The sequence below is a fragment of the Streptomyces sp. NPDC043908 genome (assembly GCF_056435525.1).
In genome coordinates this window covers 1-108,296 of the sequence record NZ_JBWKEI010000009.1, presented here as the reverse complement: position 1 = coordinate 108,296, position 108,296 = coordinate 1, and the positions used below count along the sequence as shown (strand labels likewise).

Below are 108,296 nucleotides of genomic sequence, written 5' to 3'. Positions count from 1 at the left end.
CTTCGAGCTCGTCATATGGCGATACGCCGACCCCCCCCCCACCCCCCTCCCCCCCCCCCCCCTCCCCCCCCCCCCCCCCCCCCCCCCCCCCCCCCCCCCCGCTCCTGCTTTCCCCTAGCCCAGACGAGTGAGCTTCGCCCCGAAGCCGGGCTCCGCGAGATCCTTCTTCAGGGCCACCGGAGCCGAGACCTGACCGGTGCCGGAGCCCACGGTCAGCTTGCCGACCACCGTGCCCGCCTTCGCGGAGTGCGGCACCTTGCCGCCGTCCGGCGTGAGCGAGATCGCCACCTTCAGGCTGGGCCATCCGGCGACGGTCAGGTCCTTGGTCGCGACGACCGGGTCCTTGCCGCCGAGGCCGTCGTCCACGTACCCGACGACGTCGCCCTTCTTGATCACGGTCTGCGACGTCAGCGACTTGCGGGTGGCGAGCAGGACGTCCTTGCTCACCTTGTTGACCAGGTCGAGGATCGAGACGGCCTTGTGCTGCCCGAAGACCGCGCCGACGATCGTCTGCTTCGTACCGCCGACCTCCTTGACGGCCGCGAAGAGCAGATTGCCGCCCGCCTTGGAGGTGGAGCCGGTCTTGATGCCGATCGCGCCGTAGAACGGCACCAGCTTGTTGTAGTTGAGCCACTTGCGGCCGGTCGAGTCGTACCAGTACGGCTGCCGGGTGATGTCCACGAGCGCCGGGTCCTTCACCAGCTCGGTCGCGAGCTTCACCTGGTCGGCGGCGGTCGAGACGGTGGTGGCGGTCAGACCGGACGGGTCGGTGTACGTGGTGTTCGTCATCCCGAGCTGCTTGGCGGTGTCGTTCATCTTCTTGACGAACGCCGCCTCCGAGCCCGCGTCCCAGCGCGCGAGGAGGCGCGCCACGTTGTTCGCGGACGGGATCATGACCGCGCTGAGGGCGTCCTTCTGGCTGAGGTGCTGGCCCGCCTTGATGGTGTCGACGGTCGACTCGTCCTTGCCTGCCTTGTTGTAGCCGCCCTCCTTCTCCGCGAGGCCGTCGACGGGGATGGAGGCGCCCTTGGTGCCCAGCTTCATCGGGTGGTCGCGCATGATGATGTACGCGGTCATCGACTTGGTCACGCTGGCGATCGGGACCGGCTTCTCCTCGCCGAACCGCCCCACGGTGCCCAGGCCCGACACGGTGATCATGCCCTGGCCCTCGGACGGCCACGGCAGCTGCGGCGCGGCGCCGTCGAAGGTGAACTCCGGCGCCGACGTCATCGTCAGCTGGGCGTCCGGCAGCGGGCGTACGTACTGTACGACCGCAAAGACGATCAGCAGCAGGATGACCAGCGGGGTCCAGATCTTGAACCGCCGCACCGCGGTGCGGACCGGGGTCTGCGCCGGGGGCGGGGTGTTGGTGAGCTCCGCGAGCAGGTCGAGCGGCGGCTTCGGCGGCAGCGGCTGCTGCCGGGTCCGCTCGGCCGCGTCGGCGTCCGGCACGGAGATACGCGGCGAGACGGGCGGCTTCGCCGCGGCGGGCGCGGCGGCCTTCGCGGTCCCGGCCTCCGGCTCGGCGTCCGGGGCGGCCTTGGGGCCGGCCGGGCGTACGTCGTCGGAGCGCAGCGGCACGAAGGTGCTGGTCCGCTCGGCGGGGGCCTCGGCGGCGGGCCCGGCCGCGGCATCGGCCTTGCCGCCCGGCCGCCGGATGGCGGTGGTCGGCTGGTCCACCACGGGCGGCTTGACCGCCTTGAAGACGGCGGTGGGCTGGTCGACCCCGGTACCGGCGGCGGCGGCCGGGCCGGCAGCCGCGTCCGTGGCGCTGGGCTTGGCACCCCAGGAGGTGGCCCGGCCCCGGGGGGCGGGCTCGTCACCGTCGGGGGTGGGCTCGGTGGCGACGGGCTCGGCCTCGGGCTTGGCGCCGGCGGCCCCGGGCTTCGCACCGGACCGCGGTTCGGCGTCGGGCTTCGCGCTGGAGGCGTCGGACGTCGTACCGGAGGCGTCGGACTTCACGCCGGACCGCGGCTCGGCCTCGGGCTTCGCGCCCGCCTTGGGCTTGGGCTCCGCGGCCGGCTCGACCGCCGGCTTCGCCTCCGGCTCCGCCTCGGGCCCGTCGGCGGCCTCGGAGACCCCAGACGCCGCCGGAGCGGACGCGTCGGCACCCTCGCGGGTCCCCTTGTCGGCGGCCTTGCCGTCGCGGGACACCGGAGCGGCATCGGCCTCAGCCTTGGTGTCGGCTTCCCGGGTCTCCGGAGCGTCCTCGGCGGCGTCGGGGGCCGCGTCCGTCTCGGGGGCCGCGTCCGCCTTCGGCGCGGGCGCGCCCTCCCGTACGGGCGCGGTCTCCTCGGCGGGCTTCCCGGCCGGGGTCGCCTTCGCGGCACCGGCACCGGCACCCGTGCTCGTACCCGTACCCGTACCCGTACCGGAGCCGGACTCCGCCGACCCGTCCGCCTCCGGCGCCTCCGGGTCGTCGTCCGTGGCCACCCACGCCGCCACGGCCGCCCGCAGGCGGGTGTCGCGGGACTCGTGGTCCTCCTGGCGCGGGGCGCGGAAGACGGCGGTCGCCCGGTCCACGGGGGCGGGGTCGCCTTCCGCGGCCCGGTCGGCGCCGGCGTCCTCGTCCGAGCCGTTCACGGACGCGCTCGCGCCGGGGCTCGAAGACCCCTTCGCGGAGCCGTTCACCGGGCCGGCAGCGGAGCCGTTCGCGAGACCGCCGCGCTCCGGTGCGGAACCGGACGCGGCACCGGGGCCGTCATCCTTTCCGAACACCGCCACACGGGGATCGCGTTCGCTCGGAGTCGTCTCCCCCGACGACTGCTGCTGCTTCGACCTGTCGGGGGACTCGCCCGCCACCGATGCCTCCTCCCGGCGCCCCGGGGCGCCGTCCGAACCTGTCCGAACCATCTACCAGTGTCCTGTGTGCGGGGTTGACCCCCGTGCTAGACGAGAACGACATACCTGTCGGTTCCCGTACTTTCCACCCAGGCGCTCTCGACAGATGAATGTGAGAGGGGTCACCCTGTCATTCATCCACGCGGGGAGGCATGGATGGGCAGGAGCCGCAGAACAATTCCGGAGGAGCTTCTGCTGCTCGCTCTGGACCCGGCCACGGGTACCACAGCGCAGCCGCAGTCGCTCGACCTCGGCCTCGCCGGAGCCCAGCTAGTGGAGCTGGCTCTGGCAGGACGGATAGCCCCAGACGGGGATCGTATCGCCGTGGTGATGGCACGGCCGACAGGAGATCCGACACTGGACTCCGCACTGGAACTGCTGCGCAGGCGCGGCAGTCCGGTCCGGGCCGTCCACTGGATCGGCGGGCCCCGGCTGGGGCTGCGCCAGATTTACCTCGCGCACCTGGAGCGGTGCGGCATGGTCCATGCCGTGGCGGGCCAGATGTGCGGGGTGCTGCCGACGACTCGCTACCAGGCGACGGACACGGCGATCAGCCGGGACATCAGGGCCCGGCTGGACAGTGCGATCCGCACCGGCGTACCGCCGGACCCGCGGACCGCGGCGCTCGCCGCGCTGGCCCACGCGGTCGGACTCGGCAAGCATCTGTACCCCGGCAACGAGGGGCGTTCATCGCGCTCCCGGCTCCGGGATCTGATCAGGCACGACCCGATGGGCGGACTGGTGGCGCACGCCGTCATGGACGTCCAGAACGGAGTGGGCGCGCAACCGCGCCGCAGCGCCGGCGGTCCCGCCGCCGCGGCGGGCGTCCGCGCGACCGCGACCGCGCCCGGCGTCCCGATGCAGCCGCACCGCGGCAGCATGGCGCGCGCCGTGGCCCACTAGCGGCCGCTCCGGCACCACCTCAGGCACCACGGCACCTCACGCACCACAGCACGACCCGCACCACCGGCACGACCCGCACCACCCAGCACCAGGGCACCACCCCGCACCACCGCCGCACCGACGTCCCCCTCACGACCCGGTTCGGGAGACGCGTCACGGGCGCGCGGGGCCGGCCTCCGCCGGTCCCGCGCGCCACGCGTCCACCGAGGCCCGGCACCTCGTACCGCCGGTAGCCGGTGCCCCACCGTGTGTGGCCATTTCCCAGCGCGGCCGGGAACATTGGTGGCAGTCTGCTGAGCACAAGAGCAGAAGAGCAGCAGCAGTGCCGCAGCCGGAGGTGCAGTTCCCGTGGCGTCCAACGTCAATCCCACCGTCAGGCGACGCCGACTGGGCCAGGAGCTCCGTCGGCTCCGCGAGCTGAAGGGCATGACGGCCGAGGAGGTCGCCGAGCGCCTGCTGGTCTCCCAGTCGAAGATCAGCCGGCTGGAGAACGGCCGCCGCTCCATCAGCCAGCGCGACGTGCGCGACCTGTGCGGGGTGTACGAGGTCGAGGACCACCGCATCGTCGACTCCCTGATGCAGATGGCCAAGGACTCCCGGCAGCAGGGCTGGTGGCACGCCTTCGGCGACATCCCGTACAGCGTCTACATCGGCCTGGAGACGGACGCGGCGAGTCTGCGCGTCTACGAGTCGCTGATCGTGCCGGGACTGCTCCAGACCCGGGAGTACGCGCAGGCGGTCATCGAGGGCATGTGGCCCGAGGCCGCCTCCAGCGACATCGACAAACGGATCCAGATCCGGCTCAAACGCCAGGACCGGCTCACCGACCCGTCCAACCCGCTGCGCTTCTGGGCGGTCATCGACGAGGCGCTGCTGCGCCGGGTGGTCGGCAACGAGCAGATCATGCGCGACCAGCTGCTGCACCTGGCGCACCTGAGCGAGCAGCCGCACGTGACGCTCCAGGTCCTGCCGTACGACGCGGGCGCGCATCCGGGGATGTACGGCAAGTTCGCCATCCTGGAGTTCCACGACGCCATGGACGCGAGCGTGGTGTACCTGGAGGGCGTCACCAGCGACCTGTACCTGGAGAAGGCAGCCGACGTACAGAGCTACACCGTGATGTACGAGCACCTGCGGGCCAAGGCGCTCAGCGCCGAGCACTCGCGGGACTTCATCCACCGTGTGGTGGACTCGCTGTGAGCGAGTGACACGAGGGGCGGCCGGGCCCTCCGGGGCGGGCACCCTACACCTTGGCGTCCTCAACTGAGAAGAACCCAAGGGAATATGCCATCCGGACGGGTGAACGGCCCCTGCGGCCGGTGATGTTGCGGCGTAGCGTCACACGCAGACCCGCTGGCCCTCAGCGGCCGGGCACATCACCCGGACAACCGGATCAAGCATCGGAGTCATCATGCGTGTTCAGCAGCCTGCACTGACGGACTGGACCAAGTCCTCGTACTCCGCCGTGAACGGCGACTGCGTGGAGATCAAGGCGGCGGACCACTCCACCGTCTCCGTCCGCGACTCCAAGAACCCCCTCCACGGGAAGCTGGACTTCGCCCCCGAGACGTGGTCGGCCTTCCTCCAGGACGTCAACCGCACCTCCCCGCGTGGAGTCTGATCTTCACCGGCATCGCTCCACCGCGAAGTGAGCAAGGCCCTCTCGACTGGTCCGCCGTCCTGGCCGAGGGGGCTGGTTGCTGTCCGGGGCCGGCCGCTCAGCGGCGCAGCCGGTCGACATGGAGGTCCGTGCCCGGCACCGTGGGGATGAAGGGCGCGGCCAGCTCCACCCTCCCGAGCCCCGACCCGGCCACCGCCGCCTCCAGGTCCGCGAAGTGCTCCTGCCAGACCTCGCGTGGGTCCCGCTCCAGGAACCACAGCAGCGTGAGGCGGGTGTCGACCCCTTCGACCTGCTTGACGTAACTCATCCGGTCGCCGGGCAGCGGGGTCGGCCGGAAGACCGTCACCAGCGCGGCCGGGCCGCCCGCGAGCCGGCGCGGCAGATGCCGCGAGCGCAGCCACTCCACCAGCGCGGCACGCTGTTCGGCGTCCTCGGAGTCGATCACCTGGAGCACCAGGCCCGCGTACGGGTGGTCCAGCGCGTGGTAGTCGCGCGGACCGGCCGCCCCGTCCCGGTAGACGGTCGCCTCGTGGTCCTGGAAGGCCGTGAAGACGTGCGTACGGTCCTGGTAGACGCGGCCGTCCCGGTTGAGCCGCTTGTTGATGCCGACGGTCCACTTCATGTGGTCGTCGTAGCGGCCCTCGGTGATCCAGTACGTGGAGAGGTAGCACCCGGCGGTGACCGGCCGGGCGATCGCGGACTTCTCCGGGTAGCGCAGCTCCTGGAGTTCACGCGTGGCCACCCAGCGCCGTCCCGCGAACATCCAGGGCATCGCCATCGCCCCGGCGTAGTAGTGGTCGTCCTCGTACCAGCGGTTGTACGCGTACTCGTGGCCCGGATGCGGCTCCACCATGGTGATCAGGGCGTGGCCGGGGTGCACCCCGTACGGCCCCACCGCCGCCAGCTCCGCGTACGTCCCGCTCCTGGTCTCCTCGCCCACCGCGCTCCCCTTCCCTCCTGCCGCCGACCGCCCTACTCTGACGCCCCGTCAGAAGAACTGCCAGAGCCGGGAGGCGTCCAGATGTCGCTGAGCGGGAAGACGGTCGTCGTGTCCGGTGTCGGGGCGGGACTCGGGCACCAGGTGGCCGCGACCGTCGTACGGGACGGGGCGAACGCGGTGCTCGGCGCGCGCACCGAGGAGAACCTCGCCAGGACGGCCCACGAGATCGACCCCGGGGGCGGCCGCACCGCCTGGCGGGCGACCGACATCACCGTGGAGGCGCAGTGCGAGGCGCTGGCCGCGCTGGCGCTGGAGCGGTTCGGCCGGATCGACGCGGTGGTCCATGTAGCCGCCTGGGACAGCTACTTCGGCGGGGTGGAGGACGCGGACCTCACCACCTGGCAGGGCGTGCTCGACGTGAATCTGCTCGGCACCCTGCGGATGACCCGGGCCTGCCTGCCGGCGCTCAAGGAGCGCGGCGGCGCGGTGGTCGTCATCGGCACGCAGTCGGCGATCGCCGCGCCCTCCCAGGTGAGCCAGGCGGCGTACGCGGCGTCCAAGGGCGCGCTGACCTCCGTGATGTACTCCATGGCCCGGGAGTTCGGGCCGCACCGGATCCGGGTGAACACGGTCCTGCCGGGGTGGATGTGGGGGCCGCCGGTGCAGGCGTACGTCCGCTTCACCGCGCACACCGAGAAGGTGCCCGAGGCCGAGGTGCTGGGGCGGCTCACCGAGCGGATGGCGCTGCCGGAGCTGGCGACGGACGCGGACGTGGCGCACGCCGTGGCCTTCCTCGCCTCGGACCGGGCCAGGGCGATCACCGGACAGTCGCTGCTGGTGAACGCGGGGGAGATCATGCGCTAGCAGAACCAGCTGACCCGCTCTCTCGGCCGCACGGGACCCGCATCCCGTGCGGCCGTTCACGTAGGCACGCGTCTGACGAAGTGGCCCGTTCATGGTGGGGCGGGGCCGCTCGGGGCGACAACACCCGCCCAAGTAAAGGCAAAGCAAAATCGTTCTGCTTCCTGACCTGTGTTCATATCCGTGACCGCTGAACGTCTTGACCCGCCCTCCGAACAGGCGGTTCAATCCCCGGAAGTCCCCGCTCCCGCACGGGGCCCGCTGAACCGGACGTACTGACGAAGAGCACCGGCATACATCTCGACGTTCACAAGGCGGACCCCTCGGAGGGGACAATGAACAGTCTCGACTGGGCCGTACTCATCGGCTACTTCGGCGTCATGGTCGCGATCGGCGTCTGGTCCCACAAGCGGGTGGACGACGTCTCCGACTTCTTCACGGCCGGGGGCCGGATGCCGTGGTGGCTCTCGGGCATCTCGCACCACATGTCCGGGTACAGCGCGGTGATGTTCACGGGATACGCGGGGATCGCCTACCGCTACGGCGTGACGTCCTTCGTCACCTGGTCCTTCCCCATCGCGGTCGGCATCGGCATCGGCGCCAAGCTCTTCGCGCCCCGGCTCAACCGGCTGCGCTCCAAGCTGCACGTGGCCTCACCGCTCGAATACCTCAAGAACCGCTACAACATCTCCACCCAGCTCGCCCTCGCCCTGTCCGGGATGCTGCTCAAGATCGTGGACGTGGGCGCCAAGTGGGCCGCCATCGCCACCCTGCTCTCGGTCTTCACCGGGGTCACCCTCACCCAGGGCATCTTCATCACCGGCTGCATCACCGCCGTGTACTGCACGGTCGGCGGCCTGTGGGCGGACGCGCTCACCGAGCTCGGGCAGTTCGTCATCCAGCTGTGCGCGGGTGTCGCCATGCTGGTGGCGACGATGGGCAGGCTCGGCGGGTTCAGCGCGCTGTGGACGGTGTGGGACAAGCTCCCCAGCGGCCACGCCGAACCCACCGCCGGGCCCTACACGGTGACGTTCCTGCTCGCGTTCCTCTTCATCAAGACCTTCGAGTACAACGGCGGGATGTGGAACCAGGCCCAGCGGTACATGGCCACCGACTCGGCCCGCTCCGCGACCCGTTCGGCCCGGCTCTCCGCGATCCTGTGGCTGGTGTGGCCGGTGGTGCTCTTCTTCCCCATGTGGTGCGCGCCGCTCCTGGTGCACGCCAAGAAGCCGGACGCCTCCGACTCGTACGCCCTGATGACCGAGACCCTGCTGCCGCACGGACTGCTCGGCCTGGTCATCGTCGGCTTCTTCTCCCACACGATGGCCATGTGCTCCTCGGACGCCAACGCCATCTCCGCCGTCTTCACCCGGGACATCGCCCCGGCGCTCTCGCGGCGGGCGCGCGGCTGGGACTCGCGGGCGGGGCTGCTGGCGGCGCGCCTGTCGACGCTGGTGTTCCTGGGCCTGTCGATGGCGATCGCCACCCAGGTCAACTCGCCCGCCTTCAAGGACATCATCACCGTGGTGATCAAGTGGGTGGCGGGTCTGATGGGCCCGATCGCGATCCCGTTCATGCTGGGCATGCTGCGCGCCTTCCGCAAGTCCGGCCCGACGGCGGCACTGACCAGCTGGGCGGTGGGCCTGGTGGTGTTCTTCCTGGTCAACTACAACCTGGACGGCTCCGACCGTACGGGCGTGGCGCTCCAGTACCAGGTGTCGGTGCCGCTGGCGGTCTCGCTGGTGCTGTACGTGGTGATCGGCCTGATCAAGCCGGAGGACACCCCCGAGCGGGACGCGCTGCTGGCCCGGATCAACTCCGACGGCGACGGGCCGGGGGCCGGGACGGGTCCCGGTGCCGGATCCGCGTCGGCGGCGGTCCCCGCGCAGACCGGGGAGGCGAAGACGCTGGAACTCTGAGCGCGGGCTACCCCGGGGGGTAGCGGGCGAGCCACCCCGGGGTGCTGACACCCGGGCCGTGCAGGGCGGGCCCCTGCGTCATCTCCATCGCGAAGTCGTCGGCGAGTTCGAGGACGGTGGCGCGCCCTTCCAGCCCCGCGAGCCAGCCGGGCGGGAGGGCGGTCTCGCCGTGCAGGGCGCCCAGGAGCGTGCCGCACAGGGTGCCGGTGGCGCCGGAGGGGCCGTCGTGGTTGACGGCGAGCAGCAGGCCGTGGCGGACGTCCTCGCCGACGAGGGCGCAGTACACGGCTATGGCCAGCGCGTCCTGGGCGAGGTGCCCCTCGCCCAGCGAGGCCACCAGGCCCGGGCTGGGCATGCCCTGGCGTACGGCGCCGAGCGCGTGCTGGAGGGCGTCCGTGACGGGCTGGTGGCCGGGGCGCTGGGCGAGCAGACCGAGCGCCCGCTGGACGGCCGCGTCCAGGGACTCGCCCCGGGCGAGCCCGTGCACGACCACCGCGAAGGCGCCGGCCGAGAGGTACGCGGTGGGGTCGCCGTGGGTCTGGGCGGCGCACTCCAGGGCGAGCTGGAGCACGAGCTGCGGCTCCCAGCCGACGAGCAGGCCGAAGGGGCCGGAGCGGGTGACGGCGGCCGGGTCGCGGGCGTCGGGGTTCTTGGGCCGGTCGAGGGTGCCCATGATGTCGTCGGCGAGGCCGAGCAGGCACGGCCGGGCCGGGTCGCGTCTGCTGTACAGCCACTCCTCCCCGGCCAGCCAGCCGTTGTCGGCCCGCCGCTCGTCCGGCCCCCAGTCCCGCTGGGTGGCGCTCCAGCGCCGGTACGCCCGGTGCACGTCGGTCGGCGGGTGCCAGGCGCCGGTGTCGCGGCGGACCTGGGCGCGGATGAGGCCGTCGACGGTGAAGAGGGTGAGCTGGGTGGCGGCACTGATCCGGCCCGGGGCGGCGGCCGGGCCCGTGACGCCCCGCGGCCCGTACCGGGTGCGGATGGCGTCGAGGGCGAGGGGGGTGACCGGAGCGCCCAGGGCGTCGCCGATCGCCCCGCCGAGGAGGCTGCCGCGGACCCGGCTGCGGAAGTCCTGCTGCTCGGTGCGGCCCCATATGGAGGTGGGGGGTTTGGTGGGGCCGGTGGCTGCTGCTGTGGGGGCGGCGGTCATGGCGCAGCACTGTAATTGATTGGGTGCGGGTGAATAAGACCGCGGGGGATCGGTCTGTGGCGGGTTTTGATCCCCCCACCCCGCCCCTTCCCTGAACCCTCCGGGGGCCCTTCGGGGGGCCCTCCCGGGGGTGGGAGGTCGTGTGCGGGTTGTGGAGGGTTGCTCGCGCCGTTCCCCGCGCCCCTTCAGGGCCCGGTGGTCGTCTGCCGGTTGTAGAGGGTTGCCCGCGCAGTTCCCCGCGCCCCTTCAGGGCCCGGTGGTCGTCTACCGGTTGGGGAGGGTTGCTCGCGCCGTTCCCCGCGCCCCTTCAGGGGTCGGTCGTCGTCTGCCGGTTGCGGAGGGTTGCTCGCGCAGTTCCCCGCGCCCCTTCAGGGGGCGGGTGTCGTCTGCGGGTTGTGGGGGTGGGGGGTGTTCAGTTCTGTGCTTAGGCGGGTTCTCATCGTGAGTGCCCAGGTGTAGTCGGGGGCCAGCTCCAGCGCGTGGTCGTAGTCCGCCAGTGCCTCCTCGTGGCGGCCCAGCGCCTCCAGGGACAGGGCGCGGCTGCCCAGCGCCCACGCGTACGTCCCGTCCAGCGCGAAGGCGCGGCCGTACTCCGCCACCGCCTCCTCGTGGCGGCCCGCCGAGCGCAGCACGTCGCCGCGCTCGCCGACCACCCACGCCGGCTCCGCCGACAGCCGTTCGGCGCGCTCCAGGTCGGCGAGCGCGCCCTGCGGGTCCGCGAGGTCGCGCCGCACCTGGGCCCGGCGCACCAGCGCCCACACGTAGTCCCGGTTCAGCTCCAGGGCCCGGTCCAGGTCCGCCAGGGCCTCCTCCACCCGGCCCGTCTGGTGGCGGATCCGGCCGCGGCTGGCCGGGGCCCAGGGGTCGCCCGGGTCGAGCAGGATCGCGCGATCGAGATCGGCCAGCGCCTCCTCGAAGCGCCCCAGCCGCCGGTACATGTCGCCCCGGTAGCCGATGTAGTACGCGTCGTCCGGCGCCAGTTCGCACGCCCGGTCCAGGTCGGGCAGCGCCACCGCCGGGCCGTACAGGGCGCACCGCGCCACGGCCCGCCCGTAGTACGCCCGGGCCCGCCCCGGGTCGAGCGCGATCGCCCGGTCCAGTTCGGTCAGGGCCTGGGCGTGGGCGCCGGTGTGGCGCAGTTCCCTGGCCCGCACGACATGGGCGGCCGCGCGGCCCTGCGCGTCGAGGCCGCCCCGGGACAGCAGCAGCGCCAGCACCCCGGCCACGCCCGCCGGTTCGCCGCCGAGCGCCGCCAGGCAGTCCGTGCCCCACTGCCGCAGCGTCCCGTCGTCGGCGTCCTCGCCCGCCTCGGCGAGCGTGGTGGCCCAGCGGCGGGCGACGGCGGGCCCGGCGTCGCACGCGTCCACGCCGTCGCGCAGCATCCGGGCGAGCGCGGCCCCCGGCCGCGCGCACAGCAGGTGGTACGACTCCTCCAGGCGCAGCTCCCGCCACCGCTCCCCGCTCCAGGGACGCCGGGCGGGGACGGGTCCGGCGGTCTCGCGGCGCGCCCGGAGCGCCTCGGCGAGCCGCTGGTGGCCGGCGCTCCAGCGGCCCGGCGAGCCGGTGCGCTGGACGCCGAGCATGGCGGTGCGCACCACCCGGTGGTACTGGGCGCGGCCGCCGTGGTCGCTGACGAACGGCAAGGACCGCAGCCATCCGTACAGGCCCGCCGCGTCCTCCTCGACCGCCGCCCGGAACACGTCCTCGTCGATGTGCCGGGGCAGCGCGCAGGCGAGCGCGGCGGCCCGCCGCACCGGGTCGCCCTCCCACCGCAGGAAGCGGTCCACGGCGGTGGCGCCGGGGGCGCGCGCGTCGCCGGGGTTGCGGGCGAGCGTGGAGACCAGGACCGGCAGCCGGCCCGACAGCCGCAGCACGTCGCGGACGACGTCCTCGTCCACCACGCCCTTGGCGGCGAGCAGTTGGCGGGCCTCGGTCTCGGTGAACAGGTCCAGCGGCAGCTCGGCCACCAGGTCCGCGCTGTCGGCCCAGCAGCCGGGGTCGAGCCGGCGCTGGCCCGCGAGGACCACCACGACGCGGGCGGGCAGCGCCCCGTAGCGCTCGGTGGTGATCAGGTCGCGCAGCCAGGTGTCGAGGAAGGGCGAGGTGCGCTCGTAGGTGTCGAAGAAGAGCACCGTCCACGGCGCCTCGTCGGCGAGCCGCACCAGCTCCGCCACGAACACCGGGGTGAGGACCCGCACCGGGTCCAGGACCAGCTGGACGTCCTCCTGCCTGCCGAACCGGGCGCTCAGGGCCGCTCGCGCCCGGTCCGCGCCCTGGGCGAGCTGCTGGGCGTCCACCCCGCCGGCGAGCACGCCCACGCCCGGCACCAGACCGAGGCCCACCAGGGACGCCTGGGCGAGCACCGTGGAGCCGGGCGAGGGCGCGGCGGGCCCGGGGCCGGCGGGGGCGGCGGACTCCGCCTCGTACCGCATCCGGCGGTAGGTGGCGAGGAGCCGCTCCAGGGACTTGAACGGGTGCCCCTGGCGGGCGAAGTGGGCGCAGAGCGCGGTGAGCGTCTCGGGGACGCTGTTGGCGTCCTCGTCGGCGCAGGCCGTCACCGCGCCGCGTTCGCGCGCGGTGTGTTCCAGCTCGCGCACCAGGGAGGTCTTGCCGACCCCGGCGGCGCCGTGGACGTGGAAGACGAACCGGTGCCGCTCGTCGTCGACGGGGATGTCGAAGTTCTGCCGGAACAGCGCGAGTTCGCCGCGCCGCCCCACGAACCCCGCCCGTCTGCGCCGCCGGATGAGCTCCTGCATCGACGCGCCGCCCGCTGCCATGGGACCAGTATGCGACGCCCCTCCGACAACGGGCCCCCGGGCCGCCCCTCCGCTCCTCAGTCCCCCAGCACCGGCAGCAGCTCCGGCAGATGCCCGTCGGAGGCGAGCGCCGCCTCCCGACGCTCGGGGGGCACCTCGCCGTAGAGCGTGGTGCGGGGCCTCGCCGGGCGGCCCGCGGCCTCCGCGATGGCCTCCAGGTCCTTGATGGAGCGGTACGAGCCGTAACTCGATCCCGCCATCCGGGAGATGGTCTCCTCCATCAGCGTGCCGCCCAGGTCGTTGGCGCCCGAGCGCAGCATCTCGGCGGCGCCCTCGGTGCCCAGCTTCACCCAGCTGGTCTGGATGTTCGGGATGTGCGGGTGCAGCAGGAGGCGGGCCATCGCCACCACCGCGCGGTTGTCGCGGGTGGTCGGGCCGGGGCGGGCGATCCCGGCCAGGTAGACGGGCGCGTTGGTGTGGATGAAGGGCAGGGTCACGAACTCGGTGAAGCCGCCGGTCTCCTGCTGGACGCGGGAGAGCGTACGGAAGTGGCCGAGCCAGTGGCGGGGCTGGTCCACATGCCCGTACATCATCGTGGAGGAGGAGCGGATGCCCAGCTCGTGGGCGGTCTTCACGACCTCGATCCAGGTGGCGGTGGGCAGTTTGCCCTTGGTGAGGATCCAGCGGACCTCGTCGTCGAGGATCTCGGCGGCCGTGCCGGGGATCGAGTCGAGGCCCGCCTCCCGGGCGGCCGTCAGCCACTCCCGGATGGACAGGCCGGTGCGGGTGGCGCCGTTGACGACCTCCATCGGGGAGAAGGCGTGCACGTGCATGCCCGGCACGCGCTCCTTCACCGCGCGCGCGATGTCGAAGTACGCCGTGCCCGGCAGGTCCGGGTGGATGCCGCCCTGCATGCACACCTCCACCGCGCCCACCTCCCACGCCTGTTCGGCCCGGTCGGCCACCTGCGCAAGGGACAGGGTGTAGGCGTCGGCGTCGGTGCGGCGCTGGGCGAAGGCGCAGAAGCGGCAGCCGGTGTAGCAGACGTTGGTGAAGTTGATGTTCCGCGTGACGATGTACGTGACGTCGTCGCCCACCACGTCCCGGCGCAGCTCGTCCGCGATCCGGCAGAGCGCGTCCAGCGCGGGGCCGTCCGCGTGCAGCAGCGCCAGCGCCTCGTCGTCGGTCAGCTTCGTCGGGTCGTCGGCGGCGGTGGCGAGCGCGGCCCGTACGTCGGTGTCGATGCGGGAGGGCGCCATGCCGGGAACGGCCGCCTCACGCAGCGCCTCCCAGTCGCCGTACACCTCGTCGAAGTCGTCGCGCCGGTCGGCGGTGCGGCCCTCGGTGTCGATGGTGCGGTGCAGATCGGTGCGGCCGGTGGCGGCGAAGGCCTCCTCGGGCTCCTGCCACGGGTGGCCCTCGACCACCGCGTCCGGCCGGGCCAGGCCCGTCTGCGGATCCGCGAGCGCCCTTACGTGCGGCAGCAGCCGGGGGTCCAGCCAGGGCTCGCCGCGCGTGACGAACTCGGGGTACACGCACAGGCGTTCGCGCAGCTCGAAGCCGGCGGCGGCGGACTCCGCCGCGAGCAGCTCGATCTTCGGCCAGGGCCGCTCCGGGTTCACATGGTCGATGGTGAGCGGCGAGACCCCGCCCCAGTCGTCGATGCCCGCCCCGATGAGCCGTCCGTACTCGCTGTCCACCAGGTTCGGCGGCGCCTGGAGGCAGCCGGAGGGGCCCATGATGTGCCGGGCCACCGCGACCGTGGCGACCAGCTCGTCCAGCTCCGCGTCCGGCATGCCGCGCATCGCGGTGTCCGGCTTGGCGCGGAAGTTCTGGATGATCAGCTCCTGGACGCCGTGGTAGGCGCGGGCCACGCGGCGCAGCGCGAACAGCGAGTCGGCGCGCTCCTCGTACGTCTCGCCGATCCCGATGAGCAGCCCGCTGGTGAAGGGGACGGAGGAGCGGCCGGCGTCCTCCAGGACCCGCAGCCGTACGGCGGGCTCCTTGTCGGGCGAGCCGAAGTGCGGGCCGCCCGGCTCCGACCACAGCCGGGTCGCCGTCGTCTCCAGCATCATGCCCATGCTCGGGGCGACCGGCTTGAGGCGCTGGAAGTCGGTCCAGGACAGCACGCCCGGGTTGAGGTGCGGCAGCAGACCGGTCTCCTCCAGGATGCGGATGGAGATGGCCCGCACATAGGCGATGGTGTCGTCGTAGCCGTGCGCGTCCAGCCATTCGCGCGCCTCGGGCCAGCGGTCCTCCGGCTTGTCGCCGAGGGTGATCAGCGCTTCCTTGCAGCCGAGCGCGGCGCCCCGGCGGGCGATGTCGAGGACCTCGTCGGGGGACATGAACATCCCGTGCCCGGCCCGGCGCAGCTTGCCGGGGACGGTGACGAAGGTGCAGTAGTGGCACTTGTCCCGGCACAGCCGGGTGAGCGGCAGGAAGACGCTCTTGGAGTACGTGATGACGCCCGGGCGGCCCGCCGCCTCCAGGCCCGCGTCGCGTACCCGGGCGGCGGAGGCGGCGAGGTCCACCAGGTCCTCGCCGCGCGCCTGGAGCAGGACGGCCGCCTCGGCGGTGTCCAGCGCGACCCCGTCCCGGGCGCGTTTCAGGGCGCGCCGCATCGCGTTGGCGGTGGGTGCGGGGGCCTGCGGTTGCTGCGCGCTGGAGGTCATCCCCCGAGCATACGAGCGGGACCCTGCGGGGCAGGCCCGGTCCTCGCCCGGAGCGGGCGGCTCAGGCGGCCGCCGTCAGGAACGGCTCGAAGTCGTCCAGGGTCTTCAGGACCGTCGCCTCGTCCGCCGACGGGAGCTGGAGGACGACCTCCTCGACGCCGAGCCGCTGGTAGTGGGCGAGCTTGCCCGGGTCGGGCAGGACCGCGTACGGGACGACCTGGAGGTCGGCCGGGGCGCGGCCCGCCTCCTCCCAGACGCGCCGCAGCAGCGGCAGCGAGTCGGTGAGCCCGCCGCCCCCGATCGGCAGCCAGCCGTCCGCGTACTCGGCGATGTGCGCGAACAGCTTCGGCCCCGCGGCGCCTCCGACCAGGACGCGCGGCGCCCCGTTCCGTACCGGCTTGGGGTGGGCCTCGCTGGCGCGCAGCGAGCCGAAGCGGCCCTCGTACGCGGTGGGCTTCTCCGCCCACAGCGCCCGCATCAGCGCCATGCGGTCGCGCACCAGCTCGCGGCGCGTGGACCACTCCACGCCGTGGTCGGCGGCCTCCTCCCGGTTCCAGCCGTAGCCGACGCCCAGGGTGAAGCGCCCGCCGGAGAGGTGGTCCAGGGTCGCGGCCTGCTTGGCCAGGTCGATCGGGTCGTGCTGGGCGACCAGCGTGATGCCGGTGCCCAGGCCCAGCGCGGGGGCGACGGCGCTCATCTGCGCCAGGGCGATGAAGGGGTCCAGGGTGCGGCTGTACTGGCGGGGCAGCTCGCCGCCCGGCGGGTACGGCGAGAGGCGCTCGACGGGGATGTGCGTGTGCTCCGGCAGATACACCCCGGAGAACCCGCGCTCCGCCAGCTCGCGGGCGAGCCGGACGGGGGTGATCGTCTCGTCGGTGAGGAAGATCGTGGTGGCGATACGCATCCCCACTTCCTATCCCCGCGCCCCTCCGGGTGCAAGGGATACGGCCCGGCCACCACCGCCGCGGACCGGCCACGCGGGCGCCACGGACCGGCCACCGCCCAACCGCCGCCCCTTGCACCGGGGTTCACCCGCGCGTACGACTGTGGACAGCGACGGACACGTACCGACAGGCCCCCTTCCACCCCCGCTGGGAGTACACGCCATGACCGGATCCGAGGACAGAGCCCAGGACACCGCGCGCGACACGGCCCTGGGTCGGCGCGGACTGTTCGTGACGGGCGCGGCAGCCGCGCTGACGCTGGGAACCGTGAGCTTCGCGAACGCGGCGCCCGGCGGGGGTGGTGGCGGTGGCGGTACCGGTGACGGTGGCTCCCGGGAGACGACCCGGGTCGTCACCGGCACCCTGCCGCCCGGCTCGCCCGACTTCGTGTACCTGCCGGTGGAGATCCCTCGCGGGGTGCGCGAGCTGGCCGTGGCGTACACGTACGAGAAGGCGGCCGTCCCGGCGGGCACGCCCGACAACGCCCTGGACATCGGCGTCTTCGACGAGCGCGGCACCGCGCTGGGCGGCCGGGGCTTCCGGGGCTGGTCGGGCGGGGCCCGCACCGAGTTCTTCATCCGGGCGGACGCGGCGACCCCCGGTTACGTGCCGGGTCCGGTGCGCGCCGGGACCTGGCACATCGCGCTCGGCCCCTACACCGTCGCGCCGCAGGGGCTGCCGTACACGGTGACGATCACCCTGAAGTACGGCGAGCGGGGCCGCACGCCCCGGCCCGTGTACCCGCCGACCCGGGCCAAGGGGCGCGGCCGGGCCTGGTACCGGGGCGACTGCCATCTGCACTCCTGGTACTCCGACGGCAGGCGCACCCCCGCCGAGATCGCGGCGCTCGCACGGGCGGCGGGCCTGGACTTCATCAACACCTCCGACCACAACACGCACGCCTCGCACCCCGCGTGGGAGGGGCTGTGGGGCGACGACCTGCTGATCCTCACCGGCGAGGAGATCACCACCCGCAACGGCCACGTGCTGGCGCTGGGCGTCGACCCGGGCACCTTCGTCGACTGGCGCTACCGCGCCCGCGACAACCGCTTCGGCCACTTCGCCCGGGAGATCCGGCGGGCCGGGGGCCTGGTCGTCCCGGCGCATCCGCACGGCACGTGCGTCGGCTGCAACTGGAAGTTCGGGTTCGCCGAGGCGGACGCGGTGGAGGTGTGGAACGGGCCGTACACCCCCGACGACGAGGTCTCGCTCCAGGAGTGGGACGGCACGCTGGCGGTGGCGGCGCGCTCGGGCGGGCGCTGGACCCCGGCGATGGGCAACAGCGACGCCCACCGGGACCCCGACCGGATCGGCGGCCCCCAGACGGTGGTCCTCGCCGACGACCTGTCCCGGGAGGCCGTCCAGGCGGGTCTGAAGGCGGGCCGCTCGTACGTGGCGGAGTCCTCGGCGGTCTCGCTGGCCTTCGGGGTGACGGGCGGGCGGGGCGAGCACGCGGGGATCGGGGACCGCCTGCGGGTGCCGTCCGACGCTCCGGTCACGGTACGGCTGGACGTCACGGGCGCACCCGGCTGCACGGCGTCGTTCGTGACGGACCAGGGGACGGTGTTCAGTGCGGGGGTGGGGGGTTCCGGGGCGGGGGGTGTGGAGTGGGGGACGACGAGTTCGTACGCGAGTTACGTACGGGCGGAGGTCCGCCACCCACCGGTGGTGCCGGGCCTGCCCGGACCGTTGGCGGCGTTCACGAATCCGGTGTTCCTGGGGGACTGATTCCGGCCAGGGGTTCGCGCGCGGGCCGGTGGGGGCTGCTCGCGCAGTTCCCCGCGCCCCTCAAAGGCCCGTTTTCGCCTGCGGGCGGGTGGCCGGTTGCTCGCGCAGTTCCCCGCGCCCCTGGGTAGTCCTCCGCACCCGGAGAACCCAGCTCAGCCCCATGCCTTTAGGGGCGCGGGGAACTGCGCGAGCAACCCACCACAACCGTCAGACGAACGAGGGTTTCCCAGGGGCGCGGGGAACTGCGCGAACGGGCCCCGTCGGCCCGCAGGCGGACCCCCGGCCCAGTCAGCCCCGCCCCGCAGGGGCTCACCCCGGCCAGACGATCGCCTGGAGCTCGCTGTACGCCTGCAAGGCGTACGACCCCACATCCCTCCCCACCCCGCTCCTCTTGAACCCCCCGAACGGCGCCTCCATGTTCCGCCCCACCGTGTTCACCCCCACCCCTCCCGCCCGCAGCCGGCGCGCCACGCGGAAGGCGCGGGCCACGTCGCCCGACCAGACGTAGTCGATCAGGCCGTAGTCGCTGTCGTTGGCCAGCGCGACGGCCTCCTCCTCGTCGTCGAACGGCACCACCGCCACCACCGGCCCGAAGATCTCCTCGCGGACGACGCGCATGTCGTTGGTGCAGTCGGCGAGCAGGGTGGGCGCCACATAGAACCCGCGCCCCAGCGGCGGCCGTTCACCCCCGGCCACCACCCGCGCCCCCTCCTTCCGCCCCAGCTCCACATACGCCTCCACCCGGTCCCGGTGCGCCGCAGAGATCACCGGGCCCACCACCGTCCCGGGGGCGGAGGGGTCACCCACCGGCAAGTGGCCCGCGTACAGCGCGAGTCGCGCCACCAGCTCGTCCTGTACCGACCGGTGCACCAGCACCCGCGTCGGCGCCGTGCAGATCTGGCCGCTGTAGAACGAGAACGTCGTGCCGATCCCCCGCACCGCCGACCCCAAGTCCGCGTCCTCGAACACCAGCGCCGCCCCCTTGCCGCCGAGCTCCATCAGCTGGCGTTTCATCCCCCGGCCGCACACCTCCGCGATGCGCTGCCCGACCGCCGTGGAGCCGGTGAAGCTGACCATGTCGACGTCCGGGGAGTCCACGGCCGCCTCCCCCACGGCCGGGGCGGAACCGGTGACGACGTTCACCACGCCCGGCGGCACCCCCGCCTCCGCGAGCGCCTCGGCCATGCGGAAGACGGAGAGGGGGTCCTGGGGGGCGGGTTTCACCACCACCGTGTTGCCCAGGGCGAGCGCGGGCGCGATCTTGCCCGCCGGGTTGGCCCAGGGGTTGTTGTACGAGGTGACGCAGGTGACCACGCCCACCGGCTGCCGTACCGCGACCGCCCCGAAGACGCCCGCCCTCCCCATCGGCCCGGCCTCGTTGATCTGCGGCGGTACGGCGCTCTCGACCGGTTCCAGGGCGCCCCTGGCGTACCGCCGGAAGCGGGCCGCGCCCACCGCGACCTGCATCCCGCGCGCGGTGGCGGTGGTGGCGCCGCTCTCGGCGCGGGCGAGTTCGGCGTACGGGGTGAACTCGCGCTGGATGACGTCGGCCGCCCGGTCGAGGATCGCGGCACGCTGTTCGGGGGCGGTGCGGGACCAGCCGCCGAAGGCCTCGCGGGCCGCCGCGGCCGCCGCGTACACCTGGGCGCGGCTCGCCTCGGGGGCCAGACCCACCACCTCCTCGGTGGCGGGGTCGACGATCTCGTACCGCCCGCCGTCGGGCTCGACCCACTCGCCCCCGAGGAACAGTTTCGGCTCGTACACGCTCACTTGACCGACACCGTCCTCGTGTCGCGGCCGGAGCGCAGGACCGTCCCCGGCACGGCGCCGGTCACCACGTCGTCGCGGATCGTCTCGACGCCGTTGACGCGGACCGAGACGACGCCGATCGCCTTGGAGTCCAGGCGGGGGCTCCGGCCGGGCAGGTCGTGGACGAGGGTGGCGGGGCCGGCCGCGACGCGTTCGGGGTCGAAGAGGACGAGGTCGGCGTGGTAGCCCTCCTCGATCCGTCCGCGCTCGCGCAGCCCGAACAGCCGGGCCGGGTCGTCGCTGAGCATCTTCACCGCCTGCTCCAGCGGTACGAGGCCGCGTCCGCGCAGGCAGTCCCCGAGGAAGCGGGTGGTGTACGGGGCGCCGCACATCCGGTCGAGGTGGGCGCCCGCGTCGGAGCCCCCGAGCAGGACGTCCTCGTGCTGCCAGGTCTCCTGGCGCAGCGCCCAGCTGGCCGGGTCGTTGTCGGTGGGCATCGGCCACAGCACGGTCCGCAGCCGGTCGTGGGCGCAGATCTCGACCAGGCAGTGGAAGGGGTCCTGGCCGCGTTCGGCGGCGATGTCGCGCACCACGCGTCCGGTGAGCGAGGCGTTGGCCTCGGAGTAGGTGTCGCCGATGACGTACCGGCCGAAGTCGGCGAGGCGCCGGAAGACCCCGGCCTCCTTGCTCTGGGCGCGGCGCAGCATCTCGGCGCGTACGGCCGGGTCGCGCAGCTTCGCGATCCGCTCGGGGACGGGGAGGTTGAGGATCTCCCCCCAGCCCGGGATGAGGTTGAGGGCGCAGAAGGTGCCGAGCGACATGTTCATCGGGGTGAGGATCGGCATGGTCAGCGCGACGATCCGGCCGCCCGCACGGCGGGCGCGCTCGCTGGCGGCGAGCTGGCGCGGGACGCGTTCGGGGACAGCCGCGTCGATGGTGAGCACGTTCCAGTTGAGGGGACGCCCGGCGGCGGCCGACATCTCGACCAGAAGGTCGATCTCCTCGTCCGAGAACTGGTCGAGGCACCCCGCCACGATCGCCTCGATCTGGGTGCCCTCGTGCTGCCCGACCGCCCGTGACAGGGCGAGGAGTTCGGCGGGGCGGGCGTGCCGGGAGGCGACGGGGCGGCCGTCGCCGTCGGAGTGGGTGGACGACTGGGTGGTGGACAGGCCCCAGGCGCCGGCGTCCATGGCGTCGTGGAGCAGGCGCAGCATCGCGTCGAGCTGGGCGGGCGTGGGGTCGCCGCCCACGGCGTCGGGGCCCATGACGTAGCGGCGGAGCGCGCAGTGGCCGACCATGAACCCGGCGTTGACGGCGATCCGCCCTTCGAGGGCGTCCAGGTACTCCCCGAACGTCGACCAGCTCCAGTCGACCCCGTCCTCCAGGGCCTTGAGCGCCATGCCCTCCACCCGGGCCATCATCCGCCGGGTGTAGTCGGCGTCCTCGGGGCGGCCGGGGTGGAGGGGGGCCAGGGTGAAGCCGCAGTTGCCGCCGGCGACGGTGGTGACGCCGTGGTTCATGGACGGGGTGGCGTACGGGTCCCAGAAGAGCTGGGCGTCGTAGTGGGTGTGGGGGTCGACGAAGCCGGGGGCGAGGACGAGGCCGTCGGCGTCCTCGCTGGTGCGGGCGGTGTGGGGGGCGAGGGTGCCGGGTTCGGCTATCGCCTGGATGCGGCCTGCTCGGATGCCGATGTCTGCGGGGTAGGCCTGGGCGCCGGTGCCGTCGGCGACGGTGGCGCGGCGGATCAGGTGGTCGAGCATGTCCCTCTCCCTCACGTGGGTGTCCCCGGCCGGGGCCGTTCGGCGGGCCGCCGCCGTTCTGGCCTCCGGCCGGGGTACGGGGCGGCGTTCCGGGAGGGCGCCGTCCCGCGCTTGTCGGAGCCCCCACCCCGCCCCTTCCCTAAACCCTCCGGGGGCCGGGGCTTCCGTCTGCGGGTTGTGGTGGGTTGCTCGCGCAGTTCCCCGCGCCCCCAAAAGGCCTGACTTCGTCTGCGGATCGGTGGGGGCTTCTCGCGCAGTTCCCCGCGCCCCTAGGTAAGTCCCCCGCACCCGGAAAACCCAGCTCAGCCCCATGCCTTCAGGGGCGCGGGGAACTGCGCGACCAGCCCACCACAACCCGCAGACGAACGAGGGTTTCCAGGGGCGCGGGGAACTGCGCGAGCGGCCCCCACCGGCCCGCAGACGAACCCCCGGCCGAGAAGGGGCGCGGGGAACTGCGCGAGCAACCCACCACACACCCCCGCAGCCGCCCGCCGGGCCTGACCCGAGGGGGGGTTCGGGGCGGAGTCCCGAGTCAGACTCCCGCCGACCCGCGGAATCGGGTCGTCCTGTGCACCGGATCCGTATCGATCTTAGGAATCACATGCTCCCCGATCAGCCGGATCGTGTTCATCGTGTCCTCATAGGGCACCCCGATGGGCAGCCCGAACGACAACTGGTCCGCCCCCGCCTGCTCCCACCGCTTGCACTGCCGCGTCACCTCCTCCGGATCACCGCAGATCATCAGCTCCTCCGCGATGAGGAGTTCGATGATCTCGGTGGTGTACTCGGGCAGCAGCTCGGGCCACTCCGGCACGCCCTCCGGGCGCGGGAACGTGTCGTGGTAGCGGAAGACCAGGGACTGGAGGCGGTTCAGGCCGCCCGCCGCCGCGATGGCCACCGCCTTGTCGTGCGTCTCCGCGCAGATCGCCGTGGACGTGACCATCACGTTGTCGTTGACGAAGTCGGAGATCGGCTCGGCCTCCCGGATGGCCGTCTTGTACTGCTCCAGGACCCACTCCATGTCCGAGACCTTCTGGACGGAGAAGCCGAGGACGCCGAGGCCCTTCCTGGCGGCCATGGCGTACGACGACGGGGACCCGGCCGCGTACCACATCGCGGGGTGCGACTTCCCGTACGGCTTGGGGAAGATCTTGCGCGGCGGCAGCGACCAGTGCTTGCCCTGGAACCCCACGTACTCGTCCTGGAGCCACATCTTGGGGAACTCCGCGATGGTCTCCTCCCAGATCTCCTTGGTGTGGTTCATGTCGGTGACCCCCGGCATGAACCCCAGGATCTCGTGGGAGCCGGCGCCCCGCCCGGAGCCGAACTCGAAGCGGCCCTCGCTGAGGTGGTCCAGCATCGCGACCTTCTCCGCGACCTTGACCGGGTGGTTCACCGCCGCCAGCGGGTTGAAGATGCCCGAGCCGAGGTGGATGCGCTCGGTGGCGTGGGCGAGGTAGCCGAGGAAGACCTCGTTGGCGGACAGGTGCGAGTACTCCTCCAGGAAGTGGTGCTCGGAGGCCCAGGCGTACTTGAAGCCGGACTTGTCGGCCTGGATGACGTACTCGGTCTCCTCCATCAGCGCCTTGTGCTCGGCCTGGGGGTCGACCGACGAGCGTGCCACGGGCACGTAACCCTGTACGAACAGCCCGAATTCCAAGGCGGTTCACCGTCCCTGTCGTCGTCACCACGTCTGGTCAGTTTCTGACGTACCGTCAGATATCTGGTGCTGCGACTGTTCCACCGGGCCTCCCCGCCCGTCAATACCTGATGCGCGGTCAGAAGGCGGTCGGAAGGCCGGGAGGACACCGTCAGAACACGCTCACGCCCGCCAGCCAGCCCCCGTCGATCACGAACGGCTGGCCCGTGATGTACGCGGAGTCCTCGCTGGTCAGGAAGAGGGCGAGGGCCGCCACCTCCTCGGGCCGGCCGATCCTGCCCAGCGGCACCAGCCGCTTGTAGAGCCCGGCCACCGCCTCCCCGGCCGCCGCCGGATCGGCCGTCGGGTCCAGGGCCGCCGGGTTGGTCATGGGGGTGTCCACGGCGCCGGGGCACACCGCGTTCACCCGGATCCCCTTCGCCGCCAGCTCCACCGCCGCGACCCGGGTGAGGCCGAGGACGGCGTGCTTGGTGGCGGCGTAGGCGCCGACGTAGGCCATGCCCGTCAGCGCGGTGTACGAGGCGGTGTTGACGATGGTGCCGCCCCCGGCCGCCTCGATCTCGGGCGCCGCGTGCTTGATCCCCAGGAACGTCCCCACCTGGTTCACCTGGACGACCTGCTGGAACTCCTCCAGCGGCGTGGCCACGAGTTCGTTGAAGCGCAGGATGCCCGCGTTGTTCACCAGTCCGTCCAGGTGCCCGAAGGTCTCCGTGGCCGTGGCGATCGCGGCCCGCCACTCCTCCTCCCGGCCCACGTCCAGGTGCACGAACCGCGCCGCACCGGCGCCCAGCTCCTTGGCCACGGCCTCGCCCTGCTCGTCCAGGACGTCCGCGACCACCACCTTCGCCCCCTCGGCCGCGAAGAGCCGCGCCTCCTGCTCCCCCTGCCCGCGCGCCGCGCCCGTGACGAGGACGACCCGCCCGTCCAGCTTGCCCATGTCCGTACTCCCTAGCTCAGATGGGGGGCCACATCGGCGGCGAACGCCGCGATCTGGTCGGTGAGTTCGGCGCGGCCGCGCGAGCGGAAGCGCAGCTGGACCTGGTGGACGCCGAGCGCGGCGTACTCGCGCAGGGAGTCGGCGAGGGCGTCCGGTTTGCCGCTGAGGGTGCGGCGCCCGAGGTCCCACCGCGCCTCGCCCACGTACAGGGGCTCGGCGATGGCGCCGACGCAGAACGGGCCGTCGAGCCCGGCCCGCTCCCGCAGCTCGCGTATCCGCGCGATCTGGTGCGGCAGCTTCTCCCGCGGGTCGCCCTGCGGGAGCCAGCCGTCGCCGCGCAGGGCCGCCCGGCGCACGGCGGCGGGCGAGGAGCCGCCCACCCAGACGGGCACCCGCTCCTGCGCGGGGCGGGGCCGCTGGCCGAGGCCGGAGAAGGAGAACCGTTCGCCGTGGAACTCCGGGAACTCCTCCGGCCCCAGCGCCGCCCGCAGCGCGTCGATCGACTCGTCCAGCACGCCGCCCCGGCCGGTGAAGTCGGCGCCGAGGACGTCGAACTCCTCCTGGACGTGCCCGGCTCCCACCCCCAGGATCAGCCGGCCGCCGCTGAGGTGGTCGAGGGTGGCGTACTGCTTGGCGGTGAGGAGCGGGTGGCGCAGGCCCACCACGGCGACGTGGCTCAGGAGCCGGGTGCGGGTGGTGAGGGCCGCCAGGTAGCCCAGGGTGGCCACCGGGTCGTACCAGGTGGTGCCCATCGCGCTCGCCAGTCGGCGCGGGATGGCGACGTGGTCGCAGGTGGCGAGGTAGTGGAAGCCGGCGCGGTCGGCGGCCCGCGCGATCTCGGCGAGGTCGTGCGGGGTGGCTCCGGCTTCCCAGGGTTCGGCGTAGAGGGTGCTCTGGGACTGGATGGGAAGCTGCATCCCGTAACCGAGCCGCCCCCCGGTCGGTGTGTGCGCGTACGGGTCCACGGTGGCGCCTCCTCGGTCCGGACGGGCGCCGGGGGAACTGACGCCGCGTCACGTCGACTCGTCCGTGCCCATCGTGGTATCTGATGGACCGTCAGACAAGCCCTCGTGCGGACCCCTCGGGAGGCGTACGGTCAGGCGTACGGTCAGTCGAGGAGCGCGTAGACCGTGCTCGCCCGGGCGGCCGGCTCGTCCGCGCCCTCGGCGGTGAGGGTGATGTCGGCGAACGCCATGCGCCGCCCCAGTTTGGTGACCCGCGCCTCGACCAGCACGTCCGCGCCGACGACCGGGCGCTGGAAGCTGGTCGACTGCTGCACGGTGGTCATGGGGCCGTACGCGTCCCGGGCGGCCGAGACGGCGATGACGGTGGCGGTGTCGGCGGCGGCCATCAGCGCCTGCCCCGACATCCCCCCGCCCTCCCGGGCCAGCCGCGCGTCCCACGGCAGCCGCAGCACGGCGTGCCGCGCCCCGACCTCCTCGACGACCAGCCCGAGGTCGAGCACCCAGGGGGCGAAGTTCTCGACGAGGATCTTCTGTGCGGTGCGGGCGTCCATGAGGGGATGGTGACGGGGACGGCGGCCCGGGGGCAAGGCCACCCACGCCCCTTCGGCAGGCGAAGCCCCCGCGACCCGTCCATCGGGTGACCGGCCGCAGGCGGCGGGAGGCCAACCCGCGCGCGGCACGCACGCCGAGGCACGGCAGCGGGCCGCGCGCAGGACCGAAGCCCCGAGCCCCGGGCCCCGCACGCACGGCGAAGCGCCTGCGGCACGTCCGGCTCACCACCGGGCGCAGGCCGCGCGAGGCCCGGCCGCGCCAGGCACGTCCGGCCGATGATCGTGCGCAGGCGGTGGCAGGTCCGCCCATGCGCGGGCGCGCACGCCGAGGCGCGGGCCGCGCGCAGGACCGAAGCCCCCGAGCCCCGGGCCCCGCACGCACGGCGAAGCGCCCCGCGGCACGTCCGGCCGCGGGGCGCTTGGTTCCCCCGTGCTTCCCCCGTTCCCCCCGTTCCCCCGTTCTCCCCCCGTGTCCCCCGTACTTCCCCCGTGCTCCCCCCGCCGGGGACGCGCACCCCCAAGTACGCGTCCCCGACGATCCCCCGTGCCCCCCCCGTTCCCCCGTGGCCCGGTGGTTCCCCCGTGGTTCCCCCGTACGTCCCCCGTACGTCCCCCGTGTGTCGCCGGCCGCGGCGACCCCCCCTCCGCGTCGCCGCGGCCGGTCCCCGTCCAGCGGTGGTGCTCGGGGGTGCTCAGACCTCTTCGGAACCGGCGTGGTTCTCCTGGGGCTTGAGCACGTCCGTACCGATCAGGCCCGCGTGGTTCTCCATCGGCTTGACCGGACCGCCCACGCCCACCAGACCGGCGTGGTTCTCAAGGGGCTTGATGGTGGCGTCGCCACCGAGCAGGCCCGCGTGGTTCTCCATCGGGACGATGGTGCCCGTCCCCGTACCCGCGCCGGAGCCCGGGATCCCCGCGTGGTTCTCCTGCGTCGTGGTGTCGCCGGTCTCGGGCTTGTTACCGTCACTCATCGTGTTCAGCTCCCCTGAGTTGCTGCATGTCGTGCTGTGAACGGTGCCCGCCCGGCGGCTCCCCCGAGGGTCGCCGGACGGGCACTGCAAGGGCCGTCCACAGTAACGGGGAGGCCCACCGTCGACCCGCCTGCCCCCCGACGCGGCGGATCGTTGAGTAGAAGAGTGCCGAGGGGCGATAAACGAAGGCTAAACGGCGTCGGCAACCCCTTGGACGGCACCCGGACGGCCGCCCCCGCGCGGCGCGCGCGAAGCCGCCGCGCCGCGCGAAAGGCCAGGTGGCGGCGGGTGCGGCAGCCGCTACGCCGCCGCCGTCAGACTCAGCAGCTGCCGTACGTCCTTGGCCTCCGCCGCACCCGTCGACTCGTAGATGGCCAGCGCCTCGCGCCAGCAGGCGCGCGCCCGGTCGGCCTGGCCGAGCTGGTCCAGGGCCCGGCCCAGCGTCGTCAGGACGTTGCCGCGCATCCACTCGCCGCCGATGCAGCGCAGCGCCAGCGCCTGCTCCGCGTGCTGGGCCGCCCGCGCCGGGCGCCGCGCCGCGAAGTGGGCCTCGGCGATGCGGAAGTGGGTGGTGCCCTCCCACAGGCGGTGCCGGTTCTCCTGGAAGACCTCCAGGGCCTGGCCGAGCTGGGAGAGCGCCTCGTCGAGCCGGCCCGCCCGGGTGAGCGCGATCCCCAGCGCGAAGCGGCCGTTGGCGCACCGCAGCGCCAGGCCCATCTCGCTGAAGATGTCCAGCCCGCGCTGGGCGAGCTCGACCGCGCTCGCCGTGCGGCCCATGTTCACGTGGATACGGGAGAGGTTGCACAGCGCGCTGGCCTCGCCGGGCCGGTTGCCGTCGGCCCGGTAGTTCTCTATGGCCTCCTGGAGGAAGCGCTCGCCGTCCGCGTGCCGGTTCTGGTAGAACGCGATGATCCCGCGGTCGGTGGGCGCGGCCCCGGCCGGCATCGGATCGCCGGCCTCCCGGGCGAGCAGCGCGGAGACCCGGGCCTCCTCGTCGGCCTGCTCGAAGCGGCCGGAGACGAGCAGCACGGTGGAGAGCGCGAGCCGGGCCCGTCCCTCGGCGAGCGCGTCGCCCCGCCGGTGCCCGGCGTCCCGTACCGCCACCGCCGTCGTCTCGTACTGGCGCGAGTTGGCGCCCGACTCGGCGAGGTCCTTGGCCGCCCACAGCAGGTCCACCGCGCGCCGCAGCATCGCCGGGTCGGCCGCGCACTGGTGCAGGCACGCCAGCAGGCAGTTGGCCTCCGCGTACAGCCAGTCCACGGCGGCGTGCCCGTCGGCGAAGGCGAGGCCGGGGTACCGGGTGGGCGCCAGGTGCTCCACCAGCCGGTCGCCGGGCCGCTCGATCGCGTACACCCGGGCGGCCGTGGCCAGATAGAAGTCGAGCAGCCGCGACATGGCCTCGGCCCGCTCGGAGGGCGGGTCCTCGTCGCGCTCGGCGCAGGCACGCGCGTAGAGCCGTACGAGGTCGTGGTAGCGGTAGCGGCCGGGAGCCGCCGATTCCACCAGGCTGGTGTCGACGAGGGATTCGAGGAGGTCCTCGGTCTCCTGGAGCGGCAGGTCCAGGACGGCGGCGGCCGCGGCCAGCGAGATGTCCGAGCCGTCGGGCAGCCCGAGCAGCCGGAAGGCGCGGGCCTGGGCGGGCTCCAGCTGGCCGTAGCCGAGTTCGAAGGTGGCCTTGACGGCGAGGTCGCCCGCCTGGAGCTCGTCCAGGCGGCGCCGCTCGTCCGCGAGCTTGGCGGCGAGGACCGAGACGGTCCAGGTGCGCCGGGAGGCGAGCCGGGAGGCGGCGATACGGATGGCGAGCGGCAGGAAGCCGCAGGCGGCCACCACGTCGAGGGCCGACTGGCGTTCGGCGCTCACCCGCTCCTCGCCCACGATCCGGGTGAAGAGCTGGAGGGCCTCCTCCGGGGACATCACGTCCAGGTCGACCAGGTAGGCCCCGGCCAGGTCCAGCATCCGGATGCGGCTGGTGACCAGCGCGGCGCAGCCCGCCGTGCCGGGCAGCAGGGGGCGGATCTGGGCCGCGTCGCGGGCGTTGTCGAGCAGCACCAGGACCCGGCGGCCGTCGAGGGTGGAGCGGAACAGGGCCGCGCGCTCCTCCAGCGAGTCGGGGATGGACGCGTCGGGGGTGCCGAGCGCCCGCAGGAACGCGCCGAGCACCGCCTCGGGCTCGCAGGCGCGCGGCCCGGTGCCCTGGAGGTCGACGTAGAGCTGGCCGTCGGGGAAGTGAGGGCGGGCCGCGTGGGCGACGTGCACGGCGAGCGTCGTCTTGCCGACCCCGCCGATCCCGGCCAGCGCGGAGACCGCCATGACGGTGGACTCGGCGGCGGCGAGCCGTGCGGACAGCTCCTGGACGAAGGCGACCCGGCCGGTGAAATCGGGCACGGACGCGGGCAGTTGGGCCGCCCGGACGGGTGCCGGGGCGGCCGGGGCCTCGGCGGGCCGGGCCAGGTCCTCGTCGGCCTGGAGGATGCGCTGCTGGAGCCGGGCGAGCTCGGGGCGCGGGTCGACGCCGAGCTCGTCGGCGAGCAGGCGCCGGGTGTCGGCGTAGACCGCGAGGGCCTCGGCCTGGCGTCCGCTGCGGTAGAGCGCGAGCATCAAAAGCTCCCGCAGCCGCTCGCGCAGCGGGTACGCGGCGGTCAGCGCGGTCAGTTCCGAGACGGCCTCGGCGTGGCAGCCGGCGTCCAGCTCCATGTCGAGCCGGGCCTCGGTGAGCTGGAGGCGCCACTCGACGAGCCGGGTGCGCTCGGTGTCGGCGTGCGGGCCGGGGATGCCGGCCAGCGGCTCGCCGGTCCACAGCGCGAGGGCGGCCTTGAGCAGGTCGCGCGCCCGCGTCTGGTCGCCGCCGGCCCGCGCCTTCTCGGCCTCGGCGGCCAGCTCCTGGGCCTCGGCGAGGTCGAGGACGCCGGAGTCGAGCCGGATGGCGTATCCGCCGGACTCGCTGACCAGGACGCCGGGCCCGAGGGCCTTGCGCAGCCGCGAGGCGTACGTCCGTACCGCGGCCAGGGCCTGCGAGGGCGGCTCGTCGCCCCAGATGGCGTCGATGAGCTCGGCGGCGGTGGCCGTGCGGCCGTCGCGCAGCAGCAGGGCGGCGAGCAGGGCCCGCTGCTGCGGTGAGCCGGACGGCAGGGCCTCCGGGCCCCGCCAGGCGCGTACGGGTCCGAGCACGCCGAAGCGCAGGTCCGCGGTGTCCGCGGCCTGGCCGGCGTCCACCGCCGAAACCGGAGCCCGCTGCTCCGGAATGCGCGGCTCGCCGTTTCGGTCCATAGCGACCCCCTGTGCCCCCGTAGCGCTGGTAATGCCCGTGCCAGTCTGCCCTGTCCATGGCATGCGCGTCAGCTACGGGTGACGCTCCGCACAAGGCCTCCGCACACTTTCGTTACAGGTCACCGGCGCCTGTCCACGGCCGCGCCCGGGGACGGACGGATGTCGCGGGGCGGGGGCGGAGGGGCGAATGGCCGACGAGTGACGGGTGAGTGGCCGAGGTGCGACCGGTGCGCGGGTCCGGAGGAGCGACCGGCTCCGCCGCCCCGCGCCGCGAGCGCCCCGGACGGACTGGCTGACGGATCGTCAGATCAGGTCTACCGTGAGGAGCCATGGAGACCGTCGAGCACGTCGAGCACGTCGAGCACGTGGAGACCGTGGAGCACGTGGAGACCGTCGAGAGCTTCCCGAGGATCATCTCGGTGGACGACCACACGGTGGAGCCGCCGCACGTCTGGCAGGACCGGCTCCCGTCGAGGTACCGGGACGCGGGCCCGCGCATCGTCCGCGCGCCCCTCAAGGAGATGACCTTCCTCGGCGGCAGGTTCGCGCCGGTCATGGGCGCCCCGGGCGACGAGGGGCCGGTGGGCGACTGGTGGGTGTACGAGGACCTGCACCGCCCGCTGACCCGGCTGGACACGGCGGTCGGGTACGCGCGGGACGAGATCCGCCTCGAAGTGATCACCTACGAGCAGATGCGGCCGGGTTCGTACAGCGTCCCGGAGCGGCTCGCGGACATGGACATCAACCACGTCCAGTCGGCGCTGTGCTTCCCCACCTTCCCCCGCTTCTGCGGCCAGACGTTCACGGAGGCGTCCGACCGGGAGCTGGGGCTGCTGTCGGTGCGGGCGTACAACGACTGGATGGTGGAGGAGTGGTGCGGCCCCGAGGCGCACGGCCGGCTGATCCCCCTCACGCTGATCCCCCTGTGGGACGCGGAACTCGCCGCTGCGGAGGTACGGCGCAACGCGGCGCGGGGCGTGCGGGCGGTGGCCTTCTCCGAGATCCCGCCGCATCTGGGGCTGTCCTCCGTCCACACGGACTACTGGGACCCGTTCCTGGCGGCCTGCGACGAGACGGGCACGGTGATCGCGATGCACATCGGCTCGTCCTCCCGCATGCCGTCGACCTCAGCGGACGCGCCTCCGGCCGTCGGCTCCACGATCACCTTCGCCAACTGCTGCTTCTCGATGGTCGACTGGCTGATGAGCGGCAAGTTCGAGCGCTTCCCCCGGCTGCGGGTGATGTACGCGGAGGGCCAGATCGGCTGGATCCCGTACATCCTGGAGCGCGCGGACGTGGTCTGGGAGGAGAACCGCGCCTGGGGCGGAGTGGCGGACAAGGTCCACCGCCCCCCGTCCGAACTCTTCGCGGACCACGTCTACGGCTGCTTCTTCGACGACGCCTTCGGACTGCGGAACCTGGGGGCGATAGGGGTGGGCAACGTCCTGTACGAGACGGACTACCCGCACTCGGACTCCACCTGGCCGAAGTCCAAGGAGGTCGGGGCGGCCCAGATGGCGCACCTCCGGCAGGACGTGGTGGAGCGGATCGTGCGGGGGAACGCGATCGGCCTGCTGGGGCTGACGGAGACGGGGCTCTGGGCGGGGTAGCGGGACCCGCCCGCACATGAGGACCCGCCACTCCCCACGGAGACGGGAGTGGCGGGAGGATGCCGCCGGTACGCGCCCGGCCGGGCACTCAGGCGTGGTCGAACCAACCTGCCTTGACGCCTGAGACGAAGGAAGAGTAAGCCTCGGCACGGAGGTCGAGGACGGGACCGTCCGGGCGCTTGGAGTCACGGACGGGGACCACGCCGCGCGCGGCGGCGACGGTGTGGGCGACCTCGACACACTGGCCGCCGTTGTTGCTGTACGAGGACGTGAACCACTGCAGATGTTCGGTCGTCACGGGGTGCCCTTTCGTAACCTGCTGATCATGGCCACTGCCTCCGCCTGGGAGGGGGATTCGCCTTGCAGTTGATGGTAGGCCGTCAACAGCGGGAGTACGAAGGTGGATTCGCGCTCCAGATGCCCTCGATGGGCGGATTCCGCGTACGACACGAGTGACCGGTCCGGCAGCGTCAGGATCGTGACGGGCAGGTCGAACGGGCGACGGTCTCCCATGCTGAACGGGGCCACCTGGAAGAGCGTGGTCGGCAGGTCGGCGAACTCCAGCAGCCGCGCCAACTGCGCGTCCATGACGTCCGGCTCCCCGATGGGCCGACGGACACAGCTCTCGTCCAGCACCGCGTGCACCAGCGGCGGGGGCGTGCGGTCGAGGGCGGCCTGCCGTTCGGCGACGAGCGCGATCCGCTCTTCGGCCTGCTCGTGGGTGATCGCCCCGCGCTTGACCGCGCTCCGGGCGAGCACGGCGGCGTACTCCTGCGTCTGGAGCAGACCGGGAATGACCCCGACCTCGTAGAGCCGGACCTCCGCCGCCCGCGCCTCGTGCTCCACGAACTGCGGGAAGCCCTCCAGTAGTCCGGTGTTGCGGACCTTCCGGTACGCGCGCTCGAACGCGTCGCCGGTGCCGAAGGCCTTGTCCGCACTGCGCGCGAGGCGAAGAGTCGGCAGTTTGCGACCAGTTTCCACCGCCGAGATGTGCGTACTGGAATAGCCCATGCGCTCGGCGGCCTCCTCCTGCGTCCACCCCCGCTCCTCCCGCACGCTGCGCAGACGTGCGCCGAAGGCGGCTTGGGGCGAGCTGTCGGGATCCAACTCCTTGCGGTTCAAGGGGCGTTCACCGGCCTTCCGTGCCGTTCTGACAGGTTGAGGGGTTCCCGCTGCGCGGTCACGCTGAATCCACAGAGTAGTGCCATCACTACGGAGAGGAGTGGCCATGCCCGACGAGAACGGGCCCGCCCAGAGGCCCGCGACCTACATGGCGGACACCGCGAACGACGACCGGATCGGCGTGGTGCAGCACCGCTACGAGGGAAGCGTCTACCTGCGACCCCCCGGCGGCGGCACCGAATGGGCCACGTCCCCCACGGCCCTGAGACCCCTGACCCCCACAGAACTCCACCGGGCCCGCGTACTGGACACCCCGATCGGGGGCGGATCCTGATGTGGGCACTTCCGGTGGGGATTCCGAGAATCCCGCAGATTCCGGTTCCGGGGGGTGCGGGGGACGGCCCGGGTCCGGCGGACGCGGCGGAGGCGGGGGACGGCTCGGCGCCGGGGAGCGAGGGGGAAGCTGAACGGTCCGGCATCGGTCATCGGATGTCCTCTCCGTGGCAGGGGCCGCCCCGGAAGCTGTAGAAGTCGAGGGGTCCCCCGGCTACACCGCACCGGGAAGGCCCGGCCCCGGCGGAACCTCCCTCAGCGTCCCCTTCACCACCTTCCCCGACGCGTTCCGCGGCAGCTCCCCCACGAACACCACCTCCCGCGGCACCTTGAAGTTCGCCATCTCCCGCCGCGCCCAGGCGATCAGCCCGTCCGCCGTCAAAGAAGACCCCTCCCGGCGCACCACGAACGCCCGTCCCACCTCCCCCAGGCGTCCGTCCGGCACCCCCACCACCGCCACGTCCGCCACCTCCGGGTGGAGTCCGAGCACCTGCTCGATCTCGGCGGGGTAGGCGTTGAACCCCCCGACGATGAACATGTCCTTGATCCGGTCGGTGATCCGCAGGTTGCCCGCCGCGTCGAGGACTCCCACGTCCCCCGTCCGCAGCCACCCGTCGGGCGTGATCGCCCGGGCCGTCTCCTCCGGGTCCTCGAAGTACTCCCGCATGACGGTGAATCCCCGCACCTCCACCTCCCCGGGCTCTCCCGCGGGTGCCCGCACGCGTACCTCCGTCCCGGGTATCGCCCGCCCCGACGTGGCCGCGACCACCTCCGCCGGGTCCTCGCGCCGGCACATCGTGACGATGCCGCTCGCCTCGGACAGCCCGTACGCCGTCAGGACCGTCCCGATCCCCAGCTCGGTCCGCAGCCGCTCGACGAGCCGCAGGGGGACGACGGCCGCGCCGGTGACCACGAGCCGCAGCGCGGACAGGTCGTGGGCCGCGCGCGCCGGGTGGTCCAAAAGGGACTGGTGGAGGGTGGGCGGGCCGGGCAGGACGGAGATGCGCTCGGCCGCGATGTTCGCCAGGACCGCCTCGGCGTCGAACACCGGCTGCGGCACCATCACCGCCCCGCGCATCAGACAGGCGATGATCCCCGCCTTGTACCCGAAGGTGTGGAAGAAGGGGTTCACGATCAGATAGCGGTCGCCCTCCCGCAGCCCCGCCAGCTCGCTCCACAGGGCGTACCCCCGCAGCGTCTGCGCGTGCGTGATCACCGCCCCCTTGGGCCGGCCGGTCGTGCCGGACGTGAAGACGATGTCCGAGGGGTCCGAGGGCTCCACCGAGTCCGCCCGCTCCCGCACCTCCCGCGCCGGCACGCCCTCGCCGCCCGCCAGGAAGTCCTTCCACGTCCGGAAGGACTCCGGCGCGTCCTGCGCCAGCACCACCACCTGCTCCAGATGCGGCAGCCCCGGCAGCGGCCCGGTGCCCTCCCCCTCGGCGGCGGCGCTGCGCAGGGTCGCGACATAGGAGGTGCCCAGGAACGTCCCCGTCACGAACAGCAGCCTCGCCCGGCTGCGCTCCAGGACGTACGCGGCCTCCGACCCCTTGAACCGCGTGTTCAGCGGGACGAGCACCGCCCCGGCCGTGACCGCGCCGAGCGCGCTGACGATCCAGTCGAGGGTGTTGGGCGCCCACACCGCGACCCGGTCGCCGCGCTCGACCCCGGCCGCCATACAGGCCGCCGCCGACCGCTCCACCCGCTCGCCCAGTTCGGCGTACGAGACGCGGACGCGGCCCTCGACCACGGCCTCCCGCTCCCCGTACCGCGCCGCGGCGCTCCGTACGAGCCCGGGGACCGTGCCCCACTCCAGGTCACCCCGGATGTCCGCCCGTGTGTCCGCCCCCATGGCAAGCCCTCCCGCTGACGGTAGCCGTACACGATAGCTGACTACCCGTCAGATTAGCTGTAGCCTTCCTCGCTGTCAGCAGCAACAGCGGCAGGGACACACGGCTGTGCGGAGGTGGCGGGTGTCGATGCTCAAGGACGCGACGGCGATCGCGGGCATAGGCCGGACGGAGTTCGCGCGCCGGCTCGGCGACTCCGAGAAGAAGCTGGCCTGCCGGGCCATCCTCGCGGCGCTCGACGACGCCGGGATACCCCCCGGCGAGGTCGACGGCTTCGCCTCGTACACGATGGAGGAGACCGATGAGGTGGAGATCGCCAAGTCGATCGGCGCCGGCGACGTCACCTTCTTCGGCAAGGTCGGCTTCGGCGGCGGCGGTTCCTGCGCCACCGTCGCCCACCTCGCCGCCGCCGTCGCCACCGGCCAGGCGAGCGTCGGGGTCGCCTGGCGTTCGCGCAAACGCGGCAGCGGCCCGCGCCCCTGGACCAACACCGCGGTCCAGCTCCCCACCCCCGCGCAGTGGACGCGCCCGTTCGGGCTGCTGCGCCCCGCCGACGAGATCGGCATGCTGGCCCGGCGCTACATGCACGAGTACGGCGCCACCCGCGACCACCTCTTCAACGTCGCCCTCGCCTGCCGCAACCGCGCCAACCAGAACCCGGCCGCGATGATGTACGAGCGGCCCCTGACCCGCGACATGTATATGACCTCGCGCTGGATCAGCGAGCCGCTGTGCCTCTTCGACAACTGCCTGGAGACCGACGGCGCGCTGGCCTGCGTGATCGTCTCCGCCGAGCGCGCCCGCGACTGCCGGCAGAAGCCGGTGTACGTGCACGCCGCCGCCCAGGGCCTGCCCGCCCAGCACCACGGCATGGTCAACTACTGGAACGACGACCCGCTGACCGGTCCCGCCTGGACCGCCGCCCGGCACCTGTGGAAGCAGGCCGACTTCGGCCCCCAGGACGTCGACGTCGCCCAGATCTACGACGCGTTCACCCCGCTGGTGCCGCTCTCCCTGGAGGGGTACGGCTTCTGCGGCCGGGGCGAGGGCGGCGCCTTCACCGAGGGCGGCGCCCTGGAGATCGGCGGACGGCTGCCGCTCAACACCGGCGGCGGCGGCCTCAGCGAGGCGTACGTCCACGGCTTCAACCTCATCAACGAGGGCGTCAAGCAACTGCGCGGCACCTCCACGGCCCAGGTGCCGGGCGCCGCGACCTGTCTGGTGACGGCGGGCGAGGGCGTTCCCACCTCGGCCGTCCTGCTGAGGAGTTGAGGAGTCCGGATGCTGACCCCGGTGACCGACGACGACGGCGCCCCCTTCTGGGAGTACGCCGCGCGCGGCGAACTCCGCGTCCAGGCGTGCGCCGCCCCCGGCTGCGGACGGCTGCGCTTCCCGCCCCGGCCGTGCTGCCCGCACTGCCACTCCTTCGACAGTGAGTGGCGCGCGATGTCCGGACGCGGCCGGATCTGGTCGTACGTCCTCCCCCACCCCCCGCTCCTGCCGGAGTACGCGGCCCACGCCCCGTACAACGTGGTGGTGGTGGAGCTGGCCGAGGACCCGCTGATCCGCCTGGTCGGCAACGTGGTGGCCGAACCGGACGCGCCGCTGGACTCGGTGGCGCCGGAGCGGCTGCGGATCGGGGCGCGGGTGCAGGTCGCGTTCACCCGGGCGGACGGCAACGGCATGACCGTCCCGCGCTGGCTCCTGGAACGCCCATGACCCTGTCCGTCGTACGGGACGAGAAGACCGGCGTCGCGGTGGTGACGCTGAACCGCCCCGAGAAGCACAACGCGATCGACCTGGAGACGGCGGCGGAACTCGCCGCCGCCTGGCGCGGCTTCCGCTACGACGAGGCGATCCGGGCGGTCGTGCTGACCGGGGCGGGCGGGAAGGCGTTCTGCACGGGCATCGACCGCGCGGCCGAGGTCCCCCAGCCCACCTCCCCCTACGCGATCGACGACCCCCTGCTCACCATCGGCCCGAAGGCGAACGACCTGTGGAAGCCGGTGATCGCGGCGGTCCGCGGGATGGCGTGCGGCGGGGCGTTCTACCTGCTGGGCGAAGTGGAGTTCGTGATCGCGGCCGAGGACGCCACGTTCTTCGACCCGCACACGACGTACGGCATGGTCAGCGCGTACGAGTCCGCCCACCTGGCCACCCGTCTGCCCTTCGGCGAGGCGGCGCGCCTGGCCCTGATGGGCACGGCGGAGCGCGTCTCGGCCCGCAGGGCGTACGAGACGGGGCTGGTGAGCGAGGTGACGGCCCCGGGCGAGGAGGTGGGGGCGGCGCTGGCGTGCGCCGGGACCCTGGCGTCCTACCCCACCGGGGCGGTGCAGGGAACCGTGCGCGCCCTGTGGACCACCCGCGCCCCCGCCCTCGCGGACTCCTTCGCCCACGCGCCACACCTGATCGCCCTGGGCAACCTGCCGGCGGAGCGGCAGGGGGAGTTGTTCGGGCGGAGGGGGAAGGGAAAGGGGCTCAGGGTGAGGTGAGCGCCGGGGGCGCGGCACCTCTTCGCCCCCGGGTCACGCCTGCCCGCCTCTTCGCCCGCGGGCCGTGCGGCCCCGGCGCTCCGGGCGTCAGCTCCACTCCATGACCTGCGTCAGCCGGCACTCCTGGACCTCCGCCACCCGCGCCGGCTCCCTCATCGGCACCTCCACGTTCCGCGACTCGCCCGCGTCCAGGGTCACGAACGTGGATCCGGTGTCGATCCTCTTGTCGGCCGGCCCGAGGAAGTCGACCTCCAGGCGGTAGCGCCGGTTGTCGCTCGCCAGCGGATCGGCGGTGACCCGTACGGTCGCCGACGTGACCGCCCGGCGCTTGCCCTCGGCGGGGGCGACACAGGTGACGACGCTCCCGGCGGGCGAGGCCGAGGGGGACGGGGCCGGGGTCGGGGTCGGACTCGGGGTGTACCGCGACCCGGAGCCGGAGCCGGATCCGCCGGTGCTGTCGTAGTCGTCGTCGTCCGTGTGCCGGTACCCCGACCCCGAACTCGAACTGCCGTTGCTCTTGTGCGAGTTGGAGCAGCCGCCCCCGCCACCGCCGCTCTTGCCGTGCCCGTGCCCGGAGAACCCGGTGAGCGCGAGCACCACTCCTGCCAGTACGGCCGTGAACCTCATCCGTCGACGCAGCATCGCGCCCCCACCCCCCGTAAGAACCCTGCCGAAGCCGCGACCTGTCGAAGGCCGCGGAAACCGCCGACACCGTAACAGCGGGGGCCGGCGGGGCCGCGGGCCGCCCGGGGGCCGCCACACGATCTCCTCGGCGCCCCCGTCGTCCCCCCACGGCTACCTCGCCGAAGTCGCCGTGCCCTTCACCGCGTCCAGCGCGTACACACAGCGGTCCTTGCTACAGGCATAGACCACGCCGTTGCGCGCCACCGGCGAGCCGGTGATCTCGCCGCCCGTGGCCAGCTTCCAGCGGAGCTGACCGCCCGCCGCGTCCAACGTGTAGAGGCAGTGGTCGGCCGAGCCGAAGTGGATGCGGCCGTCGGCCACCACCGGGGCGCCCACCACCTCCGCGCCCGCCGCGAAGCGCCACTTGGGGGTGGAGGTGACCGCGTCCAGGGTGTAGAGCGCGTTGCCGCTGCCCACGTGGATGTTGCCGTCCGCCACCAGGACCGGCTCGATGGACTGGCGGGACTCCGTCGCGATGCGCCAGCGGTCCTTGCCGGAGGCCGCGTCCAGCGCGTACACCGTGCCGAGGTAGTCCGCCAGGTACACCCCTCCGCCGGCCACGGCCGGGCCGGGCGCGAAGGTCGGCGGGCAGAGGAAGACCGCCGGGGCCTCGAAGTGCCAGCGGACGTGGCCGCTGGCGATGTCGATCGACAGGACCCGGGTGCCCGCCGACACGTACACATAGCCGTCCGGCGCGGGCGCCAGACGGACCGGGACGCCGCCGCACGAGGCCGCGTCGCCCACCGGGTACGACCAGCGCTCGGTGCCGGTACGCGCGTCGAGGGCGCGCAGGCGCGCGTCCTGCCACACGTACACCGTGCCCTCGTGGATGACCGGGCCGGCCTCGGGGGTCTCGAAGTCGCTCTGGGCGCCGGTGATCTCCCACAGCTTCTCGCCGTTGGCGGCCTCCCAGGCCTGCACCCCGCCGCCCCGGGTCGCGGTGACGATCGTGCCCCGGGAGGCCTTCAGGGCGTAGACCCAGGCGTCCGTCGGCAGGCGCCACAGCTCGCGGCCGTCCGTCGCGTCCAGCGCGTAGAGCGTGGGGCCGTCCGAGGCGTGGATACGGCCCGCCTCCACGGCCATCGCCCAGGCGACGTCCCGCGTCTTGAACTGGCGCCGGCCGCTGCCCACGTCCAGCGCGTGCACCTCGAAGGAGGTGACGTAAAGCAGGTCGCCCGCCACGGCCGGGGTGCCCCACACGTCGTTCGACATGCGGAAGCGCCAGGGCCGCCAGCGGCCGGGCTGCTCCGAGGCGCGCGACGGGGGCGGGACGGGGGGCGCCGCCGCCGGTGCCCCGTTGGCCGGGGGCCGGTCCGGTCTGCCCAGGGGGCCGCCGGCCGGGAACCTGACCCACCCCGTGGCGGGGCTGGCCTCGGCCGCCGCGCGCGTCTGGTCCAGGACCCGGGGCCCGGGTCCGATGGCCACCTTCGCCCCGGCGAGGCGGACCGGCCCGTCCGGCACGGCCTCCGGGAGGGAGGGCTGGTGCGGGGGCTGGTAGGGCGGGCGGGGCGGCGGCGAGGGGTCCGGGTCCTGGACGCGCGCGACGGGCTTGGCGCGGCCGCCGCCGCGGCGCTGCTCGATCATCGCCACCGAGCGGTCGGGCAGCCACGCGGAGGCGGTGCCGCTGTCGTCCGAACCGCCGAAGAGGTGCGGGGCGAGCTGCGCCTGGAGGTCCTCGGGCGAGGGCCGCAGCGCGGCCTCCATCTGCATACAGGACTCGATCAGCGGGCGCAGCTCGTCGGGCAGCCCGGCGAGGTCGGGGCCCTCGCGCAGCAGCATGAAGACGGTCTCGACCGGGTTGGCGCCGTGGAAGGGGGCGTGGCCGGTCGCGGCGAAGACGAGCGTCGAGCCGAGCGAGAACACGTCGCTGGCGCCGGTCACGCTGCGGGAGTCCTTCGCCTGCTCGGGCGACATGTACGCGGGCGTGCCCACGGCCACGTTCGTCATGGTCAGCCGGGTGTTGGAGACGCCGGAGGCGATGCCGAAGTCGATGACGCGGGGGCCGTCCTCGACCACCAGGACGTTGGAGGGCTTGAGGTCGCGGTGGACCAGGCCCGCGCCGTGGATGGACTGAAGCGCCTCGGCGATGCCGGCCGCGAGCCAGCGCACCGCCTGGGCCGGGAGCGGCCCGCACTCGTTCACTATTTCTTCCAGCGAGGGCGCCGGGACGTACGCGGTGGCCAGCCACGGCACGGCCGCGCGCGGGTCTGCGTCGACCACGGCCGCCGTGTAGAAGCCGCTGACGGCCCGGGCCGCCTCCACCTCACGGGTGAAGCGGACCCGGAACAGCTGGTCCTCGGCGAGCTCCGTGCGCACCGTCTTGATCGCCACGCGGCGGCCGGACGCCGAGCGCGCCAGATAGACCAGCCCCATGCCGCCGGCACCGAGCCGTCCCAGCACCTCGAAGGGGCCGATACGCCTCGGGTCGTGCTGCGTCAGCTGCTCCACTTGCCTGCCACCTCCCCGTACGGGCCTCAAGTATCAACGTGTCGCAACGAGGCCCCGTGCAGCGTCTCACGCGACACCCCGATTCTTCCTGCCGGAGGCACCCGGTGGCCAACCCGTGTACGGATCGGGATGTCTCATCCCTATCCGGACACCCCCCGGACCCGGCCCCACCCTCCCCACCTGCGAAAACACCCGACGCGCGCCCCGCGCGCTCCCCCCGCCTCACTCCTTCTGGAGGATGGCGAAGCTCGCCCCTTGGTCATCGGCGAGGACCGCCATGCGGCCGTACGGGATGTCGACGGGCCCGGCGGTGACCCGGCCGCCCAGGTCACGGCAGGCCGTGGCCGTGGCGTCGCAGTCCCGGACCGCGAAGTGGACGAGGAAGTGGTCGGGCATCTCGGCGGGGAAGGCGTCCCCCAGGAGAGCGCGGCCGCCGAAGGCCGTGCCGGGGCCCGGCGCGGAGCCGGCGGGCGACCAGGTGCGGTAGTCGCCCTCGGTCTCCTCCAGGTCCCGGCCCTCGAAGCCGAAGACCGCCTCGTAGAAGCGGTCGGCGCGGGCCGTGTCCCGTGCGTACACCTCGGTCCAGCAGAAGGAGCCCGGCTCGCCGCTCTTCTCGAAGCCGGGGTGCGCCCCGGCCTGCCAGAGGCCGAAGACCGCGCCACCGGGGTCGGCGGCGACCGCCATCGTCCCGTACGGAGGGACCTGGACCGGGTCGGTCACCAGCTGGCCGCCCGCCGCCCTGATGCGCACGGCGAGCGCCGCCGCGTCGGGGGCCGCGAAGTAGACGCCCCAGGCGGTGGGCATCCGCCCGTCCCGCTTGGGGACGAGCCCGGCCACGCGCCGGCCGCCGCTCAGCGCGGTCGTGTAGTGCCCGTACCTCTCCTCCGCGTCCTCGTCGAAGGTCCAGCCCATCAGCGCGCCGTAGAACCGCTTGCCCGCCGCGAGGTCGGGGAGCGTCACATCGGCCCAGCACGGCGCGCCTTCCGGATATCCGCCCATGCGCCCGGTTCCTTCCTGGGGTGGCCCCGCCCCGGGTGCGGGGACGGGACGCGGGTGCCGCTACGCGGTGAAGCTAACGGGCCCGTCCGCACCCCGCACCGGCACAAATAGAACAAATGAGCTGCATTGCCCCCACTCTATGCGCCCGCGCCCTTTTCCCGCACGGGTTGTCCACAGAGCGTGTCCACAGGCTGTTGATAACACCATTCGAGTGGCGGACGGGCGCACGAGGAAGCCGGGCCCGCGGCCGCGGCGAGGCCGTTCCCGCGGCGGCCGTCAACCCCCGGCCCCCATTTGCAGTCGGCCGAATCGCGCTCCGATCACCCCTCGGTAAGCTGACGGCATGACAGGACAAGTACGCACCGTCGACGGCCGCGTGGCAGGCCGACGCGGCCAGGCGACACGGCAGAAGCTGCTCGACTGCCTCAGCGAGATGCTCAGCTCCTCGCCGTACCGGGACGTGAAAGTCATCGATGTGGCGCGGAAGGCGGGCACTTCACCCGCGACCTTCTACCAGTACTTCCCGGACGTCGAGGGCGCCGTCCTGGAGGTCGCCGAGGAAATGGCCAAGGAGGGCGCGGCGTTGACCGCCCTCGTCGAGGGCCGCTCCTGGGTCGGCAAGGCCGGCTGGCAGACGGCGGAGGAACTGGTCGAGGGGTTCCTCGACTTCTGGCGCAAGAATGACGCGATCCTGCGGGTGGTGGACCTGGGCGCGGCCGAGGGCGACAAGCGGTTCTACAAGATCCGCATGAAGATCCTCAACTCCGTCAACAACTCCCTTACGGACGCGGTGAAGGAGCTCCAGTCGAAGGGCAAGGTCGACAAGGACATCAGCCCCGCGGCGATGGCCGGCTCGATCGTCGCGATGCTCGCGGCGGTCGCCTCGCACCAGAAGGGCTTCCAGACCTGGGGCGTCAAGCAGGCCGAGCTGAAGCCGAATCTGGCGCTCCTCGTGCATCTGGGCATCACCGGCAAGAAGCCCACGAGGTAGCGGCGCCGGACGCGGCCCGCGGGCCGTCCGGTCCGCGCCGGGGCGCACGTCCCGGCGCCGGTACGGAGAACCGCTGCGGCGCGCCCCCGTCCGCCCTTCAAGTCCTGTCACGCCGACGGAGGTTCACCGAGGTGGACCTCCGCCGGCTTTCGCGTTCTCCGGGCCGTAGTCCGGGCCTCGGTCCAGGGGTCCTAGTTGGGGCCGTCCTCCGTGCCGTTCCCCGGCGCCCGCCCGCCGCCCTCCCTCCGCTCCAGCCGGAAGAGCCGGATCTCGCGCTCGACACGGGCCTGGTACGCGGCGTACGGGGGCCAGAACTCCAGCGCCGCCCGCCAGGCCGCCGCGCGCTCCTCCCCCGTGAGCAGCCGGGCCCGTACCGGCACGTCCCGCCCCTTCCAGCTGATCTCGGCGTCCGGGTGGGCCAGCAGGTTGCCGGTCCAGGCGGGGTGGCCGGGGCGCCCGAAGTTCGACCCGACGAGCACCCAGGTCCCGCCGTCCTCCGGCATACAGGCGAGCGGCGTCCGCCGCGCGAGCCCCGAGGCGGCCCCGCGCGCGGTGAGCACGACCCCCGGGAGCATCCGCGCGCTCGGCAGCACCCGGCCCCGGGTGAGCCGGTGCACGGCCCGGTCGAGGGCGGGGACGACATGCGGGGCGACCTTCGCGAACGCGCGCGTGGAGGACACCTTCCGGACCAGGCGCACACCGCGCGGGACCCGGCTCACCGGACGCCCGCCCGCGCGCGCGGGGCGGCGGCGCCGTCCCCCGTACGCGAGGTGCGGAACAGCCCCGCCCGCTCGGCGGCCCGGGCGCGCAGTGCGGGGACGGGCCCGAAGAGCAGCTCGTCGGACGCGGCCCGCTTGAGGTACAGGTGCGCCTCGTGCTCCCAGGTGAACCCGATGCCGCCGTGCAGCTGGACGGCCTCGGCCGCGGTGCTCCGCAGCGCCTCCAGCGCCTGCGCGAGGGCGAGCCCCCCGGCGTCCGGGTCCCAGGCGGCGTAGTAGGCGGCGGAGCGGGCCGCGCTCACCTGTACGTAACGGTCCGCGAGCCGGTGCTTGACGGCCTGGAAGGACCCGATGGGCCGCCCGAACTGATGGCGCTCCTTGACGTACGCGACGGTCCGCTCCAGCGCGTGGTCGGCGGCGCCGACGGCTTCGGCGGCGAGGAGGGCCGCGGCGGTGCGTCCGGTGGCGGCGAGGGCCGGGAGCGGATCGCGGTCGCGGTCGCCGAGCAACTCGGCTTCCACGTCCCGCAGTTGCACGCGCCCCTGGGCGCGGGTCTCGTCGAGGGTGGTGTGGCGGGTCCGGCGGAGCCCGGCGGCGTCCCCCCGTACGAGGAAGAGGCGCAGGCGGCCGCGGGTGTAGCCGCCGGTGCGGGCGGGAACGAGGAGGAGCCCGGCGCGGTGGCCGTCCAGGACCTGGGCGGCCTCGCCGTACAGCCGCCAGCCCCCCTCGGCCTCCCGCGCCCGCACCCCTCCGGCGCGCCCGCCGCCCGCCCAGGCGCCGTCGGTGGCGTCGTCGGTGAGGCCGAGGGCCGGGGCGAGGGCGGGCCCCGGGACGGCGAGCGCGGCGGTCAGCTCGCCGCGGGCGAGGAGCGGGAGGTGGGCGCGCTTCTGCGGCTCCGTGCCGAGGGCGAGGAGGAGGGGGGCGGCGAGGGCCGCGGTGGCGAGGAGGGGGGAGGGCAGGAGGACGCGGCCGGTCTCCTCGGCGGCGAGGACGAGCTCGGCACCGGTACACCCGCCCCCGCCGTACGCCTCGGGCACCGCGACCCCCACCAGCCCCAGCTCCCCGGCGAGCCGCCGCCACAGGGCGCGGTCGTACCCGGCGGCGGTGAGGGCCGCGGCCTTCACGGCGTCGGGCCCGCAGCGCTTGGCGAGGAGGGTGCGGAGGGTGCGGCGGATCTCCTGCTGCTCGGGGGTGAGTTCGGGGTCCATGGGTGGGGTTTCTCCTCCCGGAGGGGCGGACGATACCGGGATCTGACGGTACATCAGTTCGTGCTGCGCGGGCCCCTTTTTGGGGGAGGTGAGCGGCGGGACTCCGGGCACAAGGCGGGCTGCCGACATGCAACCTGATGTACCGTCAGATTCATGTCGATGACCGCCCGCGCCCCTCGCCCCGTAGCCGTCGTCGGTGTCGCCCTCTCCGACACCGGGCGCGTCGACGGCCTCACCCCGTACGCCCTGCACGCCCAGGCCGCCCGGCGGGCGCTCGCCGACTCCGGGCTGGAGCGGGGGGTCGTCGACGGGTTCGGGTCCGCCGGTCTCGGGGTGCTCGCGCCGGTCGAGGTCGCCGAGTACCTGGGGCTCAGGCCCACCTGGGTCGACTCCACCTCGGTCGGCGGCGCCACCTGGGAGGTGATGGCCGCCCACGCCGTGGACGCCATCGCCGCCGGGCACGCCAACGCCGTTCTCCTCGTCTACGGCTCCACCGCCCGCGCCGACATCAGGGCCGGGCGACGGACCTCGAACCTGTCCTTCGGCGGGCGCGGGCCCCTCCAGTTCGAGGTGCCCTACGGCCACACGCTCGTCGCGAAGTACGCCATGGCCGCCCGCCGCCACATGCACCAGTACGGCACCACCCTGGAACAGCTCGCCGAGGTCGCCGTGCAGGCGCGCGCCAACGCCGCCACCAACCGCGACGCGATGTTCCGCGACCCGATCACCGTCGACGACGTCCTGGCGGGGCCGATGATCGCCGACCCCTTCACCAAGCTGCACTGCTGCATCCGCTCCGACGGCGGCTGCGCGGTGCTGCTCGCGGCGGCGGAGTACGTCCCCGACACCGTCAAGCCGCCCGTCTGGGTGCTGGGTTCGGGCACGGCCGTCTCGCACACCACCATGTCCGAGTGGGAGGACTTCACCGTCTCCCCGGCCGCCGTCTCCGGCCGGACCGCCTTCGAGCGCGCCGGAGTACGCCCCGCCGACATCGACCTCGCGGAGATCTACGACGCCTTCACGTACATGACCCTCGTCACCCTCGAAGACCTCGGGTTCTGCGCGAAGGGGGAAGGGGGCGCGTTCGTGGAGAAGGGGCGCCTGCTCACCGGGGGCGCGCTGCCCGTCAACACCGACGGCGGCGGGCTCTCCGCCTGCCATCCCGGGATGCGGGGGCTGTTCCTCCTGGTCGAGGCCGTACGGCAACTGCGCGGCGAGGCGGGGCCGGGGCAGGTCCGCAGGGCCGACGGCACGCTGCCCGAGCTGGCCGTCGCCTCGGGCACGGGGGGCTGGTTCTGCTCCTCGGGGACGGTGGTGCTGGGGCGGGAGCGGGGGTGAAATTCCGTGGCGACGCCGGTCCGGGCCGTCCCACAATCACCCCATGACCACCACCCCCGCCCCCTTCCTCACCACCGACCGCCTCCTCCTCCGCCCCTTCGCCGACACCCCCGCCGACCTCGACCTCGTCGTGGAGCTGGACAGCGACCCCGAGGTCATGCGGTACATCACCGGGGGCCGCCCCATGAGCCGCGAGGAGATCCGCGCCGAGTCGTTCGCGCGGATGCTGCCCGGGGGCTTCTGGGCGACGCATCTGCGCGACACGGGCGAGTTCGTCGGCTGGCACTGTCTGCGCCCCGGCCTCGACGCGCCCGCGGACCAGGCGGACCTCGGGTACCGGCTGCGGCGGGCGGCCTGGGGGAAGGGGTACGCGCGCGAGGGCGCGCTCGCCCTCATCGACAAGGGGTTCGGAGAGCTGGGGTACGCGCGGATCACCGCCAACACCATGTACGTGAACGACCGCTCGCGGCGGGTGATGGAGCGGTGCGGACTCACCTACGTACGGACGTACTTCGAGGAGTGGCCCTACTCCGTCGAGGGGGACGAGCACGGGGACGTCGAGTACGCCCTGACGCGGGAGGAGTGGCTCGCGGCGCGGGGCGGGGCCGGGGGCGCGGTCCCGGGGGCCGCCTGAGCGGCGGGGCGCGCCGGGGAGCGCGAGGGAGCGCCGGGTGACAATCGGCGCATGGAATTCCAGGAGTACCTGCACACCCTGCGCGTCTGGGACACCGAGCTGCCGCACTTCGCTCCGGGGGACGCGCCCGAGGAGCCCGTCGCGCTCTTCCAGGAGTGGCTGACGCACGCCGGCCGCGCCGGGCAGGCCGAGCCGCACACGATGTCGCTCGCGACCGTGGACGGGGAGGGGCGGCCGGACGTACGGACCGTGATGCTGCACGGGGCGGATGCGGCGGGGTGGTCGTTCGGGTCGCACTCCGGCAGCGCCAAGGGGCGGCAGCTGGCCGGCTGCCCGTCGGCGGCGCTCGGGTTCTACTGGCCCGCGGTGGGGCGGCAGGTCCGGGTGCGGGGGACGGTGGCCCCGGCCGGGGCCGAGGCGAGCCGGGCCGATCTCCACGCCCGGTCCACCGGGGCGCTGGCGGCGGCGCTGGTGGGCCGCCAGAGCGAAGTGCTGCCGTCCCTGGAGGAGCTGGCGGACGCCTCGGAACGGGCCTGGGCCCGCGCGGCGGCCGCGCCGGACACGGTGGTGCCGAGCTGGACGCTGTACGTCCTCGACCCCGTGGAGGTGGAGTTCTTCCAGGGGGACGCTTCGCGGCGGCATGTGCGGTTGCGGTACTCGCGGGGGCGGGCGGGGGGTGCTTGGGGGCGGGAGTTGCTCTGGCCGTAGGGGGTGCGGGGTGCGGGGTTCGCTTTGCCTGCGGGCCGGTGACGGGTTGCCCGCGCAGTTCCCCGCGCCCCTTATCGGGCCGGAACCTTGTCTGCAGGTCGTGGTGGGTTGCTCGCGCAGTTCCCCGCGCCCCTCAAGGGGGGGCGGCGTAGCCCTGACGTACGGCTCGGGGTGGTGTTTTCAGGGGCGCGGGGAACTGCGCGACCAGCCCACCACCGGACCGCAGACAAACTCCGGACCCTGAAGGGGCGCGGGGAACTGCGCGACCAGCCCACCACCGGACCGCAGACAAACTCCGGACCCTGAAGGGGCGCGGGGAACTGCGCGGGCAACCCACCACCGGGCCGCAGGCAAAGTCAGCCCGCACACCTCGTCCCGCACACCTCGTCCCGCACACCTCACCCCTCCGGGCGGAACACCGGCACCGCCACCCCGTCGCCCTCCCGGAACCCCACCCGTAACCGCATCCCCACCCGCAGCACAGCGCCCCCCACCACCTCCGTCATCATTCGCGGGCCCTCCTCCAGCGTCACCACCGCCGCCGTGTACGGCACCCGGTCCCCGAAGGGCGGCAGGTCGTTGCGGTGGACCACCGACCACGTGTACAGCGTGGCCCGGCCGCTCGCCCGTTCCCAGGTCACGTCCTCGCTCCAGCAGTACGGGCAGAACTCGCGCGGGTAGTGGTGCGCCCGCCCGCACGCCCCGCAGCGGCGGATCAGCAGATGCCCTGCCGCCGCCGCGTCCCAGTACGCGCGCGTGAACGCGTCCGTCTCCGGCGCCGAGCTCATCAGAACCACCCCAGCGCGTGGTCCAGGGACCACGTCTGCCACGCCATCGCGAACAGCGCCACCAGGGAGATCAGGGCCATCATCGCGTTCTGCCCCTGCTCGGCCCAGTCGTGGATCATCAGGACCAGGTAGAGCAGGTTGAGGAGCAGGCCGCCGACCAGCGCCACGGGGGTGAGCAGGCCCGCCACCAGGCCGAGGCCCAGGGCCAGTTCGGCGTAGACCACCACGTACGCCATCGTCCGGGGCCGGGGCTTCACCACGAGCGCGAAGCCGCTGCGGACCGCCTCCCAGCGGTGCTTCGCCGCCACGTCCGCCGCCCAGGCGATGCCCGTGCCGCGCTCGAACCAGCCCTTCTTGTCCTTGTGGCGCCAGCTCTCCAGCCACCACAGGCCGAGGCCGATCCGCAGGACGGCCACCCATTCGGCACCACTGAGCCAGATCGAGTCCATCCGCAGCCCCTTCCCCGCACACGCCGTCCGTCATCTGACGGTACGTCAGTTCAGCGGACGGAGGCGTCCCGCGCAAGGACTCCCGTCCCCGCGCACTCCGGAGCGTGATCGATTCGCAACCGATTCAGGTCTTGACCGAGACCCATCAAAGAGCCGCGTCGTTACGCTCGGTTTCCATGGCCACCAACGACCCCACCCGCCCCGTCTACGTCATCGGCGCCGGCCCCGGCGGGCTCGCCGTCGCCGCCGCGCTGCGCGGCCGGGGCGTACGGGCCGTCGTGCTGGAGAAGGCCGACGCCGTGGGGGACTCCTGGCGCCACCACTACGACCGGCTGCGGCTGCACACCACCCGGCGGCTGTCCGCGCTGCCGGGGCTCGCGATGCCCCGCTCGTTCGGGCGCTGGGTCGCCCGGGCCGACGTCGTGCGGTACCTGGAGAAGTACGCCGAGGTCCATGAGCTGGAGATCGTCACCGGCGTCGAGGTGTCCCGGATCGAACGCGCCGAGGACGGCGGCTGGCTGCTGCACGCCACCGGCGGGCGGCGGCTGACCGGCCGGGCGGTCGTGGTGGCGACCGGGTACAACCACACCCCGTACGTGCCCGAGTGGCCCGGCGCCGACACGTACACCGGCACCCTGCTGCACGCCGGTCAGTACCGGAACCCCGCGCCGTACGCCGGCCGGGACGTGCTCGTGGTGGGCGCCGGGAACACCGGCGCGGAGATCGCCGTCGACCTGGCCGAGGGCGGCGCCGGGCGGGTGCGGCTCGCCGTGCGCACCGCGCCGCACATCCTGCGCCGCTCCACCGCCGGCTGGCCCGCCCAGGCCTCCGGGATCCTGGTGCGGCGGCTGCCGGTCCCGCTGGTGGACCGGGCGGCCGGGGCGCTGGCCCGGCTCAGCGTGCCCGACCTGACCGCGAAGGGGCTGCCCCGGCCGGAGAAGGGCCTCTACGCGCGCGTGCGCGAAGGCGCCATCCCCGTACAGGACGTGGGGCTGATCGCGGCCGTGCGGGCGGGGCGGGTCGAACCGGTGGCGGCGGTCGAGTCGTTCGAGGGCGCCAAGGTCGTCCTGGCCGACGGCAGCCGGGTCTCGCCCGAGGCGGTCGTGGCGGCCACCGGCTACCGGCGGGCCCTGGAGGGCCTGGTCGGCCACCTCGGCGTGCTGGACGGGCGGGGCCGGCCGACCGTCCACGGCGGCCGTGCGGCGCCCGGCGCCCCCGGCCTCTACTTCACCGGGTTCACCAACCCCATCAGCGGCATGCTCCGCGAGCTGGGCATCGACGCCGGCAGGATCGCCAAGGCGGTCGCGCGCTCCTGAGAGCGGCACCCGGCCTCCGGCTCGCGCCCCCGCGACGTCCCCCGCGTACGCGGTAGTTGGCGCAATGGTGACGGGTAGGCGCCCTACGGGCGGGTACGGAAAACGTACTCGGCCGGACCTCCCGCGCGCCCAGGAGCCTTCGGTGAGCATGTGCCCGCACGGAGGTTCCTGACTGGTCGTCAGGTCTGTAATCTGACTGGGCGTCAGTTACCAGCCAGTTGCGTCACGGCAGATGCGCACGTGCCATGTTGGCCATCGACCAGGAGCGGGCGGAACGATGCTTGGATCGACTCACGGCACCCTCACGACCGACCTCCGCGCCCGGGTGGTGGCCTGCGGCGAGCAGCCCCGGCCCGGCACCGTCCACGGCACCGCCGCCACCGAGGGCGACCTGGACGTCAGCGGCCGACCCCTGTACGCGCCCGTGCCCGACCTCGACCGGTTCTTCCGGCCCGAGTCGCTGGCCGTCGTCGGCGCCTCCGACGCCGAGGGCCGCCCCAACACGGGGATCACCCGGCAGCTGATCGCCTGGGCCGAGCGCGTGGGCGCCCGCGTCCACCCGGTGCACCCGACCCGCGACTCCGTCTTCGGCCTGCCCTGCGCCGCCTCCGTCGCCGGGCTGCCGGAACAGGTGGATCTGGCCGTGCTCCTGGTGGGCGACCCGCTTCCGCTGATCGACGAACTGGCCGAGGCCAAGGTGAAGTTCGCCGTCGCCTTCGCGTCCGGCTTCGCCGAGACCGGCGAGGAGGGCGCCGCCGCCCAGGAGCGCCTGCGCGCCGCCGTGCGGCGCTCCGGGACGCGCCTGCTCGGCCCCAACACCAACCTCAACGCCTTCGAGCGCTTCCGGGACGACCTGGAGGGGCCCGCGATCGCCCTGATCACCCAGTCCGGCCACCAGGGCCGCCCGCTGTTCGCGATGCAGGAGCTCGGGGTGCGCCTCTCCCACTGGGCGCCCACCGGCAACGAGGCCGATCTGGAGTGCGCCGACTTCCTCGCGTACTTCGCGGAGCGCCCCGAGGTCGGAGCCATCGCCTGCTATCTGGAGGGGCTCAAGGACGGCCGCTCCTTCCTGCTCGCCGCCGACCGGGCGGCGCGGGCGCGCGTGCCGGTGGTGGCGGTCAAGGTCGGCCGCACCGAGACCGGGGCGCGCACCGCCGCCTCCCACACCGGCAAGCTGACCGGCGCGGACCAGGTGGTGGACGCGGCGATGCGGCAGTACGGGGTGATCCGCGTCGACGGGCTCGACGAGCTCCAGGACACCTCGGCCCTGCTGGCGCGGGCCCGTCCGCCGGTCGCCGAAGGGGTCGTCGTCTACTCGATCTCGGGCGGCACCGGCGCCCACTTCGCGGACCTGGCGACGGCCGCCGGACTCACCCTGCCCACGCTCTCCGAGGCCAAGCAGGCCGAGCTGCACACCTGGATACCGCCGTATCTGAACGTGGCCAACCCGGTCGACAACGGCGGCCACCCGGTGGGCGACTGGCGCGGCCGGAAGATCATCGACGCGCTCCTGGACGACCCGTCGGTGGGCGTGCTGATCTGCCCCATCACCGGACCGTTCCCGCCGATGAGCGACCGGCTCGCCCGGGACCTGGTGGAGGCCGCGGAGCACACCGACAAGCTGGTGTGCGTGGTGTGGGGCTCGCCGGTGGGCACCGAGGCCGCCTACCGCGAGACGCTGCTGGGCTCCTCGCGCGTCGCCACCTTCCGTACGTTCGGCAACTGCGTGGGCGCCGTCCGCGCCTACCTCTCCCACCACCGGTTCACCTCCTCCTACCGCTCCCCCTTCGACGAGGCGCCGCGCGTCCCCTCGCCCTCCTTCCGCAAGGCCCAGGCCCTGATGCGGCCGGGCCACCAGCTGAGCGAGCACGCCGCCAAGCAGCTGCTGCGGGCGTACGGGATCCGGGTGCCGCGCGAGCAGCTGGTGACCAGCGCGGCGGCGGCCGTGCGGGCGGCCGGCCAGGTCGGCTACCCGGTGGTCATGAAGGCCTCCGGCACCCGCCTCGCCCACAAGACCGAACTCGGCCTGGTGAAGGTCGGCCTGACCTCGGCCAGCCAGGTGCGCGACGCCTACCGCGAGCTGACCGACATCGCCCGGTACGAGGGGGTCGAGCTGGACGGCGTGCTGGTGTGCCAGATGGTCGCCCGGGGGGTCGAGATGGTCGTCGGCGTCACCCACGACGCGCTCTTCGGGCCGACCGTGACCGTCGGTCTGGGCGGCGTCCTGGTGGAGGTCCTGGGCGACGCGGCCGTGCGCGTACCCCCCTTCGGTGAGGAGCAGGCCCGCGCGATGCTCGGCGAGCTGCGCGGCCGGGCGCTCCTCGACGGCATACGCGGCGGGCCGCCGGTCGACGTGGACGCGCTGGTGGAGGTGGTGCTGCGGGTGCAGCGGATGGCCCTGGAGCTCGGCGGGGAACTCGCGGAGCTGGACATCAACCCGTTGATGGTCCTGCCGCGCGGGCAGGGGGCGGTGGCGCTGGACGCGCTGGTGGTGTGCTCATGAGCGGCGAGGACGCCCGCCCGCTCACCGAGACCGTCCGCCACACCACCGACGGCGGCGTCTCCTGGATCACGCTCGACCGGCCCGAGGCGATGAACGCCGTGACCTGGGAGCAGCGGGAGCGGATCATCGCGCTGCTCGGCGAGGCGAGCGCCGAGCCGGCCGTACGGGCCGTCGTGCTCACCGCCACCGGCAAGGGCTTCTGCGCCGGCGCCGACCTGCGGGGCGCGGTGGTGTCCGGCGAGCGGGTCGCCGGTGACGTGGCCCGCACCATCCGCCTGGGTGCCCAGCGGCTGGTGGGGGCCGTGCTCGACTGCGAGAAGCCGGTGATCGCGGCCGTCAACGGCACGGCGGCCGGGATCGGCGCGCATCTGGCGTTCGCCTGCGACCTGGTGCTGGCGGCGGAGTCGGCCCGCTTCATCGAGGTGTTCGTCCGGCGCGGCCTGGTCCCGGACGGCGGGGGCGCGTATCTGCTGCCCCGGCTGGTGGGGCCGCAGCGCGCCAAGGAGCTGATGTTCTTCGGGGACGCGGTGGCGGCGGCGGACGCCGAGCGGCTCGGCCTGGTCAACCGGGTGGTGCCGGACGACGATCTGCCCGCCCTGGCCCGGCAGTGGGCCCAGCGGCTCGCGGCCGGCCCGACCCGCTCGCTGGCGCTGGCGAAACAGCTGGTCAACGCCTCCCTGGACGGCGACCGCAGCAGCGCCTTCGCCGCCGAGGCGGCCGCCCAGGAGATCAACATGACCACCCGGGACGCCCAGGAGGGCGTGGCGAGCTTCGTGGAGCGCCGGACGCCGAAGTACCGGGGGCTGTGAGGGTTCCCATCTGACGACCCGTCAGGTTCAATGAGGGCGTGATGGGACACGAAGGGATGGCGGCGACCGTCGTCCGATACCTGCGGTCCGTCGGCGCGGTGGCCACGGCCCCCGCCGAGCCCGTCGAGGCCCTGCCCCGGCCCGACTTACGGGCGGTACGCGACGACGAGCGGCTGCCGTTCGACCCCGCCGAGTTCCGGGGCGTACTGGGCCACTTCGCCACCGGCGTCACGGTCGTCACCGCCCGCGACGAGAGCGGCCCGGCCGGCTTCGCCTGCCAGTCCTTCGCCTCGCTCTCCCTCGACCCGCCACTGGTCGCCTTCATGGTCGGCCGTACGTCGACGACCTGGCCGCGCATCGCCCGCGCGGGCACCTTCTGCGTGAACGTCCTGGGCGCCGCACAGGGCCCGCTGTGCCGGGCGTTCGCGGTGAGCGGCGCCGACAAGTTCGCGGGCGTGGACTTCGACGCGGCCCCCGCGACCGGCTCCCCGCGCCTGGCGGGCGTACCGGCGTGGGTGGACTGCCGCATCCAGAACGTGCACACCGGCGGCGACCACCTGATCGTGGTGGGCCGCGTGGAGGCGCTCGGCGGGACGGCGGAGGGCGAGCCGCTGCTGTTCCACCGGGGCCGGTTCGGGCGCTTCACCGCCTGAGCGCCTGTCTTCGAGGGCGGCGCCCCCATACGCGCTCACGCCCCGCGCACTCACCAGCTCTGCTCGACCACCCGGCCGCCGCTGCGGGTCTCGATCCGCAGCTTGCCCTTGTCCCCGTACGCCTCGTGGCGCCAGGCGGCGAACACCTCGGCGATCCGGCGGCCCTCGAAGTCGTCGGCACCGGACGGGATGAAGTTCACCGTCACGAGCGCCTTGACCGAGTCGCCCTCCTGCCGGAGCCGGGCGGCCACCAGGAAGGGCCACAGGCCGTCGTCGGCCTTGGTGAGGTGCTGGGCGTAGTAGTCGGTGAACTCCTGGGTCATGTCGAACCACCCGGCGGGCAGACAGGGCGGGGCGGTGCCCTCGGTGGGCGGCCCGGCGTCACCGGCGTCGTCGTCGGTGGTCTCGTCGGTGGTCTCGTCAGTCGTCTCGTCGGTCGTCTCATCGGTGGGAGGTTCCGGGGCGCCGGTGTCCTCGTCCGTGGGGGGCTCGGCGCTGCCGGAGGCCTCGTCGGTGGTCTCGTCCGCGGTCTCGTCCGTGGACGGCCCGGAGGATCCGGCACCGTCACCGGTCGTCGCGTCCCCGGTCGTCCCGTCGACGGCCGGGCCCGACGTCCCGCCCGACGCGTCCTCCGACGTCTCGTCCACACCCCCGCCCGACGGCGTGTCCTGCGTCGTCTCGTCCGGCGGGCACGGCTGCTTCTCGGCGGCGAGCGACGGCCGCGACGAGGGCCGCTCGCCCGCCGCGCTCCCCGCCCTCTCGGTCCCGCATCCGGCCAGCACGGCGCAGAGCAGCCCCGCCACCACCACGCCCGGCCTGTTCATCGGCTTCATCCGGCCCCCCTCCCCCAGGGAGAGGGGATCACGCGGCCGCCGGTTCCGCCGACGGCGTGGCGGCGGCGCCGGATCCGGTGCGGCGGATCACCAGGGCCATCAGCGCGGCCACCGCGCACAGCGTGCCCGAGCCGTACCAGACCATGTCGTACGAGCCGAAGGCGTCGCGCGCGAGACCCCCGAGGAAGGCGACGACGGCCGCGCCCACCTGGTGCGAGGCGAGCACCCAGCCGAAGACGATGGCGCTGTCCTCGCCGTAGTGCTCGCGGCACAGCGCGAGGGTGGGCGGGACGGTGGCCACCCAGTCCAGGCCGTAGAAGACGATGAAGAACAGCATCGGCGGGTGGATGGAGGGCGCGAGCAGCATCGGCAGGAAGAGCAGCGAGATGCCGCGCAGCGCGTAGTACGTGGCGAGCAGCCGGCGCGACTCGAAGCGGTCGGTGAGCCAGCCCGAGAAGATCGTGCCGGCCACGTCGAAGACGCCGATGACCGCGAGCAGCCCGGCGGCGGCCGTCACCGGCATGCCGTGGTCGTGCGCGGCGGGCACGAAGTGCGTCTGGATGAGGCCGTTGGTGGAGGCGCCGCAGATCGCGAAGGTGCCGGCGAGCAGCCAGAACGGGCCGGTGCGCACGGCCGAGAGCAGCACCTTCACCGCGCGCCCCGCGGCGCCCGGCACGGGGGCGGGCTTCTCCACGTACGTGTCCGAGCCGTACGGGGCGAGTCCCGAGTCCGCCGGGTGGTCGCGGAGCAGCAGCCACACGAACGGCACCACCGCGAGCGCGGCGAGCGCGACCGTGACGGCGGCCGGACGCCACCCGTGGTGCTCCACCAGCCACGAAAGGAGCGGCAGGAAGATCAGCTGCCCGGAGGCGGACGCGGCGGTGAGGATGCCGGTGACCAGGCCGCGCCGGGCGGTGAACCAGCGGTTGGTGACGGTCGCGGCGAACGCCAGCGCCATCGACCCGCTGCCCAGTCCCACGAGCAGACCCCAGCAGAGCATCAGCTGCCAGGCGGCGTCCATGAAGACGGTGAGCCCGGCGCCGGTGGCGATCACGGTCAGCGCCGCGGCCACGACCCGGCGGATGCCGAACCGGTCCATCAGCGCGGCGGCGAAGGGCGCGGTGAGCCCGTACAGCGCGAGGTTCACCGAGACCGCCGCCCCGATCGTGCCGCGCGACCAGCCGAACTCCTCGTGCAGCGGGTCGATGAGCAGCCCCGGCAGCGACCGGAAGGCGGCCGCGCCGATGATCGTCACGAAGGTGACGGCGGCGACGAACCAGGCACGGTGGATGCGGCGGCGGGGTCCGGGCCGCGGGGCGGGGGCCGTCTGAGCGCCGGGGGCGACGGCGTCGGTTGTCTGGGACATGGCCACAGCCTGGCGTGGTGGCCCGGTCCGTACGAGTGGCTGGATAGCCATGGTTCGCAGGGATCGGGCCACGTAGACTCGCGCCATGACTCCGGCCGCCCCCCACCGCGTCGTCGTCCTCGCCCTCGACGGCATCCTCCCGTTCGAGCTCGGCATCCCCCAGCGGATCTTCGGGCTGGCGCGCGGCGCGGGCGGGGAGCGCGGGCCGCTGTACTCCGTCACCACCTGCTCGGTGCGCGCGCCCGGCCCCGTGCGGACCGACGCCGACTTCGCCGTGCTGGTGGAGAACGGACCCGAGGCGCTGGCGCACGCGGACACCGTGGTCGTGCCCGCCTCGCACGAGCTGGGGCCGGTCTACGAGGAGGGCGTGCTCACCGACGAGCTCGCGCGCGCCTTCGCCCACGTACGGCCCGGTACGCGCATGGTCTCCATCTGCACCGGCAGCTACGTCCTGGCCGCCGCCGGGTACCTCGACGGGCGGCCCGCCACCACCCACTGGCGGCACGCCGAGCACTTCCAGCGCCTCTTCCCGTCCGTCGCCGTCGACCCGGACGTGCTGTTCATCGACAACGGCGACGTGCTGACCTCGGCCGGGGTCGCCGCCGGGATCGACCTGTGCCTGCACCTGGTGCGGCGCGACCACGGATCGGCGGTCGCCAACGACGTGGCCCGGCGGACCGTGGTGCCGCCGCACCGGGAGGGCGGGCAGGCCCAGTACATCGAACGGCCGCTGCCGCGGCCCCAGGTGGCGACGACCACCGGCGCCCGCGCCTGGGCGCTTGGCCGCCTCGACGAGCCGATCCAGCTGCGGGACATGGCGGAGCAGGAGGCGATGTCGGTACGGACGTTCACGCGCCGGTTCCGTGAGGAGACGGGGATGAGCCCCGGCCAGTGGCTCACCCAGCAGCGCGTCGAGCGGGCCCGGTACCTGCTGGAGTCGAGCGACCTGTCCGTCGACCGGATAGCGCGGGCCGCCGGGTTCGGCACGGCGACCTCGCTGCGCCAGCACCTCCAGGCCGCGCTCGGCGTCCCGCCGACCGTCTACCGGCGCACCTTCCGCGCCGCCGGCCGCGACCGCGTGGAGGACTGAGCGCCGGCCGGGCCCTTCCCACGCCGGCCCCGCCGGACGGCTCAGAAGGTCAGCACCCCGCGCGCCACCCTCCCCTGCCGCGCGTCCTCCACCGCCTTGGCGAAGTCCTCCACCGGGTACGTCTCGGTCACCAGCTCGTCGAGGAGCAGGGCGCCCGTGCGGTACAGCTCGGCGTAGCGGGGGATGTCGTACTGGGGGCGTGAACTGCCGTACCGGCAGCCGAGGATGGACTTGTCCAGGAACATCGCGGCGGGTGCGAACGTCGCCTCCGCCGTCGGCGCGGGCATCCCGAGCAGGACCGCCTGGCCGTGCCGGTCGAGCAGGTCGACGGCCCGGCGGACGAGCCCGACGTGGCCGACGCACTCGAAGACGTGGTCGGCGCCGGTCTCCAGGACCTCCCGTACACCGTCCACCGAGGTCAGGAAGTGGGTGGCGCCGAACCGCCGCGCGGCGGCCTCCTTCGCCGGGTTGCTGTCGACGGCGACGACCGTGCGCGCGCCCGCGATCCGGGCGCCCTGGAGGACGTTGAGGCCGATGCCGCCGGTGCCGATGACGACGACGGTGTCACCCCGGTCCACGCGGGCGCGGTTCAGTACGGCGCCGACGCCGGTCAGGACCGCGCAGCCGATGAGGGCCGCGGAGGTGAACGGCAGGTCGGCGGGGATCCCGACCGCCTGGACGGCCTTGACCACCGTGCGTTCGGCGAAGGCGGAGTTGGCGGCGAACTGGTGGACCGGCGCGCCGCCGCGCGAGAACGGCCGCCCCGGACGCCCGATCGCCCGGCGGCACATGGTGGGCCGCCCCCGGTCGCAGTCGGCGCACGCCCCGCAGTTGGCGAGGGTGGAGAGCGCCACGTGGTCGCCGGGGGCGACATGGGCGACCCCCTCCCCGACGGCCTCGACGACGCCCGCGCCCTCGTGGCCGAGCACCACGGGCACGGGGAAGGGGATGGTGCCGTCGATGACGGAGAGGTCGGAGTGGCACAGGCCCGCCGCGGCGATCGCGACCCGGACCTCGCCGGGCCCCGGGTCGCGTACCTCCAGGTCGTCCACCACCTGCGCGTGCGTACCGTCGAACAGGACACCTCTCACTGGCCCCGTGCCTCCTTCGGCAGGCCGAGCACGCGCTCGGCGATGATGGTGCGCTGGATCTCGTCCGAGCCGCCGTAGACGGTGTCGGCGCGGGAGAAGAGGAACAGCCGCTGGAGCGCGTCGAGCCGGTACGGCTCCCGCTCGCTCCACTCGTCCGGCCCGACCGTGCCGGCCGCCCCCCGCACGGCCAGGGCGAGTTCGCCGAGGCGCTGGTGCCAGCCGCCCCACAGGAGCTTGGCGACGCTGGGGGCGGCGGGGTCGGAGCCGCCCAGGGTGCGCAGGGCGTTCCAGCGCATGGTGCGCAGCTCGGCCCAGAGCCGGACGACCCGGTCCCGCACAAGCGGATCGTCCGCCGACCCCCCTTCGGCCGCCTGCCGTACGACCTCCGCCAGCTCCTCCTCGAACCCGATCTGCTGGGCGAGGGTGGAGACCCCGCGCTCGGCGGCGAGCAGGTCCATGGCGACGCGCCAGCCGTTGCCCTCGCCGCCGACGAGGTGGCCGGGGTGGGCGCGGGCGCCGTCGAAGAAGACCTCGTTGAACTCACTGGTCCCCGTCAGCTGCCGGATCGGCCGGACCTCGACGCGGCCGGCCGGCTGGTCCATGGGGACGAGGAGGAAGGAGAGGCCGTGGTGGCGGTGCGAGCCGGGTTCGGTACGGGCCAGCACGAAGCACCAGTCGGCCTCGTGGGCGTGCGAGGTCCAGATCTTCTGTCCGGTGACGCGGTACGCGCCCGTCGGGTCGCCCGGGTCGCGTACGGCGGTGGTGCGCACGGCCGCGAGGTCCGATCCGGCGCCGGGTTCGCTGTAGCCCTGGCACCAGATCTCCTCCCCGCGGGCGATCGGCGGCAGGAAGCGGTCGCGTTGGGCGGGGGTGCCGTGGGCGAGGAGGGTGGGGGCGAGGAGGTTCTCCCCGATGTGGCCGAGGCGGGGCGGGGTGCCGGGGTGGCGGGCGTACTCCTCGGCCCAGACGACCTGCTGCGTGAGCGTCGCCGCCCGGTTCCCGTACGGCGTGTCCCCCCACCCGAGCCCGATCCACCCCCCGGCACCGAGCTCCCGCTCCCACTGGCGTGGGGTGCCGTGGGGCGGGTGGGCGTCGAGCCAGGTGCGGGCGGTGTGGCGGAAGGCTTCGTCGGCGGGGGTGTAGCCGAAGTCCATGGGGTCTCTTCTCTGCCCGGTCTTTGTCTGCGGGCGGTGGGTGGCCGGTCGCGCAGTTCCCCGCGCCCCCAACCCCGCTTTCGTCTGCGGACCTTGGAGGCTTACTCGCGCAGTTCCCCGCGCCCCTAGGGGGGTTGGGGGCTCGCGGGGCGGGATGTTGACCCGGGGGGTCCGTGTTCGTCTGCGGACCGTGGCGGGTTGCTCGCGCAGTTCCCCGCGCCCCTGGGGGGTGGGGGGCGCGGGGAACCGCGCGCTCAGCCACAGACAACCCGCGGATGACCACCGGCCTTCAAGGGGCACGAGCAACCCAAGACGCCCCGCACACGAGTCCCGACCCCTTAAGGGGCGGGGGGAACTGCGCGAGCAACCACCCACCGCCCGCAGACGAAGTCCGGCCCCTTAAGGGGCGCGGGGAACGGCGCGACCAGTCGCCCACCAGCCCGCAGACGAAAACCAAGCCCTGAAGGGGCGCGGGGAACTGCGCGAGCAACCACCCAGCGCCCGCAGACGAAGTCCGGCCCTTTAAGGGGCGCGGGGAACTGCGCGGCCAGCCGGCCACCGGCCCGCAGATGGGCGCTGAGCGGGAGTGGGGGCGGGCCATAGGCGCGGCGGAGGGGCCGGGGACGTTTCATCGGGCATTCTCCGCCCCGGGCGACGCCCCCGCGTTGGGGCGGGCCCCAGAGACCGCCGCCCGCCCCATCTCCCCCACCCGCTCCAGCAACGGCATCGGATCCACCCCCACACCCCCCGGCAGGAACTCCGCGATCCGCTCCGGGGTCCACCCGCCCCCGGCGACGTACCCCGCCCGCAGCTCCCTCGGCTGCGCCCACACCGCGATCTTCGGTCCGGCCACCGTGTACACCTGCCCGGTGACCCCCGCCTCGCGGGCCCGGTCGCTCAGGAGGTACACCACGAACGCCGCCACGTCCTCCGGCTCGCCGATCTCCGTCAGCTCCATGGGCACGTTGGCGGACATCCGGGTCCGCGCCACGGGCGCGACCGCGTTGGCGGTGACGCCGTACTTGTGCAGGCCGAGCGCCGCGCTGCGGACCAGGGAGATCACTCCGCCCTTGGCCGCGCTGTAGTTGGCCTGCGCCACACTGCCCTGGTGGTTGCCGCTGGTGAACCCGATCAGCGTGCCGGTGCCCTGCTGGCGCATCACCGCCGAGGCCGCCCGGAACACGGTGAAGGTGCCCTTGAGGTGGGTGGCCACCACCGGGTCCCACTCCTCCTCCGTCATGTTGAAGAGCATCCGCTCGCGCAGGATGCCCGCCACGCACACCACTCCGTCCACCCGGCCCCACCGGGTGAGCGCGGTGTCGACGATCCGCTGGCCACCCTCCATGGTCGAGACGTCGTCGGCGACGGCCACCGCCTCGCCGCCCGCCGCCTCGATCTCCTTGACCACCGCGTCCGCGATCTCGCTGCTGGGCGAGGCGCCGTCGACGGAGACGCCGTAGTCGTTGACGACGACCCTGGCGCCCTGCGCCGCCGCCGCGAGCGCCACCGCGCGGCCGATACCGCGCCCCGCGCCGGTCACGGCGACCACTTTGCCTGCCAAGAAGTTCCCCACGCCGGCCCCTTCCCGCGGTTTCTGACGGACCGTTAGATTTTAGGGCCCGGCAGGCACCGGAAGACAAGACCCAGGGAGGGCCCACATGTCCGCGACGTCCGCCGCGTCCACCGCGTCCGCGCTGCCGCCCGAGTTCCACGAGATCGCCAAGCGCGTGAACAACTGGGGGCGTTGGGGCCGCGACGACGAGATCGGGACGCTCAACCTCGTCACCGACGAGGTGGTGCGGGAGGCCGCCGCCACCGTCCGCACCGGCCGCCGCGTCCCGCTCGCACTCCCCCTGGAGCAGAACGGCGTCCAGACCGGCCTGATCCCCGGCCGGGTCAACCCGCTGCACACCATGGTGCAGATCAACCAGGAGATCTTCGGCCCGGGCACGGTCGCCACCAGCGACGACGCCGTGACGTTCGGACTCCAGGCCGCCACCCACTGGGACGCGCTGACCCATGTCTCGCACTCCGGCCGCCTCTACAACGGCCGCCCCGCCACCACCATCACCGCGCACGGCGGCGCCGAGTTCAGCGGTATCGACAAGCCCCGCCACCTCGTGTCGCGCGGCGTCCTGCTGGACGTGGCGCGCGTCCACGGCGTGGACCGGCTGCCCGGCGGGCACGCGGTCACCCCGGAGGACCTGTCGGCCGCCGAGGAGCTGGGCCGGGTCACCGTCCGCGCGGGCGACATCGTGCTCGTACGGACGGGACAGGTCCAGCTCTGCCTCGCCGGCGACAGGCACGGGTACGGCTTTCCCTCGCCGGGCCTGTCGCTGCGTACTCCGGAGTGGTTCCACGCGCGTGACGTCGCTGCCGTCGCCAACGACACCCTGACCTTCGAGATCTTCCCGCCGGAGATCGAGGGCCTGTGGCTCGGGGTGCACGCGCTCGATCTGGTCGAGATGGGGATGCTCCAGGGCCAGAACTGGAATCTGGAGGAGTTGTCCACAGCCTGTGCGCAGGAGCGGCGGTACGCGTTCTGGCTGTCGGCGATGCCCGAGCCGTTCGTGGGGGCCACCGGGACCCCGGTCGCGCCGGTCGCCGTGCTGTAGCGCCATTTCCGTAGCGCCATTGTCGTAGTGCCGTCGCCGTGGCGCCGCGCCGGGGCGTACGAGGAGTCCGCGCCCCGGGCCTGTCGCCCTGTCACGGGTGGCGGCGCGTCATGCGCACCCCGAGCACGGCACGGCGGCCGCCACCCGGCCACGGCGTGCTCGCCCTGCTCCCGATGCCCTGAAGGAGCCTTGCCCTGAGCCCACGCCGGGCCACGACCCGCACTCGCCGAGGAGAACCAGGACCGGCCCAGGACGGACCAGGGGCCGGTCCGCGCCCTCGGCGTCCCCTCGCGACGAATCGCTCATCCAAGGGTGATCAGACCGCCACGGCGCGTCAACACCTAGTGAAAGCTTTGCCCTTTACGCCCGATTTGTGACAGCGCACGACGGCTCATACGCGCCCGGCTCGAACGCCCCGCCCATACGCTCCGGCGCGCCCCCGTCGCAGCAGCGGTCCACCTCGCACCAGATCGACTTGCCCGCGCCCTCGGCCTGCCAGCCCCAGCGGTCGGCGAGGCCGTCGACCAGCTCCAGGCCCCGGCCGTTGGTGTCGTCCCCGTCCGCGTGGCGCGGCCTGGGGGCGCACGCGCTGCTGTCGGCCACCTCGACCCGGACCGTGCCGCCGTCGTCCGGCCCGTCGACGGGACCGAAGAGCATCCGCAGCACGGCCGGGCAGCCGGTGTGCACCACCGCGTTGGTCACGAGCTCGGAGATCAGCAGGATCAGGGTCTCGGCGAGCGGCTCGTCGAGCCGTATCCCGCACCCGGCCAGCCGCGAGCGAGCCCATCTGCGAGCGCGTCCCACCTCGGCGGGGTCGGCTCCGACCTCCAACTGAACCTGAAGCACCTGCACCGCTCACACCATCCGAACCGGCGGACACATCGCCTCGCGCCTCGACAAGCTCACGGAACGTGATTTCCTTACGAGACAGCATGGTTGACGTACAGTCACCGCAACAAGCGCTTCAGGCATATTCCAGCGCGAAGGAGTACGCGTGGTGCATACTGTGCGACGCACATTGCGGGGGGTCGAACAGGGGCGCGCGGGATGCCTGGGGGATCGCACTCCACGGAGGTTACCCGAGGGCGGCCCCGACTCCGGGGTGTGACGAGTCCTTCGAAGGACACAACCCGGTATCGACGCACGGTGACGCTTCATCACGCTCCGGCCAACGCCTCGTCGCGCACCCCGGCCGTGCGGGCCCGCTCCCGTCTCACATCGCCTCCGCCAGCGCCGCCGCCTGGAGCTCCCGCGCCCGCGCCGCCGTCGGCCACCGCGTGCCGCGCAGCCACGCCCGCTTCAGATGGAGGTGGACCTCCGCCTCCCAGGTGAAGCCCATGCCGCCGTGCACCTGGAGGCAGTCCCGGGCGCACCGCACGGCCGCCTCGTCGGCGAGCAGCTTGGCGCCCGCGATCTCCACCGGGTCGCCGGTGACGGCCGCCGCGTACACGGCGGCGCGCGCCACCTCGGTGCGGACCAGCATCCCCGCGCACAGGTGCTTCACCGCCTGGAAGGCTCCGATGGGCTGTCCGAACTGGTGGCGGGTCCGTGCGTGTTGGACGGCGAGCGCGGTGCTGCGGCCCGCGCTGCCCAGCTGCTCGGCGGCGCTCAGCAGCGCCCGCTCCGGAGCCTGGGCGTCCCGGGTGTCCCCGGCGCCGGGGACGCGGTGCAGGGGGGTGAGCGGGTCGGCCGAGCGGACGGGCTCGGCGCCGGTGACGTCCCCCCGGACGGCGTCGGCCTCCGCCAGCCACTCCACCAGGCCCCCGTCGGGCGCGGTCACCACGGCCGTGCCCTCGGCCGCCCCCGCCACCAGGCCCGCCGCCAGGTGCGTGGCGATCAGCGGGCCGGGCAGCAGCGCCCGCCCCGCCTCCTCGAAGAGCAGCACCGCCTCGGGCAGCCCGAGCCCGACCCCGCCCGCCTCCCGCGGCAGCCGCAGCGCGAAGAACCCGGCGTCCCCGAGCGCCCGCCACAGCCCCCGGTCAAGCCCGCCCCCGTCGAGGGCGCGGCGCAGCGCGGCGGCGTCGAAGCGCCGGGCGAGCACCTCCCGTACGCCCGCCCGCAGGGCCAGCTGGTCCTCGCTCAGCCGGAAGTCCATCAGCGGCCCCCCTTGGGCAGGCCGAGGATCCGCTCGGCGACGATGTTGCGCTGGATCTGGGAGGTGCCGGCGGCGATGGTGTACGAGAGCGAGGAGAGCCGGTCCCGGGTCCACTCGCGGCCGAGGTCCAGCGCGTCGGGGCCGAGGACGGCCGCGGCGGCGTCGTACAGCTCCTGGCGGGCGTGCGAGTAGCGCAGCTTGAAGACCGAGCCGCCGACGCCGGGCACGCCCCCGCCGCGCTCCGCCTCGCTCACGTTCCACTGGATCAGCCGCCACAGCGCGGCGAACTCCGCGTGCAGCCCGCCCAGTCGGCGCCGGATCTCGGCATCGTCCCAGGTCCCGTTCTTGTGCGCGGCGCGGGCGATCTCCACCAGGCCGCGGCGGCACGCGACCACCTCGCCGACGAAGGCCGTGCCCCGCTCGTACGACAGCGTCACCATGGTCACGCGCCAGCCGTCGTTCTCGGCGCCGACCCGGTGGGTCACCGGGACGCGCACCTCGTCGAGGAAGAGCTGGGCGAACTCCTCCGAGCCGGCGAGCGTGCGCAGCGGCCGTACCGTGATGCCGGGCGCGTCCATGGGCATCGCCAGCCAGGTGATGCCCCGGTGCCGGGGCGCGTCCGGGTCGGTGCGCACCAGCAGCTCGCACCAGTCGGCGACCTGCGCGTGCGAGGTCCAGATCTTGGCGCCGCTCACCACGTAGGCGTCCCCGTCCCGTACCGCCCGGGTCCGCAGCGCCGCCAGGTCCGAGCCCGCGTCGGGCTCGGAGAACCCCTGGCACCACACCTCGTCGCCGCGCAGCACCGGCTCCAGCCACCGCGCGCGCTGCTCCCCGGTGCCCTCGGCGGCGATGGTGGGGCCCGCGTGCAGCAGCCCCACGAAGTTGGCGCCGACATAGGGCGCCCCGGCCCGCTCGGTCTCCTCCAGGAGGATCAGGCGCCGGGTGGCGGAGGCGTCCCAGTGCACGCGCGCGTACCCGGCGTCGTAGAGCATCCGCTGCCAGCCGGTGTCGTACGCGCGCCGCCCCGGCCAGTCCAGCGGGTCGGGCCCCGGCGGCAGCCCCGGCAGCACGGCCGCGAGCCAGGCGCGCAGCCGGGCCCGGAACTCTTCCTCCTCCTCGGTGTACGTGAGGTCCACTACCGGCGGTCCTTGTCCAGCTCCAGACCGAGCATGCGGATCGCGTTGCCGCGCATCAGCTTGTACACCGTCTCGTCGTCGAGGCCCTTGACGTGGTCGAGGGCGACTTCCCTGGTGTGCGGGAAGGTGGAGTCGACGTGCGGGTAGTCGGTCTCGAAGGTCGCGTTGTCCCGTCCCACCACGTCGAGGGACGCCACCCCGTGCTTGTCGCGGAAGAAGCAGCAGAAGATCTGGCGGTAGTAGTACGTGGAGGGCGGCTCGGGGATCAGGTCGCGGACCCCGCCCCAGGCGCGGTGTTCTTCCCACACGTCGTCGGCGCGCTCCAGGGCGTACGGGATCCAGCCCATCTGGCCCTCGGAGTAGGCGAGCTTGAGCCGCGGGAACTTCACGAGCACCCCGCTGAACAGGAAGTCCATCATCGAGGCCATGGCGTTGTTGAAGCTCAGCGAGGCCTGGACGGCGGGCGGGGCGTCGGGGCTCGCGGCAGGCATCTGGCTGCTGCTCCCGATGTGCATGTTCACGACCGTGCCGGTCTCCTCGCACACCGCGAAGAAGGGGTCCCAGTAGCCGGAGTGGATCGACGGGAGCCCGAGGTGGGTGGGGATCTCCGAGAACGTCACCGCCCGCACCCCGCGCGCGGCGTTGCGGCGGATCTCGGCGACGGCGAGGCCGATGTCCCACAGCGGGATGAGGCAGAGCGGGATCAGCCGGCCGCCGCTGTCCCCGCACCACTCCTCCACCATCCAGTCGTTGTAGGCCCGCACACAGGCCAGCGCGACCTCCTTGTCGTGCGCCTCCGCGAAGGTCTGCCCGCAGAACCGGGGAAAGGTCGGGAAGCACAGGCTCGCCTCGACGTGGTTGAGGTCCATGTCCGCCAGCCGCGCCTTCGGATCCCAGCAGCCCCGCCGCATCTCCTCACGGGTGATGCCCTCCAGGGTCATCTCGTCGCGGTCGAAGCCGACGGCGGCGATGTTGCGCTTGTACGGGAACTTCAGGTCCTCGTAGATCCACCAGTCGGTCGGCGGTCCGTCCGGGTCCATGGTGATCCGGTACTTGCCGCCCACGTAGGCGAGTTCACCGATGCCGGCGGTCAGCGGGCGCGGCCCCCGCTCGCGGTACTTCGCCGGGAGCCAGGTCTCGAAGAGGTGGGCCGGTTCGATCACATGGTCGTCGACGCTGACGACGCGCGGCAGTTCGGTCATGCGTGGCCTCCACCCGCTGGCGCATCTGATGGACCGTCAGAAAGCAGGCTAGCCGCGCACCCCTGGACCGACAAGGCGGTGCACCCCTACGCTCCTGGCAAGATCTGACTAACCGTCAGCTACGGTTGCTCCCTGGGGGTCGACGTGAACGACACCGCACGCGCACTCGGCGCCTCGCACACCCTCTGGGAACTGGTCGCCCGGCGCGCCGCCCTCACCCCCGACCGGCCCGTCCTGCTCCAGGACGACCGCGCCCTCACCTTCGGCGGGCTGCGCGACCGGGCCGAGCGGGTGGCGGCGGGCCTGTACGGCATGGGCGTGCGCCCCGGCACCGTGGTCGCCTGGCAGCTGCCGACCCGGATCGAGACCGCGCTCCTCTCCTTCGCCCTGGCCCGCCTCGGAGCCGTCCAGTCCCCCGTCATCCCCTTCTACCGCGACCGCGAAGTGGGCTTCGCGCTGCGGGAGTCGGGCGCGGAGTTCTTCGCCGTGCCCGGGGTCTGGCGCGGCTTCGACCACGGGGTGATGGCGGCCCGGCTCGGCGCGCGGGGCGTCTTCGAGGCGTACGGGACGCTCCCCGACGGCGATCCGGCCGTCCTTCCGCCCCCGCCCTCCGACGGCACCGCCGTCCGCTGGATCTACTGGACCTCCGGCACCACCTCCGACCCCAAGGGCGTCCTGCACACCGACCGCTCACTGATCGCGGGCGGCTCGTGCCTGGCGCACGCGCTGCACCTGACCGCCGACGACGTGGGCTCGATCGCGTTCCCGTACGCCCACATCGGCGGGCCGGACTACACCGTGATGCTGCTCCTGTACGGCTTCCCCGCGGTCATGTTCGAGCACTTCGCGCTGCCGGAGGCGCTGGAGGCGTACCGCGAGCACGGGGTGACCGTGGCGGGCGGGTCGACCGCGTTCTACTCGATGTTCCTGGCCGAGCAGCGCCGGCACCCGGGCGAGAAGGTCATCCCCTCGCTGCGGCTGCTCGCGGGCGGCGGGGCCCCCAAGCCGCCGGAGGTCCACCGCGCGGTCGTCCGCGAGATGGGGGTGCGGCTCACCCACGGCTACGGCATGACCGAGGTCCCGATGATCACGATGGGCGACCCGGACGACACGGACGAGAACCTGGCGACGACGGAGGGACGGCCGCCCGAGGGGATGGAGATACGGATCGTGGACGGGGAGGTGCGGCTGCGCGGGGAGGCCGTGTGCCAGGGGTACCTCGATTCCGCGCAGACCGCCGCCGCCTTCGACGAGGACGGGTTCCTGCGCACCGGCGACCTGGGGTTCGTGAAGGAGAGCGGGCATCTGGTGCTGACCGGGCGGCTCAAGGACATCATCATCCGCAAGGGCGAGAACATCTCCGCGAAGGAGATCGAGGACCTGCTGCACCAGCACCCCGGGGTGGGAGACGCGGCGGTGGTCGGACTGCCGGACGCGGAGCGCGGGGAGCTGGTCTGCGCGGTGGTCGAACAGCCGCCGGGGGCGCCGGTGTTGACCCTGGCGGAGGTCACGGGGCATCTGCGCGAGCGGGGCCTGTCCGTGCACAAGCTGCCGGAGCGGCTGGAGGTGGTGGAGGCGCTGCCGCGCAACGAGACGCTGCGGAAGGTGCTGAAGTACCGGCTGCGGGAGAGGTTCGGGGGCGGCGCCTGACGTCCTAGGCCGAGAGGGGCTCCGCCTCTTCCCGTGCCGCCGTCGCCACGTCCCCGTACACGTCGAAGAGCCGTCGCACCCCGAGGGCCGCCAGCACCCGGTTCACGTGCGATCCGTCCTCCGCGCCCCGGGCCGGGAGGATCAGGCGGAGCCTGCCCCGGCAGGAACGGATCAGGCGGCGGCTGGCGATCAGTACGCCCACGCCGCTGGAGTCGCAGAAGAGCACTTCGGACAGATCGAGCACCAGATCGTGCCGGCCCGCCGCGACCACGTCGTGCACCACGCGCCTCACCTGCGGCGCCGTCACCAGGTCCAGTTCCCCGCGGACGCACACCACGGCCCATCCGCCCTGCTCGGCCTCGTTCACGATCAGCGTCACGCGTCCGGTACCTCTCTGTGCCGTCGGCCCCCGCCCGTGCCCGGCGCCTTCCCGGACCGCACCGCGCGAAACCACCTCGCCCCTACCACGACCTGCCCCTTCGGGGGCGCACTTGCCGTAAACGAGCGCTCCTCCTCGGCCGGGCGCACTACATTCGAGGAGACACGCATACACAGGGGCGCGGACAAAAGACGCATAGGTCACAGAGAACGCATAACGGTACACGCACAGACGGTTGGGGAGCCGCATGGCGAAGGACGCACCACCTCGCTGGGACCGCAGGATGCAGCAGCGCCTGGCGCGCGGCGAGGCGGCCGCGCTCGGCGAGCTGTACGACCGGTTCGCCTCGCTCGTCCACAGCCTCGCCCACCGCGTGCTCGGCGAGGACGCCGCCGCCGACCAGATCACCCGCGAGGTGTTCGGGTACGTCTGGGAGAACCCGGACGCGTACGACCCCAAGCAGGGCTCCATGCGCTCCTGGGTCGCCAAACTCGCCCAGCGCCAGGCCGTACTGCGGCTGCGCCAGGCCGAGGCGGCGCAGTACGCGCGGCACGGCGGCTCCGCCGAGGAGCTGGAGGCCAAGGTGCTGCGGGCCACGGCCGCCGCCCGCGCCGACTACATCGTGACGTCGATGCCCGCGCCGCTGCGGCAGGCCCTTGAGCTGGCGTACCACCAGCGCCGCGACTACCGGCAGGCCGCCGCCGACCTCGCCATCAGCGAGGACGAGGCACGGCGCCGGCTGCGGCTGGGGCTCCAGCTGCTGTCCACGGCGAACACCCGCCCGGCGGAGGGCTCCTCGCCGCCCGGCTACGGACGGGCGCTGTGAACGGGCCCGCCGAGCAGGGGCCGGCCCTCCCCGACGACGAGAACGGCACGCCGCGCATACCGCCACCACGGCGGGCGGCGGACGACATCGAACGCCTGCCGTCACCGGCCCCGGCGCCCGGGCCCGCGTCCGAACCCGTGGTCCGTACGCACGCCATACTGAAATCACTGCTCGGGGCGTGGGCGCTGACCGCGTGCTCGGCGGAGGAGACCGAGGCCGTGGAGGCACATCTCACCGAGTGCGCGCCCTGCGCCGACGAGGCGCTGCGGCTGCGGGACGCGGTGGGACTGCTGCACACCGACCGCAGCCTGGACCTGGACCCGCTGCTGCGGTCCCGGGTCCTGGAGAACTGCCTGGGCCGCCGCCCCGCGCGCATCCCCGTACCCGTCTGGGCGTCCGCGTACGACGCGGAGGCCGCCCGGCTGGACGCGCTGCTCAATGACTTCGGCGACGCGGAGTGGCACGCTCCGGTGCGGCTGAAGTGGTTCGAGCAGGAGCGGAAGATGAACCGCAGGACCACGGTGGCGGGCGTGATCGGCCATCTGATGGCGGTGGACGGCCTGGTGGCCGCCGCCCTCGGCCTGGACGACCCGGCGGGCACGGGCCTGCCGACGGGACTGCCGGCCGGGCCGACGGCCCGTACGGAGGCGTTCTGGACCTCGACGCGGTTTCCGCTGACGCGGGCGGTACGGGAGCCGTGGCGCGAGCAGACGCACACGCTGATCCGTACGGTGTCGTTCGCGGGGCGGGGCGCGGCCGAACTCGCCGTCCCCTACGGCGACTTCGCGCTTCCCCTCCAGGACGCGCTGCTCGACCGGGCCTTCGAGTGCTGGATCCACGCCGGGGACATCGCGGACGCGGTCGACTATCCGTACGAGCCGCCGTCGGGCGCCCATCTCCACCGCATGATCGACCTCGCGGCGCGGATCCTGCCGGAGGCGCTGGCGGCCCGTCGGCGCGCGGGCCTCGCACCGCCCCCGGCCCGCCTCGTCACGGCGGGCTCGCCCGGGCGGTCGCTCCGGCTGGAGATCGAGGGGGCGGGTGGCGGTGACTGGTACATCGCGCTGGACTCCCCTGCGGCGCTCGGCTCGCCCGACCACGAGGTGGCCCATATCGCCCTGGACGGCGTCGAGTTCTGCCGCCTGGCGGCGGGGCATGTGCCGCCGGAGGATGCGGCGGCGGGGCGCCTGGGAGACCGCGAGGCAATCAGAGACGTCCTCCTGGCAACAGCGTCCCTGAGCCGCCTGTAACCCCCGGGACCGGCTGTCGCCAGCGCGCCGGTTCTGCCCGGGGTTCGCCTGCGGGTAGGTGGGGGTCACTCGCGCAGTTCCCCGCGCCCCTTTCTGGCCCGGGTTCGCCTGCGGGCCGGTGGGGGCTGGTCGCGCAGTTCCCCGCGCCCCTCAAAAGGGGCCTACGGCCCCACCCCGTCTTCGTCTGCGGACCGTGCTGGCTTGCTCGCGCAGTTCCCCGCGCCCCTCAGAGGGGGCCTGCGGCCCCACCCGCTTTCGCCTGCGGGCCGTGGTGGGCTGGTCGCGCAGTTCCCCGCGCCCCTGAGGAAACCCCCCGCACCCAGAACAGTCGGCTCAGCCCAGCCCCCCAGGGGCGCGGGGAACTGCGCGAGCAACCCACCACCCGTCCGCACACGCAGACAAACACCAGGCCCCCCAGGGGCGCGGGGAACTGCGCGACCAGCCCCCACCGGCCCGCAGATGCAGACAGACCCTGACCCCACCAGGGGCGCGGGGAACTGCGCGAGCAACCCCCACCGGCCCGCAGTCAAACACCGGGCCGAGAAGGGGCGCGGGGAACTGCGCGACCAGCCCCCGCCCGTCCGCAGACAAACAACCGGCCGAATAGGGGCGCGGGGAACTGCGCGAGGAGCCGCACGCACCACCGCAGCCGGGAAAATCGCCCGAACGGGCACAGGGGATCGCGGGGTTGCCCCGGGTGGGGTCAGGCGAAGACCACCGTGCGGCGGCCGTTCAGCAGAATCCTCCGCTCCGCATGCCACTTCACCGCCCGCGCCAACGCCTGGCACTCCACATCCCGCCCGACCGCCACCAGCTGGTCGGGCGTGACCTCGTGCCCCACGCGTTCGACCTCCTGCTCGATGATCGGCCCCTCGTCGAGGTCCGCCGTCACATAGTGCGCCGTCGCCCCGATCAGCTTCACGCCCCGGGCGTGCGCCTGGTGGTACGGCTTCGCGCCCTTGAAGCTCGGCAGGAACGAGTGGTGGATGTTGATGATCCGCCCGCTCAGCTGCTTGCACAGGTCGTCGGAGAGCACCTGCATGTAGCGGGCGAGCACGACCAGCTCGACGCCCTCCCCCCGCACCAGCGTCAGCAGCTCCGCCTCCGCCGCCGCCTTCGTCTCCTTCGTCACCGGGATGTGTCGGAAGGGGATGCCGTACGAGGCGACCAGCTCGGCGAAGTCCGTGTGGTTGGAGACCACCGCCGCGATCTCCACCGGCAGCGCGCCGATCTTCGAGCGGAAGAGCAGATCGTTGAGGCAGTGGCCGAACTTCGACACCATCAGCACGATCCGCATGCGCTCGTCGGCGCGGTGGATCTGCCAGTCCATCTGGAAGGAGTCGCCCACGGCGGCGAAGCTGGCCCGCAGCTTCTCCACCGTCACCGGCGCCTCGGCCGAGAAGTGGACGCGCATGAAGAAGAGGCCGGTGTCGCGGTCCCCGAACTGCTGACTGTCCTCGATATTGCAGCCGGTGATGAAGAGATAGCTCGACACGGCGTGCACGATGCCCTGTTTGTCCGGGCAGGAGAGCGTGAGGACGTACTGGTCAGTCATCCAGGCAGGATGCCACAAACCGACCCCGCCCCCGGGTCCGGGCCCAGGATGCGGACCCCCGCCAGGCGACCCCCACGGCCCCGCCCCCCGCCCGCGACGGCTACGCCGAGCGCGTCAGGATCCGCAGGACCTCCAGCGAGCGCGGCTCCGCGTCCGGGTCGTCCCCGTCGTTCGCCGCGAGCCGTACGTGCGCCTCGCGCGCCGCCCGTACCGCCTCCGGCCACCCGTGGTGGGCCAGGAACGCCGACACCGGGGCGTCCGCGCCGACCTGGTGCATGATCCGCAGCACCCGCAGCACGGCCACGTCCACCAGCGCGGCCTCGCCGGAGTCCCGGAAGACCGTGCCGACGTACTTCTCGGCCGACCAGTTGTCCAGCCAGGTGTCCTCCACCAGCCGGTAGACGGCGTCGGTGATGTCCCCGTACCCCTCCCGTCCGGCCAGCCACACCTCCCGCTGGAAGGCGTCGTCGGAGAGCATGTGCAGCGCGGACCGCACGTTCGCGCGCCAGCGCCACCAGGGCATGTCATTCAACGGCATGCCGCCCATGGTGGAGGAGCGACGGCCGCGACGGGAAGAGCTGGCTGAACCTTGCTGCACGCGCCCGATCGTACGTTCCCCTCCTGCCGCACTTCCCCCGGACCCCGGGAGCCCGGGCAATTCACCCGCCGGTCACCCTGTGTTGGGAAACGCTCACTCCGCCGTTACCCGTGAGGCGGAATTGTGCAGGGACATGACCGGATGGCGCAGCTCCTCCTCCCCCCGCCCCTTCCACCCCGCGATGACCGCGCTGGTCGCGGCGTGTACGGCGGTCGGAGCCGCCCTGGTCACCGGCTGTGGCGTGCTCCCTGGGACCACGGGGGGATCCAGGGAGACCGTCACGGTCATGACCTGGGCACCGGACCACACCCGTGCGACCAATATGCCCGGAATGCCGTCCATGGCACAGGCGTACGCCCGCTGGGTCAACGCCCACGGCGGCATCGACGGGCACAAGCTCCAGGTCCTCACCTGCGACGAGCAGAACACCGCCGTCGGCGCCGCCGAGTGCGCGCGGCGCGCGGTGAAGGAGCACGCGGTCGCCGTCGTCGGCTCCTACAGCCAGCACGGCCGCGCCTTCATGGCCCCCCTGGAGTCCGCCGGCATCCCGTACATCGGCGGCTACGGCGTCTCCGACGAGGAGTTCACCAGCGCCCTCTCCTACCCCGTCAACGGCGGCCAGGCCACCCTCCTCGCCGGCACCGGCAAGCAGCTCTCGGTGTGGTGCGAGAAGGTCGCGCTGGTACGGCCCGACACCGTCTCCGGCGACATCCTGCCCGTCCTGCTCAACTCGGGCCTGACCGCCGGCCACCGCAGGCCGTCCGCCGACATCCGCACCACCGAGGACGCGGGCGACTACACCCCGCAGGCCCAGGAGGCGCTTCTCCGGGCCGGTGCGGACCCGGAGCTGCCCCGGAAGGTCGGCGGGAAGGCGGCGGCCGAGCGTGCCCGCAAGGGGTGCGTCACGGCCGTCCTGGGCGACCGCACGGAGACGTTCTTCGACTCCTTCCGGCGCGTCGAGAACGACGGCCAGAAGGTACAGATCGCCTCGGTGCTCGGCTCGGTCGGGCAGCCGCTGGTCGACCGCACCGGCGGCGCGGACGGCCCGTTCGAGGGCGCGTACATCACCGGCTGGTACCCGGAGGCGGGCGATCCGCGCTGGGAGCCGATGAAGCGGGTGATCCGGGAGCAGGCGTTCCGGGACGAGTCCGTCGACGCGGCGGACGCGGGAGTGCAGACGACCTGGATCGCCTACACCGTCCTGAAGAAGGTCGTCGAGTCGCTCGGCCAGGACGGCATCGCCGCCCACGACCTCGTCCGCGCCCTCAACAGGGGCGTCAGCGTGGAGACGGGCGGGCTGACGCCGACGCTGCGGTGGAAGTTCGAGGACATGCTGGCGGCGCCCGGCTTCCCCCGGATCGTCAACCGCGAGGTGACGTTCCAGGTGGTGAGGGCGGGGCGGCTCACCGCGGCGCAGCGCGGGTTCACGGACGTGAGCCGGACGCTGGAGGACGCGTCGGCCCTGGGCTGAGGCCGACACGCGGTCGCCGTCCGGCGCCCCGGGCGGGGGTCAGAGCTGGGTGGAAGAGCGCTTGGTCAGCCCGTACTTGCCCGCGATGGCGTTCCACAGCCCCGCCGCCTGCTTCTTGGCGAGCGTGGCCTCCCCGCTGGCGCGGTCGCCCTGGGCGGCCTCGGGCGTACGGCGGGCGTGGCCGTGCTTGCAGCCCTTGTCCTTGCCGGTCTGGTCCGCCCAGGCGGCGTAGTGGTTGTCGGCGGACGCCGACGCCTGCCACGCCTTGGTGAGTTCGGCGGTCAGCCGGGCGTTGCTGGGCAGCTTGTCCACGGCGATCTTCTGGAGCCGGGTGACCAGCTCGCCGCGCTGGCGGGCCGCGTCGCGCAGGGTCGAGGCAGCGGTGTCCAGCTTGTCGCAGCCGCGGATACCGGCGACCGCGCCGATGACGGCGTCCCGGCTGTTGTTGCTGTCCGCGAGGAGCTTGTCGAGCTCGACGGCCTGCGCCTTGGCGGGGTCGGTCTCGGCCTTGCCGTCGTCGCCGCCGGTGGTCGGCGTGGTCGCGGCGATGGGCGTGTTGTCGTTCTTCTCCGGGCCGCCACCGCCGCCGGTGCCGCTGATCAGGTACCCGGCGCCGAGCCCCACGACGGCGAGGCCGACGCCGACGGCGGCGATGACGCCGAGACGGGAGCGGCGGCGGGGCTCGTCGTCGTACGGGTCGTACGCGGCGGCCGGGCCCGCGTGGCCGGGCGGGGGCGCCTGCGGGGTCTGGAGCTGGACCTGGACGGGCGGGGCCGGGGCGAACCGGGGCAACTGCTGGCTGCCGGCCTGGTGTTGGCCCTGCGGCGCCGCGTCGTTCCTGAAGAGGCTGTCGAACTCGGCGGGCGGCTGCCGCTCCTCGGCCGCGCCCGGGCGTATGCCGTACGGGGTGTCCTGCGGGGTGTCCTGCGGGGTGTCCTGCGGAGCGGCGGGTATGGGCGGCAGGTACTGGGTGGCCTCGGCGCCGCCCGGGGTCTCCGGGGGGAGCGCGCCCGGGGGGCCCGGGGGCACGGGCGCGATGTACTGCGTCGCGTCCGAGGCGCCCGGGGGTGCCGGGGGGACGGGCGCGATGTACTGCGTGGCGTCCGTGGCGTTCGCCGGGGGCGGGGTGAGGTACTGCGTCTCCTCGGGGCCCGCCGGTACGGGAGCGATGTACTGGGTGGCGTCACCGCTCTCCGGGGGCAGCGGCTGCGCCCACCCGTCCTGCTGGGCCCCCCACGGCCGGCCGCCGGGCGGCCAGGGGGCGGATCCGTCGGCGGGCAGCACGACGCCCTCGTGTGCGGGCCGTGCAGCGGGCTGCTGCGGCTCGTCACCCTGTCGGCTCTGCGTCACCGGGACTCCTACGCGTGGGACTACGGAATCGTCAAGCCACGCTACCGGGTCGGCCCCCCAAGGTGCCACGCCACCTGGGTGACCCACGCCTCCCCGGGGACCCGCCCCCATTCCCCCACCGCCCGCGACGACCTCGCCCCCTGTTGTGCCAGGGATTCGTCTGCGGGCCGGTGGACGGCTGAGCGCGCAGTTCCCCGCGCCCCTAGGGGGTTGCCCGCAGCCGGAACAGTTGGCTCACCCACAGGCTTTCAGGGGCGCGGGGAACTGCGCGACCAGCCACCCACGGTCCGCAGACGAAAGCGGGTTTAGGGGCGCGGGGAACTGCGCGAGCAACCCACCACGGCCCGCAGACGAACGCGGGTTCAGGGGCGCGGGGAACTGCGCGACCAGCCCATCACAGCCCGCAGACGAAAACGGGCCCAGGGGCGCGGGGAACTGCGCGAGCAACCCTCCACCGCCCGCAGGTGAAAGCGGGGCTCGGGGCGGAGCCCCAGGTGGGGTGGGGGGCGAGCCCGTACGGGGGCTCAGGCCGCCTGGAGTTCCAGGCGCGCTCCGAACTCTCGTACAGACGGCTCGTCCGCATACGGCTCCAACCGCTGCTGAAGATCGTCCAGATAGTCCGCCCCCCGATTCGTCCGCAACGTGGACAGCAGCTCCACCGCCCGCGTCCCCGTCGCACAAGCCAACTCCACCTCCCGCTGCTGCACCTGCGCCGTGGCCAGCAGGACCAGCCCGATCGCCCGGCGCCGCGCCCGCGTCTCGGGGTGGCCCGCCAGGGACTCCTCCGCGCGCCGCGCCGCCGCCTCGGGCTGCCCCAGGTCCCGGTGGCAGTGCGCGAGTTCGTCGGAGAGGTAGGCGTGGTCGAAGTGCGCGATCCACGACGGGTCGTCCCCGGAGTCCGAGGACGCCGCCTCCATCGCGGCCAGCGCCCGCCCCGCCACCGTCTGGCACGCCCGCGCGTCCCCGAGCAGCGCGTGCCCGCGCGCCTCCGCCGCGAAGAACATCGCCTCCGCGCGCGGGGTGACCCGCCCCCGCGCCCCCTCCTGGGCCGCCCGCGCCAACTGCGCGATCTCGCGCGGATTGCCGAGCTGGGCGGCGAGGTGGCTCATGGAGGCGGCCAGGACGTACCCGCCGTACCCCCGGTCCCCGGCCGCCTGGGCGAGCCGCAGCGCCTGGATGTAGTAGCGCTGGGCGAGACCGGGCTGGCCCGTGTCGACCGCCATGTACCCCGCCAGCTCCGTCAGCCGGGCCACCGCCGCGAACAGCCGGCGCCCGACGGTCTCCCGGTACGAGCCGGCCAGCAGCCCCGACACCACGCTGTTGAGGTAGTGGACGACGACCGGCCGTACGTGCCCGGAGCCGAACCGGTGGTCGAGCTCGACCAGCGCCTCGGTCATCGCCCGCACCGCGTCGACGTCCGCGACCCCGACCCGCTGCCCGGCGTGCCGCGCGACCTGCGCGTCCGCCCCGGTGATCAGCCAGTCGCGGCTCGGCTCGACCAGCGCGGAGGCCGCGACGGTGGAGCCGGTGAGGAAGTCGCGCCGGCCCACGTCGCTGCGCCACAGCTCGCAGACCTGCTCGATCGCGCCGACGACCGTGGGCGAGAACTGAAGACCCACCCCCGACGCCAGGTTCTTGCCGTTCGCCATGCCGATCTCGTCGATCGTCACCGTGCGCCCGAGCTTGCGCCCCAGCGCCTCCGCGATGATGCCCGGCGCCCGTCCCCTGGGCTGCTGGCCCCGGAGCCAGCGCGCCACGGATGTCTTGTCGTACCGGAGGTCGAGCCCGCGCTCGGCCCCGACCATGTTGACGCGCCGGGCGAGACCCGCGTTGGAGCACCCGGCTTCCTGGATGAGCGCCTGCAGCCGTTCATTGGGCTGGCGGGCGACTAGCGGCCTGGCTGCCATGTGAACCCCCTGATGCGGCAGTTGATCACTACTGTGATCACTGCCCTGCGAAAAGGCAGAGAATGCGAAGGAAGCGAAGGGAACGAAGAAAAGCGCAAACCTTCTCGATACGCGCAGGTAAGCGCATGTAAGCGCAGGTAAACGCACACAAGCGCCGACAAGCACAGACAAGCGCCGATGCTCCGTTCATCAGATGAATGTCACGGTCACGGGTGATGTCGAACGAACGCGCGCCTTGTCCGGTTCTCTGGGCCCCCCGCTTGTGGTTACCCGCCCCGAGAGGCGCGGCCCCACGCGCGCCCCCGTCCATGCACCCATGCGCCCCGGATGCAGGATCGATGCTCCTGCGCCGCCTGGCGCGCGCCCGTAACCCGGGGTGGTGGCGGGAGTTGAGTCCTGCGTGGAAGAGACCATCACAGGCACGGAAGCCGCACAGATTCCCAAGCAGCGCGGTGACCAGCTCCTCGACAGCGCGGTGCGGTACGCGGAAGAGCGGCACTGGGACGTGTTCCCCGGCACCTGGCTGGAGGCGGCCGAGGGCGTGGAGCACTGCTCCTGCGGCGACGCCGCCTGCCCCGCGCCGGGGGCGCACCCGTCCCGGCCGGACTGGGCGACCCAGGCCACGGGGAGCGCGGTGGCCGCCCGCCGCCTGTGGTCGAAGCAGCCGAAGGCCTCGATCCTGCTCCCCACCGGCCGCACCTTCGACGCGATCGACGTCCCCGAGTCGGCCGGTTTCCTGGCGCTCGCCCGTATGGAGCGCATGGAGCTCACGCTGGGCCCGGTCACCTGCACCCCGGACCGCCGGATGCTGTTCTTCGTGCTGCCCGGAGCCGGCGCGAAGGTCCCCGACCTGGTGCGCGCGCTGGGCTGGACGGCCTCCTCGATCGACCTGGTCACCCGCGGCGAGGGGGAGTACGTGGCGGCGCCCCCCACCCGGGTCGGCGGCCACGGCGCGGTGCAGTGGGCCCGCCGCCCCACCCCCGCCAACCGCTGGCTGCCGGACGCGGAAGAGCTGATCAGCCCCCTCGCGTACGCCTGCGGACGCGAGGCCGCCGCCGCCCGGGGGCGCCGCTCGTAGGCTGTCCCCGAGGCCGTACGGACAGACGTACGGACGGGGACGAAAGGCGCACCACCATGCCGGACCAGACATTCGACGGCGGCACCGCTCCGGCGGAACCGGCACCGGCGGGGCAGTTGCCGCCCGCCGTCCGGGTCAGCGATCTGTGGAAGCGCTTCGGCGACCAGATCGCCGTCGCGGGCATCGATCTGGAGCTGCCGGCGGGCAAGTTCATCGGCCTGGTCGGGCCGAACGGGGCGGGCAAGACCACCACCTTGTCGATGGTGACCGGCCTGCTCCGCCCCGACCGGGGCACCGTCGAGATCGGCGGCCACGACGTGTGGCGCGACCCGGTGGCGGTGAAGTCCAGGATCGGCGTGCTGCCCGAGGGCCTGCGGCTCTTCGAGCGCCTCACCGGCCGCGAACTGCTCGGCTACACCGGCCGGCTGCGCGGGCTGCCCGGCGCCGAGGTCGACAAGCGGGCCACCCAGCTCCTGGACGTGCTGGACCTGGCGGGCTCCCAGCACAAGCTCGTCGTGGACTACTCGACGGGGATGCGCAAGAAGATCGGGCTTGCGGCGGCGCTGCTGCACAACCCCGAAGTGCTCTTCCTCGACGAGCCGTTCGAGGGCGTCGACCCGGTGTCGGCGGCGACCATCCGCCGCGTCCTGGAGCGCTACACCGCCTCCGGCGCGACCGTGGTCTTCTCCAGCCACGTCATGGAGCTCGTGGAGTCGCTGTGCGACTGGGTCGCGGTGATGGCCGCGGGGCGCATCCGCGCGCAGGGGACGCTCGCGGAGGTGCGGGGGAGCGCGAGTTCGCTCCAGAGCGCCTTCCTCGAACTCGTGGGCGCCCACGGCCGCGACACCGGCGACACCCTCGACTGGCTCGGCGGCGGTGCGGCCCGATGAGCACCACGCACCCCACCCCCACCGCGCACACGGCTCCCGCCGCCCCGGGCGCGGCCTTTCTCGTCCCGCTCTTCGTCCGGCTGAAGCTGTCGCTGCTCAGGAACGGCCTGCGCCAGTCCGGCGGGCGGCGCGCCGCCTACATCACCTCCGTCGTCCTCGCGCTGCTCTTCGCCGCCCTCCAGCTGCTCGGCCTGGTGGCGCTGCGCGGCGACCCCCACGCGGGCACGGTGGCCGTCCTGGTCGCCGCCGTCCTCGCGCTCGCCTGGACGGTGATGCCGCTGTTCTTCCCCAGCGGCGACGAGACGCTGGACGCGACCCGGCTGGTCATGCTGCCGCTGCGTCCGCGCCCGTTGATCGTGGCGCTGCTGACGGCCTCCCTGATCGGCACCGGGCCGCTGTTCACGCTCTGCCTCGCGCTCGGCGCGGCGCTCGCGGTGGCGCACGGCGCGGCGGCGGCCTTGGTCGCGGTCGTCGCCGTACCGCTGGCGATCCTGGTGTGCGTGGCGCTCGCGCGGACGGTGGCGACCGCCAACACCCGTCTGCTGACCTCCCGCAAGGGCCGCGACCTCGCCGTCCTGAGCGGTCTGGTGATCGCCGTCGGCTTCCAGGCCGTCAACTTCGGGGTGCAGAAGCTCGGCGACTCCGGCGGTCTGAGCGCCCTGGACCCGGTCGCGGACGTGGTGCGCTGGCTGCCGCCCGCCGCGGCGCTCGGCGCGGTCGAGGCGACGAGCGAGGGCGCGTACGGACGGGCCGCCGCGCAACTCCTCCTCACCGCGGTGGCGCTGGCGGCCCTGCTGTACGTCTGGCAGGGCTCGCTGGTCCGGCTGATGACGAGCCCGGACAGCTCCACCCTGCGCCCCGCCGACTCCGCCCGCGCGCAGGGCGGCCGGCCCGGCCTGGCGGCGCTGCTGCCCGAGGGCCGCACCGGCACCGTGATGCTGCGCACCCTGCGGTACGCCTGGCGCGACCCCAAGACCAAGGCGGCGTGGATCACCTCGCTCGCCCTCGGTCTGATCGTCCCGGTCGTCAACGCCCTCCAGGGCAACGGCACGGTCTACTTCGCCTCGTTCGGCGCGTTCATGCTGGGTGCCCAGATGGCCAACCAGTTCGGGCAGGACACCTCGGCGTTCTGGATGGTCGTCCAGACGCTCTCCACGCCCCGGGACGCCTTCCTTGAGCTGCGCGCCCGCGCCCTGGCGATCGCGCTGGTGACCGTGCCGTACACGCTCCTGGTCGCGGTGGTCACGGCCTCGCTGGTCGGCAACTGGGCCGCGTTCCCGCAGGCGTTGGGGCTCTCGCTGGCGCTGCTCGGGGCGATGCTGGGCACGGGCGCGGTCGCCTCGGCGCTGTTTCCGTACTCGATCCCGCAGGACAGCCGCAAGAACGTGGCGCCGGGCCAGGGCGGGATCGCGTCCCTGGCGATCCTCGGCGGGATGCTCACCAGCGCGCTGCTCTGCGCGCCGCTGATCGCCCTGACGGTCTGGCTGCACGTCTCGGACCGGCACGGCGCGCTGTGGCTGCTGCTGCCGCTGGGAGCGGTGTACGCGGTGCTCGTCGCGTACACCGGCCTGCGGGCGGCCGCCCCGCGCACCGCGAAGCGGCTGCCGGAGATCCTCGCGGCGGTCAGCCGGGGCTGATCCGACTGCTTCAGGGGCTCGACGGGACCGGGTGTTCGGCCGTCTCGTGGAGGAACGGCTCGACCGCCGCCCGCCAGGCCTCGGGCCGGTCGCAGTGGACGAGGTGGCCGGCGCCGTCCACCTCCGCGTACCTCCCCTGGGGCAGGACGCGGACCATCTCCTGGGCCTCGGCGCGGCCGAGCTCGCCGTCGAGGCCCCGGACCACCAGGGTGGGGCAGCGGACCTGCGCCAGCTCCTCCCAGTGCGCGTCGAAGACCCAGGTCTCGCGGGCCCTCAGCATCTGGCGGCGGGAGAAGACCGGGCGCCAGCCGTCCCCGCGCTCGGCCATCACCTCGGCGAAGAAGTCGCCGCGCGCGGGGCTGGGGCGCTCCACCCACGGGTCGTCCTCGCCGAACCACTTCCGTACGTCCGCGAGCGTGGCGAAGGGGAGCGGCCAGGACGTGAACCAGTCCTCCCACTCCCGCTGGGAGGCCGCGCCGAGCGCCGAGGCGCGCATGTCGCAGATGACCAGGGCCCGGACCAGGTCGGGGCGGCGGGCGGCGAGCTGCCAGGCGGTGAGGGCGCCCATGGAGTGGCCGACGAGGGCGACCGGGGCCAGGCCCAGCTGCTCGATCGCCGCCTCGGCGTCCGCCACGAAGGCCTCGCGGGTGAAGGGGCCCTCGGGGGGCTTGTCGCTGCGGCCGTGGCCGCGCTGGTCGAGGGCGACCGCGCGGTGCTCCTCGGCGAGCCAGCGGGCGGTGGGCGCCCAGTGCGCGGCGCGGCCCATCAGTCCGTGGAGCAGTAACACCCCGGGGGCGGCCCGGTCGCTCTCCCCGCGGCCCTTGGGCGGGTCCGCGAACTCCCAGGCAGCGAGGCGTACGCCATCGGATCCCGTCACGTCGCTGCGTCGCACCATGTGTCCTGGCACCCCCTTCGGCCCCCGAAGCTCTCGGTCGCTCTGGAGTCAGTTCACCGCAGGATATCGAACCCGTATTCGAAAACTCGCGTCTCTCGCGCAACACCCCTCGTTCGAGTGACCGCTCTCAAGGATTGACGGGCCGCCCCGAGGGGAGATCTTCTGCGGGAGGCGGGCGGCCACGGTGGGACAGACCGGCCGGCCCGAGGGAGCTGACCCCGAGAGCTCGGGGCTCCGGGTCAGCACCGGGGAGGGCAGGCCCCGGCGCCGCAGGGCGTCGGGGCCCTCTGCCGTCCCTCGGGGCACGGCCGTACGGGACGAAGGCGTACGGGAAGCCGTAGGCGTACGGGACGAAGGCGCACCGGACGAAGGCGGGCGGGGCGGTGCGGGGCGGTGCCGTGCGGGGCGGTGCCGTGCGGGGCGCGGCTCGGCGGGATGCGGCTCGGCGGGATGCGGCTTCCGGCATGGTCCCCACCCTCCCCTCGCGGGCCGTGCGCCCTTCGGCTCCTTCGGGCCCTTCAGGTCATATGCCTCACCCGACAGCGTGGCACGCGAACCGTCCGCCCGCTGCCGATCCGACCGGAAAGAACGGGCGGAAACGGTACCCGGACCCTTCCCTCAACTCCCTTGTGCCCCAAAGGAAACGGGGGCGACGCCGCGCACCCACGCGACACCGCCCCCGTCTGCGGAAGGCGCCCGTCTCCGGAAGACCGGACTTACCGCTTGGCCACGAAGACGTGGGAGGCCACGTCCGCGCCGAGCTCGGCGGCCTCGCCGCTGCTGCCGACCAGGACGCCGCCCGGGGAGGGGGTCACGCTGACGACCGCGCCGGGCTGCACGCCCGCGCGGCGCAGGGTGTACATCAGCTGGGCGTCGGTCTGGATCGGCTCGCCGATGCGGCGCACCACGACCGTCATGCCGTCGTCCGTCGCCCGGAGCTCGCTGAGGCTGATGATGCCGTCCTCCAGGAAGGCGTCGGCCTCGGCCTTCTCGCCGAGCTCCTCCAGGCCGGGGATCGGGTTCCCGTACGGGGACTCGGTGGGGTGGCGCAGCAGCTCCAGCACGCGGCGCTCCACCGCCTCGCTCATCACGTGCTCCCAGCGGCAGGCCTCGGCGTGCACCTGCTCCCACTCCAGGCCGATCACGTCGACGAGCAGGCACTCCGCGAGCCGGTGCTTGCGCATGACGCGGGTGGCCAGCCGGCGGCCCTCCTCGGTGAGCTCCAGATGCCGGTCGCCCGCGACCTGGACCAGGCCGTCGCGCTCCATGCGCGCGACCGTCTGGCTCACGGTCGGCCCGCTCTGGTCGAGTCGCTCCGCGATCCGGGCGCGCATGGGGACCACACCCTCTTCCTCAAGTTCGAGGATGGTGCGGAGATACATCTCCGTCGTGTCGATCAGTCCGGACATACGTGCCCCTCGATGCTGTGAATGTTGAAAACACTCGTGCGCTGGCCCTGGCTCAATTCTGACGCATCGCACTGACAACCGTGCCCCGGCCGCGAACGGCACCCGCGACGGACCGCGGCGGGGCGGATGACGGGCGTATTGACACGGCAATGGTCCAGACCGCAACGTGTGCGGCGGCACGGACTATTCCCATTCCCCCCAGCATTCCCCCGGAAAGGGCCCAGGCGATGAGCGAGAGCAAACTGGCCGGTCAGTTCTTCGACGCCGCCATCGGGCTGCTCCAGCGGGTACGGGACGAGGAGGGCGGGAACGTCGCCGCCGCCGGTACCGCGATCGCGGACACCGTGGCGGCGGGCGGCCGGCTGTTCGCCTTCGGCGCCGGGCACTCCTCGCTGGCCGCGCAGGACGTGGTCTACCGGGCGGGGGGCCTCGCCCTGATGAACCTCCTCGCGGTGCCGGGCACGGTCGGGGTGGACGTGACGCCCGCGACGCTGGGGTCGGCGCTGGAGCGGGTGGACGGGCTGGCCGGGGCGGTCCTGGACTCCAGCCCCGCGAAGCCCGGCGACGTCCTGGTGGTCGTCTCGCTCTCCGGGCGCAACTCGCTGCCGGTCGAGATGGCGATGAACGCGCGGGCGCTGGGGCTGAAGGTCATCGGGGTCACGTCGCTGGCGTACACCGAGGGCACGAAGTCGCGGCACGTCTCGGGGACGTTCCTGCGCGACCACTGCGACATCGTCCTCGACAGCAAGATCGCGATCGGCGACGCGGAACTCACCCACGAGGCGGTCCCGGCGCCGTTCGCGCCGGCGTCGACGGTGGTCACGAGCGCGCTGATGCAGGCGATGATGGCCGCCGCAGCGGAGTCCCTCGCGGAGCGCGGCATCGAACCGCCGCTGCTGCGGTCGGGGAACGTGGACGGGGGCCACGAGTGGAACGGGCGGGTGCTGGCGGAGTATGGGGACCGGATCTTCTTCCGGCACTAGCTAGGGCGAGCCGGGCGGCTGGGGCGGCTCGCCCGCCTCGGGCGCGTCGGCTGCCCGGGGCGACTCGGGCCTGGTGTAGAGGACCTCTCTCGCCTGTTCCGCGGCGCGGGTGATGCTTTCGCCGACGAAGTCGACGAAGCGGGCGATGTTCTCCAGGCGCGTGGCGGCGGGGGTGTCGCGGCCCAGGACCTGGACGCCCTGGCGGGCGGTCTCGGCGAGCTGGGCGTGGGAGCGGGCGGCGGCGATCATGGACTGGTACCAGACGTCGTCGTCGACGACATAGCGCTCGCGCCGCCCCTGGTCGCGTTCGCGGCGGACCAGCCCCTGGCTTTCGAGGAACGTGATGGCCTTGGAGACGGACGCCGGGCTGACCTGGAGGCGCTGGACGAGCTCGGCCGCGGTGAGGCTGCCCGCGTCGGCGGTGTAGAGGCGGGTCAGCACCCCGGCCATCATCTTGGGCAGACCGGACTGCATGAGCAGGGTGGTGAAGGTTTCCTCGTACGCGCGTACGGCCTCGGGGTCGCGCCCGTGCGCCTGCTCGGGCGCCCGCGCGCCCCGGGTGGTGGCGGTGGTGGGTGCGGTGCGCTTGCGGCGGTGGGCGCGGTGTTCGGTGGCGCGGTGGGCGAGGTCGGCCCGGTAGGCGGCGGGGCCGCCGTTGCGCATGACCTCGCGGGTGATGGTGGAGGTGGGGCGGTCGAGGCGCCGGGCGATCTCCGCGTAGGGGAGGTCGTCGGCCAGGCCCAGGGCGATGCGCTGGCGTTCGTGGTGGGTGAGTCTGCCGCCGGGCATGGGGGTCCTCGGGGTCGGGGGGTTGGGGGCGGGGAGTGTGGTCGGGGTGCCGAGCATAGCGTTCAGTTCTGACTCATTGCAACGCGTTGTGGGGGTTCTGTTGCGTTCGATGCAGATCCGTTGCAACGATATAGGGCTTCTGAACTGCGGTTATGCCTTTCGCATGCAACACCTCCGTTGATGCTTTCTCGAACGCAACGTAGCTTTTCCTTCATCAGAAACGACAAGCCGAAGGACAGGCATCATGCAGAAGTTCGACACCGCCGCGCCGATCTCCGCCGTCCTGGACGTTCCCGCCGGGCGGGTGCGGTTCATCGCGGCCGACCGGGCCGACACCACGGTGGAAGTGCTGCCGGCCAACGCGGCCAAGGGGCGTGACGTGAAGGCGGCGGAGCAGACCGTTGTCGAGTACGCGGACGGGGTGCTGCGGATCACGACCGAGGTCAAGAACCAGATCCTCGGGGCGTCCGGTTCCGTCGAGGTGACCGTCCAGCTGCCGGCCGGGTCCCGTGTCGAGGCGAAGGCCGCCAGCGCGGAGATCCGGGGCGTCGGGCGGCTCGGGGAGGTCACCGTGGAGAACGCCCACGGCCCGATCAAGCTCGACGAGACGGCCGGGGCGCGGCTCAGCACGCTCGCCGGGGACATCTCGGTCGGGCGGCTGGGCGGCGCGGCCGAGATCAGCACGGCGAAGGGGGACATCAGCGTCGCCGAGGCGGTACGGGGTGCGGTGGTGCTGCGTACGGAATCCGGCGATGTGACGGTCGGCGCGGCGGCGGGGGTGTCCGCGGTGCTGGACGCGGGGACGGGGTACGGGCGGATCCACAATGCGCTGAAGAACGTGGAGGGGGTGGGGGCGGGGCTGCGGATTCATGCGACGACGGCGCAGGGGGACGTTGTGGCGCGCAGCGTCTGAAGGGGGTCGGGGAGCTCGGGGGGGGCGGTGTTGTTCGTCTGCGGCCCGGTGGTGGCTTGCTCGCGCAGTTCCCCGCGCCCCTTCAGGCCAGGGGTTCGTCTGCGGGTCGTGGGTGGTTGCTCGCGCAGTTCCCCGCGCCCCTCAAAGGCCGGACTTCGTCTGCGGGTCGTGGGTGGCTGGTCGCGCAGTTCCCCGCGCCCCTAGGGGGTTGCCCGCAACCGGAACAGTTGGCTCAGCCACAGGCTCTTAGGGGCGCGGGGAACTGCGCGGCCGGCCCACCACCGACCCGCACACAAAAACCGGACCGGGCCCCCCAAGGGGCGCGGGGAACTGCGCGAGCAACCCTCCACGGCCCGCAGGCAAAAACGGACCCCCCAGGGGCGCGGGGAACTGCGCGACCAGCCCACCACCGACCCGCAGGCAAAAACGGACCCCAAGGGGCGCGGGGAACTGCGCGGCCGGCTCACCACCGGCCCGTACACAAAAACCGGACCCGGACCCCCAGCCGCCAGCCGCCAGCCGCACTCTGCCCCGGCAACCCCCTACGCCCCCGGCGGGGTCCTGGAGGACAGGGTTCTGGACAGGTCCAGGGATGCCGCTACCCGTACCGCCACGCTCTCCGCGTACACCGCGTCCGGGCGTTCGAACGCCGGTCTGCCGGGGCCCCGGAGGAACGTGAGGACCCCCAGGGTGCGGCCCCGGCTGCGCAGGACCGTGCACAGGGCGTGCCGCGCGTCGGGGGGCCACTGGCGCTCGCGGCCCCAGTTCCCCTCCCCGCTCGCCCGGACCGAGCCGATCCGGTCGAGCGCCTGGAGCGCGGGGTGGCCGGGGGCGTACCGCACCGGGAACCCGCCGCCCGCCACCGCCGCGACCGGGCCGGGCGCGCTCGCGGGGGACGCGGCCGTCCGGACCAGCCGCTCCCCCGCCGCCCCGTCCACCACCAGGTCCACCAGCGCGTGTTCCGCGAACCCGGCGAGCGCGAAGTCGAGCTGGGCCGTCGCCGCCTCCTCCGGGTCCTCGCACTCCGCGGCCGTACGCGCCGCCCGGTACAGCTGGTTCCAGCGGAAGCGCAGCCGGTCCGCCTCCTGTTCGGCCAGTTTCGCGTCGGTCACGTCCTGGAAGAGCCAGGCGACCCCCAGCGGTACCGGCTCCTCCGCGAGCGGCGAGGCCAGCCGCAGGAAGCCGCTGCGCCAGCAGCGCCGGCGCTCGCCCTCGGTGGTGCGCAGCGTCACCCACAGCTCGGCGGGCGAGGTGGGCGGGCCCTCCGCGAGGACGTGGTGGAGGGCGTTCTCCAGCTCCTCCACGCCCTGCGTGATCAGCTCGCCCAGCGGGCGGCCGAGCAGGGTGACGCGGCCGGTCCCGAGCGCCCGCGCCGCGTACGCGTTGACGACCGTGGGGCGCAGGTCCACGTCCACCAGGACGACGCCCGACGAGCCGTCCTCGAACAGGGCCTCGCTGAGCGCGATGGCGCGCTCCAGGTCGATCTGCGCGTGCACCTCGCTGAACGCGCAGTACACGCCGGCCGGTTCGCCGTCCGCGCCCCGGACCCCGGCCGACTGGGTCCGTACGAGCACCCGTCCGCCGTCCTTGGTCAGCAGCGCGAACTCGTGCACCTGGCGGCCGGGCGCCTCCATCGCGGCCATCAGGCGGCTCTGGATGTCGTCCGCGTCGGCGGCCCGGACCGCCCAGCCGGCGAAGCCCCGGCGGCCGACGGCCTCCCGCGCGCTCCAGCCGAGGATCCGTTCGGCCTCGCGGTTCCAGTGGGTGACCGTGCCGGCCGCGTCGAACGCGCACAGCGCGGCGTCCATGCCGTCGAGGAGCGCGGCGAGCAGGTCGCCGCCGGGCTCGGGCCCGGGGGCACCGCCGGGGCCGTGGTCGTCGCCCCGGTCCGGCTCATCGGGACCGAGGGCGTTGGTGGTCTCACTCCGGGAAGCACTCATCCTGGCACCCCCTGCAGGACGTGTCGCCGCGTCACACCGACGCGCCGACGCACCGACGCGCGTCAGATCATTGAACTGGAACGTGACGCATCCCACAGCGACTTCCCCGAAATCGCCGGAGCGGAGGGATCGTTTTTCGTCGCCCGGGCGAGGGGGAGAAGGGCGCGCCGAGGCGCCCCGGTTCAGGGTTTCCGGGGGGTGGGTTCCGCGCTCCAGCGCACCTCGCCGTCCTGGCGCCCGTCGGTCGGGGCGAGTCCCGCGGCGCGCGCGACGGCGGCGGAGGCGGTGTGATCGGGGTGGATGTGCGCGACGACGCGGCGCACCCCGTGGGCGGCGAGCCCCGCGACGAGCGTCCGCGCGGCCTCGGTGGCGAGCCCGCGCCCCTGCCAGGGCGTCCCCACGACCCAGGCGATCTCGGCCGTGCCGCCGTCCACAGTGGCCTGGACCGTACCCACCGCGCGGTGTTCCGCCCGCAGCCGGACGACCCAGTTGAGCCAGTGCACGGCCGGGTCGCCGGATCCGGCGGTCATCCGCGCGTACCGGGCGCGCAGCTCCTCGGGGGTGGCGGGGGCGCCGCCGATGAAGCGGTGCAGGGCCGGGTCCGCGAGCACGCCGGCCATCTCCTCGGCGTGGGCGGTCCGCAGGGGTTCCAGGTCGGTCCGCGCGCCGGCCATCATCCACGCGCGCGTAAAGCCCTTTTCCGCACCGGGCTCTTCGAACATAGTGACGCTCATGAGCTCTCTTGTACGTCATACGACGTTCGACTGCACCGACGCCTACACCCTGGCCACCTTCTGGGCCGCGGTCCTCGACGGCAAGATCGGCGACGAGGACTTCCCCGGCGACCCGGAGGCCCTGGTGACCGCCGAGGGCGCCACGCTCCTGTTCGTGACGGTCACCGACGCCAAGACCGTGAAGAACCGCGTCCACTTCGACCTCCAGCCCCAGGACCGCACCCGCGACGAGGAGGTGGACCGGCTGCTCGCCCTCGGCGCCACCCTGGTCGGCGACCACCGCCGTCCCGACGGCTCGGGCTGGGTGACGCTCGCGGACGTGGAGGGCAACGAGTTCTGCGTCGAGCGGTCGGCCGGGGAACGGGCCGAATAATTCGGTTGTCGCGCCGCGCGCGGCTTCCTAATGTGTGGTGCACACGAGAAGGGAGGTGGTTCGGCAGATGTATGGATACCGGACGCGTGAGGTGACTGCGGGCTAGCGCCTGCCAGTCGCACACTTTGTGTGGTGCCGGCACGTCGCCGGCCGAAATTCCCAGCAGTCACCGACCCGCGGGCTCGCCGGTACGTCCGGCCGGCTCCTCTCCGGAGGAACCCGAGCCCGCGGGTTTCCGCGTGCCCGGGCCCGTGGACGCTCCGGGCCCCGCACGGACGGGGTTACGGGGCCAGGCGCTCCACCCGCCAGGTGTCCGGGGCCGCGGGCACGTAGCGCAGCCGGTCGTGCAGCCGGTTCTCGTGGCCCTGCCAGAACTCCACCGTCTCCGGCGCCACCCTGAACCCGCCCCACTCCGGCGGCAGCGGGACCTCGGTGCCCTCGGGGTAGCGGGCCGCCAGCTCCTCGTACCGCGTCGTCAGCTCCGCGCGGGAGGCGAGCGGGGCCGACTGGGGGCTCGCCCAGGCGCCGAGCTGCGAGCCGTGCGGACGGACCCGGAAGTACGCCTCGGTCTCCTCCCGCGCCACGCGCGCCGCCGTGCCCGTCACGATGACCTGGCGGGAGATCTGGTGCCAGGGGAAGAGCAGGGAGACGCGGGGGTTCGCGGCCAGTTTGCGGCCCTTGCGGGAGGCGTAGTTCGTGTAGAAGACGAAGCCGCCCTCGTCGTAGGCCTTCAGCAGGACCGTGCGCGTGGACGGCCCGCCGTCGGGCGTGGCGGTGGCGACGACCATGGCGTTCGGCTCGTGCAGCCCCCCGGCGACGGCCTCCTTGAACCAGCGGGCGAACTGGGCCATGGGGGTGGCGGCGAGGTCCGCCTCGTCCAGGAGCGTGGTGCGGTACTGGCGGCGCATGGCGGCCGGGTCGTGATCGGTCACGGCGTCATCCTGCCGCAGGGCGGCGCGGGCGCGCCCGGCCGCCCCCGCATGGCACGGCGTGTCAGTTTTCCCGGCACGGAGGGTCGCCAACCCTCCGCGTGGCAAATGGGGCAGTGTGCCGGATGTCACGCTTCCCCGCACCCGTCGGACCCGCCAAACTCTCCGCTGGGCCACTGTGGCCCCCCTACGACCCGGTGGGTGACTTTCCACCGCGCACGGGGCATCACGGGGGGAGGGGCGCCCCCCTGCCCGACCCATTCCCGCAGCTGTCGCACGCATCACGAGGAGCCGCCTGATGTCCGACTTCGTACCCGGACTTGAAGGAGTCGTCGCGTTCGAGACGGAGATCGCCGAACCCGACAAGGAAGGCGGTGCTCTGCGCTACCGGGGCGTCGACATCGAGGATCTCGTCGGCCACGTGTCGTTCGGGAACGTCTGGGGCCTGCTGGTCGACGGCGCCTTCAACCCTGGGCTTCCGCCCGCCGAGCCGTTCCCCATCCCCGTCCACTCCGGCGACATCCGCGTCGACGTGCAGTCGGCGCTGGCGATGCTCGCCCCGGTCTGGGGGCTGAAGCCGCTGCTCGACATCGACGAGCGCACCGCCCGCGACGACCTGGCGCGCGCCGCCGTCATGGCGCTCTCCTACGTCGCCCAGTCGGCGCGCGGCCAGGGGCTGCCGATGGTGCCGCAGAGCGAGATCGACAAGGCCGAGTCCGTGGTCGAGCGGTTCATGATCCGCTGGCGCGGCGAGCCGGACCCCAAGCACGTCAAGGCGGTCGACGCCTACTGGACCTCCGCCGCCGAGCACGGCATGAACGCCTCGACGTTCACCGCCCGTGTCATCGCCTCCACCGGCGCCGACGTCGCCGCCGCGCTCTCCGGCGCGGTGGGCGCGATGTCCGGCCCGCTGCACGGCGGCGCCCCCTCCCGCGTGCTCGGCATGATCGAGGAGATCGAGCGGACCGGCGACGCCACGGCGTACGTGAAGAAGGCCCTGGACAAGGGCGAGCGCCTGATGGGCTTCGGCCACCGCGTCTACCGCGCAGAGGACCCCCGCGCGCGCGTGCTGCGCCGTACCGCCAAGGAGCTGGGCGCGCCCCGCTTCGAGGTCGCCGAGGCGCTGGAGAAGGCCGCGCTCGAAGAGCTGCACGCCCGCCGCCCCGACCGGGTGCTCGCCACGAACGTGGAGTTCTGGGCGGCGATCATGCTGGACTTCGCGGAGGTCCCGGCGCACATGTTCACGTCGATGTTCACCTGCGCCCGTACGGCGGGCTGGTCGGCCCACATCCTGGAGCAGAAGCGGACGGGCCGCCTGGTACGCCCGTCGGCCCGCTACATCGGCCCGGGCCCGCGCGACCCGCGCGAGGTGGAGGGGTACGGGGACATCCGGGCCTGAGCCCGCTCCCGCGGCTGTACGTGCGGCGCCGCCCCCGGTCCGGGGGCGGCGCCGCACGCGCATCCGCCCCCGCCCGGCCCCCCTTGATCATTTAGGTGGCCGGATTGGATAGGGTTTCGGTACCAGTCCACCCCACAACGGGCTTTTCGGGCCCGGGATTTGGAGTACCCATGCGTCGTACCGTGACCGCTGTCCTCTCCGCCGCGCTGCTCGCCGGCGGTCTGGCCGTGACCGCCGCGCCCTCCGCGCAGGCCGCCGAATTCATCTGCAAGCCGGCCGAGCTGCGCCAGGAGGCCGCCAAGCTCGACCGCAAGGCCGAGGAGCTGAAGCACCTGGGCGAGCGCACCGCCGCCGCCAGGGCGCACCAGAAGGCCGACGCCCTGCGCAAGAAGGCCAAGATGTGCGAGGACGCGGACAGCCGCGCCTCCTAGTCGACAGGCCGGGCCGGGGCGGAGGACCGCCCCGGCCCGGACCGCTTCCTGGGCGCGCCCGGGCCCGTCGTCCCGTCCGCGGGCCCGGTGACCGGCCGGGCCGCGGGTTCACCCCAGCGCCCGGTCCACCAGCTCCGCCCACTGCGCCACGACCCGCTCCCGCCGCGCCCCGTCATCGGTGAGGAGGTTGGCGAGGCCCAGGCCCCGGGCCATGTCGAGCAGCCCCTGGACCGTCTCGCGCACCCCGGGCACCGACTCGTCCGCGCCGAGCAGCGCCACCGCGATGCGGTGCGACTCCCGGCCCACCCGGGCCTCCAGCTCCCGTACCCGCGCGTGCAGTTGGGGTTCGTTGGCGGCCGCCACCCACAGATGCAGCGCCGCCCGGAACAGCGGGCCGGTGTACAGGTCGACCAGGCCCGCGACCACGGTGCGGCGGTCGGTGGGGCCCAGGGCCCGCAGCGCCGAGGAGCGCTCCTCGGCGACGTACTCGACGGCCGCCGTGAACAGGTCCTCGCGCGTGGGGAAGTGGTGCTGCGCCGCGCCGCGCGAGACGCCGGCCCGTTCCGCCACGACCGACACCGTCGAGCCCGTCCAGCCGTGTTCGGCCAGGCAGGCGACCGCCGCCTCCAGCAGGCGCTGCCGGGTCGCCCGGCTGCGGTCCTGCTTGGGGCTCTTGGCGGCGGACGTCACCACACCCATACGGGATCCCGTCGTTCCAGGAACGCGGTGACGCCCTCCCGCGCCTCGTCCGAGGCGAACAGGGCCGCCGATCGCGCGCTCAGCTCTTGCGTCCAGCGGTCGAAGGTCTCCACCACGGTAGCCGTGACCAGCGCCTTCGACGCCGCCAGGCCCTGCGGGGAGGCCCGGCGCAGCCCGTCGAGGACGGGTGCGAGCGCCGCGTCCACGTCCTCGGCCGCCTCCGTGAGCAGCCCGGCCCGTACCGCCTCGGCCGCCCCGAACCGCTCCCCCGTGAGGTAGTAGCGCCCGGCGGCGCGCGGGTCCATGCGGGGCAGCAGCGGCATGGAGATCACGGCGGGGGCGAGCCCGAGCCGCGACTCGGTGAAGGCGTACGAGGAGTCCGGGCCTCCCATCGCGATGTCGCAGGCCCCGAGCAGCCCGAGCCCGCCGGCCCGGACGTGTCCGGTCACCCGCGCCACGACCGGCTTGGGCAGCTCGACCAGCGCCCGCAGCAGCGCCACGAGGCCGGCGGGGTCGGGCGGGGCCTTCAGGTCGGCGCCCGCGCAGAAGGCGGTGCCCGTGTGGGTGAGCAGGACGGCCCGGACGCCCGGGTCCCGGCCGCAGTCCTCCAGCGCGGCGGCGAGCTCGCCGACGAGTCCCGCCGACAGGGCGTTGCGGTTGGCGGGCGAGTCGAGGGTGAGGGTCTCGACGCCCCGCTCCCGCGCCCGCTGTACGTAGGTCATGCGCTGCCCTTTCGCCGTTCCCTCAGTTCGCGTCGCAGGATCTTGCCGGTGGCCGCGCGCGGCACCGCGCCGACGAACTCCACCCGGCGGACCTTCTTGTACGGGGCGACGCGCCCGGCCACGTACGCCATGACGTCCTCGGCGGTGAGCTTCGGCGCGCCCGGTGCCCGTACGACGCAGGCGCACGGGACCTCGGTGCCGTCCTCGTCGTACACCCCGACGACCGCCGCGTCCGCGACGGCGGGGTGGGTGAGCAGCAGCGCCTCCAGTTCGGCCGGGGCCACCTGGTAGCCCTTGTACTTGATGAGCTCCTTGACGCGGTCGACGACGAAGAGCCAGCCGTCGCCGTCGACGCGGCCGACGTCGCCGGTGTGCACCCAGCCGTCCGCGTCGATCATCTCGGCGGTGGCGTCGGGCCGTCCGAGGTAGCCCTTCATGACCTGCGGGCCCCGGATGGCGATCTCGCCCCGTTCGCCCGGCGCCGCGTCGCGGCCGGGGTCGTCCAGGGACAGCAGCCGCATCTCGGTGCCGGGCAGCAGCTTGCCGACCGTGCCGGGCGGCGGGTCCTGCGCCGCCAGGGGGACGGCGTGGGTGCCGGGCGAGAGCTCGGTCATCCCGTACGCCTGCCGCACCGGCGGGAGCCCCAGCCGGGCCGAGCAGGCGGCGGCGAGCCGGGCGTCCAGCGGGGCGGCGGCGCTGACGACGTACTCAAGGGAGGAGAGGTCGTACCGCGCGACCGCCGGGTGCTTGGCGAGGGCGAGCACGATCGGCGGGGCCACGTACAGGCCGGTGACGCGGTGGCGCTCGATGGCCGCGAGGAACTGGCCGAGGTCGAAGCGCGGCAGCACCACGACCGTGGCGCCGGACCGCAGCGGGGCGTTGAGCAGCGCGGTGAGGCCGTAGATGTGGAAGAACGGCAGCACGGCCAGGACGCGGTCGCCGCTCTTCATGGGGACGAGCGGGGCGAGCCGGGCGAGGTTGGTGGCGATGGAGCGGTGGGTGAGCATCACCCCCTTGGGGGCGCCGGTGGTGCCCGAGGAGTAGGGCAGGGCGGCGATGTCCTCGCCGGTGTCGAACTCCACGACGGGTTCGGGGGCGGTGGAGGCGAACATGTCCAGGACCGAGCGGTGGCCCTCGGCCCGGTCGCAGACGAAGATCTCCGCTATACCGCCGCTGAGTTCGGCCGCGCGGCGGGCCGTCTCCAGCAGGGGCGCGACGGTGACGACGAACCGCGCCGCGGAGTCCGCGATCTGCCGGGCGAACTCCTCGGCCGTGGCCTGCGGATGGACCGTGGTGACCGCGGCCCCGGCGCGCGTCGCCCCGTAGAACACGGCCGGAAACAGCACCGAGTTGGGGCTGTGCAGGGCGAGCACGTCACCCTTGCGCAGCCCGGCCTCGGCGAGGGCCGCGGCGAGACGGCGGTGCCGGGCGTCGAGCAGGTCGTACGAGACGGTGGCGGAGCCCGTCGGGTCCGTGCCGTCGACGAGGGCCGGGGCGGAGCCGTACCGGGCGGCGTGGCCGAGGACGGCCTCGTGGATGGGTGCGTCGACGGTTTCGACGGGCGGGTACTCGCTGGAGAAGACCATGGGGGCACGTCCTAGTACGGCTAGTACGACTTGGGAAGCCCCAGCGTCCGGTGCGAGACATAGTTGAGGATCATCTCCCGGCTGACCGGCGCTATCCGCGCCACACGCGCCGCCGTGACCAGCGCGGCGAGCCCGTACTCGCGGGTGAGGCCGTTGCCGCCGAGGGTGTGCACGGCCTGGTCGACGGCCCGGACGCAGGCCTCGGCCGCCGCGTACTTGGCCATGTTGGCGGCCTCGCCCGCGCCCGCGTCGTCGCCCGCGTCGTAGAGCGCGGCCGCCTTCTGCATCATCAGCCGGGCCAGCTCCAGCTCGATGTGCGCCTGGGCGAGCGGGTGGGCGATGGCCTGGTGGGCGCCGATGGGCGTCTTCCACACCTGCCGCTCGCGCGCGTACGCGACCGCCCGGCCCAGCGCGTAGCGGCCCATGCCGATCGCGAAGGCGGCCGTCATGATCCGTTCGGGGTTGAGCCCGGCGAAGAGCTGGAGCAGCCCGGCGTCCTGGTGGCCGATCAGCGCCCCGGCGGGCAGCCGCACCTCGTCGAGGACCAGCTCGAACTGCTTCTCCTGGGCGTGGAGTTCCATGTCGATCCGCGAGCGCTGGAAGCCCGGGGCGTCGCGCGGGACGATGAACAGGCACGGCTTGAGGCCTCCCGTCCGCGCGTCCTCGGTGCGGCCGACGATCAGGGTGGCGTCCGCGATGTCCACGCCGGAGACGAAGACCTTGCGGCCGGTGAGGATCCAGCCGCCGCTCTCCTCGTCGCGCCGGGCGGTGGTGGTGATGCGGTGCGCGTTGGATCCGGCGTCGGGTTCGGTGATGCCGAAGGCCATGGTCCGCGAGCCGTCCGCGAGCCCCGGCAGCCAGGCGCGCTTCTGCTCCTCGGTGCCGAAGCGGGCGATGACCGTGCCGCAGATCGCGGGCGAGACCACCATCATCAGCAGCGGGCACCCGGCGGCGCCCAGCTCCTCCAGGACGAGGGACAGCTCGGCCATGCCGCCGCCCCCGCCGCCGTACTCCTCGGGCAGGTTCACGCCCAGGTAGCCGAGCTTGGCGGCCTCGGCCCACAGCGCCTCGCGCTGGTGGTTCCGGCCGTGCCGCCGCCCCAGGGCCGCGACGGCGGCCCGCAGGTCCTTCAGTTCCGGGCTCTCCAGGGCACTGCTGGGTACGGGGCTCATGACGGCTGGTCCTCCTGTGCGACGGGGGCGTCCTGGACGACGGCGAGCAGGGCGCCGACCTCGACCTGGCGGCCGGGGGCGGCGTGGAGCGCGGTGAGCGTGCCGGTGGCGGGGGCGGTGATGGGGTGGGTCATCTTCATCGCCTCCAGCCAGATCAGCGGCTGCCCGGCGGTGACCTCGGCCCCTTCGGCGAGCCCGTCCGCGACCCGGACGACGACGCCCGGCATCGGCGCGAGCAGCGAGCCGGGGGCGGGCGGGCCGCCGGGGGCGGGGAAGCGGGGGTGCGCGGTCAGCGCGTACGAGCCGGTGGAAGTGTCGACGTACACCCGGTCGCCGTACCGGGCGACGCGGAAGTCCCGTGCCACCCCGTCCACTTCGAGCCGTACACGGCCGGGCGCGCAGGCCAGGACGCGTACGTCGGGGAAGTCCTCGGCCTCCGGGCCCCGGCGGGTGGGGCGGTAGCGGATCTCGTGGTCGCCGTACCGTTTGGTCTGCGGCTGGGACGGCAGGTTGCGCCAGCCCCCGCCGAAGCGGGAGGCGCGGCCCGCCGCGTCCGCCAGGGCGGCGGCGAGGGCCGCGTGCGCCTCGCCCGGGAGCGGTTCGGTGAGGGCGGCCAGATGCCGGTCGTAGAAGCCGGTGTCGAGGCGGCCGGAGGTGAAGTCCGGGTGGCGCAGGGAGCGGACGAGCAGGTCGCGGTTGGTGCCGGGCCCGTGCACCTCGGCCAGTTCGAGGGCGCGGGCCAGGGTACGGACGGCGGCGGCGCGGGTGGGGGCGTGGACGACGGCCTTGGCGAGCATGGCGTCGTAGTGGACGCCGATGGTGTCGCCGTCGCCGTAGCCCCGGTCCAGGCGGACCCCGGGCACGTCGAGCAGGTGCAGCACCCCGGTCTGCGGGGTCCAGCCGCCCGCCGGGTCCTCCGCGTACAGCCGCGCCTCGACGGCGTGCCCCGAGGGCTCGGGCGGTTCGGCGGGCAGGGCCGCGCCCTCGGCGACGTGGAGCTGGAGCGCGACCAGGTCGACGCCGAACACGGCCTCGGTGACGGGGTGTTCGACCTGGAGGCGGGTGTTCATCTCCAGGAAGTACGCCCGGCCTTCGGGGTCCACCAGGAACTCGACCGTGCCCGCCCCCCGGTAGGAGACGGCCCGGGCCGCGGCCACGGCCGCCGTGCGCAGCCGGGTGCGCACGGCCTCGGGCAGTCCGGGCGCCGGGGCCTCCTCGATGACCTTCTGGTGGCGGCGCTGGAGCGAGCAGTCGCGGGTGCCCAGCGCCCAGACCGTGCCGTGCGCGTCGGCCATGATCTGCACCTCGACGTGGCGCCCGCGCTCCACGTACGGCTCCGCGAACACCTCGCCGTCCCCGAACGCGGACCGCGCCTCGGCGGACGCGGCCGCCAACTCGGCGTCCAGGGCCGCGAGTTCCCGGACGATCCGCATCCCGCGTCCGCCGCCGCCCGCCGCCGCCTTGAGCAGGAGCGGCAGATCGGCGTCGGTGGCCTTCGCCGGGTCGACGGGGGCGAGCAGCGGCACCCCGGCCGCCGCCATCAGCTGCTTGGCGCGGGTCTTGGAGGCCATCGCCTCCACCGCCGCCGGGGGCGGGCCGATCCAGGTGAGCCCCGCGTCGAGGACGGCCTGCGCGAACCCGGCGCTCTCGGAGAGGAACCCGTATCCGGGATGCACGGCGTCCGCGCCGGCCGCGAGGGCGGCCTTCACGATCGCCTCGCCGCGCAGATACGTCTCGGCGGGCGCGGCCCCCGGCAGCCGCACGGCGGCGTCGGCCTCCTGGACGTACGGCAGCGACGCGTCCGGGTCGGAGTGCACGGCGACCGTGGAGATGCCCAGCTCACGGCAGGTGCGGAAGACCCGGGAGGCTATCTCGGCCCGGTTGGCGACAAGAACGGACTGGATCATCAGCGCCTCACATCCTGAAGATGCCGAAGCCGCCGCGCGCGCCTTCGACCGGGGCCGTGTGGACGGCGGACAGACAGATGCCGAGCACCGTGCGGGTGTCGCGGGGATCGATGACGCCGTCGTCGTAGAGCCGGCCGGACAGGAACACCGGCAGCGACTCGGCCTCGATCTGCCGCTCGACCATGGCGCGCAGCCCCGCGTCCGCCTCCTCGTCGTACGGCTGCCCCTTGGCCAGCGCGGAGGCGCGCGCCACGATCGACAGCACGCCCGCGAGCTGCTGCGGGCCCATGACGGCGGACTTGGCGCCGGGCCAGGCGAAGAGGAAGCGGGGGTCGTAGGCGCGCCCGCACATGCCGTAGTGCCCGGCACCGTAGGAGGCGCCCATGAGCACCGACAGATGCGGCACCTTCGAATTGCTGACCGCGTTGATCATCATCGCGCCGTGCTTGATGATCCCGCCCTGCTCGTACTCCCTGCCGACCATGTAGCCGGTGGTGTTGTGCAGGAACAGCAGCGGGATGTCGCGCTGGTTGGCGAGCTGGATGAACTGGGCCGCCTTCTGCGACTCGGCGGAGAACAGCACGCCCTGGGCGTTGGCGAGGATGCCGACGGGATAGCCGTGCAGCCGCGCCCAGCCGGTGACCAGGCTGGGCCCGTAGAGCGGCTTGAACTCGTCGAAGTCGGAGCCGTCGACGATCCGGGCGATGACCTCGCGCGGGTCGAAGGGGGTCTTCAGATCCCCCGGCACGATCCCCAGCAGCTCGTCCTCGTCGTACTTGGGCGGCTCGTACACCGGGTCCGGGTCGGGGTGCGCCTTGCGGTGGTTGAGGCGGGCGACGATCCGCCGGGCCTGGCGCAGGGCGTCGTGCTCGTCCACCGCGTAGTGGTCGGCGAGGCCGGAGGTGCGGGCGTGCATCTCGGCGCCGCCCAGCGACTCGTCGTCGCTCTCCTCGCCGGTGGCCATCTTCACCAGCGGCGGCCCGCCGAGGAAGACCTTCGACCGCTCCTTGATCATGACGGTGTGGTCGGACATCCCGGGGACGTACGCGCCACCGGCGGTCGAGTTGCCGAAGACCACCGCGATGGTGGGGATGCCTGCGGCGGAGAGCCGGGTGATGTCGCGGAAGAGCGCCCCGCCCGGGATGAAGATCTCCTTCTGGGAGGGCAGATCGGCGCCGCCGGACTCCACCAGGCTGATGCAGGGCAGCCGGTTGGCGTACGCGATCTCGTTGGCCCGCAGCGCCTTCTTCAGCGTCCACGGGTTGGAGGCGCCGCCGCGTACGGTCGGGTCGTTGGCGGTGATCAGGCACTCGACGCCCTCGACGACCCCGATCCCGGTGACCATCGAGGCGCCCACGGGATAGTCGCTCCCCCAGGCGGCCAGCGGCGACAGCTCCAGGAACGGGGTGTCCGGGTCGAGCAGCAGCTCGATCCGCTCACGGGCGAGCAGCTTGCCGCGCTGCCGGTGGCGTTCGGTGTACTTGGCGCCGCCGCCCGCGAGCGCCTTGGCGTGCTCGGCGTCGAGCTCGGCCAGCTTGGCGAGCATGGCCGCGCGGTGGGCGGTGTAGTCGGCCCCGGCGGTGTCGAGCGCGGTGGGCAGAACCGTCACAGCAGTACCTCCGGGATGTCCAGGTGGCGCGAGCGCAGCCATTCGCCGAGCGCCTTGGCCTGGGGATCGAAACGGGCCTGTGAGGCGACGCCCTCGCCGAGGAGGCCGTGGACGGTGAAGTTGAGGGCGCGCAGACGGGGAAAGACGTGCCGCTCGACCTCCAAACCCGCGCACTCGGGGAGCAGTCGGCGCAGCCGGTCCGTGGTGAGGGTGTGCGCCAGCCAGGCCCAGGCGTCGTCGGTGCGCACCCACACGCCGACGTTGGCGTCCCCGCCCTTGTCGCCGCTGCGGGCCCCGGCGACCAGGCCGAGGGGGGCGCGCCGGGTGGGGCCGGGGGGCGGGGGCGGCGGCAGCGGGGGCGCCTCGACGTCCTCCAGGGCGCGTGTCCGTACGGGCGGGGGCAGCGCCCGCCGCGATCCGTCGGGCAGCACGGCGATGTGCTCGACCTCGGCCGCCGGGAGGGAGTCCGCCTCGAACACCCCGTACGGCGTGCCCTTTCCGGGCGGGGCCGTGACGTGGAAGCCCGGGTAGCTGCCGAGGGCCAGCTCGACGGCGGCGCCGCTGACGGTCCGGCCCACCGCGTCCGGGTCGGGGTCGCGCACGACGAGCCGCAGGAGCGCGCTGGCGGTCTCCTCGGTGGACGCGTCGGGCCGGTCGGTGCGCGCCAGCTCCCACTCCACGTGCCGGGGGCGGGACGCGGCGCGGGCGAGGGCGTCCTCCACCTGGGCGCGGACGAGGGCGGCCTTGGCGTCGATGTCGAGGCCGGTGAGGACGAGGACGACCTCGTTGCGCCAGCCGCCGACGCGGGTGCGGCCGACCTTGAGCGTGGGCGGCGGCTCCTCGCCGCGCACCCCGCTGATCCGCACCCGGTCGGGCCCGTCCTGCGTGAGCGCCACGGTGTCGAGCCGGGCGGTGACGTCGGGTCCGGCGTACCGGGCGCCCCCGGTCTCGTACAGGAGCTGCGCGGTGACGGTCCCGAGGTCGACGACGCCGCCGGTGCCGGGGTGTTTGCCGATGACGCTGCTGCCGTCGGCGTGGATCTCGGCGAGCGGGAAGCCGGGGCGGTGTACGTCGTGGTCGCGGAAGAAGGCGTAGTTGCCGCCGGTCGCCTGGGTGCCGCACTCCAGGACGTGCCCGGCGACGACGGCTCCGGCGAGCGCGTCGTACTCCTCGGGCCCCCACCCGTGCCACCAGGCGGCGGGCCCGGTGACCAGGGCCGCGTCGGTGACCCGCCCGGTGACGACGACATCGGCCCCGGCGGCGAGGCAGGCGGCGATGCCGGCCCCGCCGAGGTAGGCGTTGGCGGTGAGGGCGCCGGGCGGCAGGGGCAGGGCGTCCCCCTCGACGTGGGCGATACGCGCGGGAACGCCGAGGCGGGCGGCCAGTTCCCGCAGGACCGTGGCCAGCCCGGCCGGGTTGAGCCCGCCCGCGTTGGCGACGATCCGCACCCCGCGCTCATGGGCGAGGGCGAGGCACTCTTCCAGCTGCCGGGGGAACGTCCTGGCGTAGCCGAGGCGGGCGTCCCTGAGCCGGTCGCGGCCGAGGATGAGCAGGGTGAGCTCGGCGAGGTAGTCCCCGGTGAGCACGTCGAGCGGGCCGCCGGTGAGCATCTCGCGCAGGGCGTCGAAGCGGTCGCCGTAGAAGCCGGAGGCGTTGCCGATCCGCAGGGGGCGGCGCATCAGGCCCCCTGGGGCGTACGTCCGGGTCCGGGCGGCCCGGCGAAGGCCTGGGCGATGTCGAGCCAGCGGTCGGCGTCGGGGCCCTCGGCGCGTACGGCCGTGTCGGCGCGGTGGACGCGCTGGGTGACGAGAAGGCAGAAGTCGAGGGCGGGGCCGGTGACGCGCTGGGGTGCGGTGTCCGGGCCGTACGTCCAGCGCGTCTCGCCGTCCGGGGCGAGGAGTTCGACCCGGAACTCCTCGTCCGGCGCGGCGAGCCCGCGCACCGCGAAGGCGAAGTCCCTCGCGCGCACCCCGATCCGGGCGACGTGGCGCAGCCGGCCGGTGGGCTCGCGGGTGCGGCCGAGGGCGTCCCACACGTCCTGCCCGTGCGCCCAGGTCTCCATCAGGCGGCCGGTGGCCATGGAGGCGGTGGACATGGGCGGGCCGTACCAGGGGAAACGGGCGCCCGGGGGCGCGCCGAGCAGCGCCTCGCGCAACCGGGCGCGCCCGTCCCGCCAGCGCCGCAGAAGCGCGTCGGGCGCCAGCCGCGCGCCCTCCTCGGCGCCCTCGTCCACGAAGGAGTCCGGGGCGGCGGCGGCCTTCTCGACCTCGGCGGCGAACGCGCCGGCGTCGGTGACGGCGAGCAGGGCGGCGCGGTCGGTCCAGGCGAGGTGGGCGATCTGGTGGGCCACGGTCCACCCCTCGGCGGCGGTACCCCGCCGCCACGCCCCGGGCCCCAACGCCCCCACGAGCCGGTCGAGTTCGTCCCCTTCGTCGCGCAGATCGTCGAGCACGGAGGTCGTTGGATCGGACACGGGGGGATCCCTTCGGGGTGGGATGCGGGGGGGGGTCGTGTGCGGGAGCATGGCAGTGGCGGGGGAAACAAGCAAGCGTGCTTGCATGGTTTTTTGCGGGGGGGGGGTTGCTTTCGGCCCGGCTGCTGTCTGCGGCTGAGTGGGGGTTGCTCGCGCAGTTCCCCGCGCCCCTGGGTAGTCCGTTGACTGCGGGCCGGTGGGGGCTTGTCGCGCAATTCCCCGCGCCCCTGGGTGGTCGATTGACTGCGGGCCGGTGGGGCTTCTCGCGCAATTCCCCGCGCCCCTGGGTGGTCGATTGACTGCGGGCCGGTGGGGCTTCTCGCGCAGTTCCCCGCGCCCCTTATCGGGCCGGGACTTCGTGTGCGGGTCGTCTTGGGTTGCTCGCGCAGTTCCCCGCGCCCCTGAAGAACTGGTGGCCGCTCCAAGTTCCCCGGCTGCGGCCGACCCCCCAAGGGGCGCGGGGAACTGCGCGGCCAACCCCCACTCAGCCGCAGACGAACGAAGGCCTTTAGGGGCGCGGGGAACTGCGCGACCAGCCCCCACCCGGCCGCAGACGAACGAAAGCCCTTAGGGGGCGCGGGGAACTGCGCGGCCAACCCCCACCCGGCCGCAGACGAACGAAAGCCCTTAGGGGGCGCGGGGAACTGCGCGAGGAACCCCCGTTGGGGCCGGGCGCGGTGGGTCGTCTGCGGCCCGTCGCAGGCGTACGGGCCCGGCCGGGGACGGGCTAGTGCCCGCGTCCCACCTGTGACCGCACCGCCCCCACACTCGCCCCGATCACCAGCGCGATCGCCAACGCGTCGGTGACCGACAGAGCCTGGTGCAGGACCAGGAATCCCGCCGTCGCCGCGATGGCCGGTTCCAGGCTCATCAGGATCGCGAACGTCGAGGCGGGCAGGCGGCGCAGGGCCAGGAGTTCCAGGGTGTACGGGAGGACCGAAGAGAGGATCGCCACCGCCGCGCCGAGCCCGATCGTCGACGGCACCAGCAGCTTCGCGCCCGACTGCACCGCCCCCAGCGGCAGCGACAGCACCGCCGCGACCGCCATCGCCAGCGCGAGGCCGTCCGCCTGCGGGAAGCGGCGGCCGGTCCGCGCGCTGAACAGGATGTACACCGCCCAGCACGCCCCCGCCCCCAGCGCGAAGGCCGCACCGGCGAGGTCCAGCGACCCGAACCCCTCGCCCCCGCCGCTGCCCAGCAGCGCCACCCCGGCGAGCGCGAGCCCGGCCCAGACGAAGTTGACCAGGCGGCGCGAGGCCAGGACGGAGAGGGCGAGGGGGCCGAGGACCTCCAGGGTCACGGCCGTGCCGAGCGGGATGCGGTCGACGGCCTGGTAGAAGAGGCCGTTCATCCCGGCCATCGCGGCGCCGAAGGCGACCACCGTGCCCCAGTCGGCGCGCCGGTAGCCGCGCAGCCCCGGGCGGCACAGGACCAGCAGGACCAGGGCCGCCGCCGCGAGCCGCAGGGTCACCACGCCCGCCGCGCCCGCCCTCGGCATCAGCATCACCGCGACCGCCGAGCCGAACTGCACCGATATGCCGGCCGAGACCACCAGCGCGACCGGTGCGAGCGCCGCCCCGCGCCCGCGTGCGGTCCGCAGCCCGCCCGCCGCCTCCGGCGTGGCGACGGCCGCCGCCGCGGTGGCGGTCGGCTCTGCGGCGGTGTGCGGACTGGTCACCGTGGCTCCCGTGCGATCGGTACGTTCATTTCATTGAACTGTGTAAGCAAATATATTGCACTCATCGCGGCGCACGGTCCAGGGGATATCCGCCGACGCCCGGGCGGACCCCAAAGCGGAGCACAGCCCTCCGTACCAATGTACGGGTTCATGTAAGTGGCGCTGCCGGGCTCCGTCCCTAACCGATCTCGTCCGGCAGATGTTCCGCCAGCACCTCCGCCAGATGCCGGGCCCGCCGCCCCGCCAGCTGCTCCAGTTGGGTACGGCAGGAGAAACCGTCCGCCAGGAGCTCCGTGCCGGGCCCCGCCGCCCGTACCGCCGGCAGCAGTGCGTCCTCCGCGCAGGCCACCGACACCTCCCAGTGGCCCCGTTCGAAGCCGAAGTTCCCGGCCAGACCGCAGCAGCCGCCGCTCAGGGCGCCGGTCAGCCCGGCCCGCTCCCGCAGCCGGCGCTCGGCCGCGTCCCCGAGGACCGCGTGCTGGTGGCAGTGCGTCTGCCCGGCCACCGGACGGCCCACGTACGGCGGCGACCAGTGCGGCGCGCACTCCTGGAGCGTCTGCGCGAACGTCCGCACCGAGGCCGCCAGCCGCGCCGCCCTCGGGTCGTCCGGCAGCAGCTCCGGCAGATCGGTCCGCAGCGCCGCCGCGCAGCTCGGCTCCAGGACGACGACCGGGAGACCGCGCTCCAGCAGCGGTTCCATCGCGTCGAGCGTGCGCCGCAGGACCGCGCGGGCGCGGGTGAGCTGGCCGGTCGAGACGTACGTCAGACCGCAGCACACCCGCCCGCGCGGCACCACCACCCCGACCCCGGCCGCCTCCAGGACCCGTACCGCCGCCCGGCCGACCCCCGGCGAGAGGTGATCGGTGAAGGTGTCCGGCCACAGGACCGCGCCGGCCCGGGCCGGGCCCTCCCCGCGCCGCCTCAGCCAGGCCCGCAGCGTCCGCGTCGCCAGCACCGGAAGGCTCCGCTCCGGGGCGATCCCCGCCAGCCGCTTCACCAGCGCGGCCAACGGACGCACCCGCGCCAGCGCGTTCAGGCCCCGCGCCCACGGCGCCGCCGGCCGCAGCCAGCGGGGCAGCCACCCCATGGCGTAGTGGGAGGCGGGGCGCAGGCGTCCCCGGTAGTGGTGGTGCAGGAACTCCGCCTTGTACGTCGCCATGTCCACCCCGGCCGGGCAGTCGCCGCGGCAGCCCTTGCAGGACAGGCACAGGTCGAGGGCGTCCCGCACCTCCGGCGAGCGCCAGCCGTCCGTGACGACCTCGCCCGCCAGCATCTCGTGCAGCAGCCGGGCCCGGCCCCGCGTGGAGTGCGCCTCCTCGCCGGTGGCCCGGAAGGACGGGCACATCACGCCCGGACCGGCTTCCGTGGTACGGCACTTGGCGACTCCCACGCACCGCCGCACCGCCGCCGAGAAGTCCCCGCCGTCGCGCGGATAGCCGAACTCCACGTCCACCGGCCGCCCGGGCAGCACCGCGAAGCGCAGGTTCTCGTCCAGCCGGGCCGGGCGCGCCAGGATGCCCGGGTTGAGCAGCCCCGACGGATCCCACACGTCCTTGAACTCCCCGAACAGGCCGACCAGTTCGGGCCCGTACATCTTCGGCAGCAGCTCCGCCCGCGCCTGCCCGTCGCCGTGCTCGCCGGAGAGCGAGCCGCCGTGCGCGGCCACCAGATCCGCCAGTTCCTCGGAGAACCGGCGGAAGCGCGCCACGCCCGCCGCGCTCAGCAGGTCGAAGTCGATCCGGACGTGGACGCAGCCGTCGCCGAAGTGCCCGTACGGCGTACCGCGCAGCCCGTGCTCCCGCAGCAGCGCCCGGAAGTCGCGCAGATAGGCCCCGAGGCGCGCGGGCGGCACCGCGCAGTCCTCCCAGCCGGGCCACGCCTCCGTGCTCCCTCCGGACGTACCGTCCGGCGGCGGTCCCGGGATGCGCGTCGCCGTCCCGGCCGCGTCCTCGCGCACCCGCCACAGCGCCCGCTGCCCGGCCGGGTCGGTGATCACGGCCGCGTCCAGCGGATCCGCCGCGCGCACCAGCTCGCGGGCCCGGGCCAGCGCCTCGGCCGGGGTGGCGCCGCCAGCCTCCACGAACAGCCAGGCCCCGCCGCGCGGCAGCCCGGGGGCGCCGCGCACCAGGTCGGCGGCCATGCCCTCGACGGTGAGCGGCCCGTACGGCAGCAGCGCGGGCGCCGCCTCGGCCGCCGCGCTCTCGTCCGGGTAGCCGAGCACGGCGAGCGCCCGCGCCCCGGGCACCGGCACCAGCCGTACGGTCGCCTCGGTCAGCACCCCGAGCGTGCCCTCGCTGCCGCAGAAGGCGCGTGCCAGGTCCGTGCCGCGCTCGGGCAGCAGCGCGTCCATGGCGTACCCGGAGATCCGGCGCGGCAGGTCCTGCGGGTAGCCCGTGCGCAGCGCGGCGAGGTTGCGCCCGACGAAGGCGCGCAGACCCGCCGGGGCGCCTTCCCAGCCCCGGCCGAGGTGGAGCGGGCCGCCCGAGCCGCTCACCGCCGTCAGTTCGTGGACGTTGTCGGCGGTCGTCCCGTACGCCACCGAGTGCGCCCCGCAGGCGTTGTTGCCGATCATCCCGCCCAGCGTGCAGCGGCTGTGCGTCGACGGGTCGGGCCCGAACGTCAGCCCGTGCGGCCGGACCGCCTCGCGCAGCACGTCGAGGACGAGGCCCGGCTGGACCACCGCCGTGCGCGCCCGCGCGTCCACCGCGAGCAGGGACCGCATGTGCCGGGTGAAGTCCAGGACGAGCCCGGTCCCGGTGGCCTGGCCCGCGATCGAGGTACCGCCGCCGCGCGGCACCACCGGCACCCCGTGCTCCCGGCAGACGGCGAGCGCCGCCGCCACGTCCTCGGCGTCCCGGGGCGCGAGGACCGCTCGCGGCACCCGCCGGAAGTTGGACGCGTCCATCGTCGTCAGCGCCCGCGCGGTGGCCGAGGAGTCGACCTCCCCGCGCACCGCGTCCCGCAGCTCCCGCTCCCACGCCCGCCAAGCCCCGGCCGTACGTGCCGTACCGCCTCCGTCACCCGTGTCGCCCATGGGGACCAGCCTGCCCGTCCGGCCCCCGCGGCGGGCGTGACGGCTGCCGGGCGCGTCTCGCGGGGTGGACCACGGCCGCGCGCCGCCCCCGCGTGCCGATACCCTGCGCTCGTGGCTGAGATCCAGATTCCCGCTGACATGAAGCCCGCCGACGGCCGTTTCGGCGCGGGCCCCTCCAAGGTGCGTACTCAGGCGCTGGACGCCCTGGCCGCCACCGGTACCTCGCTGCTCGGCACCTCCCACCGCCAGGCTCCGGTCAAGAACCTGGTCGGCGAGGTCCGCCAGGGCGTACGGGAGCTGTTCTCGCTGCCCGAGGGGTACGAGGTGATCCTGGGCAACGGCGGCTCGACCGCGTTCTGGGACGTCGCGACCCACGGGCTGATCGAGAACAGGTCGCAGCACCTGAACTTCGGCGAGTTCTCCTCCAAGTTCGCCAAGGCCGCCAAGCTCGCGCCGTGGCTCGCCGAGCCCAGCGTGATCGCCTCCGAGCCCGGCACCCACCCGGAGCCGGCCGCCGAGGCGGGCGTCGACGTCTACGCCCTCACCCACAACGAGACCTCCACCGGTGTCGCGGCCCCCGTCAAGCGGGTCGCGGGCGCCGACGAGGGCGCGCTCGTCCTGGTCGACGCGACCTCGGGCGCGGGCGGCCTGCCGGTCGACATCACCGAGAGCGACGTCTACTATTTCGCGCCGCAGAAGTCCTTCGCCTCCGACGGCGGCCTGTGGATCGCGGTCTTCTCCCCCGCCGCCCTGGAGCGCGCCGCGCGGATCCACGCGTCCGGCCGCCACGTCCCGGAGTTCTTCAGCCTGCCGACCGCGATCGACAACTCGCTGAAGAACCAGACGTACAACACCCCGGCCCTCTCCACGCTCTTCCTGCTCAACGAGCAGCTGAAGTGGATCAACGGCCAGGGCGGTCTGGAGTGGTCGACGGGCCGTACGGCCGCGTCCGCCAAGGCGCTGTACGGCTGGGCCGAGGAGTCCAAGCACGCCGCCCCGTTCGTCGCAGACCCGGCGAAGCGGTCGCAGGTCATCGGGACCATCGACTTCTCCGACGAGGTGGACGCGGCGGCCGTGGCGAAGGTGCTGCGGGCCAACGGGATCGTGGACACCGAGCCGTACCGCAAGCTGGGCCGCAACCAGCTGCGGATCGCGATGTTCCCGGCGATCGACCCGGCGGACGTCGAGGCCCTGACGGCATGCGTCGACTACGTGATCGAGCAGCTCTGAGATCCTGAGCCACGGAACGCCCGGGGTTCGCTTGCGGGCCGGGGGCGAGCCGGTGGTGGGCTGCTCGCGCATTTCCCCGCGCCCCTTATCGGCCCGGACTTCGACTCTCGGCCGGTGGTCAGCCGGTCGCGCAGTTCCCCGCGCCCCTTACCGGGCCGGGACTTCGTGTGCGGGTCGTCTTCGGTCGCTCGCGCAGTTCCCCGCGCCCCTTTTCGGCCCGGTGGGCATCTGCGGGTTTGTGGGTGGCTGAGCGCGCAGTTCCCCGCGCCCCTAACTGCCTAGGGGCGCGGGGAACTGCGCGAGCAACCCACCACCGGGCGGCCCACCAGACGAACACGCCCCCCACCGCCGAGGTGATCGCCCCGCAGGGGCGCA

Annotated in this window: 89 protein-coding genes; 35 read left to right on the top strand and 54 right to left on the bottom strand. The window is 73.7% G+C overall.

Going from position 1 to position 108,296, the window contains the following annotated elements:
* Window positions 1-114: 114 nt before the first annotated feature.
* Window positions 115-2,802 carry a D-alanyl-D-alanine carboxypeptidase gene (locus AC069K_RS20755; protein ID WP_478618322.1) on the bottom strand — a complete coding sequence of 896 codons (2,688 nt, stop codon included), beginning with the start codon at window positions 2,800-2,802 and terminating at the stop codon, window positions 115-117.
* A 195-nt stretch (window positions 2,803-2,997) separates the two neighbouring features.
* Here AC069K_RS20755 and AC069K_RS20750 point away from each other — a divergent pair, with 195 nt between their 5' ends.
* From AC069K_RS20750 to AC069K_RS20740, 3 genes are all read left to right on the top strand, one after another.
* Window positions 2,998-3,744 carry a GOLPH3/VPS74 family protein gene (locus AC069K_RS20750; RefSeq protein ID WP_358991085.1) on the top strand — a complete coding sequence of 249 codons (747 nt, stop codon included), beginning with the start codon at window positions 2,998-3,000 and terminating at the stop codon, window positions 3,742-3,744.
* Between the two features lie 348 nt (window positions 3,745-4,092).
* Window positions 4,093-4,944, top strand: a complete 852-nt coding sequence (locus AC069K_RS20745; RefSeq protein WP_478618319.1) for a helix-turn-helix domain-containing protein — start codon at window positions 4,093-4,095, stop codon at window positions 4,942-4,944.
* A gap of 211 nt (window positions 4,945-5,155) precedes the next feature.
* Entirely contained in the window at window positions 5,156-5,365 is a 210-nt protein-coding gene (locus AC069K_RS20740; protein WP_365100288.1) for a DUF397 domain-containing protein, read from the top strand.
* A gap of 97 nt (window positions 5,366-5,462) precedes the next feature.
* On the opposite strand, the gene AC069K_RS20735 is transcribed toward AC069K_RS20740, so the two are convergent.
* Window positions 5,463-6,305 carry a hypothetical protein gene (locus AC069K_RS20735; RefSeq protein ID WP_478618314.1) on the bottom strand — a complete coding sequence of 281 codons (843 nt, stop codon included), beginning with the start codon at window positions 6,303-6,305 and terminating at the stop codon, window positions 5,463-5,465.
* A gap of 81 nt (window positions 6,306-6,386) precedes the next feature.
* Here AC069K_RS20735 and AC069K_RS20730 point away from each other — a divergent pair, with 81 nt between their 5' ends.
* Window positions 6,387-7,169, top strand: coding sequence for an SDR family oxidoreductase (locus AC069K_RS20730; protein ID WP_478618311.1), 783 nt, complete (start codon window positions 6,387-6,389; stop codon window positions 7,167-7,169).
* 332 nt (window positions 7,170-7,501) lie between these two features.
* Window positions 7,502-9,085: a sodium:solute symporter family protein gene (locus AC069K_RS20725; protein ID WP_478618308.1), complete on the top strand. Its 1,584-nt coding sequence runs from the start codon at window positions 7,502-7,504 to the stop codon at window positions 9,083-9,085.
* 7 nt (window positions 9,086-9,092) lie between these two features.
* Here the strand turns inward: AC069K_RS20725 and AC069K_RS20720 are convergent, their stop codons facing one another.
* From AC069K_RS20720 to AC069K_RS20705, 4 genes are all read right to left on the bottom strand, one after another.
* Window positions 9,093-10,232: an ADP-ribosylglycohydrolase family protein gene (locus AC069K_RS20720; protein WP_478618305.1), complete on the bottom strand. Its 1,140-nt coding sequence runs from the start codon at window positions 10,230-10,232 to the stop codon at window positions 9,093-9,095.
* Between the two features lie 368 nt (window positions 10,233-10,600).
* Window positions 10,601-13,009, bottom strand: a complete 2,409-nt coding sequence (locus tag AC069K_RS20715; RefSeq protein WP_478618302.1) for a tetratricopeptide repeat protein — start codon at window positions 13,007-13,009, stop codon at window positions 10,601-10,603.
* Window positions 13,010-13,065: 56 nt separating this feature from the next.
* Window positions 13,066-15,660, bottom strand: coding sequence for a bifunctional FO biosynthesis protein CofGH (locus tag AC069K_RS20710; RefSeq protein WP_478618299.1), 2,595 nt, complete (start codon window positions 15,658-15,660; stop codon window positions 13,066-13,068).
* Between the two features lie 61 nt (window positions 15,661-15,721).
* Window positions 15,722-16,564 carry a TIGR03619 family F420-dependent LLM class oxidoreductase gene (locus AC069K_RS20705; protein ID WP_365100277.1) on the bottom strand — a complete coding sequence of 281 codons (843 nt, stop codon included), beginning with the start codon at window positions 16,562-16,564 and terminating at the stop codon, window positions 15,722-15,724.
* A 202-nt stretch (window positions 16,565-16,766) separates the two neighbouring features.
* On the opposite strand from AC069K_RS20705, the gene AC069K_RS20700 reads away from it, so the two are divergent.
* Window positions 16,767-18,332 carry a CehA/McbA family metallohydrolase gene (locus AC069K_RS20700; RefSeq protein ID WP_478618296.1) on the top strand — a complete coding sequence of 522 codons (1,566 nt, stop codon included), beginning with the start codon at window positions 16,767-16,769 and terminating at the stop codon, window positions 18,330-18,332.
* Between the two features lie 309 nt (window positions 18,333-18,641).
* Here AC069K_RS20700 and AC069K_RS20695 read toward each other — a convergent pair whose 3' ends face one another.
* The 8 genes from AC069K_RS20695 to afsR all read right to left on the bottom strand — a co-directional run bounded on the left by AC069K_RS20695 (window position 18,642) and on the right by afsR (window position 30,192).
* The gene (locus AC069K_RS20695) at window positions 18,642-20,102 is read right to left on the bottom strand and encodes an aldehyde dehydrogenase family protein (protein WP_478618293.1); all 1,461 of its coding nucleotides are present in this window, start codon (window positions 20,100-20,102) and stop codon (window positions 18,642-18,644) included.
* The gene (locus AC069K_RS20690; protein WP_478618290.1) at window positions 20,099-21,841 is read right to left on the bottom strand and encodes an N-acyl-D-amino-acid deacylase family protein; all 1,743 of its coding nucleotides are present in this window, start codon (window positions 21,839-21,841) and stop codon (window positions 20,099-20,101) included. Before AC069K_RS20690 ends, AC069K_RS20695 begins: the two co-directional genes overlap by 4 nt.
* A gap of 532 nt (window positions 21,842-22,373) precedes the next feature.
* Window positions 22,374-23,501, bottom strand: coding sequence for an LLM class flavin-dependent oxidoreductase (locus AC069K_RS20685; RefSeq protein WP_358835534.1), 1,128 nt, complete (start codon window positions 23,499-23,501; stop codon window positions 22,374-22,376).
* Between the two features lie 151 nt (window positions 23,502-23,652).
* On the bottom strand, window positions 23,653-24,438 hold the full coding sequence (locus tag AC069K_RS20680; protein ID WP_478618285.1) for an SDR family NAD(P)-dependent oxidoreductase: 786 nt from the start codon (window positions 24,436-24,438) through the stop codon (window positions 23,653-23,655).
* An 11-nt stretch (window positions 24,439-24,449) separates the two neighbouring features.
* Window positions 24,450-25,355 (bottom strand): LLM class F420-dependent oxidoreductase, encoded by a 906-nt coding sequence (locus AC069K_RS20675; RefSeq protein ID WP_365100315.1) that lies wholly within the window; start codon window positions 25,353-25,355, stop codon window positions 24,450-24,452.
* A 191-nt stretch (window positions 25,356-25,546) separates the two neighbouring features.
* Complete coding sequence (locus AC069K_RS20670; RefSeq protein ID WP_478618282.1) at window positions 25,547-25,954, bottom strand: PaaI family thioesterase; 408 nt, start codon at window positions 25,952-25,954, stop codon at window positions 25,547-25,549.
* Window positions 25,955-26,646: 692 nt separating this feature from the next.
* Entirely contained in the window at window positions 26,647-26,925 is a 279-nt protein-coding gene (locus AC069K_RS20665) for a hypothetical protein (protein WP_358832786.1), read from the bottom strand.
* Window positions 26,926-27,225: 300 nt separating this feature from the next.
* Entirely contained in the window at window positions 27,226-30,192 is a 2,967-nt protein-coding gene (gene afsR / locus AC069K_RS20660; RefSeq protein WP_365100265.1) for an SARP-family global regulator AfsR, read from the bottom strand.
* A gap of 383 nt (window positions 30,193-30,575) precedes the next feature.
* Here afsR and AC069K_RS20655 point away from each other — a divergent pair, with 383 nt between their 5' ends.
* Window positions 30,576-31,802: an amidohydrolase family protein gene (locus AC069K_RS20655; RefSeq protein ID WP_478618740.1), complete on the top strand. Its 1,227-nt coding sequence runs from the start codon at window positions 30,576-30,578 to the stop codon at window positions 31,800-31,802.
* Window positions 31,803-31,890: 88 nt separating this feature from the next.
* Here AC069K_RS20655 and AC069K_RS20650 read toward each other — a convergent pair whose 3' ends face one another.
* Both AC069K_RS20650 and AC069K_RS20645 read right to left on the bottom strand, forming a co-directional pair.
* Window positions 31,891-32,100, bottom strand: a complete 210-nt coding sequence (locus AC069K_RS20650) for a DUF397 domain-containing protein (RefSeq protein WP_365100263.1) — start codon at window positions 32,098-32,100, stop codon at window positions 31,891-31,893.
* Window positions 32,097-32,924: a helix-turn-helix domain-containing protein gene (locus tag AC069K_RS20645; RefSeq protein ID WP_365100262.1), complete on the bottom strand. Its 828-nt coding sequence runs from the start codon at window positions 32,922-32,924 to the stop codon at window positions 32,097-32,099. The genes AC069K_RS20650 and AC069K_RS20645 overlap by 4 nt, the downstream gene beginning before the upstream one ends.
* A gap of 106 nt (window positions 32,925-33,030) precedes the next feature.
* Between AC069K_RS20645 and AC069K_RS20640 the strand changes: the two genes are divergently transcribed.
* Window positions 33,031-33,258: a hypothetical protein gene (locus AC069K_RS20640; protein WP_478618275.1), complete on the top strand. Its 228-nt coding sequence runs from the start codon at window positions 33,031-33,033 to the stop codon at window positions 33,256-33,258.
* A gap of 213 nt (window positions 33,259-33,471) precedes the next feature.
* Here the strand turns inward: AC069K_RS20640 and AC069K_RS20635 are convergent, their stop codons facing one another.
* Window positions 33,472-35,082 carry a FadD3 family acyl-CoA ligase gene (locus tag AC069K_RS20635; RefSeq protein WP_478618737.1) on the bottom strand — a complete coding sequence of 537 codons (1,611 nt, stop codon included), beginning with the start codon at window positions 35,080-35,082 and terminating at the stop codon, window positions 33,472-33,474.
* Between the two features lie 151 nt (window positions 35,083-35,233).
* Between AC069K_RS20635 and AC069K_RS20630 the strand changes: the two genes are divergently transcribed.
* From AC069K_RS20630 to AC069K_RS20620, 3 genes are read left to right on the top strand one after another with little or no spacing between them, the layout of a single operon-like run.
* Window positions 35,234-36,376: a lipid-transfer protein gene (locus tag AC069K_RS20630; RefSeq protein ID WP_478618734.1), complete on the top strand. Its 1,143-nt coding sequence runs from the start codon at window positions 35,234-35,236 to the stop codon at window positions 36,374-36,376.
* Window positions 36,377-36,385: 9 nt separating this feature from the next.
* Window positions 36,386-36,823 carry a Zn-ribbon domain-containing OB-fold protein gene (locus tag AC069K_RS20625; RefSeq protein ID WP_478618272.1) on the top strand — a complete coding sequence of 146 codons (438 nt, stop codon included), beginning with the start codon at window positions 36,386-36,388 and terminating at the stop codon, window positions 36,821-36,823.
* On the top strand, window positions 36,820-37,596 hold the full coding sequence (locus AC069K_RS20620; RefSeq protein WP_478618269.1) for an enoyl-CoA hydratase/isomerase family protein: 777 nt from the start codon (window positions 36,820-36,822) through the stop codon (window positions 37,594-37,596). The genes AC069K_RS20625 and AC069K_RS20620 overlap by 4 nt, the downstream gene beginning before the upstream one ends.
* Before the next feature lie 87 nt (window positions 37,597-37,683).
* Here AC069K_RS20620 and AC069K_RS20615 read toward each other — a convergent pair whose 3' ends face one another.
* The 3 genes from AC069K_RS20615 to AC069K_RS20605 all read right to left on the bottom strand — a co-directional run bounded on the left by AC069K_RS20615 (window position 37,684) and on the right by AC069K_RS20605 (window position 41,727).
* The gene (locus AC069K_RS20615) at window positions 37,684-38,238 is read right to left on the bottom strand and encodes a hypothetical protein (protein ID WP_478618266.1); all 555 of its coding nucleotides are present in this window, start codon (window positions 38,236-38,238) and stop codon (window positions 37,684-37,686) included.
* A 153-nt stretch (window positions 38,239-38,391) separates the two neighbouring features.
* Window positions 38,392-40,728, bottom strand: coding sequence for an outer membrane protein assembly factor BamB family protein (locus tag AC069K_RS20610; protein WP_365100244.1), 2,337 nt, complete (start codon window positions 40,726-40,728; stop codon window positions 38,392-38,394).
* Window positions 40,729-40,950: 222 nt separating this feature from the next.
* Entirely contained in the window at window positions 40,951-41,727 is a 777-nt protein-coding gene (locus tag AC069K_RS20605) for a VOC family protein (protein ID WP_478618263.1), read from the bottom strand.
* Window positions 41,728-42,070: 343 nt separating this feature from the next.
* Here AC069K_RS20605 and AC069K_RS20600 point away from each other — a divergent pair, with 343 nt between their 5' ends.
* The gene (locus AC069K_RS20600) at window positions 42,071-42,718 is read left to right on the top strand and encodes a TetR family transcriptional regulator (RefSeq protein ID WP_358832769.1); all 648 of its coding nucleotides are present in this window, start codon (window positions 42,071-42,073) and stop codon (window positions 42,716-42,718) included.
* 191 nt (window positions 42,719-42,909) lie between these two features.
* Here AC069K_RS20600 and AC069K_RS20595 read toward each other — a convergent pair whose 3' ends face one another.
* Window positions 42,910-43,398, bottom strand: coding sequence for a nitroreductase/quinone reductase family protein (locus AC069K_RS20595; RefSeq protein ID WP_478618260.1), 489 nt, complete (start codon window positions 43,396-43,398; stop codon window positions 42,910-42,912).
* 35 nt (window positions 43,399-43,433) lie between these two features.
* Entirely contained in the window at window positions 43,434-44,645 is a 1,212-nt protein-coding gene (locus AC069K_RS20590) for an acyl-CoA dehydrogenase family protein (RefSeq protein WP_478618257.1), read from the bottom strand.
* Window positions 44,646-44,798: 153 nt separating this feature from the next.
* Between AC069K_RS20590 and AC069K_RS20585 the strand changes: the two genes are divergently transcribed.
* The 3 genes from AC069K_RS20585 to AC069K_RS20575 are packed head-to-tail and all read left to right on the top strand — an operon-like array spanning window position 44,799 to window position 47,325.
* Window positions 44,799-45,983, top strand: coding sequence for a thiolase C-terminal domain-containing protein (locus AC069K_RS20585; RefSeq protein WP_478618254.1), 1,185 nt, complete (start codon window positions 44,799-44,801; stop codon window positions 45,981-45,983).
* 43 nt (window positions 45,984-46,026) lie between these two features.
* Window positions 46,027-46,617 carry a GNAT family N-acetyltransferase gene (locus AC069K_RS20580; RefSeq protein WP_478618251.1) on the top strand — a complete coding sequence of 197 codons (591 nt, stop codon included), beginning with the start codon at window positions 46,027-46,029 and terminating at the stop codon, window positions 46,615-46,617.
* 51 nt (window positions 46,618-46,668) lie between these two features.
* Entirely contained in the window at window positions 46,669-47,325 is a 657-nt protein-coding gene (locus tag AC069K_RS20575) for a pyridoxine/pyridoxamine 5'-phosphate oxidase (protein ID WP_478618248.1), read from the top strand.
* A gap of 398 nt (window positions 47,326-47,723) precedes the next feature.
* On the opposite strand, the gene AC069K_RS20570 is transcribed toward AC069K_RS20575, so the two are convergent.
* A complete protein-coding gene (locus AC069K_RS20570; RefSeq protein WP_478618245.1) occupies window positions 47,724-48,113 on the bottom strand; it encodes a Zn-ribbon domain-containing OB-fold protein in 390 nt (129 codons plus the stop codon).
* Window positions 48,113-48,562 carry a DoxX family protein gene (locus AC069K_RS20565; RefSeq protein WP_365100231.1) on the bottom strand — a complete coding sequence of 150 codons (450 nt, stop codon included), beginning with the start codon at window positions 48,560-48,562 and terminating at the stop codon, window positions 48,113-48,115. Before AC069K_RS20565 ends, AC069K_RS20570 begins: the two co-directional genes overlap by 1 nt.
* 176 nt (window positions 48,563-48,738) lie before the next feature.
* Here AC069K_RS20565 and AC069K_RS20560 point away from each other — a divergent pair, with 176 nt between their 5' ends.
* From AC069K_RS20560 to AC069K_RS20545, 4 genes are all read left to right on the top strand, one after another.
* Window positions 48,739-49,878, top strand: a complete 1,140-nt coding sequence (locus AC069K_RS20560) for a flavin-containing monooxygenase (protein WP_478618241.1) — start codon at window positions 48,739-48,741, stop codon at window positions 49,876-49,878.
* Between the two features lie 277 nt (window positions 49,879-50,155).
* The gene (locus AC069K_RS20555) at window positions 50,156-52,381 is read left to right on the top strand and encodes an acetate--CoA ligase family protein (RefSeq protein WP_365100228.1); all 2,226 of its coding nucleotides are present in this window, start codon (window positions 50,156-50,158) and stop codon (window positions 52,379-52,381) included.
* Window positions 52,378-53,190: an enoyl-CoA hydratase/isomerase family protein gene (locus AC069K_RS20550; RefSeq protein ID WP_478618237.1), complete on the top strand. Its 813-nt coding sequence runs from the start codon at window positions 52,378-52,380 to the stop codon at window positions 53,188-53,190. Before AC069K_RS20555 ends, AC069K_RS20550 begins: the two co-directional genes overlap by 4 nt.
* 56 nt (window positions 53,191-53,246) lie before the next feature.
* Window positions 53,247-53,843, top strand: a complete 597-nt coding sequence (locus AC069K_RS20545; RefSeq protein WP_365100309.1) for a flavin reductase family protein — start codon at window positions 53,247-53,249, stop codon at window positions 53,841-53,843.
* A 50-nt stretch (window positions 53,844-53,893) separates the two neighbouring features.
* Here AC069K_RS20545 and AC069K_RS20540 read toward each other — a convergent pair whose 3' ends face one another.
* Window positions 53,894-54,676 (bottom strand): hypothetical protein, encoded by a 783-nt coding sequence (locus AC069K_RS20540; RefSeq protein ID WP_478618235.1) that lies wholly within the window; start codon window positions 54,674-54,676, stop codon window positions 53,894-53,896.
* Between the two features lie 28 nt (window positions 54,677-54,704).
* Window positions 54,705-56,042, bottom strand: a complete 1,338-nt coding sequence (locus tag AC069K_RS20535; protein WP_478618232.1) for an MFS transporter — start codon at window positions 56,040-56,042, stop codon at window positions 54,705-54,707.
* Window positions 56,043-56,127: 85 nt separating this feature from the next.
* On the opposite strand from AC069K_RS20535, the gene AC069K_RS20530 reads away from it, so the two are divergent.
* Window positions 56,128-57,132, top strand: a complete 1,005-nt coding sequence (locus AC069K_RS20530; RefSeq protein WP_365100222.1) for a GlxA family transcriptional regulator — start codon at window positions 56,128-56,130, stop codon at window positions 57,130-57,132.
* A gap of 41 nt (window positions 57,133-57,173) precedes the next feature.
* Here AC069K_RS20530 and AC069K_RS20525 read toward each other — a convergent pair whose 3' ends face one another.
* The 3 genes from AC069K_RS20525 to AC069K_RS20515 all read right to left on the bottom strand — a co-directional run bounded on the left by AC069K_RS20525 (window position 57,174) and on the right by AC069K_RS20515 (window position 60,950).
* On the bottom strand, window positions 57,174-58,223 hold the full coding sequence (locus tag AC069K_RS20525; protein WP_478618228.1) for a Zn-dependent alcohol dehydrogenase: 1,050 nt from the start codon (window positions 58,221-58,223) through the stop codon (window positions 57,174-57,176).
* Window positions 58,220-59,377, bottom strand: a complete 1,158-nt coding sequence (locus AC069K_RS20520) for an acyl-CoA dehydrogenase family protein (RefSeq protein WP_478618225.1) — start codon at window positions 59,375-59,377, stop codon at window positions 58,220-58,222. The genes AC069K_RS20525 and AC069K_RS20520 overlap by 4 nt, the downstream gene beginning before the upstream one ends.
* A 628-nt stretch (window positions 59,378-60,005) precedes the next feature.
* Window positions 60,006-60,950 (bottom strand): SDR family oxidoreductase, encoded by a 945-nt coding sequence (locus tag AC069K_RS20515; RefSeq protein ID WP_478618222.1) that lies wholly within the window; start codon window positions 60,948-60,950, stop codon window positions 60,006-60,008.
* A gap of 85 nt (window positions 60,951-61,035) precedes the next feature.
* Here AC069K_RS20515 and AC069K_RS20510 point away from each other — a divergent pair, with 85 nt between their 5' ends.
* Window positions 61,036-61,992 (top strand): cyclase family protein, encoded by a 957-nt coding sequence (locus tag AC069K_RS20510; protein WP_365100214.1) that lies wholly within the window; start codon window positions 61,036-61,038, stop codon window positions 61,990-61,992.
* 360 nt (window positions 61,993-62,352) lie between these two features.
* Here AC069K_RS20510 and AC069K_RS20505 read toward each other — a convergent pair whose 3' ends face one another.
* The 4 genes from AC069K_RS20505 to AC069K_RS20490 all read right to left on the bottom strand — a co-directional run bounded on the left by AC069K_RS20505 (window position 62,353) and on the right by AC069K_RS20490 (window position 66,425).
* A complete protein-coding gene (locus AC069K_RS20505; protein ID WP_478618217.1) occupies window positions 62,353-62,844 on the bottom strand; it encodes an ATP-binding protein in 492 nt (163 codons plus the stop codon).
* A gap of 361 nt (window positions 62,845-63,205) precedes the next feature.
* Complete coding sequence (locus AC069K_RS20500) at window positions 63,206-64,087, bottom strand: acyl-CoA dehydrogenase family protein (RefSeq protein ID WP_478618214.1); 882 nt, start codon at window positions 64,085-64,087, stop codon at window positions 63,206-63,208.
* Window positions 64,087-65,223, bottom strand: a complete 1,137-nt coding sequence (locus tag AC069K_RS20495) for an acyl-CoA dehydrogenase family protein (protein WP_478618211.1) — start codon at window positions 65,221-65,223, stop codon at window positions 64,087-64,089. Before AC069K_RS20495 ends, AC069K_RS20500 begins: the two co-directional genes overlap by 1 nt.
* Window positions 65,223-66,425, bottom strand: a complete 1,203-nt coding sequence (locus AC069K_RS20490) for an amidohydrolase family protein (protein ID WP_365100209.1) — start codon at window positions 66,423-66,425, stop codon at window positions 65,223-65,225. Before AC069K_RS20490 ends, AC069K_RS20495 begins: the two co-directional genes overlap by 1 nt.
* A gap of 144 nt (window positions 66,426-66,569) precedes the next feature.
* On the opposite strand from AC069K_RS20490, the gene AC069K_RS20485 reads away from it, so the two are divergent.
* Window positions 66,570-68,075, top strand: a complete 1,506-nt coding sequence (locus tag AC069K_RS20485; protein ID WP_478618208.1) for a class I adenylate-forming enzyme family protein — start codon at window positions 66,570-66,572, stop codon at window positions 68,073-68,075.
* Between the two features lie 4 nt (window positions 68,076-68,079).
* Here AC069K_RS20485 and AC069K_RS20480 read toward each other — a convergent pair whose 3' ends face one another.
* Window positions 68,080-68,454 carry an STAS domain-containing protein gene (locus AC069K_RS20480; RefSeq protein WP_365100205.1) on the bottom strand — a complete coding sequence of 125 codons (375 nt, stop codon included), beginning with the start codon at window positions 68,452-68,454 and terminating at the stop codon, window positions 68,080-68,082.
* Window positions 68,455-68,701: 247 nt separating this feature from the next.
* Between AC069K_RS20480 and AC069K_RS20475 the strand changes: the two genes are divergently transcribed.
* Together AC069K_RS20475 and AC069K_RS20470 are read left to right on the top strand one after the other, a co-directional pair.
* On the top strand, window positions 68,702-69,280 hold the full coding sequence (locus tag AC069K_RS20475) for a sigma-70 family RNA polymerase sigma factor (protein WP_358833834.1): 579 nt from the start codon (window positions 68,702-68,704) through the stop codon (window positions 69,278-69,280).
* Entirely contained in the window at window positions 69,277-70,530 is a 1,254-nt protein-coding gene (locus AC069K_RS20470) for a zf-HC2 domain-containing protein (RefSeq protein ID WP_478618203.1), read from the top strand. Before AC069K_RS20475 ends, AC069K_RS20470 begins: the two co-directional genes overlap by 4 nt.
* Window positions 70,531-71,233: 703 nt before the next feature.
* Here AC069K_RS20470 and purU read toward each other — a convergent pair.
* Complete coding sequence (gene purU / locus AC069K_RS20465) at window positions 71,234-72,085, bottom strand: formyltetrahydrofolate deformylase (protein WP_478618200.1); 852 nt, start codon at window positions 72,083-72,085, stop codon at window positions 71,234-71,236.
* Window positions 72,086-72,185: 100 nt separating this feature from the next.
* Window positions 72,186-72,632 (bottom strand): SCO4402 family protein, encoded by a 447-nt coding sequence (locus AC069K_RS20460; RefSeq protein ID WP_365100307.1) that lies wholly within the window; start codon window positions 72,630-72,632, stop codon window positions 72,186-72,188.
* 184 nt (window positions 72,633-72,816) lie between these two features.
* Between AC069K_RS20460 and AC069K_RS20455 the strand changes: the two genes are divergently transcribed.
* Entirely contained in the window at window positions 72,817-74,154 is a 1,338-nt protein-coding gene (locus AC069K_RS20455; RefSeq protein ID WP_365100201.1) for an ABC transporter substrate-binding protein, read from the top strand.
* 39 nt (window positions 74,155-74,193) lie between these two features.
* Here AC069K_RS20455 and AC069K_RS20450 read toward each other — a convergent pair whose 3' ends face one another.
* Window positions 74,194-75,504, bottom strand: coding sequence for a hypothetical protein (locus AC069K_RS20450; RefSeq protein ID WP_478618196.1), 1,311 nt, complete (start codon window positions 75,502-75,504; stop codon window positions 74,194-74,196).
* A gap of 524 nt (window positions 75,505-76,028) precedes the next feature.
* On the bottom strand, window positions 76,029-77,411 hold the full coding sequence (locus tag AC069K_RS20445) for an NsdA family TPR-like regulatory protein (RefSeq protein WP_365100197.1): 1,383 nt from the start codon (window positions 77,409-77,411) through the stop codon (window positions 76,029-76,031).
* On the opposite strand from AC069K_RS20445, the gene AC069K_RS20440 reads away from it, so the two are divergent.
* From AC069K_RS20440 to AC069K_RS20425, 4 genes are all read left to right on the top strand, one after another.
* On the top strand, window positions 77,405-77,542 hold the full coding sequence (locus tag AC069K_RS20440; RefSeq protein ID WP_478618730.1) for a zinc-finger domain-containing protein: 138 nt from the start codon (window positions 77,405-77,407) through the stop codon (window positions 77,540-77,542). The genes AC069K_RS20445 and AC069K_RS20440 overlap by 7 nt on opposite strands.
* 269 nt (window positions 77,543-77,811) lie before the next feature.
* Entirely contained in the window at window positions 77,812-78,489 is a 678-nt protein-coding gene (locus AC069K_RS20435; RefSeq protein WP_365100195.1) for a bifunctional DNA primase/polymerase, read from the top strand.
* Window positions 78,490-78,545: 56 nt separating this feature from the next.
* The gene (locus AC069K_RS20430; RefSeq protein ID WP_365100194.1) at window positions 78,546-79,379 is read left to right on the top strand and encodes an ABC transporter ATP-binding protein; all 834 of its coding nucleotides are present in this window, start codon (window positions 78,546-78,548) and stop codon (window positions 79,377-79,379) included.
* Entirely contained in the window at window positions 79,376-81,016 is a 1,641-nt protein-coding gene (locus tag AC069K_RS20425) for a transporter (protein WP_478618191.1), read from the top strand. The genes AC069K_RS20430 and AC069K_RS20425 overlap by 4 nt, the downstream gene beginning before the upstream one ends.
* 10 nt (window positions 81,017-81,026) lie before the next feature.
* On the opposite strand, the gene AC069K_RS20420 is transcribed toward AC069K_RS20425, so the two are convergent.
* Both AC069K_RS20420 and AC069K_RS20415 read right to left on the bottom strand, forming a co-directional pair.
* Window positions 81,027-81,911 (bottom strand): alpha/beta fold hydrolase, encoded by an 885-nt coding sequence (locus AC069K_RS20420; RefSeq protein ID WP_478618188.1) that lies wholly within the window; start codon window positions 81,909-81,911, stop codon window positions 81,027-81,029.
* 716 nt (window positions 81,912-82,627) lie between these two features.
* Window positions 82,628-83,320: an iron-dependent transcriptional repressor DtxR gene (locus tag AC069K_RS20415; RefSeq protein WP_358833824.1), complete on the bottom strand. Its 693-nt coding sequence runs from the start codon at window positions 83,318-83,320 to the stop codon at window positions 82,628-82,630.
* 227 nt (window positions 83,321-83,547) lie between these two features.
* Here AC069K_RS20415 and AC069K_RS20410 point away from each other — a divergent pair, with 227 nt between their 5' ends.
* On the top strand, window positions 83,548-84,303 hold the full coding sequence (locus AC069K_RS20410; RefSeq protein ID WP_358833823.1) for an SIS domain-containing protein: 756 nt from the start codon (window positions 83,548-83,550) through the stop codon (window positions 84,301-84,303).
* Here AC069K_RS20410 and AC069K_RS20405 read toward each other — a convergent pair whose 3' ends face one another.
* On the bottom strand, window positions 84,304-85,092 hold the full coding sequence (locus tag AC069K_RS20405; protein WP_478618183.1) for a GbsR/MarR family transcriptional regulator: 789 nt from the start codon (window positions 85,090-85,092) through the stop codon (window positions 84,304-84,306). It abuts the gene before it with no gap.
* Window positions 85,093-85,336: 244 nt separating this feature from the next.
* Here AC069K_RS20405 and AC069K_RS20400 point away from each other — a divergent pair, with 244 nt between their 5' ends.
* Window positions 85,337-86,005 carry a DUF4097 family beta strand repeat-containing protein gene (locus tag AC069K_RS20400; RefSeq protein WP_478618180.1) on the top strand — a complete coding sequence of 223 codons (669 nt, stop codon included), beginning with the start codon at window positions 85,337-85,339 and terminating at the stop codon, window positions 86,003-86,005.
* Window positions 86,006-86,547: 542 nt separating this feature from the next.
* On the opposite strand, the gene AC069K_RS20395 is transcribed toward AC069K_RS20400, so the two are convergent.
* Both AC069K_RS20395 and AC069K_RS20390 read right to left on the bottom strand, forming a co-directional pair.
* Window positions 86,548-87,945, bottom strand: a complete 1,398-nt coding sequence (locus tag AC069K_RS20395; protein WP_478618177.1) for a PAS domain-containing protein — start codon at window positions 87,943-87,945, stop codon at window positions 86,548-86,550.
* Between the two features lie 182 nt (window positions 87,946-88,127).
* Window positions 88,128-88,622, bottom strand: coding sequence for a GNAT family N-acetyltransferase (locus tag AC069K_RS20390; RefSeq protein WP_478618727.1), 495 nt, complete (start codon window positions 88,620-88,622; stop codon window positions 88,128-88,130).
* A 55-nt stretch (window positions 88,623-88,677) separates the two neighbouring features.
* On the opposite strand from AC069K_RS20390, the gene AC069K_RS20385 reads away from it, so the two are divergent.
* The gene (locus AC069K_RS20385) at window positions 88,678-89,052 is read left to right on the top strand and encodes a VOC family protein (RefSeq protein ID WP_365113705.1); all 375 of its coding nucleotides are present in this window, start codon (window positions 88,678-88,680) and stop codon (window positions 89,050-89,052) included.
* Window positions 89,053-89,333: 281 nt separating this feature from the next.
* Here the strand turns inward: AC069K_RS20385 and pdxH are convergent, their stop codons facing one another.
* Entirely contained in the window at window positions 89,334-89,984 is a 651-nt protein-coding gene (gene pdxH, locus AC069K_RS20380) for a pyridoxamine 5'-phosphate oxidase (protein ID WP_478618174.1), read from the bottom strand.
* A gap of 295 nt (window positions 89,985-90,279) precedes the next feature.
* Here pdxH and AC069K_RS20375 point away from each other — a divergent pair, with 295 nt between their 5' ends.
* Both AC069K_RS20375 and AC069K_RS20370 read left to right on the top strand, forming a co-directional pair.
* On the top strand, window positions 90,280-91,380 hold the full coding sequence (locus AC069K_RS20375) for a citrate synthase 2 (protein WP_358833820.1): 1,101 nt from the start codon (window positions 90,280-90,282) through the stop codon (window positions 91,378-91,380).
* Between the two features lie 170 nt (window positions 91,381-91,550).
* Window positions 91,551-91,811, top strand: coding sequence for a hypothetical protein (locus AC069K_RS20370; protein WP_365113701.1), 261 nt, complete (start codon window positions 91,551-91,553; stop codon window positions 91,809-91,811).
* 108 nt (window positions 91,812-91,919) lie between these two features.
* Here the strand turns inward: AC069K_RS20370 and AC069K_RS20365 are convergent, their stop codons facing one another.
* The 10 genes from AC069K_RS20365 to AC069K_RS20320 form a co-directional block, all read right to left on the bottom strand.
* Entirely contained in the window at window positions 91,920-92,510 is a 591-nt protein-coding gene (locus AC069K_RS20365) for a TetR/AcrR family transcriptional regulator (protein WP_365113699.1), read from the bottom strand.
* Entirely contained in the window at window positions 92,498-93,232 is a 735-nt protein-coding gene (locus AC069K_RS20360; protein WP_478618169.1) for an enoyl-CoA hydratase family protein, read from the bottom strand. Before AC069K_RS20360 ends, AC069K_RS20365 begins: the two co-directional genes overlap by 13 nt.
* Window positions 93,229-94,818, bottom strand: coding sequence for an AMP-binding protein (locus AC069K_RS20355; RefSeq protein ID WP_478618166.1), 1,590 nt, complete (start codon window positions 94,816-94,818; stop codon window positions 93,229-93,231). The genes AC069K_RS20360 and AC069K_RS20355 overlap by 4 nt, the downstream gene beginning before the upstream one ends.
* A 20-nt stretch (window positions 94,819-94,838) precedes the next feature.
* Window positions 94,839-95,990, bottom strand: coding sequence for an acyl-CoA dehydrogenase family protein (locus AC069K_RS20350; protein ID WP_365113693.1), 1,152 nt, complete (start codon window positions 95,988-95,990; stop codon window positions 94,839-94,841).
* Entirely contained in the window at window positions 95,987-97,897 is a 1,911-nt protein-coding gene (locus tag AC069K_RS20345) for an acetyl/propionyl/methylcrotonyl-CoA carboxylase subunit alpha (RefSeq protein ID WP_478618163.1), read from the bottom strand. The genes AC069K_RS20350 and AC069K_RS20345 overlap by 4 nt, the downstream gene beginning before the upstream one ends.
* Before the next feature lie 7 nt (window positions 97,898-97,904).
* Complete coding sequence (locus AC069K_RS20340; RefSeq protein WP_478618160.1) at window positions 97,905-99,506, bottom strand: acyl-CoA carboxylase subunit beta; 1,602 nt, start codon at window positions 99,504-99,506, stop codon at window positions 97,905-97,907.
* The gene (locus AC069K_RS20335; RefSeq protein WP_478618157.1) at window positions 99,503-101,185 is read right to left on the bottom strand and encodes an acyclic terpene utilization AtuA family protein; all 1,683 of its coding nucleotides are present in this window, start codon (window positions 101,183-101,185) and stop codon (window positions 99,503-99,505) included. The genes AC069K_RS20340 and AC069K_RS20335 overlap by 4 nt, the downstream gene beginning before the upstream one ends.
* Window positions 101,185-101,979 carry a TIGR03084 family metal-binding protein gene (locus AC069K_RS20330; RefSeq protein WP_478618154.1) on the bottom strand — a complete coding sequence of 265 codons (795 nt, stop codon included), beginning with the start codon at window positions 101,977-101,979 and terminating at the stop codon, window positions 101,185-101,187. Before AC069K_RS20330 ends, AC069K_RS20335 begins: the two co-directional genes overlap by 1 nt.
* 727 nt (window positions 101,980-102,706) lie before the next feature.
* A complete protein-coding gene (locus tag AC069K_RS20325) occupies window positions 102,707-103,657 on the bottom strand; it encodes an EamA family transporter (RefSeq protein WP_478618151.1) in 951 nt (316 codons plus the stop codon).
* A 178-nt stretch (window positions 103,658-103,835) separates the two neighbouring features.
* A complete protein-coding gene (locus AC069K_RS20320) occupies window positions 103,836-106,691 on the bottom strand; it encodes an FAD-binding and (Fe-S)-binding domain-containing protein (RefSeq protein WP_478618148.1) in 2,856 nt (951 codons plus the stop codon).
* Between the two features lie 111 nt (window positions 106,692-106,802).
* Here AC069K_RS20320 and serC point away from each other — a divergent pair, with 111 nt between their 5' ends.
* Window positions 106,803-107,921, top strand: a complete 1,119-nt coding sequence (gene serC, locus AC069K_RS20315; RefSeq protein ID WP_478618145.1) for a phosphoserine transaminase — start codon at window positions 106,803-106,805, stop codon at window positions 107,919-107,921.
* Window positions 107,922-108,296: the final 375 nt, after the last annotated feature.

Coding starts and splice junctions, on each gene's coding strand:
- AC069K_RS20750 (WP_358991085.1), top strand. CDS start 2,998: ATGGGCAGGAGCCGCAGAACAATTCCGGAGGAGCTTCTGCTGCTCGCT.
- AC069K_RS20740 (WP_365100288.1), top strand. CDS start 5,156: ATGCGTGTTCAGCAGCCTGCACTGACGGACTGGACCAAGTCCTCGTAC.
- AC069K_RS20730 (WP_478618311.1), top strand. CDS start 6,387: ATGTCGCTGAGCGGGAAGACGGTCGTCGTGTCCGGTGTCGGGGCGGGA.
- AC069K_RS20725 (WP_478618308.1), top strand. CDS start 7,502: ATGAACAGTCTCGACTGGGCCGTACTCATCGGCTACTTCGGCGTCATG.
- AC069K_RS20720 (WP_478618305.1), bottom strand. CDS start 10,232: ATGACCGCCGCCCCCACAGCAGCAGCCACCGGCCCCACCAAACCCCCC.
- AC069K_RS20715 (WP_478618302.1), bottom strand. CDS start 13,009: ATGGCAGCGGGCGGCGCGTCGATGCAGGAGCTCATCCGGCGGCGCAGA.
- AC069K_RS20710 (WP_478618299.1), bottom strand. CDS start 15,660: ATGACCTCCAGCGCGCAGCAACCGCAGGCCCCCGCACCCACCGCCAAC.
- AC069K_RS20705 (WP_365100277.1), bottom strand. CDS start 16,564: ATGCGTATCGCCACCACGATCTTCCTCACCGACGAGACGATCACCCCC.
- AC069K_RS20700 (WP_478618296.1), top strand. CDS start 16,767: ATGACCGGATCCGAGGACAGAGCCCAGGACACCGCGCGCGACACGGCC.
- AC069K_RS20690 (WP_478618290.1), bottom strand. CDS start 21,841: ATGCTCGACCACCTGATCCGCCGCGCCACCGTCGCCGACGGCACCGGC.
- AC069K_RS20680 (WP_478618285.1), bottom strand. CDS start 24,438: ATGGGCAAGCTGGACGGGCGGGTCGTCCTCGTCACGGGCGCGGCGCGC.
- AC069K_RS20675 (WP_365100315.1), bottom strand. CDS start 25,355: ATGCAGCTTCCCATCCAGTCCCAGAGCACCCTCTACGCCGAACCCTGG.
- AC069K_RS20670 (WP_478618282.1), bottom strand. CDS start 25,954: ATGGACGCCCGCACCGCACAGAAGATCCTCGTCGAGAACTTCGCCCCC.
- AC069K_RS20665 (WP_358832786.1), bottom strand. CDS start 26,925: ATGAGTGACGGTAACAAGCCCGAGACCGGCGACACCACGACGCAGGAG.
- afsR (WP_365100265.1), bottom strand. CDS start 30,192: ATGGACCGAAACGGCGAGCCGCGCATTCCGGAGCAGCGGGCTCCGGTT.
- AC069K_RS20640 (WP_478618275.1), top strand. CDS start 33,031: ATGCCCGACGAGAACGGGCCCGCCCAGAGGCCCGCGACCTACATGGCG.
- AC069K_RS20630 (WP_478618734.1), top strand. CDS start 35,234: ATGCTCAAGGACGCGACGGCGATCGCGGGCATAGGCCGGACGGAGTTC.
- AC069K_RS20625 (WP_478618272.1), top strand. CDS start 36,386: ATGCTGACCCCGGTGACCGACGACGACGGCGCCCCCTTCTGGGAGTAC.
- AC069K_RS20620 (WP_478618269.1), top strand. CDS start 36,820: ATGACCCTGTCCGTCGTACGGGACGAGAAGACCGGCGTCGCGGTGGTG.
- AC069K_RS20615 (WP_478618266.1), bottom strand. CDS start 38,238: ATGCTGCGTCGACGGATGAGGTTCACGGCCGTACTGGCAGGAGTGGTG.
- AC069K_RS20605 (WP_478618263.1), bottom strand. CDS start 41,727: ATGGGCGGATATCCGGAAGGCGCGCCGTGCTGGGCCGATGTGACGCTC.
- AC069K_RS20600 (WP_358832769.1), top strand. CDS start 42,071: ATGACAGGACAAGTACGCACCGTCGACGGCCGCGTGGCAGGCCGACGC.
- AC069K_RS20590 (WP_478618257.1), bottom strand. CDS start 44,645: ATGGACCCCGAACTCACCCCCGAGCAGCAGGAGATCCGCCGCACCCTC.
- AC069K_RS20585 (WP_478618254.1), top strand. CDS start 44,799: ATGTCGATGACCGCCCGCGCCCCTCGCCCCGTAGCCGTCGTCGGTGTC.
- AC069K_RS20580 (WP_478618251.1), top strand. CDS start 46,027: ATGACCACCACCCCCGCCCCCTTCCTCACCACCGACCGCCTCCTCCTC.
- AC069K_RS20575 (WP_478618248.1), top strand. CDS start 46,669: ATGGAATTCCAGGAGTACCTGCACACCCTGCGCGTCTGGGACACCGAG.
- AC069K_RS20570 (WP_478618245.1), bottom strand. CDS start 48,113: ATGAGCTCGGCGCCGGAGACGGACGCGTTCACGCGCGCGTACTGGGAC.
- AC069K_RS20565 (WP_365100231.1), bottom strand. CDS start 48,562: ATGGACTCGATCTGGCTCAGTGGTGCCGAATGGGTGGCCGTCCTGCGG.
- AC069K_RS20560 (WP_478618241.1), top strand. CDS start 48,739: ATGGCCACCAACGACCCCACCCGCCCCGTCTACGTCATCGGCGCCGGC.
- AC069K_RS20555 (WP_365100228.1), top strand. CDS start 50,156: ATGCTTGGATCGACTCACGGCACCCTCACGACCGACCTCCGCGCCCGG.
- AC069K_RS20550 (WP_478618237.1), top strand. CDS start 52,378: ATGAGCGGCGAGGACGCCCGCCCGCTCACCGAGACCGTCCGCCACACC.
- AC069K_RS20545 (WP_365100309.1), top strand. CDS start 53,247: ATGGCGGCGACCGTCGTCCGATACCTGCGGTCCGTCGGCGCGGTGGCC.
- AC069K_RS20540 (WP_478618235.1), bottom strand. CDS start 54,676: ATGAAGCCGATGAACAGGCCGGGCGTGGTGGTGGCGGGGCTGCTCTGC.
- AC069K_RS20535 (WP_478618232.1), bottom strand. CDS start 56,042: ATGTCCCAGACAACCGACGCCGTCGCCCCCGGCGCTCAGACGGCCCCC.
- AC069K_RS20530 (WP_365100222.1), top strand. CDS start 56,128: ATGACTCCGGCCGCCCCCCACCGCGTCGTCGTCCTCGCCCTCGACGGC.
- AC069K_RS20520 (WP_478618225.1), bottom strand. CDS start 59,377: ATGGACTTCGGCTACACCCCCGCCGACGAAGCCTTCCGCCACACCGCC.
- AC069K_RS20510 (WP_365100214.1), top strand. CDS start 61,036: ATGTCCGCGACGTCCGCCGCGTCCACCGCGTCCGCGCTGCCGCCCGAG.
- AC069K_RS20500 (WP_478618214.1), bottom strand. CDS start 64,087: ATGGACTTCCGGCTGAGCGAGGACCAGCTGGCCCTGCGGGCGGGCGTA.
- AC069K_RS20490 (WP_365100209.1), bottom strand. CDS start 66,425: ATGACCGAACTGCCGCGCGTCGTCAGCGTCGACGACCATGTGATCGAA.
- AC069K_RS20475 (WP_358833834.1), top strand. CDS start 68,702: ATGGCGAAGGACGCACCACCTCGCTGGGACCGCAGGATGCAGCAGCGC.
- purU (WP_478618200.1), bottom strand. CDS start 72,085: ATGACTGACCAGTACGTCCTCACGCTCTCCTGCCCGGACAAACAGGGC.
- AC069K_RS20460 (WP_365100307.1), bottom strand. CDS start 72,632: ATGGGCGGCATGCCGTTGAATGACATGCCCTGGTGGCGCTGGCGCGCG.
- AC069K_RS20455 (WP_365100201.1), top strand. CDS start 72,817: ATGACCGGATGGCGCAGCTCCTCCTCCCCCCGCCCCTTCCACCCCGCG.
- AC069K_RS20445 (WP_365100197.1), bottom strand. CDS start 77,411: ATGGCAGCCAGGCCGCTAGTCGCCCGCCAGCCCAATGAACGGCTGCAG.
- AC069K_RS20430 (WP_365100194.1), top strand. CDS start 78,546: ATGCCGGACCAGACATTCGACGGCGGCACCGCTCCGGCGGAACCGGCA.
- AC069K_RS20425 (WP_478618191.1), top strand. CDS start 79,376: ATGAGCACCACGCACCCCACCCCCACCGCGCACACGGCTCCCGCCGCC.
- AC069K_RS20420 (WP_478618188.1), bottom strand. CDS start 81,911: ATGGTGCGACGCAGCGACGTGACGGGATCCGATGGCGTACGCCTCGCT.
- AC069K_RS20415 (WP_358833824.1), bottom strand. CDS start 83,320: ATGTCCGGACTGATCGACACGACGGAGATGTATCTCCGCACCATCCTC.
- AC069K_RS20410 (WP_358833823.1), top strand. CDS start 83,548: ATGAGCGAGAGCAAACTGGCCGGTCAGTTCTTCGACGCCGCCATCGGG.
- AC069K_RS20405 (WP_478618183.1), bottom strand. CDS start 85,092: ATGCCCGGCGGCAGACTCACCCACCACGAACGCCAGCGCATCGCCCTG.
- AC069K_RS20400 (WP_478618180.1), top strand. CDS start 85,337: ATGCAGAAGTTCGACACCGCCGCGCCGATCTCCGCCGTCCTGGACGTT.
- AC069K_RS20395 (WP_478618177.1), bottom strand. CDS start 87,945: ATGAGTGCTTCCCGGAGTGAGACCACCAACGCCCTCGGTCCCGATGAG.
- AC069K_RS20390 (WP_478618727.1), bottom strand. CDS start 88,622: ATGATGGCCGGCGCGCGGACCGACCTGGAACCCCTGCGGACCGCCCAC.
- AC069K_RS20385 (WP_365113705.1), top strand. CDS start 88,678: ATGAGCTCTCTTGTACGTCATACGACGTTCGACTGCACCGACGCCTAC.
- AC069K_RS20375 (WP_358833820.1), top strand. CDS start 90,280: ATGTCCGACTTCGTACCCGGACTTGAAGGAGTCGTCGCGTTCGAGACG.
- AC069K_RS20370 (WP_365113701.1), top strand. CDS start 91,551: ATGCGTCGTACCGTGACCGCTGTCCTCTCCGCCGCGCTGCTCGCCGGC.
- AC069K_RS20365 (WP_365113699.1), bottom strand. CDS start 92,510: ATGGGTGTGGTGACGTCCGCCGCCAAGAGCCCCAAGCAGGACCGCAGC.
- AC069K_RS20360 (WP_478618169.1), bottom strand. CDS start 93,232: ATGACCTACGTACAGCGGGCGCGGGAGCGGGGCGTCGAGACCCTCACC.
- AC069K_RS20355 (WP_478618166.1), bottom strand. CDS start 94,818: ATGGTCTTCTCCAGCGAGTACCCGCCCGTCGAAACCGTCGACGCACCC.
- AC069K_RS20350 (WP_365113693.1), bottom strand. CDS start 95,990: ATGAGCCCCGTACCCAGCAGTGCCCTGGAGAGCCCGGAACTGAAGGAC.
- AC069K_RS20345 (WP_478618163.1), bottom strand. CDS start 97,897: ATGATCCAGTCCGTTCTTGTCGCCAACCGGGCCGAGATAGCCTCCCGG.
- AC069K_RS20335 (WP_478618157.1), bottom strand. CDS start 101,185: ATGCGCCGCCCCCTGCGGATCGGCAACGCCTCCGGCTTCTACGGCGAC.
- AC069K_RS20320 (WP_478618148.1), bottom strand. CDS start 106,691: ATGGGCGACACGGGTGACGGAGGCGGTACGGCACGTACGGCCGGGGCT.